Genomic DNA, 82,211 nt, shown 5'->3' with positions numbered 1-82,211 from the left:
CCCCGCCCCCCGGCAGCCGGGGTATGTCACGCTTGTTCCTGGGTGGGGCGCGCCCCCGCGGGGGGGGGGGGGCCCCCGCCGCCCCCCCCCCCCCCCCCCCCCCCCAACGGGACCGAACGCGGCGGGGCGGGGCGCCCCCCGTCTGAATTCCAAGCCAGACTTCTCCCGCAAGATCACCGTCGTCGTCCACGGCGATCTCGCCAGTCAGCTCGTAACCGATTCGCACCGGGAACACAGCGAGAAACTCGTCCTCGCCGCACGGGAACGCGAGCAAGGACATCGCGGATGCGTGGTGGACGGGAACGGATCCGTCGACTTGATCGACTCCTGGAGTTTGATCAGCTCCGCCTGGAGCCGTAGCAGCTCGTCCTCGTAGACCGCGGCGCTTCGGTCAGGTCAGTCTCGGCTGGCATCCGCGCGCAACGATGCCCATCGGGCCTGGGCGTGTCGATACGCTGACCGTGGATCGGGCAACCGAGCGAGCCGTCGGAGGGAAAGCACGTGGGTGTGAGGGATCCGTTGCCGCAGGTACCGCGGATGCGACTGGACGAGCTGCTGGACGAGCTCCAAGCCCGCATCGACGAGGTGCGAGGCACCCGGGACCGGGTGCACAGCCTCCTGGAAGCCGTGGTGTCGGTGGGGCGGGAACTGGATCTCGCCCAGGTGCTTCGGCGGATCGTGGAGGCCGCCGCGCTGCTCGTCGACGCCGAATACGGCGCGCTGGGAGTGATCGGCCCCGACGGCCGGACTCTCTCACAGTTCCTGACCGTGGGGCTCACGGATGAGGAGATCGCCGAGATCGGTCCCTTGCCGGCGGGCCACGGCTTGCTCGGGGAGGTCATCCACCACCCGGAACCGCTGCGCCTGACGGATCTCGGCGCGCACTCCTCTTCCTACGGCTTTCCGGCCCATCACCCGCCCATGCGCACCTTCCTCGGTGTGCCGATCCGGGTCCGCGACGAGGCGTTCGGCAATCTCTACCTGACCGACAAGCGTGGCGGGATCGACTTCGACACCGAGGACGAGACGGTGATCTCCACCCTCTCGGTGGCGGCGGGTGTCGCGATCGACAACGCTCGGCTCTACGAGGGCTCTCAGCTCCAGCAGCGGTGGCTCAGGGCCAATGCGGAGATCACCGAGAGCCTGCTGTCCGGCAGCTCCCGCCCGTCGGTGCTGGAGCTCATCGCCCGCCGCGCACAAGAGATCACCGCGGCACGCCTCGCTGACATCGCCATGCCCGTGGCGGGTATCGACGGCCTGGTCGTGGAGTTCGCGGCCGATGCGGACGGAGCCGAGCGGCAAGGTCTCGTCGTCCCCTTCGCGGGCACGCTCGCAGGAGCGGCGCACCTGGCCGGCAAACCCGTCACAGCGGTGCAGGCCTGGGCCGACGAGCGCTATCCCGCTGAGTCCCAGGTTCAGGAAGGGTTGGGGCCCGCCGTGGCAGTCCCGTTGGGCACCGCGGGCGGCGAAAGCAGAGGTGTCCTGCTGCTCGCGCGCCCGGCGGGAGAGCCGGCGTTCGGCGAGGGCGAGCTGGAGCCGCTCGTCGCCTTCGCCGGTCAGGCCGCACTCGCCTTGGAACTGGCTGAGCGGCGCCGGGACGCCGAGCAGATAGCACTGCTGGAGGAGCGCGACCGAATCGCCCGTGACCTGCACGACCTGGCGATCCAGCGTCTCTTCGCCACCGGCATGACCTTGCAGAGCGCTGCCCGGCTCGTCGAGCACGACAGGGCCGCCGAAAGGGTCGGCCGGGCGGTCGACGACCTGGACGAAACGATCAAGATCATCCGGTCGACGATCTTCGGGCTGCGTACCAAGGACCGCGAGGGCGGCCCTGGTCTACGGGCGCGCGCCGCCCGTGCCGTCGGCGACGCGGCCACCACCCTCGGTCACCCGCCGCGCCTGAGCATGGAAGGCCTGCTCGACACCGACGTACCTCCACAGATCGCCGACCACGTCATCGCTGTGCTGGGCGAGCTGCTCAGCAACGCCGCCCGCCACGCACGGGCGACCCGGGTCGGAGTGACCCTCAAGGCCGGCCAGGGCGAGATCGTGCTGACCGTCTCGGACAACGGGACGGGCATTCCGGCCCAAGGCCGCAGAAGCGGCCTGCTCAACCTCGACGAACGGGCGCAGAGCCTGGGTGGCTCCTTCACTCACGAGACTCCGGATGACGGGGGTACAAGGCTCGTCTGGCGGGCTCCCCTCTCCACCGGGGGTTGAGGACCGGGGCACGGCATCAGCCCCTGTCCGCGGGCACGGGCCGCGCCGAGTCCGCCGCCAACCGGAACCCGATGACGAGATCCGGACGGATGCGCAGGGTGCTGGTCATCCGGTGCGCCACCCATGGACGCAGCAAGTGCGCGTACCGGTCCACCTCGTCGGCATCTGCCGCCACCCTCACGTAACCAGTGACGACAACGCTCCAACCGAGGTGCGTGACGGAATCGATGACGTCCGCTTCGTAAGCGACCACCACACCGGGAGCATCGGCGGGTGCCGCGTGAGCTTGAGTGGTAAGCACAGCCGTGCGCGCCGGGGCCGGGCGCGCCGGCATGGTCGGCGCACGCTACGGGCCGACCAGCCGGCTGGTGCGTACGGCGCCCTGGTCGGTCGTGACGGGTGAACTTCCGGGCGGACCCGCACCGGCTAGACTTGCAGAGTTATGCAATTCAGGAGTTCTGGATATGACGGACGGGGGTTGCGAGGTGGCCGGGTTCGAGGAAGCGGCGCTGGAGCGGGTCCGTGTGGCGCGGGCGCGCCTGCGGGCCGCGCAGGAGGCCGGCGATGCCTTCGATGAGGCGCAGGCCGCGGAGGAGCTGGAGGACGCGCTGCGCGTGGCCCACGATCACGGCGTGGCCACCGGTGCGGGGGACACCCGATGAGCCTCGGGGTGCCCTCGGCGGGTCGGGGGCGTCGGTGATGGTCAGGCGCCCCAGCGGGCAGACGGCTGTCGCGGTGCGCAAGCACGTGTGGACGGTTCCTCTTCGGACGGGAGAGCTCCTCGGCGCCGGTCCTGTGCCTGAGGTCCGGACGGTCGAGGAGCCGGGAACCAGGAAGGAAGAGGAATCATGACGGACAACCTGCCCGAGAGGGACACGGCTGCGGAGCACGAGAACTGGAAGGAGAAGGGCGTCGCGATGCGGGCCTTCTTCTACATCTTCGGCACGCACGTGTTCGCCGGGTGCATCTGGCTGCTCTTCTACCTGGGGCAGCACGCCCAGAAGTGAGACCGGGACCGGAGTGGGGTCCGGGCGCGCCCGGGGTGCGGGGTCGGCCTGGGAGGAAGCGGCCGTCTTCCGGTGTCAGAAGCGCGTGGAACCCGCACTAACGGAAGACGGCCGCCGCATGTGGGGTGCGGGCCCCGCAGGGCCGGCACCGTGGGGGGCGCCGTTCAGGTGTGGCGGCCGGCCTTGAGGTCGGCCAGGAGTTCGGCCTGGCCCTCCAGGACGCCGGAGAGGATGCCGCGGGCGACCCGCAGCAGCTCGGCGATCTGGGGATGGGTCAGGCTGTAGTGCACGTTCGAGCCCTCCCGGCGGGTGACCACCAGGTTGGCCTTGCGCAGGACGGCGAGCTGCTGGGAGAGGCTCGCGGCTTCCACGCCGACCTCGGGCAGCATCTCGCCGACCGCGTGCTCACGTTCGGACAGGAGCTCCAGGACGCGGATGCGCACCGGGTGCCCCAGCGTTTTGAAGAACTCCGCCTTCAGCTGGTACAGCGGCGTGGTCACCTGTGTACCTCTCCCCTGACTGCCCATCTCATCCACCCGGAACCGTTCCTTCGTAGGGCATCCGTTCGACCCTCATCACACCTTGCGACCTCCACAATTGCAGATCCCTGCAACTCGCGGGTCCTGGCGGGGTGCCTTCGTGACCTTCGACTCCCCGGAGCGGGGCTCAGATGAGGGCGGGCGCCTCGGGCGACTGCCCGGTGGGCCAGTCGTCGGTGGTCCACTGCTTGACCGTCCCGCGAGCCCCGTGGGCGGCCAGAGCGGCGGCGAGGTCGCAGTGGACGGGCACGGGCGGGCAGGTCGCATCGGGGACGAGGGAGCCGTCCGCGGGGATCGCGGCGAGTTCGAGTCGTCGCCCGCTCTCGCCGAGACGGCGGGCGGCCTGGGCGACGGCGACCTGCCCGCCGGCCGACCAGCCCAGAAGTCCGGTCAGATCGAGAATGACCGGGCCGGTGCCCCGGGCGAGCGCCCATCCGATCGCGCCGGTGAACCGGTCGGTGGCGTCCGCGCCGAGGTACCCGGCCAAGGACAACACGCCCAGGTCCTGACGGGTGGTGTAGCGCCATTCGATCGTCATCGTCAGCTCCTCGCATTCACAGGGGAAGGGTGATCCAGATGGCCTTGCCACGCCCGTCCGCATCCGCCCGCACGACAGCGGTGCCGCCGAGCTCCGTCGTCAGCTCCACCACCATGGCCAGGCCGCTGCCCGGCGCGCCGGCGAGCGCACCGAACAGAGCCGGCTGGTAGGGGTGACGGTCGTGGACGGCGAACGCGAAGGCTCCGGGTCCGTGGGCGTAGGTCACGTTGATCATCGGTGAGGACACGGCGGCGTGACGGACGGCGTTGGTGACCAGCTCGGCCACGATCAGCAGCGCCGGTCCCACGCTCGGATGGCGAAGGTCCACCCCGCACTCCACCAGGACCAGCTCGGTGGTCTCCCGGGCAATGCGCACGGCCGAACCCATGGCCGGCACATCCAGCACGTGCCGGTAGGGCATCGCCTCGACCTGGACACTCACCGGCCCGCCCCCGAGACCGTACGGGCCAGACGGAACCCGGACACGGACTGCGGGTGCAGGCGCAGCAGGGTGTCGTGCGGGCCGTGAGTCCAGCCGGGCAGGGTACGCCGGTAGTGGGCGGCCTCGTCCGGGTCGGCGATGACATCGGCCGGCCCGTGGGCGCTGACCGTCCAGCCGGTCCCCACCGGGGTGCGGATCTCATCGACCTGGTAGGTCAGCAGTGCCCGGCCGGGGATCGTGGCGGCCTGCACGGGGGCTCGGACGACGAGGCGTCCGTACTCCATCACGTGCACGGCGGGCCGTACGACGGCCACCTCCCGCTGGACGTAGACGAGCCGGCCCTGAGCGGAGCCCTCCAGGAGCCACAGGGCCTCGGTGCCGGAGACCTCGATCATGCGGCGTTCGGCGGAGACGGTCATCGTGCGGCCTTCCGGATGCGGTGCGGTCGGTGACGGGTACGGGGCAGCAGTCCCGCCTGTTCCAGATACGTGCGGGCCCCGGCGATCGCCTCCGGGGTGGTGGCGTACTCGCGGCCTTCGCGGCGCAGCAGTTCCAGTGCGCCGACGGCGTCCAGGGCCTGGCGCTGGCCGGGCCGGATACCGGAGGTCAGCACGGCGATGCCGCGCCGGTTCAGCTTCTCCACGGCGTCTTTGAGGACGAGGGCTCCGGTGGCGTCGAGGGTGGTCACCCGCGCCATGCGCAGGATGACCACCTTCACGTCGGCGACCTCGGAGAGTTCGAGGAGGAAGCGGTGGGCGCCGGCGAAGAAGAGCGGTCCGTCGATGCGGTAGGCCACGATGTGCTCGGCGAGCAGGGCGTGTTCCTCGTCACTGTGCTCGCCGGGCAGGTCGGGCCGGAAGTCGACCTGTTCCATCCGCGTCTGGCTCGCCACCGCCTTCAGGGCCAGGGCTCCGGCGACGACCAGACCGATGATCACCGCGTACACCAGGTCGAGGAGCAGCGTGGCGGCGGCGGTCAGGACCAGGACGACGGCGTCGGAGCGGGTCGCCTTCGTCATCGCGCGCAGCGAGCCGACCTCCACCATGCGGATCGCCGTCGCCAACAGCACGCCCGCCAGCGCCGCGAGCGGGATCTTCGAGACGAGGGGGGCGGCGGCGAACACGATCACGGCGAGTACCGCCGCGTGGGTGAGAGCGGCCAGCCGGGAGGAGGCGCCGGTACGGACGTTGACGGCGGTGCGCGCGATGGCGGCGGTGGCGGGCACGCCGCCGAACAGCGGGGCCGCGAGGTTGGCTACGCCCTGCCCGAACAGCTCCTTGTCCGGGTCGTGCCGCTGCCCCACCGTCATCCCGTCCGCCACCGTCGCCGACAGCAGCGACTCCAGCGCGGCGAGCGCCGCGACCGCGACCGCCGGCGCCAGCAGCGAGCCCAGCGCGGACGGGTCGAGGAAGCCGAGGGACGGTGCGGGGAGCCCGGCGGGCAGGTCGCCGATGGGGGCCGCCGCGTCCAGGTGGAAGAGCTGCGCGAGTACGGTCGCGGCGATCACCGCGACGATCGAGAACGGGATGGCCGGCTTCCACCGGGCGCCGGCCAGCATCACCGCCGCGACACCCAGCGAGAGGCCGATCGCCGTCCCGTTCGGGAAGGCAGCGAACTCCACGACCGCCCGCCAGGCCACCACCAGGACCTTCTCGCCCTCGGGCTTCTCGACCCCGAGCGCGTTGGGTATCTGCTGGAGACCGATCACGCACGCGATCCCCAGGGTGAAGCCCTCCACCACCGGCGCCGGCACGTACCGCATGTACTGCCCGGCCCGCAGGAGGGCGAGACCGATCAGAAGGACCCCGGCCATCAGACCCACGGTGAGGACGCCACCGGGTCCGTACCGGGCGACGATCGGCACCAGGACCACGGTCATCGCACCGGTCGGCCCGGACACCTGAAGGTTCGACCCGCCGAACAGCGCGGCGAGCGCACCCGCGACCACCGCGGTGGCCAGCCCCGCCTCCGCGCCCAGGCCGGAGGAGACCCCGAACCCGAGCGCGAGGGGAAGGGCGACGATCGCCACGGTGAGGCCGGCCAGCAGGTCCCGGCGGGGGCTACGCACCATCACCGCGTAGTCCGCCCGGGCGGGCAGGATGGAGCGGACCCGGCCCAGCACGGCCGTCACCGCGGTGTACACGCTCACGACGGCGCACCCTCGGACTCGCGCAGTTCCTCCAGCAGCACGCTCTGTCCCGTCAGGACCTCGGTCAGGATCCGCCGTGCCGCCAGCATGAGCTGCGCCACGTCCCCGCCGGCCAGCTCGTAGACGACGGTCGCGCCGTTACGGGCCGAGGTGACGATCCCCGACCGGCGCAGGACCGCGAGCTGCTGGGACAGGGCGGAGGGCTCGACCTCGATCGCGGCCAGCAGGTCCCGCACCGGCATCGGCCCGTCCTGCAGCAGCTCCAGGACCCTTATCCGCACCGGGTGCCCGAGCATCCGGAAGAACTCGGCCTTGGCCTGATACAGCGGTACCGGCACGGTCTCGCACCCTTCTCACCACCCCGAACGGGGCGAACGTCTGGTGCTGTGCCCGCGGCTACCTACGGACACAGCACACGCAGCATCTATGAAATTGCAGACTTTTGCAATTTGCTATTATGGCTCCTTCGCTGCGTGACGCCCGCGGGCCGGCCGGCCGGTCGCGCTCCAGGGCGCTCTCGCGTCCCGACGTCCAGAAACCTGCGTGAATGAGCGACAACCTGCCGCCGTGTCCGAAGTGCTCCAGCGAGTACACCTACGAGATGAACGCCCTGATGGTCTGCCCGGAGTGCGGCCACGAATGGGTACCCGCCGCGAGTGCCGACGGCGACGCCGGTGGGCCCGCGGAGCGGGTGGTCAAGGACGCCGTCGGCAACGTGCTGAGCGACGGCGACAGCGTGACCGTCGTCAAGGCGCTCAAGGTCAAGGGCAGCCCCTCGGGCATCAAAGCGGGCACCAAGGTCCGCAACATCCGCCTGATCGACGGCGTCGACGGCCACGACATCGACTGCCGCATCGAGGGTTTCGGGGCCATGCAGCTCAAGTCGAGCGTGGTCAAGAAGGCCTGACCCGCGGATCACGCACGCGCGGTCGCCGCCTCGGTCGCCCCGGTCGTCCCGGCCGTCCGGGGCAGACTCCGCTTCGCCGGAACCGGCCCCGGGTCCCGACCTGTCGCTCCGGCACCGGCAGGCGTAGCGGCGGCGGCCCCGCGCGGTGTCATGCCCGGCCGGTGGGACGCAGCTCGCGTTCGAGGGCGGCCATGGCGAACGCGTGCGGGGAGGTGTGCTGCCAGCGGGACCGTCCGAACATCACGTCCTCGGAGATCCCGCTCAGCATCGCCACGGCCCGGACGGTGAACTCCGGAACGTCCACGTCGGCGAAGTGCCCCAGGTCCCGGCCCTCGCGGAGGATGGCTTCCAGGCGCTCGTCCCAGCCGTCCAGCAGCTCGGTGAGGATGCGCCGGCCCGCCTCGTCGTGGCGCTGGGCCAGTACCTGCGTCCAGAGCGCATAGCGTTCGTCGCCCTGGTGGCGGGGCAGGTAGTGGCTGACGAAGAGGTCCAGCTTCTCGGCGGGCGACGCGGCCCGGTCGGCGGCCTGCTGAAAGCGGGTCCAGAGGTCCGCCTGGCTCCACGCCAGGACCTCAAGGAGGAGCCGGTCCTTCTTGCCGAAGTGGTAGAGGATGTGTCCGGTGCTCATACCGGCCCGCGCGGCGATGTCCGACATCCGCAGGGCCGCCGCGCCCTTCTCCGCGATGACACTGATGGCCGCGCGCATCGCCCGCCCCCGCGCCTCGTCCCCACTGGGCTGACGCTTCCTGTCGACCGGGACCCGCGCGGCGGCCCGGACGTCGGCCGGCCCGATCGCGCCTTCCGGTGGGAGGGGACGGTCGGGCAGCGCGGGCCCGGTCTCTGACGTCGGCATGAGCTCACTTTCACTTCCGGAAATCCAGGCTCCAAGTCTAGATTCCGGGAATCCAGACCTTTAATCTAGACTGAAAATCTAGTCAGAGCGATGGGGAGTGTGACGACCGGCTGTACGCGGTCGCCCCGACGGCCGGCGGCCCGCCTGTACGACCCACCACCCGGGAGACACCCTCATGACGCGCGCATTCGATGTCGTGGAGACCTGCATCGCCGACCTGCGCACCGCGCTGGAGAAGGGCGAGACCACGGCGGTCGGGCTGCTCGACGCCTACCTCGCGCGGATCCACGCCTACGACCGGCCCGGTACGGCCACCGCCCTCAACGCGATGGTCGTGATGAACCCGGAGGCCCGCGCGGAAGCGGAGGCCTCCGACGCGCGCCGCGCCCGGGGCGAGACGCTCGGCCCGCTGGACGGAATCCCGTACACCGCGAAGGACAGCTACCTCGCGAAGGGCCTGACGGCCGCGTCCGGCTCCCCCGCGTTCGAGCACCTCGTCGCCCAGCGCGACGCCTTCGCCATCGAGCGGCTGCGGGCGGGCGGGGCCGTCCTCATCGGCCTGACCAACATGCCGCCGATGGCGAACGGGGGCATGCAGCGCGGCCTGTACGGCCGCGCGGAGAGCCCGTACAGCGCGGACTGGCTGACCAGCGCCTACGGCTCGGGCTCCTCCAACGGCTCCGGCACGGCGACGGCGGCTTCCTTCGGAGCGTTCGGCCTCGGGGAGGAGACCTGGTCCTCGGGCCGCGCGCCCGCCTCGAACAACGCGCTGTGCGCCTACACCCCCAGCCGCGGTGTGATCTCGGTCCGCGGCAACTGGCCGCTCGTACCGACCATGGACGTCGTCGTCCCGCACACCCGCACCATGGCCGACCTGCTCGAACTCCTCGACGTCATCGTCGCCGACGACCCGCGGACGCGCGGTGACCTGTGGCGCGCCCAGCCGTGGGTGGCGCTGCCCCCCGCTTCCCGGGTACGCCCCGCCTCCTACCCCGCCCTCGCCCCCACCGGCGCCGGGGCCGCAGCCGACGCGCTCGCCGGGAAGCGCTTCGGCGTGCCCCGGATGTACATCAACGCCGACCCCGTTGCCGGAACGAACCCCGACGGCGGCATCGGCGGCCAGACCGGGCAGCGCATCGACACGCGCCCCTCGGTGATCGCCTTGTGGGAAGCCGCACGCCGCGACCTGGAGGCCGCCGGCGCCGAGGTCGTCGAGGTCGACTTCCCCGTGGTGTCGAACTACGAGTCCGACCGCCCCGGAGCGCCCTCGCTACTCACCCGCGGACTGGTCGGCCGGGAGTACCTCACCTTCGAGATCGAGGACCTGTCCGCCTGGGCCTGGGACGACTTCCTGCAGGCCAACGGCGACCCGGCGCTTTCCACCCTGGCCGGGGTCGACGGCACCCTCATCTGGCCCAAGCAGGAGGGCGAGCTGCCCGACCGCTACGACGGCTTCGACGACACGATCGGCGACTACCCGCGCTTCGTGCGCGAGCGCCCGTACGCCTCCCTCACCGACATGCCGCACCTCGAACAGGGACTGCGCGGCCTGGAGGAGACGCGCCGGGTCGACCTGGAGCTGTGGATGGACGGGCTGGGCCTGGACGCGGTGGTCTTCCCCGCGGTCGCCGACGTCGGCCCGGCCGACATGGACGTCGACGAGGCGTCCGCCGAACTCGGCTGGCGCAACGGCGTCTGGGTCGCCAACGGCAACCTGGTCCCCCGCCACCTCGGTATCCCGACCGTCACCGTGCCGATGGGCACCATGACCGACACCGGCATGCCCGTCGGCCTGACGTTCGCGGGCCGCGCCTACGACGACAACGCCCTGCTGACCCTGGCCGCCGCCTTCGAGAGCACCGGCAGCCGCCGCACCGAGCCTGCGCGTACGCCGCGCCTGTCGGCGCAGTGATCTGACGGAAGCCGGCCTCCGGTCGGACCGTGGTGGCCGGCAACGGAAGCGATCGCCCCGTGGAGCCGCTGTGAGCCCCTTCCCGGTACGGGGAGGGGCCCTTGTCGCGATGGCCGCGCTTCGGTGCGCGGAGCACGCGGCTCGTCGGCCCGGTGACGCCGGATCTGTCGCCCCGGGCGCGGAGGACCCGCGCCCGTGTGCCCGAGTACCGCGGGGGCGGACGGGCGTTGGACGCGCAGTGGCATCAGGCCGCCCGGACGGCGGGGCGTGCGAGTGGGGTCAGGGACGCGTACTCGAGGGGGGCGGACGGGTCGATCGACACGTCCAGCGGGGCCGGCTCGGCGCCCGAGCGGACGAGCAGGTCGCCGACGGCGGCGATCATCGCCCCGTTGTCCGTGCACAAGGTCATCGGCGGAACCCGCAGCTCGATTCCGGCCGAGGCGCACCGCTTCTCCGCGAGGGCGCGGACGCGGGAGTTGGCGGCCACTCCGCCGACCACGACCAGCGTCCTCACGTCGTACGCCGTGCAGGCCGCCATGGCCTTGCGGGTCAGGACATCGGCCACGGCCTCCTGGAGGGCGGCGGCTCCGTCGACCACCGGCACCTCCTCGCCACGCCGACGGTGCTGTTCGACCCAGCGGGCGGCGGCGGTCTTGAGGCCGGAGAAGGAGAAGGCGTACGGGTCGTCGCCGGGCCGGGTGAGCGGGCGGGGGAAGGCAACGGCCTGCGGATTCCCCTCCCGTGCGGCCCTGTCGATGGCCGGGCCGCCCGGGTAGGGGAGGCCGAGGATGCGTGCGACCTTGTCGAAGCACTCGCCGGCAGCGTCGTCGAGGGTGTCCCCCAGGTGCAGGATCGGCTCGCGTACGAGGTCCCGGACGAGGAGGAGGGAGGTGTGGCCGCCGGAGACGATCAGCACCACGCACGGCTCGGGCAGCGGCCCGTGCTCCAGGGTGTCGGCGGCCACGTGCCCGGCGAGGTGGTGGACGCCGTACAGCGGCACCCCGGCCGTGTAGGCCAGGGTCTTCGCGCCCGCCAGGCCGACCTGGAGGGCACCGGACAGTCCGGGGCCGGTGGTGACGGCGACGGCGTCGAGCTGACCGATCCGCAGTCCGGCCCGGTCGAGGGCCTGCCGGACCACCGGATTGAAGGCGTGCAGGTGGGCGCGGGCCGCGATCTCGGGGACCACGCCACCGAACCGGGCGTGCTCGTCCATGCTCGACGCCACCACGTGGGCCAGCAGCTTCCCGTCCTGCACGATGCCCGCACCGGTCTCGTCGCACGACGACTCGATCCCCAGCACCACCGGTCCCGCCACAGCACCCACTCCTTATGCGCATAGTCTGCAACTGCAATATATGTGCAAGAAGGAGCCGGACGGACCGGCCGGGACCGGGCGTCTCATCCCTGGCGGACTCCTGGGAGTTCCCGGATGATCGGCCCGGCGCTCGCCGCGGCGGCGTCAGGTGGGGGTGTGGGCGGTCTTGTTCGGTTCGGCGCCGCCTTCGTCCCGGGCCTCGGGCACAGCAGGCTGTTGTGGTGCGGGCGGAGTACGGATCAGCAGAGCGACCACCACGGCCAGGGCGCCGATCACGGCGCCGACGCCGAATCCCCACCGGATGCCCGCGGCGAGGGCGCCGGTGGTGTCGGCGCCCTCGGCCGCCGCGGTGGCGGCGTGGCCCGACATGACGCTGATGACGAGGGCCGTGCCCGCTGCGGCGGCGACCTGCTGGAGCGAGCCCAGGATGGCGGAGCCGTGGGGATAGAGGTGCGGCGGCAGTACGGACAGACCGGAGGTGAAGACGGGGGTGAAGACGAACGCCATGCCCGCGCTCAGGGCCACGTGGAGGGCGAGCACCAGCCACGGCGAGGTCCCTTCGCCCGTGAGGGCGAACAGCGCGAGGCAGAGCGCCGTGAGTGCGGCTCCGGGTACGACCAGGCGTGGGGCGCCGAGCCGGTCGTACAGTTTGCCGACCTGCGGTCCGAGCAGGCCCATGGTCAGGCCGCCCGGGATGAGGAGCAGCCCGGTCTGCAGTGAGGTCAGGCCGCACACCTCCTGCAGGTACATCGGCAGCAGGATGAACGCCCCCATGAGGGCCATGAAGGACAGGCACATCAGGCCCAGCGCCATGGAGAAGTGACGAAACGCCAGTGCCCGCAGGTCCAGCAGCGGGGTGGAGGAGCGCTGCAGTGCCAGCTGTCGCCATACGAACAGTCCTACGAGCACGGCGCCGGCCAGGGTGACGGGCACCGGGGGCACGGCGGCCCGGGCCGCGTTCTCGGCACCGAGCCCGCTCAGGCCGTAGACCAGGGCGCCGAAGCCCGTTGCCGCCAGGGGGACGGACAACCAGTCGATCGGGGCGGCCTTCGGCTCGCCGATGTTGATCAGCTCACGCCGACCGAATACGGCCATGGCTCCGGCGACGGGAATCACGGCGAGGAACAGCAGGCGCCATGACCCCAGTTGCAGCAGCACGCCGGAGACGGCGGGCCCGAGGGCGGGTGCGACGGAGATGACGAGGGTGATGTTGCCCATGACACGGCCGCGGTCGCTCGGGGGCACGAGGGTCATCAGCGTGGTCATGAGCAGCGGCATCATGACGGCGGTGCCGCTGGCCTGGATGACGCGGGCGGCCAGCAGTACGGGGAAAGCGGGCGCGGCGGCGGCCAGAACCGTGCCGGCGAGGAACAGGGCCATGGCCAGACCGAAGGCGGTCCGGGTCGTCACGCGCTGGAGGAACCACCCGGTGACCGGGATGACGACGGCCATGGTGAGCATGAACGCCGTCGACAGCCACCCTGCGGCGGCTGCGGTGACGTCGAACTCGCGCATGAGCCGCGGGATCGCGTTGACCATGATCGTCTCGTTGAGGAGGACGACGAACGTGGACAGCACGAGAATCCGCAGCACGGCGGTGACGCGGTCCGGCGAGAGGGCGGGTGTTTCGTGTGGTGCGGCCATGATGCCTTCCGTCTTGTGAGTGTCCTCCGCGCGTGGCGGTCACACTGACAGACTGCGGCGTCGGGAGGAACTCATCGGTCTTCTCCGATCCTGTCGGTACCGGCACCCGGGCTCAAACCATTTTGCGGACCCGGAACGGCCGGGACACGGCTTCCGGGGCAGGCCGACACCAAGCCGCCGGACCGGCCCGGGGGCTCGTCCGTACAAGGGCCTACAAGGGCGTACAAGGGCGCAAGCATCACCCGGCCCGGGGCGCGGCCTGCCGTGCGGTGGGGTTTGATGTACTACGGTCGACCGGCGTTCCGGGAGGCGTGACCGTCCACCGCATGGTCGATGGATTCCGGCGGAGAGTGATGAGGCTGCGATGAGTGAACCGACGAGGCCCGTGATCGAGCGTCCGGAGGGGGACGCTCCGGAGGAGCTGACGGTCCGGGACCTCGTCGTGGGGGACGGGCCCGAGGCGAGGCCGGGCAGGGTCGTCCGGGTCCACTACGTCGGGGTCACCTTCGCGTCCGGGCGGGAGTTCGACGCCTCCTGGGACCGGGGCGAGCCGTTCAAGTTCGCCGTGGGCGGCGGCAGGGTCATCAAGGGCTGGGACCGGGGCATCCGGGGGATGAAGGTCGGCGGCCGACGCGAGATCGTCGTTCCCCCTCGCCTCGGCTACGGCAAGCAGTCCCCCTCGCCGTTGATCCCGCCGGGTTCCACCCTCGTCTTCGTGGTGGACCTGCTCTCCGTGGTCTGAGAAGGCCCGCCGGTCTGCGCCGCGCCCTCATGACCGTTGTGATCGTGGGTGGTTCCGGGTTCCCGGGTGCCCAGCTCGTGCGGCCACCGGACGGCCGCGACCTGCGCGACCAGGCCCGGGAGCACCACGGCCGGTCGCCCGGCACTCCCCCGGCCTGCGGGATCCCGCCACGCGTCGAAGCGCACCTCGGCGGAACCGAGGCTCGCGGCCGCCGCGGACTCGGCGTACGCATCGCCCGGCGCCACGGGCCCGACGGCTCCCGGTCGCGCACGGGGCTGCGGGTCGGCGGCTCGGTTCCCGGGGCTGTCGACGTCCGCCTCGGCAGCCGGTACCGGGGCGCGGGCCGGGGACCACGCTGCGCGGGTGCCCGTCAGTTCCTGACCCGGCGCGGCGGGGGCGGTACCGCCCCGCCCCGTCCCGCCCCGTCCCCGTCCCGTCTCCTGCCGTCCGCCGGAGGTCAGCCGGCGGGTTGGGTGAGGAACCGGTCGATCGCCTTGGCGACCTCGGGGTGGGCGAGGTACTCCTCGATGCTGTGGGCCCGGTCGCTCGCGTTCACGACGGCGTGTTCCTCGGTCAGCTTGCCCCAGACGCGCTCCAGCGGACAGCCGATGGCCACCGCGTCGGTCGGACACCAGGCGTTGACCCACTCGGTGACGCTATCGGGGCGGACGGTTCCGGGCGGGGCGAGCCTGCTGGTGACCGCGTTCATGCCCAGGGGGCTGCCCGCGGTGACGAGGAGGGTGACCTTCATGCCCGGGCGGAGCCGGTTGGCGACGAGGTCCATGCCGACCACCGTGCCGAGGCTGTGGGTCACCAGGACGAGTTCGCCCTCGTGCGGGATCTCTTCGAAGACGCGGTCCAGGACTTCCTTGCGGACCGTCGGGTCGCCGAGGTAGGCGTCCACGTCGCGGAAGATCGTCGCGATGGCCAGCGCGTCCACGTCGGACTTGGCCGCCAGCCAGCTCAGGGCGCCCTGGAGTGATCCGATGACCGCGCTGCCGAGGTTCTCGGTGGCGTCCTGTCCGTTCGGCGGCATGCCGGCCGTGACCGCCGCCTCCATGACGAGCTGCTCGTACGTCCCCTCCGCCGACCGGGCGGCGAAGGCTTCGAGCGCCGCCGCGGCGGGGGCGTCGGCGTAGGAGGACAAAAGCGCCTCGTGCTGCCCGATGACTTCGACGATCCGGTCGCCGTAGAACGGGAACCAGACGTGCTCCGGGTCGACGGTGCGGAGCCCGGCGCGGGTGAGGCCGTGGTTGAGTCCCCCCGTCCAGCCGCGGCGGAGCAGCTCGGGGTCCTTGCCCTGCTGGCTCCGGCCGTGCAGGAACACCAGGTGCCGTCGGCCTCCGCCCCAGAGGGAGTTCGGCGCGCCCTTCAGGCCGCGGGTGGCGCTGGGCGCGGAGGCCGTCGCCGCCTCCTGCGGGGCGGGAGCGGGTACGGGGGCCGGGGCGACGGGGACGGTCGGCGCGACGGGGACGGTCGGCGCGACCGGGACGGCGGTCGGTACGGGACCGGCCGGTGCGACCGGTGTCTCCACCGGGCCGACGGAGACCCCCTCTCGGAGCCCTGACTCGGGGCCCAGCTCCGCCAGCAGTGCACGCCGCCCGGGGTCCAGCGGCAGCGTGGCGAGGTGCTTGAGGATCGAGCTGATGCGGGCGCCCTCGTTCGAGACGTAGTCGACGGTGTCGTCGCTGTCGACGCCTCTGCGCCAGAGCTGGCCGTCCCTGCGCAGGATGCGGCCCTGGGCGTCCGTGTTCGGCACGCCCATGTGGTGCAGCGCCACCACCTCCCACTGGTCGTTGTAGACCGGGGACCCGGAATTGCCGGGCTCGGTGTCGGTCCGGTAGTGGAGGAAGTGCTCCAGCCGCTGCACGAGGGCGTTGTCGCGCAGCGCGATCTCCTTCAGTCTGCCCATCGGATGGCCGATGACGTTCACCGGTTCGTTCTGGACCAGTTTGCCCTGCTGGACGCTCAGCCGGTTCCATCCGAACCGCTCGCCGGCGAGGCTGCCGTCGGAGGCGGGGGTGACGGCCACCAGCGCGTAGTCGAGATGGCGGTCCGCCGCGAAGAACGTGTCGGGGTCGAACGCGAACCGGATCGCGGTGTCGGACGCGTTGTCGATGGTGACCTGGGCGTTGAACTCCAGGAAGCAGCGCCGTGCCGTCGCCGCGTCCGGCAGCACGTGGTGGTTGGTGAGCATCAGCCGGGGGGAGACCATGAAGCCGGTTCCGTGGGGCCGTTCGAGGCCGTCCCGGAGGATCGAGATCCGGGCGACGGTGGCGGCCGCGCGGGCACCTCGGGGCAGGAAGCTCCACGGCTGGAGGTCCTTGGTGAGGCCGATGACCCGCTCCAGGGTCTCGGGCATGTCCAGCGCCTCCGCGTGGACACTGCCCACGACCGCCGTCGGAGGCGCCCCGCCCCGTTCGAGCAGCCGGTTGGCCCGGCGGGCGATCCGCTCCGGGGTGTCCGGGTAGCGCACGCCCGCCGCCAGCTGCTTCTCGATCTCCTTCCGTTCCGCGGACGCCTCTCGGTACCGCCGCGCTGCCGCGGTCTGCTGTTCCTGCTCTTCGGGGGATTCGTTGGATGGGAGCACGTCCCTCACCGTTCCTGTGGCCGTGGGTCTTCCGACGCCTTCCAGGAGGCGCACACGCTGCCGGTGCCGCAACAACAACGGGTCCGGTCACGACTCCAACCGGGCGGAGCGGACCGCCACCGCGGGACCGGCTTCCTGGGGCGATGCTCCGACGCGGGGATTTCCGGGGCGCTGCGCCGGACAGGTGGGCGGGCGCAGTTGCACCGTGGTGCCCCATAACCCGCCTTTCACCTGGGCGTTCGCCTGTCTGCTCCGCTCCGCACGACAGCGGCTCGGGGCTGGTGCAGCGTCGGGAGGAGTGCACGGGAACCCCCTCCGGGAAGAGGCTCGAATGGACGAGGTCGAACAGTACGAGCGCTACGCCGGCGGCAGCCCGGAGGCGGAGCGGCTGCTCTTCGAACGGCTGGCGCGCGAGCTGATGCGGGTGCAGCTGAAGGTGAAGAAGCGCAGCGGCGCCGCGACGGTCGACCGGGCCTTCCACGCCAAGGCGGTCCTCGGTGTGGAGAACGCCCGGCTGCGCTTCCACGAGGACCTTCCGGAGGTTCTGCGGACCGGGTTCGCGGTGCCGGGGGCCGAGTATCCGGTCACGGTCCGGCTCTCCAACGCGAGCGGGGTGCGCCGGCCCGACTTCGCGCCCGATCTGCGCGGGGCGGCGCTGCGCGTCGAGGTGGGCCCGGGAGAGGTCCACGATCTGCTGATGACGAGCTTCCCGGTGTCCCACGCCCGCGACGCGGGTGAGTTCGTCGCCTTCGCCAAGGCCATGGCCGGTGCCGACTCGCGGCTGCGGCAGGGGTTCGCCCTGTTCGTCGCGCTGCCGCTGATGGTCGGCCGGCCCGCGGCCACCCGGATGCGGCGCAACGTCGTCGCGGGAACCCGGCGCACCGTGCACAGCCTGGCCCTGGAGACGTACTGGAGCCGGGGCGCGATCCTGTGGGGCGACCGCGGACCGGTGCGCTACCAGCTGCGGCCCGCCGCGGGTGCCCCGCCGGCTCCGGCGGCGTCGGGCACCGATCCGGATCACCTGTGGCGCGAGCTGGCCCAGCGGCTGCGCCGGGGGGACGTCGTCCTCGAACTGTGCGTGCAACGGTACGTGGACGCCCGGCGCACGCCGATCGAGGACGGGGCGGCCGAGTGGCACGAGGCTGTCGCGCCCGTCGTACCGGTGGCGACGCTGACCGTCCCGCGCCAGGACGTCGACACCGCCGAGGCCCGGGCGAGCGCCGCGCGGGTGGATCTGCTGGCGTTCAACCCGTGGCACACCTCGGGGGACTTCCGTCCCCTGGGCAACCTCAACCGGGCCCGCAAGGCCGCGTACGAGGCTTCCAGCGCCCACCGTCTGGGCCGGCGTTTCGTGACGGTCGAGCCGCGGCGCAACACCCTGCTCGGGGCACCACTGCGGGCGGGTTTCCGCGCGGTCAACCGCTTCGTCCCGTGGCACCGGCTGCCCACGCCGCTGGGCCTGCTCAACCTGATGGCCTTCCGGCAGACGCTGCGACGGCACAACCTCATCGACACCGAGCCCCGGCAGGCTCTGCCCGAGGCCGGTCCGGTGCCGGCGCCGCCCGACGAGGAACTGCTGGTCAGGCGCAGCTACGACGGCTCGTACAACGACCTGTCGGCGCCGCGGATGGGTGCTGTCGGGGCCACGTTCGGCCGCACCATGCCGCCCGTCTACCGCCCGGACCGGTTCGACTCGCCCCATCCGGTCACGGTGAGCCGGGAACTGCTGCGGCGTGAGCGGTTCATCCCCGCGACGTCCCTGAACATCCTCGCCGCCGCGTGGATCCAGTTCCAGGTGCACGACTGGGTCAAGCACAGGAGGTTCCCGGTCTCCACCCGGAGCGTCGAGGTTGCTATGCCGCCCGGCGAGACCTGGCGGAACACGCCGGGCGGGCGGCGGGAGGCGGTGATGCGCTTCGGTGAGGACGAAGCGGTGGCGACGCCCGGTGACGGCCGGCCGCCGATCGTGTTCGCGAGCGACGTGTCGCACTGGTGGGACGGCTCGGAGGTGTACGGCGGTGACCGGGCCACAGCGATGTCGCTGCGCGAGCCCGACGGCGGCGCCGGTCTGCGGCTGGAGGACGGTCATCTGCCGGGCGGCTCGAACGGCTCCCCGCTCACCGGGTTCACCGACAACTGGTGGCTGGGCCTCAGCGCGATGCACACCCTCTTCGCCCGGGAGCACAACACGGTGTGCGAAGCCCTGCGGCACGAGTATCCGCGCATGGACGAGGACCGGATCTACCACACGGCCCGCCTCGTCGTGTCGGCCCTGATCGCGAAGATCCACACGGTCGAGTGGACGCCGGCGATCCTCGCCACCGAGACGCTCGACGTCGGCATGAGGACCAACTGGCAGGGGCCGCCGAAGAAGTGGCTCGACCAGCTGGGCGTCTGGCTGCTGGAGACGAACGGGCGGCAGGGCATCCCGAAGACCCTGCCCGACCACCACGGAGCCCCGTACTCCCTCACGGAGGAGTTCGTCACCGTCTACCGGATGCATCCGCTGATGCCGGACGACTACGAGCTCGTCGACCACCGGTTCGGGCGCAGGCTCGACAGCCTGGACTTCACCGCTCTCCAGGGCGCCGCCACGGAGCCGCTCATCCGCAAGACGGGGCTGGTGAACACCCTGTACTCGCTGGGCATCGCGCACCCGGGCGCGATCACCCTGCACAACTTCCCCCGCACCCTGCAGGCGTTCGAGCGGGACGGGGAGGTGATCGACCTCTCCGTGGTCGACCTGGTGCGCACCCGGCGCCGCGGTGTCCCGCGCTACAACGACTTCCGGGCCGGACTGCACAAGCCGCGGATCCGGCGGTTCGAGGACCTGTCCACCGATCCGGAGACGGTCGCCCGGCTGCGCGACGTATACCGCTCGGTGGACGACATCGACACGATGGTGGGGCTGTTCGCCGAGAATCCGCCCGCGGGCTTCGGCTTCAGCGACACCGCCTTCCGCGTGTTCATCCTGATGGCCAGCCGGCGCCTGCAGAGCGACCGCTTCCTCACCGTCGACTTCCGGCCGGAGGTCTACACGCCCCTCGGCATGGACTGGATCGAACGCAACGGCATGACCACCGTCGTCCTGCGGCACTGCCCCGAGCTGGCGGGGATCCTGCCGCGCGGGGCGAGTGCCTTCGCGCCGTGGCGTCCGGTCGCACCGGTGCGCAACGGAGGCGGCCACGACTGAGCGGTGCGGCAGCCGGCGCCCGGGCGTCACCCGGGCGCCGGTCATGACGGCGTTCAGGACGGCGATGCGGGGGCCGGTGAGGGAGTGATCTCGAACGCGGGGGCTTTCAGGGTCTTCAGACAGGCGGTGTCCGGTGCGTCCGGGTTGTCGAAGAAGGAGGCGGTGATGTCCTGGGCGCACTTTGACGTCGCGAACACCACGTGCGGCTCGTAGGGGACCGTGACGACCTTGGCGTCGGTCAGCGTACGGGCGACGTACGGGCCGTTGTCCGCGCCGGTCTGGGAGTCGAAGCCGCCGGACAGGGCGAGGGTGGGGATGTCGCCGCGTGTGGCGTCCCGGATGGAGGGCGGCGCCGGGGGGACGTCCCAGACGTCGCAGTCCGGGTGGAGGAAGGTCAGCTGCGGGGCCTGCGCCTGCACCGAGCGGGGGAAGGACGGGAACGTCGCCTGTCCGCCCCGCAGTGCCGCCTGCTCGCTCTCGTACGGGGTCCACTCGCTGCAGAAGACGCCGTAGACGAGGCCGTGCGCGACCCTGCCCATGGCCTGGGGGCTGAGCTTGCCGCCCGCCCACTGCCGGGCGATGCGCTGCGGCCTGCCGTGCGCCAGCTCGTCGAGGGCGGCGGGCACCTGGGGTGCCACGTGGGTGGCCGAGGTCATCCAGTTCACCAGGGCTCCGCCGTCGAGCACGACCTTCACGGGCTTGTCGCTGCCGGGGAGGGTGACGGTGGTGGTGACCGGCTCGGCTTCCAGCCGGCGGACGAGCTCGTCGAAGGTGGCCGAGAGGTTCGGGTAGCGCTCGTTGCAGGCGGGCTGCTGGGCGCAGGCCTGGAAGAGGCCGTCGAAGCCCTGCCGGGCGCTGCTCCAGGTCGCCGCCGAGCCGGCCCTGGACGGCGGCAGGATGCCGTCGAGGCCCACGGAGCGCAGCCCTTCGGGGTGCAGGCGCATGTAGGCCAGGGCCAGGTGGGTGCCGTAGGAGATGCCGTAGAGGTTCCACCGGGCGATGCCCAGCGTCTTGCGCAGGTCCTCGTAGTCGGCGGCGCTCTGGATGTCGTTGTAGGCGCTGAGGTCGATCCCGTCGGCCGCGAGCTTGTCGCGGCAGGCCCTGGTGGCCTCGACGTGCAGGCGCTCGGTGGCGGGGTCGCCTTGGACGAGGCCGACGGCGCGGGCGTTGAACTCGTCGATGTCGGGGCAGAGGACGTTCGGCTGCGCCGAGTAGGTGCCGCGCTGGGACATGAAGATGACGTCGCGGTCGCGGTTCAGGCCGCCGTCGATCGCCATCTGCGCCTCCCCCACCGCGTCGTCCCCGGGTCCGCCGGCGAGCCAGACGATCGGGTCGGCCTTGGGCGTGCCCCCGGCCGCGGGCACGATCGCGACGCCGAGTTCGATCGTGCGGCCACCCGGCTTCCCGCGGTTCTCGGGCACGGTGAGCGTTCCGCAGCGGGCGCCGTCGAGTGCCTCGATCGGTTCCGGTGTCCTCGGGCAGGGACCCGGCGCGTAGGTGGCGTCGCCCGCGGTGCGGGCGACCGTGCCGATCGGCGCTCCCGGGGTGGGGTCGGTGGTGGTGGGGGGCTGCGCGGAGGCGGACGCCGAGAGCAGCCCGGCGACGAGGAGGGCGGCCGCCGCGCCGGCCGTTGACGGGGCCAGGAGTCTTCCTGCGCGGTGGTGTCGGCGGGGCGCACGGGCGAAGGTCATCTGCCCTCCCGGTCATTCGGGGATGATCGTGAACGGTTTGGGCTCGACGTCGTCCACGCAGCGGGTGTCGGGCGCGGTCGGGCGGGCGAAGAAGGAGGCCAGTACGCTCTGCGCGCACGGCGACTGCGGGACCACCCAGTGGCCGATGCCGGGGAACAGTACGGAGGTCGAGCGGGACAGGTTGCGGGCCACGTCCTTCGCCCAGCTCGCCCCGGTCTTGGCGTCGAACGTGCCCGAGACGACGAGCGCCGGGACAGAGCTGACGGTCGGCAGTCGCTGGGCGGCCGCGCGGTCCTGGACGTGCCAGATCGCGCACGCCGGGTACTGGAAGGGGAGTTGCGGCACCTCGGCCAGGACGGTGTCCGGCCACGCGGGGTAGACCTTGCGTCCGGCGTTCAGCACGTCGGTCCGCGTGTATCCCGGTGCCCACTCGCCGCACACCACCGACTGGGTCAGGCCGTGCGCGAACTCGCCGGTCTTCTGCACCGATCCGGCCGCGCGGGCCTTCGCGAAGCGCTCCGGGTTTCCCCGGCTGAGCTCGTCGAGCGCCGCCGGAAGGTCCTCGGGCCGGGGGGTGAAGGCGACGATCAGGTTCAGCAGCGCGCCGCCGTCGAGGACGACCTCGACGGGCTTGCCCCCGCCGGGCGGTGCGACGTCCAGGGTCAGGGGCCGGGCCTCCAGCCTGCGCACCTGTTCCGTCAGGGTCCGGCGGAAGTCCGGGTAGCGGTTCTTGCAGGCGGGCTGCGCCGCGCAGGCCTCGATGATGTTGTCGATCCCCTCGGCCGTGCTGGCCCAGGTCCACGGCAGGGTCACGTGCTGGGGAGGCGTGATGGAGTCGATCGCGAAGGCGCGGATGCCTTCGGGGTGCAGGCGCAGGTACGTGAGGGCCAGGTTGCTGCCGTAGGAGTAGCCGTAGACGTTCCACTGCCGGATGTTCAGCGCCTTGCGCAGGTCGGCGAAGTCCGCCGCGTTCTCAGTGGTGTTGTAGGCGTTCAGGTCCACGCCCGCGGCCGTCAGTCGGCCGCGGCAGTCCTCGACCGCTTTCAGCATGAGCTGTTCGGCCTCGTCGGAGTCGTAGCCGAGGCCCACGGCCCGCTCGTTGAACCGGTCGATCTCCGGGCAGGCGAGGTTCGGCTCGTCGTAGAGGTTGCCGCGCTGGGCCATGATGATCAGCTCGCGGTCCTTGTTCAGGCCGGAATCGACGAGGAAGGGGATGTCGTCGAAGGTGTCGGCGCCGGGGCCGCCCGCCATGAACACCACCGGTTCCCGTGCGGGCTTCGCCGGGTCGAGGGCCGCGATGACCGCGACGGACAGCTTGATGGTCCGCCCGCCGGGGCGGGAGCGGTTCTCGGGGACTTCGAGACGGCCGCAGCGTGCGCCGTCCAGCGCCTCGATGGGTTCGGGCGGCTCCGGGCAGGGTCCGGGCACGAAGCGGGCTGCGGGCGGGGCGGTGGTGGTCGCGCCGGGTGCGGGCGTCCCGGGCGTCGGGGTGCCGGGGGTGGGGCCCGCCGCGGTCAGGCAGACCAGAGCGGCCGTGGCGGTCACCGCGTGGATGCTGTGCTTGGGCATGGGCTTCGTTCCTCTGCCGACATCGCGGCGGACCCGCCGGGCCGGGCCGCGGCGGTCAGGGGTGTCCGGCCGACCGGGACGGTCCGGCCCTGATCCGCCGGCCACCCCTCAAAGCGGAACGCTCGTCCTCGACGCTACCGGCCGGACCGTACGAGCGCACGCGGAGCCGATCAGCGGGCCGGGCCCGCGCCGGCCCGCCACGGCAACCGCGGGCTCCGCCCCCGGCCAGGGCGGCCGTGCCCGGGGTCCGGGCGGTCTCGGCCCACCGGCGGGAGTGGCTCGTCAAGGACCTGGCGGCGGGGGTCGTGCCGGACGCCGGTGTTCGGGCCCTGCCCGCCGGCCGGCGCGTGCATGTGCGCACGGTCGCCGGCGAGGAAGACCCGCCCGTCGTCCCGGGCGCTGCGGATCCGGCGTACGGATCCGGCGTACGCATCCGGCCCTCGCGGTGGCCGCCGCGTCGTCGGCGTCCCGCGGGTCCGCCGCGGTCCGGGAGCCGGGTCCCGGACCGCGGCGCGCGGGGGCATCGGCCCCGCGTGGCCGTCGGGTCAGATGACGCCCTGGGCGAGCATCGCGTCCGCCACCCGCTCGAAGCCGGCGATGTTCGCGCCGGTGACGTAGTCGCCCGGGGCGCCGTACCGTTCGGCGGTCTCGTGGGCGACGGCGTGGATCGAACGCATGATGGCGGCGAGCTCTTCCTCCACCCGCTGCCCGCTCCAGGCCACCCGGCCGGCGTTCTGGCTCATCTCCAGCGCGCTGACCGCGACCCCGCCCGCGTTGGCGGCCTTGCCGGGCCCGAAGGCGACCCCGGCCTGCCGCAGGATCCGTACGGCCTCGGGCGTGGTCGGCATGTTGGCGCCCTCGGAGACCGCCCTGATCCCGCCGGCGACGAGCGTACGGGCGTCCTGCGCGTCCAGTTCGTTCTGCGTGGCGGAGGGGAAGGCGATGTCCGCCGGCACCTCCCAGACCCGCCTGCCGGGCACGAACCGCGCCGAGGACCCGCGCCGTTCCGCGTACTGCCTCACACGTCCCCGCTCGACCTCCTTGACCTGCTGGAGCAGGGCCAGGTCGATGCCCTTCTCGTCTACGACGTAGCCCTGGGAGTCGGAGCAGGTCAGGGGGTTGGCGCCGAGCTGCTGGAGCTTCTCGATCGTGTACTGCGCGACGTTCCCGGAGCCGGAGACCACCGCGGTCAGCCCGTCCAGCGACTCGCCCCGGACCTTCAGCATCTCGGCGGCGAACAGCACGCTGCCGTAGCCGGTCGCCTGCGGCCGGATCGCGGAGCCGCCCCAGCCCCGGCCCTTGCCGGTCAGGACGCCGGCCTCCCAGCGGTTGGTGATGCGCCGGTACTGGCCGAAGAGGTAGCCGATCTCACGGCCGCCGACGCCGATGTCCCCCGCGGGCACGTCGGTGTGCTCGCCGATGTGCCGGTGCAGCTCGGTCATGAAGGACTGGCAGAAGCGCATGACTTCGGCGTCCGACCGGCCGTGCGGGTCGAAGTCGCTGCCGCCCTTGCCGCCGCCGATCCCGAGGCCGGTCAGGGCGTTCTTGAAGATCTGCTCGAAGCCGAGGAACTTCACCACGCCGATGTCCACCGACGGGTGGAAGCGCAGGCCTCCCTTGTAGGGGCCGAGTGCGCTGTTGAACTCGACGCGGTAGCCGCGGTTGACGTGGACCCGGCCCCGGTCGTCCTGCCACGGGACACGGAAGACGATCTGCCGTTCCGGCTCGGTGAGCCGCTCGACCAGGGCCACGGCCGGGTCGGCGTACTCGGGCCGGGCGGCGAAGACGGGAGCCAGGGTCTCGAGGACCTCCCGTACCGCCTGGTGGAACTCGGGCTGCGCGGGGTTGCGGCGCTCGATCTCGGCCCGCAGTGCTTCCAGCCTGTCCTTCGAGTCCTTCACGTGTGTCCTTCCAGGAGTGGGCGGTGCGCGGACGACGGCAGGTGCGTGGTCCGCGCGGTCCGCGAATGCCGGTCGCTTCCGAGTGCAGCGCGCTGCGCGCACGCGCTTTCGGAAGAGTTCTTCCGGAGGGCGGCCCCCTTCGCGGAGGCTACCGGCCGCGGTGCCGGTCCGGGCAAGGCTTCTGCCCTGCGGACAAAAAAGCGCGTCAGCTGTCGCTCCCGGTCCCCCGGCCGGGTGCGCTCGTGTCCCCCGTCGCGGGAACGCCGCCGGCGAGCCCGTAGCGCGGGAACACGATGCCCTTCGGGCCGGCGGCCGGGGGTTCGAGGAGCGTGAGGCCGGTGGGCACCTCGCCCCCGTTCAACACCCTCGGGAGCCCGCGGACTCATCGTCGCGACCGGCGTCCGCTCCGCTCGGTCACCGACGGGTCATGAGGATCGGCCGGACGGCCTTCCCGCCGGCCGGGCGAGGCGGGTGGTGAGGCCGGGGACGAGGAACCGCGGCGCCGGTGCGTCGGCGACCAGTGCCCGCAGCCGGTCCGGGGTGGCTTCCTCCAGCGTGCCCAGCACCGTACGGCCGGGCGCCGGGTCGATCCGGACGGCGGACGGTACGGCGAGGACCTGGCAGCCGGCGGCCTCGGCGGAGGCGACGCCGGTGGGGGTGTCCTCGACGGCCACGCAGGCGGCGGGCGGGACCCGCAGGGCCCGGCAGGCCGCGAGGTAGGGGTCGGGGTTCGGCTTGGTGAGGGCGGTGTCGTCGGCCGTGACGGTGACCGTGAAACCGCCGTGACCGGCCTCGGCGAGGGCGGCGACGACGGTCTCCGCGACCTCCCGTGGGGAGGCGGTGACGAGCGCGGTGGGGACTCCCTCGTCACGCAGTGCGCCGAGCAGGGCCAGTGCGCCCGGCAGGGGCACGACCCGGGTGCGGACCCGCTCGGCGAAGGCCCGGTGCAGTGCGGCGGCGATCTCGGCGGCGGGTGTGCCGCTCCGGGCGGCCAGGACGCCGGCGGTGTGCGCCACGGGCCGGCCGAGCACGTCGGGCTGGTCGTCCTCGACGAGGACGTGCCCGAGCCGCTCGGCCGCCTCGGCCACGGTGTCCCACCAGAGCTGTTCGGTGTCGACGAGGGTGCCGTCCATGTCGAAGAGGACGGCTTGCAGCGTCGGCGGGGCGGTCGGGTGCGTGGACGTCACGAACGGTGTCTCTTTTCGGTGCGGGATGGTGGGCGGGCCGGACGGCCGGCGGGACGGGCGGATCCGGGCGCGGCGGCGGAACAGCGTCGCCCGGGACGTGCAGGGCACGGGACGGAGCGGGAGGGGCACGGGACGTGCACGGCACGGACAGGACCGGACAGCACCGGGCAGGACCGGGCACGGCCCACGGACCGGGCACGGCACGGACGGGACCGGGCACGGCACGGACGGGACCGGGCACGGCACGGACCGGGCACGGCACGGGCAGGGGACGGCCTGTCCGTCGTCGCGGCGCCGGACGCCTGCGGGCGCGGACACGGGGTGCGGAGCACGGGTGCGGAGCACGGGTGCGGAAGGCGCAGCACCGTCGCGAGGTGCGGACGCGGGGCGCGGGCACGCGCGTGGTGCGGGCGGCACGGCGGCCGTGGCCGCGTGCCGTCCGCGCGGGGCCGCGGGCCCCCGTGTCAGCTCGCGCGCGGAGCGACCAGGACCGGGCGGTCCGGCAGGGACAGGCGGACGGGCGCGCCCACGGCCAGCCGCCCCGCGTCGTGCGCGGGAACGTCGGCCTTGACCCGGGTCCCGTCGGCCAGGGCGACGGTCACACGGACGGTGGCGCCCAGGAACGAGGCGCCGAGGACCCGGCCCTCCCCGTCCTCGGCTGCGGTGACCCCGAGCGACTCCGGCCGTACGAGGACGTCCACGTCGGCTCCGCCCCCGGTGCTCGGCGGCGTGCCGTCGACGGCGAGGTGCCGGCCCAGGACCGCGACGGTCGCGTCGGAGGCGCGCAGCCGGCCCGGAATGCGGCTCATGGTGCCCACGAACTCCGCGACGAAGGCCGTGGCGGGACGGGCGTACAGCTCCGCCGGGGCGGCGCACTGCTCCAGGCGGCCGGCGCGCATGACCGCCACGCGGTCGGCCATGGAGAGCGCCTCCTCCTGGTCGTGGGTGATGAACAGGGTGGTGATGCCGAGCTCCTGCTGGAGGCGGCGGATCTCCTCGCGCAGGGTCAGGCGCACCTTGGCGTCGAGGGCGGACAGCGGCTCGTCCAGGAGCAGGACCCGCGGGCGCAGGGCGAGCGCGCGGGCCAGTGCGACGCGCTGCTGCTGACCACCGGAGAGCTGGTGGGGGTAACGGCCGCCCTTGTCGGCGAGGCCCACGAGTTCGAGCAGTTCCGCGGCGCGGGCGCGCCGCTCGGCGGTGCGGACCCGGCGCATCCGCAGTCCGAAGGCGACGTTGTCGAGGGCGTTCAGGTGCGGGAAGAGGCTGTAGGACTGGAAGACCATGCCTGCGTCCCGGCGGTGCGCGGGGACCGCGGTGACGTCCTCGCCGTCGACGACGATCTCGCCCGAGTCGGGGTGCTCGAAGCCCGCCAGCATGCGCAGGGCGGTGGTCTTGCCGCAGCCCGACGGGCCGAGCAGGGCGAGGAGTTCGCCGGGGCGCACGGTCAGGTCGAGCCCGTCGAGGGCGGTGGTGGTGCCGAAGGCCCGGCGCAGGCCGCGCAGTTCGACGGTGGCCGCGTCGGCCGGTGCGGGCGTGCCGTTCGCGGTCGGCGCGGGTGCGGTGAGGCTCATGGGGTCCGTCATTTCCGGTCGGTGGTCGAGGAGGGGGTGCGGCGGCCGCCGAGGCCGGCGAGGAGGAGCAGCAGCAGCCAGGTGACCAGCAGGCTCATGACGGAGACGGCCACGGACATCTGGGCCTGCGAGCCGCTGATGTTGACGATCCAGACGGCGAACGGGCGGAAGCCGAGGAGCTGGGCGGTGGTGAACTCGCCGAGCACCAGGGCGAAGGTGAGGAAGGAGGCGCTCAGGAGGGCGCCGCGCAGGTTCGGCAGGACGGCCCGCACCAGGGCGTGCGGCAGGCTCGCGCCGCAGGAGCGGGCCGCCTCGACGAGGGTGCGGACGTCGATGGCGCGCAGTCCCGCGTCCAGGGCCCGGTACACGAACGGCAGGGCCATCACGGCGTTGGCGAGGACCAGGACGAGGGGGAAGTCCGGGTTCTGGACGGCGACGAAGGTCTGGAAGAGCGGGGTGCGGGAGAGGTGCTCGGGTCCCCACTTCAGGACGGTGCCGATGCCGGCGACGAAGGCGATGGGCGGGACGACCAGCGGCAGCGAACACACGACCTCGACGACGGGCCGCAGCTTCGGCGCGCTCAGCCGGAGCGCCACCATGGCGGGGACCATGAGCAGCAGGACGACCGCGATGGTGGCCGCGGCGAGTCCGAGGGAGAGCAGCAGGCTGGGCAGGAAGCCCTCGGTGTCCAGGATGCGGGTGTAGGCGCCGAGGTCGATGCCCTGGCCGGGCACGTCGACCGTGAAGACGACGGAGGCGGCGAGCGGGACGAGGAAGTACAGGGCCGCGGCGGCGAGGACGAGGGCGCGCCAGGGGGCGGCGGCCCGGGCCGGGCGGGCGGTCAGGCGAGCCATCGTGCGCTCCGTCGTTGCAGGGGCAGGTAGACCGCCATCACCAGGCCCGCGACGAGGACCATGTCGAGGCTGAGGGCGAGGGCCACGTTCTCCTGTCCGATGAGCACGTTGCCGGAGATCGCGTCGGCGATCTGGAGCGTGACCAGCGGGACCGAGCTGCCGACCATGGCCGCGGCGGTGGCGTACGCGGCGAAGGCGCTGCCGAAGAGGAGCACGAGTCCGCCGAGGAGCGAGGGGGCGAGGACGGGCAGGGCGACGTGCTGCCAGTACTGGCGGTGGGTGGCGCCGTTGTTCTGGGCGGCCTCCCGCCACTGGGTGCGCAGCCCGTCCAGGGCGGGGGTGATGGTGAGGACCATGAGGGGGACGAGGAAGTAGAGGTAGACGAGGACGAGGCCCCAGAAGCTGTACAGGCTCCAGCCGGTGTCGGACAGGCCCAGCTGGCGGGTGAGGACGCCGGAGTTGCCGAGGGTGGCGACGAAGGCGAAGGCGAGGGGGACGCCGCCGAAGTTGGCGAGGACGCCGGAGGCGGTCAGGACGGCCTCGCGCAGGGCCCGCAGCGGTGAGGTGACGACGGCCTGGGCGAGGAGCAGGCCGAGGACGGCGGCGAGGACCGCCGAGGTGGCGGACAGTTTCACGCTGCCGACGAGGGCGGTGAGGTAGGCGCCCTGCCAGGAGGCGGTCAGGTTGCCGAGGCCGTACGAGGCGGCGCCGGTGGCCGGGTCCTCGACCGTGAAGGCGCCGTCGAGCATGGCGACGGCGGGCAGGCCGAAGGCGACCGCGGTGAACAGCAGCAGGGGGAGGACGGCGAGGGCGCCGGAGCGGTGGGCCCGCCGCCCGGTCCGGGCGGCGGGGGTGGGGGCGGCCGTGGCCGCCGTCCCGGCGGCCGCGGGTGACGCGGCCGCCGTGCGGGGTGTGGTCATGTCGGTGGTCATGTCGGTGGTCATGGAGTCGTGTCGAGGTCGACGGAGCTGTCGGTGCCGGTGGTCGGGCCGGCGGTCAGCCGGCGACCGCCTTGCCCCAGCTCTGGGCGAGGACGCCCTTGGCCTTGGTCTGCTGGGCCTCCGTGGGGAACGTCGGAGTGCCGCTGACCTGGGGGAGCTTGGCGGCGGCGGCCTTGTCGAGGGTGCCCGCGCCGTCCATCGCGGCCATCAGCACCGGGCGGGCGTACCCCTTGAGCCACAGGTTCTGGCCCTCGGCGCTGTAGAGCCACTCCTGCCAGAGCCGGGCGGCGGCGGGGTGCGGGGCGTCCTTGTTGATGGCCTGGGCGTAGTACTGCGCGTACTTGCCGTCGTCGGGGACGGCTACCTTCCAGTCGACGCCCTTGCCCTTGAACTGGTCGGCGTACCCGGCGTTGAGGTAGTCCCAGTCGATGCTGATGGGCGTCTCGCCCTTCTCGACGGTGGCCGGGGTGGACTCGACGGGCGTGTAGTTGCCGTTCTTCTTCAGCTGCCCGAAGAAGTCGATGCCGGGCTGGATGTCGTCGAGGGAGCCGCCGTTCGCAAGCGCGGCCGCGTAGACGCCGCCGAAGGCCGAGCCGGACTTGGTGGGGTTGCCGTTGAGGGCGACCTGGCCCTTGTACTCGGGCTTGAGGAGGTCCTTGAAGGTGGTGGGGCAGTTCTTGACCCGGCTCGCGTCGCAGCCGATGGAGATGTAGCCGCCGTAGTCGTTGTACCAGCGGGCCTGGTCGTCCCGCTGCCCCGAGGGGATGTCGCCGAAGGAAGCGACCTTGTACGGGGCGAACAGGTCCTGCTGAGCACCGCTGACGGCGAAGGAGGTGCCGAGGTCGAGGACGTCGGGGGCGCGGTCCTGGCCCTTGCGGCTGGTGACGGCGTTGATCTCGTCCTGGCTGCTGCCGTCGGGGTTCTCCACCTCGACCTTGATCCCGTACTTCTGGGTGAAGCCGTCGATGAGGGCGCCGTAGTTGGCCCAGTCGCGGGGCAGGGCCATCGCGTGCAGGACGCCCTCCTTCTTGGCGGCCTCGACGAGGGCCTCCATCCCGCCGAAGTCCGCCGCGGAGGTGGCGGTGGCGGCGTCCTTGCCGGTGGCGGTCTTGTTGTCGGCCTTCTCGGGAGCGGCGCCACAGGCGGTGAGGGTGAGGGCGGCGACGACGGCGAGGCAGCCGGCGAGGGAGGCGTTTCTCGGCAGGGACACGGTCTCTCCTGGGAAGTTGCGCGGGGAAGGCGCGGGCAGGGGTGGGAGCGGTACGGCGGACTCGGCGGATCCGAGGCCAACTTGTCTGAACAAGTCGGCCTCAGTAGGCCCGGCATCCATGACCTTCCGGTGAACGGAAGGCGACGGATTCCGGCCAATAAACTGGACACTCTCCCTTCGTTTCGGCCCGAGCGACCCTGCGCATACGCTGTACGCGTCAAACACACTGCGCACACTCGGCGTTCACGACGAGGGACGGGAGCACCACCGATGACGGCCCGGCACGAGGAGATCGCCGAGGAACTGCGCCGGGCGATCGACCGCGAGGAGTACGCGGTGGGGGCGCTCATGCCCGCGGAGACCGAGCTGGCGGCGCGCTTCGGGGTCTCCCGCGGCACCGTCCGACAGGCCGTGTCCGCCCTGACCGCCGAGGGCCTGATCGGATCCCGGCAGGGCGCCCGCCGCGTGGTCCTGGCCAGCCGTCGCAGCCAGAGCTTCGCCGAGCTGCGCAGCTTCGCCCAGTGGGCCGCCGCCATGGGCCGCTCGGCGACCGGCCGGGTGGTGTCGTCGGAGTACCGGCCGGCCACCGACCGGGACGCCATGTGGCTCCAGGTTGAGCCGGGCGCCCGCGTGCTGCACGTCCTGCGCGTGCGCGGGCTGGACGGCGAACCGGTCCTGCTGGAGCGCACGGTGTACGCCGGCTGGATCGCCCCCGCCGTCGAAGGCGTCGAGCCCGACTGCCCGTCGGTGACGCAGCGTCTGCTGGACGACACGGGGCTGGTGTTCGCGTACGGGGAGCACCTCATCGACGCGGTCGCCGCCGGGGCCCGGGACGCCGAACTCCTCGAAGTGCGGCGCACCAGCCCGCTGTTGCGGGTGCGCCGGATGACCACCACGCGGGACGGCCGGCCGGTCGAGTGGTCGGACGACCGCTACCGCTCGGACGCGGTGGGCTTCAGCGTCCACAACTCGATCGGCAGCAACGCCCTGGCGCGCCGCACGGGCCCGGCGCTCTCGGGCGCCTGAGCGCCGCGCCCGCGGCTCGGGCGGGGGTGAGGCAGGCCACGCCGAAGGGGACGCCGAAGCGGTCGCGCCCGGTGCCGACGCCGATGCAGTCGGAGAGGTCCACGTCCGCCGGGACCGGACAGCTCCGGTCCCCCTCGCCGCCCTTGAGCTCGCCCGGGCTGACGTGCCGGCCGTCGCCGAAGACGCGCCAGGCCGCCGCGCCCACCTCCACCGGGGCGTCGGCCGGCCACGGGGACGGCGAACCCTACGATGTCCGTTATGCCTGGTACGGTCGCCATCGATCCGCACGTCCCGTCCTCCGGCCCAGGGCTGCGGTCCGGCGCCCGGCTGGTGATCTGCGCCGCGGTGCCCTGGTACCTCTGTCTGTGGTGGGGCACGAGCACGGCGCCCGTGCCCGCCGCACTGCCGGCCGTCCTGATCCTCCGTGAAGACGTGTACGCGGCGCCGCGCCTGGCGCGGGAGCGGCTCCTGGGCGTCTTCGTGGGCGTGCTGCTCAGCACCCTCCTCCTCGACCGGCTGCCGTCCTCGTCACTGACCTTCCTCGCCGTGCTGGTCTGCGGGTGCGCCGGCATGTATCTGCTGGGCCGGCCCGGTTCCCCCAACCAGCAGGTCCTGATCACCGCGCTGATGATCTACGCCACCGCCCTCCCGGGGTACCCGCTGGCGCGCCTGGCGGAGACCCTGGCCGGCATCGCCGTGGTGGTGCTGCTCGGACCGCTGCTGTGGCCGCCGGACCCCTACCGGTCGGCCGCGGCGGGCCTCGACGCCTACCGGGACGAAGTCTGGCGACTCCTCGACGGGGTGGCCGGCCGGCTCGCCCACGGCGGGCCGCCCACCGACCCGGCGCTGCCCGAGGGGGAGCGGCTGTGGTCGCGGCCGCAGGCCTGCCGGGCCGCCTTCGACCGGGCCGTCCGGCGCCGGCGGACCCGGACGCCGCCCGCCGGGCTCGACGGGCGGCTGAGCCTGGCCGTCCGGAGCGCCGTCACCCTGCAGTGCTTCACTCAGGAGCTCCGGGAGCGGGCCCGCGGCCTCGGCCCCTCCCCGGGCCCCGATCCCGCGCTGCGCGACATCGCCCCGCTTGTCCGGGCCACCGCCCTGGCCGTGGACGCCGCCCTGCGCGGGGACGAGTTCGCCGCCGAGCTCGACCGGGCCCGCGGTCTCGACCTCGCCCACCGCTCGACCCACCCCACCCGGCACGACGCGGTCCTGCGGGCGGGTCTGCACCTGACCCACGAGGCCCTCAGCGACCACCTCGCGACCCGCCGCTGAGAGCGGTGCGTCCGCCCCCGGGCCACCGCAGGGGGCAGTCGCAACCGGGGGGCCTTTCCCGGAAAGAGGAGAGGGGTGCGAGCGGAGCGGTCAACGGGGGATGCCGGGGCGGCTCCGACTCCGGCTCCGGATTCGACCCACCCCCCGGCATTGACTGAAATTTCAGTCAATGCCGGGAGGCTGTGGGAAGTGCCAACCGAGCCCGGGGGCCGGGGCCCGGCCCCCGGGCTCGGCCGGACGGGCGGGTCAGCCCTGGCGGAGCCCGGCCAGTTCGGCGTCGATGGCGCCGCTCATCAGCTCGCGCGCGTGAGCGATCCTGATGCCGCCACTGAGCCAGCGCATGCTGAGTCCTTCGAGCAGCGCGGTGAGCCGCTCGGCGGCGGCTGCCAGCGACGACGCGGGGGCCATCGGGTGGACCTGGCCGAGCAGCGCGGCGACCTCCTGGACCCACACCAGGGTGGCCCGGGCCAGGTCCTCGCGCAGGACCTCGTCGAAGACGGCGCTCGCCCGCAGTTCGCCCCAGGCGGAGCTGTTCTCGCGCACCTCCACGGTGTCCTGGAACTCCAGGAGCAGGGTCTCCTCCAGCTCCTCCCGGGGGGTGAGCGGCGGGGCGTCCGGGTCGCGCTCCGTGGTGTAGCGCTCGGCCCGGCCGTTGATGAACTCCAGGGTCTGGCGCAGGACCCCCGTGCGGTCCTTGAAGTGGTAGTAGATCAGGGCGGTGGACACGCCCGCCTCGGCCGCGAGTTCCTCCACGCGCAGCCCGCGGACCCCGCGCCGGGCGATCACCCGGGCGGCCGCTTCCAGGATCTGAGTGCTGCGAGACGCCATGGGCCGCACCTTACCGGGGCGTTCCGGAGCGGGCGTACGCGGCCCTTCGCGGGGCCCGCGGGCCGGTGCGGGCGCGGCCGGGCCGGGGAGACCGGACCGCGGGCCGCCTCGCCGAGCCGTACCCGGCCGCCCCGCCCGGTGCCGTCACCACAGCCGCGGAGCGGCTGACGGCCCCGCCGGAGGGACTCGGCGTCCGCCGCCTCAGGGCCCTGCGCCCCCTCCGGCACGCCCGCGACCCGGTGCGCGAGGCCATCGGAGCGGAATCGAGCCGGCTGCACTCCCCTTCCCCTCGGATTGACTGAATTTCCAGTCAGTGTCACAGTGGCGACACGAGGTCGCATCCCTTCTCCCTCCCCACAGCGGCCGTTCGCGGCATGGAGCGCGCACTCTTGTCCACAAAGACCGGTTTGTCAGCTTTCGTGACACCTCGCGCCCGCCCTGGCCGGATGCACCCCTTGCGCCGGCCCACGATCGGAGTTCCCCGTGCCCTTCCTTCCCCCCGCCCGCCGGACCGTCCTTCGCACCCTCGCCGGAATCGGCGCGATCGTCGCCGGCACCTCGGCCTGCGGCCCGTCCGCCACCGGCGTACAGCCGGAGGCCACGAAGGGGTCCGCCCCCGCGGCCGACGGACGCCGCCTCGGCGCCGAGTGGGAGAGCCACACCCGCACCTTCATGGCCTGGCCGGCCCTGGCCGCCGGAGTGTGGGAGGAGGACCTGCGCCACGTCCGCGAGGACATCGCACGGATCGCCCGGGCGGTCGGGCAGTACGAGGCCGTCGTGATGATGGCCCGGCCCGACCAGGTGGCGGCGGCCCAGCGGGCCTGCGGCAACGACGTCGAAGTCATCCCGCTCGCGGTGGACGACCTGTGGGCCCGTGACACCGTCCCCGTCTTCGTCGAGGAGGCAGGCAAGGTCGTCGGCGTCGACTTCAACTTCAACGGATGGGGAAACAAGCAGGAGCACGGCAACGACGGAGCCGTCGCCCGGGCCGTGGGCCAGAGGTACGGGATCCCCCGGGTCCAGGCCCCGCTGGTCGCCGAGGGCGGCTCCTTCGAGACGGACGGCGAGGGGACCCTGCTGGTCACCGAGAGCTCGATCGTCAACGACAACCGCAACCGGGGCAAGAACCGGGACACGATCGAGGCTGAGCTCAAGCAGACCCTGGGCGTCGAGAAGGTCGTCTGGCTGGCCGGCGTGCGCGGTGAGGACATCACCGACGCCCACGTGGACAGCCTGGTGCGGTTCACCGCCCCCGGTGTCGTGCTGCTGGACCGCGCCCACCCCAGCACCCCGGCCGACTCCTGGTCCCGCTCCGCCGACCAGGCGAAGTCCGTCCTGTCGAAGGCGACCGACGCCCGCGGGCGGCGATTCGAGGTCATCGACCTGCCACAGCCCGACCTGAACAGGATCACGGGCGAGGGCGACGACTTCGTGTCGACCTACGCCAACTTCTACATCGCCAACGATGCGGTCTTCATGCCGGAGTTCGGCGATCGCAAGGCCGACGACCGGGCCCGCGGCATCCTCCGGGAGCACTTCCCCGGGCGGGATGTCGTGCCGGTCGTCATCGACACGATCGCCTCGGGCGGCGGCGGCATCCACTGCTCGACCCACGACCAGCCGGGCGAGCCCGCCGCCTGAGCGGATCCCCCGCCCGGCCGTTACGGTGGCGGTATGGAACAGCGGATCAGCCTGGTCACCCTGGGGGTGGCGGACCTCGCCCGCGCCAAGAGCTTCTACGCGGCGCTCGGCTGGCGCGGCACCGAGGTCGAGGAGACGGTCTTCCACCAGGCCGGCGGTCTGGTACTGGTCCTCTGGGACCGCGGGAAACTGGCCGCGGACTGCGGCCTTCCCGACGCGCCACCGGCCGGCTTCGGCGGCATCGCGCTCGCCCACAACGTACGCACCGACGCCGAGGTGGACGTCCTCCTCGACGCGGCAGCGGCGGCCGGAGGGACCGTCACCCGGCCGGCCGCCGTCAACGCGATCGGCTTCTACTCCGGCGTCTTCACCGACCCCGACGGCCACGCCTGGGAGATCGCCCACAACTCCGGCTTCACCCTGACCGAGGACGGCTCCCTCGTCCTGCCCGACTTCGAGGGTTGACGGGAGAGCGGAACGGGCAGGGAATCACCTGCGCACCCCGGGACGGCAACACCGGTCGCGGGGCGCTTCCCTGTGCCGGATGCGGAGTTCCACGGACAGGGTCCTGGCCTCCTCGGCGGTGTCGGCGCACCTCCGCCGGGACGGTCACCTCCCGTGGCGCCAGGCCCAGTTGGGCCGATTGCCCGACTCGTTCCTGTGTTGACCCTGCGGGCTTCCTTAAGGGAACGTGAAGAACACCTCCAGGGGGATCTTTTCGCTGGTCACCGGCCTAGGCTCAGGCGGACTCCCCTCCTCCCCTTCTCTTGCGAGGTGTTACCGGCATGAGCCGCAGCCGAACTCCCGAAACGCAGACCCGCGTCGAGGCCCGGCGGAAGAAGACGATGCGTACGCGCATCGTGCTGTCCGTCACCACGGCCGCCGCGGTGGTGGCGGTGGGGGTCGCGGTGGCCGACTCCGGCGATGACGCGCGTACCGACCGGCGTACCGACGCCGCCGGAACGTCCTCCGGGACGGCGACTCCCACCCCCGACACCGCCTCGCCCACCACCGACGCCCCGGCCACCGCGAGCGCCAGTGCCTCCCCGACGCCCGACGCCTCCGCCTCCGCCTCGGCGTCCGCCACCCCCACGGACCCCGCGACGGCGCAGGGCGCCGAGACCAAGTCGGAGCCCTCCCCCGCCGCGAAGCCCACGCGCAAGCCCGCCACCACCACGGGCGGCGGCTCCGGCAGCACGGGCGGGGGCGGCGGGGGCGGTGGGAGCACCGGCGGCGGCAGCACGGGCGGAGGCGGCAGCACGGGCGGGGGCGGCGGCACCGTCGACGGCGACGCCGAGTCCGCGGTGCTCGCCCTGGTCAACAAGGAGCGGGCGGCCGCCGGGTGCGGCCCCGTGGCCTCCAACGCCAAGCTGAGCGCCGCCGCACGCGGGTACAGCGACACCATGGCCCGCGCCGGCGTCATGTCGCACACGGGGCCGGACGGGTCCACCATGACCAGCCGGGTGGAGGCCGCCGGCTACAAGTGGTCCAACCTAGGCGAGAACATAGCCCGCGGGCAGGCCGACGCGAACGCCGTCATGAAGGCGTGGATGAACAGCTCCGGCCACCGTGCCAACATCCTCAACTGCGCCTTCAAGGAGATCGGCATCGGCGTCCACAAGGGCGACGGCGGCCCGTGGTGGACGCAGAACTTCGGCGCCCCGAGGTAACCTCCCCCCGCACACAAGGGACTTACCGGGCGAACGCCCCTGCTCACCCCTGAACCACCCCCCACAGCCACGTCCTCCCACCCGTACCCGGGTGGGAGGACGTCGGCGTTCACGTTCACCTGCGGCTCCGCACACCGGTCCGGAGCTTTTCAGGGGGAGCCGGTGACAGAGCGGCCGGAGCGTCGGAGACTATGGGGCCGTGCCCCGAACTCCGCGCTACCTGCTCATATGGCTGTCCTGCACGGCCGCCAGCGTGACCGCCGTGCTCGCTACGGTCCAGTTCGTGGTCGGCACGACCCGGCATACGCCGCCGGTCGCACGATCCGCCCCGACGGTCATCGACACTCCTCCCGCCTGGCAGGCGGGCAGCCCGCCCGCGGACACACCGTCCCCGACCGCGTCCGCCAGCCCCTCCCCCACGGCCTCGCAGAGCCCCTCCCCCACGACGGCCGCCCCCACGCCGGCCAAGGCCACGTCGGCCGCACCCAGGACCGCCGCCCCGAGGAAGGTCGACTGCGAGCAGGGCGGGGCAGGTCTGTACACCGTCCCCGCTCAGGGCGGAAAGGTGACGGTGCGGTACGGAAGCCGGGGCGTGTGCCTGATTTCCGCGGTCCCCGGCCGCGGCTTCAAGACCACCACCTCGCAGACCTCGGACAGCACCCTCACCGTCACCTTCACGAGTTCCGACCACACATCGGTCGTCACGGCGACGATCGATCCGACCGCGAAGGCCAGCGTCCGCGAATCGTCCTTCTGAGGCCGGGCCGGCCGGAGCGGGCGTTCTGTCCCGCTCGCACCTCTCACCCCTCTCGCCCCCTTCGCGGCGATCGCCACCTTGTGGGCGCCCGTCGGCCGGAGCCCGGCGAAGCGGAAGGTGAGCTCTTCCTTAGGGCAAGCTCAAGATCGCCCCGACATGGTTCCGCGGGCGCCGAGCGGTCCTATGCTCACGTCAGCCGAGCAGCCCTCGGCTCCGGGGCGAGACGCCCGGGAGCAGCGTCGGGCCGCCGTCTTCACCGAGCCGGGGGGCTTCCCGCCCGTCCCGCAGTCCGTACCGTGCCTTGGGGTGTCTCCGCCATGAGTTCTCACATGCTCCGACCCGTCCGCGCCGACCGCCGTACGACGTCGCCCCGCTCCGCCGCGCCCCTGGGAAGGCGGCTGCCGCTGGTCGCCGCAGCCGTCGTCGCCGCGGGCCTGACCGCGGCCTGCGGGCCGTCCTCCGAGCCCGCCGGCTCCGCAGCCGCGGCCACCGCCGGCCAGTCCGCGCAGGCCCTCTCCGACCCGCAGTCCGCGACGCCCAGCGCCGAGACCTCCCCGACGCCATCGGCCTCGCCCACCGCGTCCGCGTCCGCCCCGGCCTCCGCCTCACCGACCGCTTCGCGGGCACCGTCCGGTTCCGCCTCGTCCGGCGGCGGCTCCGCCAAGCCGGCCCGTACGTCCGCCGCACCCGCGCCGGCCAAGGTCCCCGGCCCCGGCTACGACAGCTCCGCCGACGCGCAGAAGCAGATCGACGCTGCGCTGCGGGCGGCCAAGGCGGACGGGCGGATGGTCCTGCTCGACTTCGGAGCGAACTGGTGCGGCAACTGCAAGGCCGCCGACAAGGTGTTCGCGCAGTCGCAGACCGCCAGAATCCTCGGGGCCTCGTACCACCTGGTCAAGGTGGACATCGGTGGGAACAGCTCCGCCAACTCCGCGCTCCTGCGCAAGTACAGCCCCTCGGGCGGCACCTACACGATGCCCGTCCTGGTCGTGGTCTCGCCGTCGGGCACGGTGCGGACCGACACCCACGTCATGGGCAACCCGTCGCTGACCGCGGAGGGCATCAACGCCTTCCTGCGCACGTGGGCCTCATGAGAGGACCGGTACCGGACGTCCGCCCTGGCCGGTGCCGACCCGGACGGCGAACTCCTGCTCCGCTTCCCTCCCGCCCTGGGTGCTCGGTGTCCTCACCGTGCTCATGGGGCTGTCCTTCATGGGGTTCCTGCCGGGCTTCACCCGGCGGAAGTTCCGCAGCCACCGGTGTCCCGCCCTGGGCCTCGCCGGAGCCCCCGCCCTCGGAGCGGTGTTCGCGGTCGGCTGGACCCCGTGCATCGGGCCGACGCCGGCCGCCGTACAGGCGCTGACCCGGACCGAGGCGAGCGCGGTCCGCGGGGCCCTGTTGATGGCCGCGTACTGTCTGGGGCTGGGGTTGCCGTTCGTCCTGGCCGCGCTGGCCTTCCGCCGGGCGCTGGGCGCCTTCGGGCTGGTCAAGCGTCACTACCCGTGGGTCCTGCGGACCGGCGGGGGGACGCTCGTACTGGTCGGTCTGCTGCTGGCCACCGGCGTGTGGAACGACATGGTCTACAGCCTGCAGTTGTGGAGCGCGAACTTCACCACCGCCTTCTAGCCCGGCCGTTCACCCGACGCACCCGACGCATCCGACTCACCCAGCTCACCCAGCTCACCCAGCTCACCCGCTTGACCCCGTTCGCCCCGAGAACCACGACCGATCCGACCCGATCGTGTGACGCGCGCAAGCGCGCACGCGACACGCACCACAGAGGCACAGATGAACGTTTCCACGCAGGTGAGGAACTCCCGCAAGGCCCGAGCCACGGTCGCCCTCCTCTCCCTGGCCGCACTGTCGGCGTGCGGAGGGCAGCCCGCCCCGGACGCCGCCGGCTCCGCTCCCACGACGCGCTTCTCCGAGAACGGCGTCACCGTCACCCTGTCGGTGACCGACTGGAAGGACTCGGGGGGCACCCTCACCGCCGTCTTCACGCCCGAGGCGAAGGGCTTCCACCTCTACAGCACCGAACTGCCGGCCACCGGCATCGAGGGGGTCGGCCGGCCGACCACCGTGGCGGTCACCGGGGCGCTCAGGGCCCGGGGCGCGCTGAAGGCGGCCTCGGAGGTGAAGTCGATCAGTGTGCCCGGTGTGGACGCCCAGGTCCCCGTCTACCCCGACGGCCCGGTCACCACGACGTTGCCCGTCCGCGCCGACGGGAACGGGGACGCGACGGTGCTGGTCGGCTACGCGAGCTGCAGCACTCGGGACGGCTGCACCATTCCGGTGTCCGACCGCCCGGTTCGGCTGCGCATCACCGGCGACGGGCCGACGTTCGAAGCGTCCTGACGGCGGACCGGGCCGGGGCGTACCGATCCGGCGACCACCCGGTTCGGGAGGGTTCGCACGATCCGGGGCTTTCGCGGACGCCCCCACCCCGGACCGCCGCACCCCCGGGGCCGCCCCACCCCCGGGCCACAGCACCCCCGGGCCACCGCACCCCGGGACCCGCCGACGCCGACCCACCCGTTGCGGGGCAGCCGAGGCGCTCGGCCCGCCCCTCCCGCCGCTCACCGCCGGACGGACGCCCGCCCGCCGGCCCTGCCCCCGAAGACCGCGCTCCCCTTGAGCACCGACCGGATCGCCCCCGAACGGAACCGTCCCCGAACGGGACCGTCCCCGCCCGTCCGAGGCCCCGCCCACCCCCTGCCGCGCCTCGCGGGCTGCGCCCCGTCCCGCGCCCGCCGCACCGGCACCCACCACCCGCAGTACTGGTGGTGAGCCCCGGTCGGCCGAGCCCCTAAGGTGTCCGCATGCCGAGCGTCCTGGTCGTGGAAGACGACCCCAGCATCCGCCAGTCACTGATCGAGGTCCTGACGGAACACGGGTATGCCGTACGCAGCGCCGCCGACGGGTTCGGCGCGCTGCGCGAGGTCACCCAGACGCCGGTCGACGCCGTGGTCCTCGACCTCGGGCTGCCCGATCTGGACGGAGGGGACGCCCTGCGCATGATCCGGGGCATATCCTCCGTGCCCGTACTGGTGGCCACGGCACGTGACGACGAGTCGGAGATCATCAAGATCCTCAACGCGGGCGCGGACGACTACCTGGTCAAGCCCTTCTCCGGCGGTCAGCTCGTCGCTCGCCTGTCCGCCGTCCTGCGGCGCACCAGCCACGTCCCGCCCGCCGGGGCCACCGCCGCGGGGGCACCGGTCGCGGCGGCGGCCGAGCCCTTGCGGGCCACCGTCGTGGGCGAGCTGGCGGTGGACCCGGGTGCGCGCACCGCGTACCTGGCCGGGCGGGAGCTGCGCCTCACCCGCCGGGAGTTCGACCTGCTGGCCTTCCTCGCCCACCACTCGGGGCAGGTCGTCTCCAAGCGACGGCTGCTGACCGAGGTCTGGCGGGAGCCGTACGTGGACGACCAGACCGTCGACGTGCACCTGTCCTCGCTGCGGCGCAAGCTCGGCGAACGCGCCGCCGCCCCGCGCTATCTGCTGACCGTCCGCGGCGTCGGCATCAAACTGGTGGCCCCGCGGTGAGGCGCTCCCTGGCCGGAGTGGCCCTCGCCGTGACCTCCATGGTCGCCCTCTCCTTCCTCATACCGCTGGCCGCGCTGGTGCTGTCGCTGGTCAAGGAGCAGGGCGTCAACGCGGCCGAACAGCGCGCCGCCGCCCTGGCGCCCGTCCTCACCCTCACCACGGACCCGAACGCGCTGCGGGAGTCCGCGGCGAGCCTTGACGCGGCCGACCACCTGGTCGTGCACCTGCCGGGCTCCGGAGCCCTCGGCACCTCGAAGGCGCCCGCCGCACTGCTGCAACGGGCCCAGCAGGGGCGCGAGTCCATCTCCCAGGAAATCCCCACCGGCTGGATCTGCCTCCAGCCGGTGGTGCTCCCCGGCGACCGGGTCGCCGTCATCGAGAACTTCGTCCCCGAGGCGGAACTGACCCGCGGGGTCAAGGAATCGTGGGCGGTGATGTTCTTCCTCGCGGTGGGGCTGGTCGGCGGTTCCGTCCTGGTCGCCGACCGCCTCGGCGCCAAGGTCGTCCGGTCCTCGAAGCGGCTGGCGCAGGCGTCGCACGCGCTGGGCCGGGGCGATCTGGACACCCGCGTGGACCCCATGGGCCCCAAGGAGCTGCGGGACGCGGGCCTCGCCTTCAACGCGATGGCGCACCGCATGACGGAGCTGCTCGCGGTCGAACGCGAACTCGTCGCCGACCTGTCCCACCGGTTGCGGACCCCGCTGACCGCACTGCACCTCGCGTCGGAACGGATGGCCGGCACACCGGAGTCGGCCAGGGTCGAGGCGGCGGTCGGCGAGCTGGAGACGGAGCTCCAGGCCATCATCGCCGCGGCGCGCACCCCGCTCGCCGTGGGCCCCATGGGCCAGGGCCTGCTCGGTACGGAACCCGCCGCGGGCCACACCACCGCCGGTGCGGGGGCCTCCGGTCCGCGCTGCGAGGCGGCCGACGTCGTAAGCCGCCGCACCGCCTTCTGGACGGTCCTCGCGGAACAGCAGAACCGGTCCTGCACCCTGGATCTGACGCAGGAGCCGACGACCGTCAGCCTCTCCGACGACGACATCGCCGCCGTGGTGGACGCGCTGATCGGCAACATCTTCCGGCACACCGCGCCGGGCACCCCTCTCGGCGTCCAGGTCGTGCGCACGGCCCAGGCGGTGGAGCTGGTCGTGGAGGACGGCGGTCCCGGCATCCCCGATCCGGACCGGGCCCTGTCCCGCGGGAGCAGCACCGGGTCCACCGGACTGGGTCTGGACATCGCGCAGCGTGCGGCGACCGCCACGGGCGGCTCGATGCGGATCGCCCGGGGCCCGCTGGGCGGCGCACGCATCACCGTGACGTTCGCGCTGGCCCCCTCGGCCCCGTCCGGCCGCAGACTGCGCCGCCCCCGTACGGCCTCCCGCCGCCGCCCGGCCTGGACGCGCGGCCGCTAGTCGGCCTGTGCGGCCTGTGCGGCCTTCGCCGCCTTGAGCTTGCGCCACACCCGGCCGAGGGCCTCAAGGTCATCGGTGTCGAGGCGGTCGGTGAAGACCGGCGCCAGGGCCGCGCGCCGCGTGGTGTCGGCGGCGGCGAAGAGGGCGCGTCCGGCCGGGTGAGGGCGACCTCCACCGAACGCGCGTCGCGCGCCGACGGCGTACGCGTCACCAGCCCGCGGTTCTGCAGGGCGTCCACCACCCGGGAGACCTGGCTGCGGCTGAGCAGGGTGCTGTTCCCGTTCACGGAGGGCGCGGCCCAGACCCCGGCCGGCGCGGCCGAGGCCGTCGTGGAGGCGCTGACCGCCGACCGTCCCGCCTTCCGCATCCAGACCTCCCCGTGGGCCCGCGACTTCACCGGGACCAAGCTGACGGACCAGGACGGCGCGGCCGTGCTCGGCATGACGGCCGCCTGGGTGGCCTGACGGAACGGGTCCGCGGGGCGGCGGGGCGGGGGCGGGCGGCCGACCTGCGCACCGCGCGCCGTGGGGTCAGCATGGGAGGAGGCCGGACGGAACGCCGACCGGCCGGCGGAGCGCCGCGCGGCGGCGCGTCCCCGTCGGGAGGTGACCCGCGCCCATGGACGAGTCGCGCAAGGCCTGGATCACGATCGGCATCGTCGTCACGGTCATCCTCCTGAACCTGGCGGCCATCATCCTGATGAACACGGTCGGCCTGTGACCCTCTGACGACGCCCGGCCGAGGACCGGCCCGCCCCCTGCACACGGGGGGCGGGCCTTTCGCGCGTACGGGGATCCGTTCCCGGCCGCCCGGCGCCGGAACGCTGCCGGCCGACCGGCGCGGCGCCATTTCTGACATATCATCAACTCTCCTGCTCTGAGGGGCAGTTCGAGCACGCGCGGATGCAGCAGAAGCTGCGCGGCCCCTTGCCGTGCCGAGCCGGTTCGCGAATGATGCTCCGGGTGTCCCGGTCGACGGTGCCCTTCATCGGCCCGCGACCCCCGAACCCGACCGGCCAGGAGGCCCGTTGTGCGGACCGACCGTCACGTCCGGAGATCCCTCGTCGTCGTCGGCGCCGCCCTCGCGCTCGTCATCGGCGTCCCCCAGGTGGCCTTCGCGGCTCCGCCCCCGGCGCTGCCCGGCCAGGCAGAGGCGATCGAGCGGACCTTCCAGCCCGCCTACGACTACGACACCGACGGCTGCTACCCGACACCCGCCATCGGTCCCACCGGGGAAGTGAACGGCGGGCTCAAGCCCACCGGGGCGCTCAACGGCAACTGCCGGGACGCCTCGGACCTCGCCAACACCAACGGGTACTCGCGCTGGAAGTGCAACAACGGCTGGTGCGCCGTGCTCTACGCGCTCTACTTCGAGAAGGACCAGGCGATCCCCGGCATCAGCCTCGGGGGCCACCGCCACGACTGGGAGCACGTGGTGGTGTGGATCCAGGGCGACGAGGCGAAGTACGTCGCCACGTCCGCTCACGGCGACTTCGCGGTCCACGCGCGCGACCGGATCCGCTGGGACGGCACCCACCCCAAGATCGTCTATCACAAGGACGGCATCGGCACGCACTGCTTCCGTGCGGCGAACACCAACGACGAACCGCCGGAGAACCACCGCGGCACCTGGCAGTACCCCACGCTGGTCGGCTGGTCGGGATACCCGGCGACGCTCCGGGACAAGCTCAGCCAGGCCGACTTCGGCAGCGCGCACTTCGGCCTGAAGGACGCCTCCTTCGCCTCCCACCTGGCGAAGGCCAAACCGGCGGGCATCCCCTTCGACCCGTACGTGTAGCGGCGACCGACACCTGGAGCGGCCGGCCGTCCCCGCACGGGGCGGCCGGTCGTCACCGCACGGGGCGGCCGGTCGTCACCGCACGGGGCGGCCGGCCTCCGGAATCCTCGCTCCCCGGGACGGCCGTATGATCGCGGGACGCGTCGGCCCCGGCCGTCACCCCGACGAGACAGGCGAGGACGTGCCCGTGCACAGGACCGTCACCGAACTCGCGGACGGCCGCGAGCTCATCTACTACGACAGCGGCCCCGGCCGGGACCGCGGTGCCGAGGACCGGCGCCCGCCGGACCGGGTCGAGAGCGCCCCGGAGCTGCGCCGGGACCCGACCACCGGCGACTGGGTCACCATCGCCGCGCACCGGCAGTCCCGTACCCACCACCCGCCGGCGGACGCCTGCCCGCTCTGCCCGTCGCGGGACGGCCGGACCGGCGAGATCCCGGCCGACGACTACGAGGTGGCCGTCTTCGAGAACCGCTTCCCGTCCCTGGCCGGCGAGGCCGGCCGCTGCGAGGTGGTGTGCTTCACCCCGGAGCACGACGCGGCGTTCGCCGGTCTCGGCCCGCAGCGGGCCCGGCTGGTCCTGGACGCCTGGACCGACCGCACCGCCGAACTGTCCGCCCGCCCCGGCGTGCGACAGGTGTACTGCTTCGAGAACCGCGGCGCGGAGATCGGCGTGACGCTGGCCCACCCGCACGGCCAGATCTACGCCTTCTCCACCGTCACCCCGCGCACCGCCAAGCACATCGCCGCCGCGGCCGCGCACCGCACCCGCACCGGGCGCAACCTCTTCGAGGACGTCCTCGAAGAGGCCCGCGGGGCCACCGAACGCGTGGTCCTCACCGGGGAGCACTGGACGGCCTTCGTCCCGTACGCCGCGCGCTGGCCGTACGAGGTCCACCTGTACCCGCACCGCCGGGTCCCCGACCTGACCCGGCTCGGTGAGGCGGAGCGCGCCGAGTTCCCCGGCCTGTACCTGGACCTGCTGCGCCGCTTCGACCGGCTCTTCGGGCGGGCGGAGCCCACCCCCTACATCGCGGCCTGGCACCAGGCGCCGCTCGCCGGGGGTGAGGAACTCGCCCTGCACCTGGAGCTGTTCACGATCCGGCGGACCGCCGACAAGCTCAAGTACACGGCCGGGACCGAAGCCGGCATGGACGCCTTCATGAACGACGTCGCACCCGAGGCGGCGGCCCGGCGGCTGCGGGAGGCCGCGTGAGCGGCGCCACGGCCGAAGCCGCCACCGTACGCCGGGAGTTCGCGCGGATCCACGGCCGCGCGCCCGACGGGGTCTGGGCGGCCCCGGGCCGGGTCAACCTGATCGGCGAACACACCGACTACAACGACGGCTTCGCCCTGCCGATGGCGTTGCCGCAGACCACCGTGCTGGCCGCCCGCCGCCGCGAGGACGGGCTGCTGCGCCTGCACAGCGCCCGGGGCGACGGCGTGATCGTCGAGCTCGCGGTGGCGGATCTCGCCCCCGGCGCGGTCACCGGCTGGGCCCGCTACCCCGCGGGGGTGGTCTGGGCGCTGCGGGACCGGGGTCTGCCCGTCGGCGGCGCCGACGTGCACCTGGACAGCACGGTGCCCATCGGCGCCGGTCTGTCCTCCTCCGCGGCCCTGGAGTGCGCGGTGGCCGTCGCGTACGACGAGCTGTACGCGCTGCGGCTGTCACGGCCGGAGCTGGCGCGCGTGGCGCAGTACGCCGAGAACGCCTTCGCGGGCGTGCCCTGCGGGGTCATGGACCAGATGGCGTCGGTCTGCTGCGCCGAGGGCGCCGCCCTGCACCTCGACAGCCGCAGCCTGGAGGTCCGGCAGGTCCCCTTCGACCTCACCGGGCACGGGCTGCGCCTGCTGGTGCTGGACACCGGTGTCGCGCACGACCTCGCCGACGGGGCGTACGCGGCGCTGCGCGCGGGGTGCGAGCGGGCGGCGGGGCTGCTGGGCGTGCCCGCCCTGCGGGACCTCTCGGAGGCGGAGCTGGCGGGCGCCCTCGCGGAGCTGCCCGGCGGGCTGGCGCCGCTGGTACGGCACGTGGTCACCGAGAACGCCCGCGTGGGCCGGGCCGTCGCCGCTCTGGCGGCGGGCGAGCCGGACGCGCTGGGGCCGCTGCTGACGGCGGGGCACGCTTCCCTCCGGGACGACTACCGGGTCTCCTGCCCGGAGACGGACCTGGCCGTGGCGGCCGCGGTGGCCGCCGGTGCCCTGGGCGCCCGGATGACCGGGGGCGGTTTCGGCGGCTCCGTGATCGCGCTGGTCCCGGCCGCGGCGGCCGGGAGCGTGGCGCGGGCCGTGGCGGACGCCTTCGCGGCGGCGGGCTTCGGAGCACCGGCCGTGCTGGAGGCCGTTGCGTCGGCGGGGGCCCGTCGCATCGGCTGACCGACGCGATGTCGTCGGCGTCCCGGGGAGGGTGCCGCTCGGGGGGTGAGGAGCACGAGGGCCGGGCTGCCGGGCGTCCGGTGGGGGGATCGCGGCGAGGGCGTCCGGTGCGGGGGATCGCGGCGAGGCGTCCGCGACCGCGGCTCCCCGCAGGGAGGTGGCCGTGGCCGGTGCCCATCGCCGCACCGGCGCCGTCCCGGATGACGGGGACCAGCCCGGTCGGGCCGGGGCCGGGTCGTACGGTTCCCGTCACGGGGACGTGCGGCAGCGGGCCGAGGGCCCGGCCGCAGAGGACCGCGATCAGCGGCCCGAGCAGGGTGTGGGCGGCGGCCGGGTACGGGTTCCCGGGCAGCCCCACGACCCAGCAGCCGGAGGAGAGTTCGGCGAGCAGCATCGGGCGGCCGGGGCGGCAGGAGACCGTGTCGGGGACCATCCGGGCCCCGGGCTCGACCGGCAGGCGGTTCCTGGCCCGAGCCGTCGCGCGCGGGCTGCCGCAGCGGGCCGTCAGCGACGGCCGAGGCGGTCGTCCCCGTCCTTCTCGGCCGCGACGGCGCAGGCGGAGAGCAGGGTCGCACCGGCCAGGCCGCCCCAGAGGGCGGTCGGGCCGTGGGGTGCGAGAGCGGTGATGACCGCCGGGGAGACGGCGAGGCCGAAGCCCGTGGAGAGCTCGAAGCGGGCGAGTACGCGGCCGAGCGCGTGGGCCGGGGCCAGGGCGGTGACCAGCGCCACGGCACTGCCGGCGTAGACGATCTCCCCGAGGGTGCAGACGACCGACACCGCGGCGACGGCCGGGGCGCCCCAGCCGCCGCCCAGTGAGGTCGCCGCGAGGAAGCCGAGGTAGGACACGGCGAGGAGCACGCCGGCGAGGGCCAGCACGGTGCGCCGGGGGAACCGCGACATCAGGACGGTGACCGGCACCTGCAGGGTGACGACGAGCACCGTGTTGGCGACGAAGACGGCCGCGGGCCACACCGGGGAGGCGTGCAACTGCGTCACCAGCACCAGGGGGAGCGCGATCTCGGGGACGTTCAGGCAGAAGACGTAGACCACGTTGGCCGCGAGCAGTCCGCGCATCCGGGGTGCGGGCCCCGCGTCCCCGTCCCCCGCCGGGGTGACGGCCGGACGCGCCCGCAGGCGCACCGACCATGCCAGGGCCGCCGCGGTGAGGTAGGCGATCCCGGTGGCGACGGCCATCGCCCGCAGGGCCGGGGCACCGCCCGCCAGGCAGGCGGTGGCGAGGAGCGCGCCCATGCCCAGGCCCGCGTTGCGCAGGGCGCGGCCCGCTGCGAGGGCGGTGTCGCGTTCCCGGCCGTGGGCGACCGTGGCCACGAGGGCCGCGTGGGCGGCGGGCCAGGCCTGGTTGCCGACGCCCAGCAGGAGCGCCGCCGCTGCGAACGGCCCCACGTGCCCGGCGGGGGTGGCCAGCAGCAGGGTCACCCCCAGCGCCCGCACCAGCATCGACGCCGCCACGACCGTGCTGCGTGCGCCCCGGTCCAGCCATCGGCCCACCGCGGGCATGCACACCAGCCCGACGACGATGCCGGCCGTCATGGCGATGCCGGTGGCGGGTGCGGACAGCTGCAGCACCATCACCCCGTAGAGCAGCAGGAACGGCCGCAGCAGGCCGGTGCCGAGCGCGTCCACGACGAGGGCGACGGCGTAGCGGGGACCGCCCGAGGCGCGGACGAGGGCGCGGGGCCGGATCTTGGTGATGGTTTCCATGGCGTCACCGTGTGGTCGACCGCCGGGCCGGGCACGTGGGTTGACGGACATCGTCAACCTGGTGACGTCGCGGGCGGCCCGGTCGGGGATGCTTGGGCGGGTGACGTTGAGAATCGACATCGGCGGCCTGCCGTCCGGACGGCTGCGATTCGCCGCCTCCCCGCTGGCCGAACTGACCGCGATGCTGCATGTACTGGCCGAGCCGGGGCACCATCCACAGTTCGCCGGCCGGGCGCGGGAGGTCTGGGCCGGGATGCCGCCGGAGCTGGCCGAGCGCCTGCACGAGGCGGATTTCCTCTGGCGTTCCTCACAGGCCGACTTCCTGCTCCCCGCCCGGCCCCGGCCGACCCTCGCGCAGGAGCTGGACGACGTGGACCGGATCGGCGACGAGAGGTACGTGACAGCGGCACTCGTCACCACATGCGGCAGCAACCGGGTCCGCTTCGGGGATCCATCGCCCCTGACGGACGCGGTCGCGCGGGAGCGCGCCCTGGACCTGGCGCAGGCCCGCGGCGTACGCCAGGAGGCCTTCGCGGCACGGCTGCTCGCCGACCCGGCCGCCGTGCGGGCGCGCGTGCGCGGCACCCTCGAACAGTGCGCCGAGGCCTTCTTCGACGCCGCCTGGGCGGACGTCGCCGTACGGCTCGCGACCGATCTGCGCGTGAAGAACGACCTGCTGCGGCGGCACGGCACGGGGGCGGCGCTGGCGGCGGTCTCCGGCGCGGTCTCGCTGTCACCGGACGGCGGACGCATCGTCGTGGACAAGCTGCCGGACACGGCGACCACCGCCCACGGCACCGGAGTCACCTTCATCCCCAGCGTCTTCGGCAGCCCGCACCTCGCGGTGGTGCACGCGCCCGGCTGGCAGCCGGTGGTGCAGTACCCGGTGGCCGAGGCCGGTCCGTCGGAGCCGGTGTCGCTGGAGACGGTCACCCTCCGGCTGGAGGCGCTCGCCCACCCGGTACGGCTGCGGCTGCTGCGCACCCTGGCCCGCGGCCCGCACACCACCCGCGAACTGGCCCACGCATGGGAGCTCTCGCCCCCGGAGGTGTCCCGTCACCTCGCCGTCCTGCGCCGGGCCGGCCTGCTCACGGCCCGCCGGCGCGGCCGGTACGTCCGCTACACCCTCAACCTGCCCGACCTCACGGCTCTGGGCGCCGACCTGCTGGCGGCCGTACTGCGCTGAGGCGAGCCGCGCCGAGGCGGCCTCGTCGGCGCGGGCGTCCGGCAGGTGGTGCGGGTCGCACGGCTCCTGCCGTCACGGCGGCCGGGCCGCCGGTGTCCTGTGCCCGGAAGCCGACAGCGAGAGAACGGGGAGCCCGTGCGGGGCACCGGCCGTCACTCCCCAAGCCGGGCCCCGAGTTCCTCCTTCAGCCGCTCCTCGAACCCGGGCTCCTCCACGGTCACGGCGGAGTGGCCCGTGTGGACGGCGCCGGAGTCCTGGGGCAGGAGCAGCACCGCGGGCCGGGGCGCGGTGGTGGCGGGGACGTCCGTCGAGGCCGCCAGCAGGCCGATGCCGATGCCCACCAGCAGCACCGAGGCTGCGGCCAGTACGACACCGCGGATCCAGGAATACTCGGGCACGACGCTTCTCCTGCTCTCCGGCTCTCCGTCCGGTCGAAAGGGCCTCCGGGGTTCTCCGCGCGAAGGTGTACCCCCACTGGACCCCGGCACGGGTGCGGGCGTCACGCCCCGTGAACGCGTGACTTGACACCCGTGACAGACCCTGCCAGCGCCCCGCCCGCCGCCGGGGCGCCCCGCCCGGCAGCACTGCGTTGGTGCTCCTTGCCGCGCCGGATGATGCTTGTCAGTGGGGCCCCTGGCCGTGCAGGTCCCGTGGGACGGCAGCGACGGATCGAGCGAGGGCGAGATGAGCGGCGATGGAGCAACTTCCCACCCCTCCCGGTGAGCGGCCGGAGCAGACCGATGCCTTCCAGCAACGCGCGTACACGGCGACGGCCGCCGTCGACGAGCGGGGCATCGTCATCGAGTGGGGCGAAGGCGCCACTCGGCTGCTCGGTTACGCGTCCACCGAGGTGGTGGGGCGGTCCGCCGCGTTCCTGCTGGCCGATCCCGTCGACGACGAGGCGCGCCGGATCCCGCCCGAGCAGGAGCGGTGGAGCGGCACCGTGGCGCTGCGGCACCAGGACGGCAGCCGCGTCGAGCAGTCGCTGCTCGCGCACCGCTGGACCTCCACCGGCGGCACCACCCGGTGGTACGTGGTGTCCGCGGTGCCGGGCGCGGAGGGCGGTGACGGCTCCTCGTGGGGCGATCCGCTGCACGCGTGGTCGTTCTCCCAGTCGCCGTGCTTTCTGGCGGTCTTCGACGCGGATCTGCGGCTGGTCCGGGCGAACGCGGGCATGGAACGCACGCTGTCCCTCACGGAGTCGGAGATGTTCGGGCTGCGCCTGCCGGAGATCGCCCCGGACCCGGTGAGCGAGGAGACCGAGCGCCGGATGCGGCTGGCGCTGGAGGCCGGCGAGCCGCAGCACATGGAGGCCTTCGTCCGTGCCACGGGCGTCAGCGCCGAGCACGGCTGGGCCACGGCGGTGGCCCCGCTGCGGGATCCGGACGGGGTGGTGCGCGCCGTGTGCCTCGCCGCGCACGACCGGACCGGGGCCGAGGTCGAGACGCAGCAGATGTTCGTGCCCGACGCCGCCGCGCGCATCGGCACCACCGGGGACAGCACGCGCACCGCACAGGAGCTCGCGGACGTGGCCGTCCCCGGGCTCGCCGATTTCGCCGTCGTCGACCTGCTCGATCCCCTTCCGCGCGGCCACGACCACTCCTCCGGCCCGCGGCCGGGGCCGCTCACCGTGTGCCGTACGGCGGTGCGCTCGGCCGTCGAGGGGAGCTCCGAGGGCCGGGTCGCGGTCGGCGAGACGGCCGTCTATCCGCCGCTGTCGCCCCCCGCCGAATGTCTGGCCTCGGGGAGTGGCGCCGTGTACGCGACGACCGCTCCGACGGTCGCCCAGTGGATGGCCCAGGACCCGGCGGCCGCCTGGCTCGGTGCGCACGGGACCCATTCGATGCTGGTGGTACCGCTGCACGCCGACGGCGTCAGCCTCGGCGTGGCCGTCTTCGGCCGCCGCCGGGGCAGGGAGCCGTTCCTGCCGGAGGACCTGGCGCTGGCCGAGGATCTCACGGGCCGGGCGGCCACGAGCATCCACGCCGCGCACCGGTCCGCCCGGGAGCACACCAGCACCATGACGCTGCAGCGCAGTCTGCTCCCGCAGACGCTGCCCGACCATCCGGCGCTGGAGACGGCCTCGCGCTACCTTCCGGCCGGCACCGAGGCGGGTGTGGGCGGCGACTGGTTCGATGTGATCCCGCTGTCGGGCGCGCGGGTGGCCCTGGTCGTGGGAGATGTCGTCGGCCACGGCATCCGGGCCTCGGCGACGATGGGGCGGCTGCGCACCGCGGTACGCACGCTGGCCGACGTCGACCTGCCGCCCGACGAGCTGCTGACCCATCTCGACGACCTGATCATCCACCTGTCCGCGGACGAGGGCGGCCGGGAGGCCGTCGACGAGAGTGCCGGGGGTATCGGTACGACCTGCCTGTACGTGGTCTACGACCCGGTCACCCGGCACTGCACGCTCGCCCGGGCCGGGCACCCGGCGCCGGCGGTGGTCTCCCCGGAGGGCTCCGTGTACCTCCTCGACGTCCCGGCCGGGCCGCCGCTGGGACTGGGGGGCCTGCCCTTCGAGACGCTGGACGTCGACCTTCCCGAGGGCAGCGTGCTGGCCCTCTACACCGACGGGCTGCTCCAGCCCCGCGAGCGGGACGTCGACGAGGCGCTGGACGCCATGTTCGCCGCGCTGGCCCAGCCCGCGTCCACGCTGGACACGGTCTGCGACCGCGTTCTGACGGCGCTGCTGACCCACCGCCCCGACGACGACGTGGCCCTGCTCGTTGCACGGACGCGGGCCCTGCACGCCGACAAGGTCGTCGTGTGGGACCTGGCCTCCGATCCCTCGGACGTCTCCCGGGCCCGTCGGCGGACCACCGACCAGCTGACGGAGTGGGGGCTGGAGGATGCCTCGTTCGTCACCGAGCTGCTGGTCAGCGAGCTGGTCACCAATGCCATCAGGTACGGCGAGCCACCCATCCAGCTGCGGCTGATCCACGAGAAGGACACTCTGATCTGCGAGGTGTCCGACGCGAGCAGCACCGCCCCGCACATGCGGCGGGCCCGGACCTTCGACGAGGGCGGTCGGGGCCTGCTGCTGGTGGCCCAGCTCGCCCAGCGGTGGGGCACCCGCCACGCACCCGTCGGCAAGACGATCTGGGCCGAGCAGTCGCTCCTGGGGTTCTGAGGGCTCCGGTCGGCGCGTACGGGTCGCGCAGACGTCTCTATCCCCGGCCGGCCGGGGTGCGGAAGACCGGCAGGGCCCACTCCGGCGGCTCCAGTGGCGCCGCGGTCTCCTGCCGCAGACGTCGGGGCCGCTGCTCCGTCGGGGGGCCCTTCTCGGTGGCGCGCCGCAGGGCCGCCACGAACTCCAGGCAGGATCCGTACCGGTCCTCGGGCACCTTCGCCAGGGCCTTCGCGAAGACCTTGTCGGCGGCGGGTGCCATGTCGGGCCGCCGCTCGGTCAGCGGGGGCGGCGGGTCGTACTGGTGCGCCCACAGCAGGGCCGCGTCCTCCTCGCGCACGAACGGCGGTCCGCCGGCGAGGCTCTCGTAGACGACGCAGGCCAGGCTGTAGAGGTCGCACCTGCCGTCCACCGGTCTGCCGGAGATCTGCTCGGGCGCCATGTAGTCCAGCGTGCCGACGAACTCCCCCGCCGTGGTGAAACCGCTCAGCGACAGGGACTTCTTCGTCAGCCCGAAGTCCGTGAGGTAGATGTGCTCCGGGTGGTCGCGGTCGGGCCCGGCCGCGACCAGGATGTTGCCGGGCTTGACGTCCCGGTGCACCAGTTCGTGGTCGTGGGCGGCGTCCAGGGCGGACGCCACCTGGGCGGCGATCCGCAGGGCGGTCGGCACCGGCAGCGGGCCCTCCCGGTCCAGCAGTCCTCGCAGGTCCAGCCCGGGTACGTACCGCATGGCGATGTAGAGGACGCCGTCCGTCTCGCCCGCCTCGAAGATCGGCACGATGTGCGGGTGCTCGATCGAGGCGGCCACCCTGGACTCGTGGGTGAAGCGGCGCCGGAAGGTGTCGTCGCGGGCCCGCTCGGGGGCGATCAGCTTGATCGCGACCGTGCGGTCCAGGCGCAGGTCCTTGGCGCAGTAGACGACGGCCATGCCACCCCGGCCGATCATGCGCTCGATCTTGTAGCCCGCGATCTGCTTCCCGACCAGCCCGGAGGGCCGGCCCGTGTACTGACTCAGGTCCGCGCCCATCCGGCGCCCCCTTCCTCAGCAGGAATTCTACCGAGGGGGCTCTCCGCACGCTTCCTCTACCACATCCGGGGCGGTGGCGGGAGGGAGCGGAGCACCACCATTCACGGGTCTGCGGGTCGGCGCCGGGATGGGGGGTGCGGGCGGGGAATATGCGCGGTCGGTGCCCATGTGCGGGCCGCGTGGATGGCGTTGAGTCGGAGGTGCCGATCGGCCGGCGCCAGTCCAGATCCAGCCGCGCGTCCCGCGCATTCGACCTTCTAGGAGGTGAACCGGGTGAGCGTACTCAAGCCCCAGAACACGGAGGCCCGCAGGACGCCGCGCGGCCCGGGATACCTGAACTGACCCGACGGATCCGGTCGGGGGCGCTCCCCCGTGCCCCCCGACCGGATCCCGTCGTTCCCGCCCGCCGTTCCCGCCCGCCGCTGCCGGCGGCCCGTCGCACGATGACAGAGGCTGACAGCTGAGATGCGCAACGAACGATGGGTCCACCGCTCCCTCTTCACGTGGCACGACACGTTGTTCTTTGACCCGCTCGACGTCTTCCACGAGCCTGACGCGGACCACTTCCTCGCCGGGTTCGACGCGGGGACGCGGGCGCGGTTCGTCCGCGAGGGCATCCGGTGGAGTCATCGGCACGACCCCGCACCGCCCGAGCGGGGCCCGCTGATCCACGTCACGGCCGGCCGCCGGAACGTACGCGAGGTCGCCACCTCGGTGATCCGGCACCTGACGGACCGCGGCACCGACTTCGAGATCGCTCTCGATCCCACCGTCTTCGCGATGTGCGGCGACGGCCGGCTCGCCACCGTGTACCCGCAGGACGAAGCGGAGTTCAGGAGCGGCCTGGCCGGCCTGGCCCGCCTGCTGGAGGGCGTGGAGGGCGTGCGCCTCCTGTCGGACGTGCGCCACCGGGGCGGCGGCGCCCTGTCCTTCCACCACGGCGCGTTCGGCGAGGTCCGTACCGTTGACGCCCTCGGGCGCCGGCTGCCGCCCGCCCCCGGTGGGGATCCCCGCGTGGCGGCGGCGATGGCGGACGTCATCCTCCCGGTCACCGCGATGTCGCACCTGCGCGAGGACGTCCTGGACCTGTACCGGGGCTTCATCACGGAGGGTCTGGGCTGGCCGGAACGGGTGCACGGGCTGCTCGTGGACCTGGCCCGGGACCGGATCGGCCTCGACGGCCTGCTCGACGCCCTCGCGGACGAGGCGGAGTTGCTCCGCCGGGTGGTGCCTGCGGTGCCGCGCCCGGGACCGTCGGAAGGGCCCGACGGGGCGGAGGCCGCGGTGGCCACGAAGGCGGCCGAGGCGGCGGTGGCCGCCTTCGTCGAGGCCGCCGCCGACACCGGCCGGGACACCCTCTTCCCCGTGGACCCGTTCGCGCACGTCACCAACCCGCTGAGTCTCGGGTCCGGCGCGAGCGGCGTCCTGTGGGCGCTGCACGCGTGCGGCGTGCCTGTCCGGCCGGAGTGGCGGGACTGGCTGGGCGCCGCGCTGGCGGGGATCGACCCGGCGCACTATCCGGACGGACTCATGAACGGTCTGGCCGGCATCGCCTGGGCGGCGGACTCCCTCGGGTTCGGGACCCTGGCCGGGCACCTGCTCGACCGGGCCAACGGGCGGGTCACGGAGCAGGGCGACCCCTCCTTCCACCACGGCCTCGCCGGGGTGGGCATGACGAACCTGCGCTTCTTCCTGCGCGGCCACGACCCGCGCCGCCTCGCCGCGGCGCAGGGCTGCGCCCGGGCGCTGCACGACACGGCACGGCGCGACGGCGGCCGGGCGTACTGGCCGGACGGGGCCCCGGCGCGGGAACCGCGGTCCGGGCTGGGATCCGGGCCGGCCGGTGTCGCCGTGTTCCTGCTGCGGATGCACCAGATCTCGGGGGAGGAGCGCCATCTGTCCCTCGGACGGGAGGCGCTCGCCTGGGAGACGGCCCGGTTGACCACCGCCGGCGACGGCGGGGGCCCGGATCCGTACGTGGAGTCGGGTGCGGCGGGCCTGGCGAAGGTGCTGCTGCGCTACGGGGACCTGGCCGCGGCCCGCACCGTCCTGCGCGGCCTGGATCTGCGGTACGCGGCGGGGCCGGGCTACGCCTCCGGGATGTGCGGGGTCGCCGACACGCTGCTGGACGCGGCCGACTTCACCGGCGACGCCGCCTACCTCGGCACGGCGCTGCGGCAGCTCGACTTCGTCAGGCAGGTCTTCCTCTTCGAGCCCTCCGCGCGCTTCGGTCTGCGCAGCCCGGACGGGCACCCCTTGCTGGGGGTGCCCGGTGAGGGTCTGCTGCGCTGTTCCACCGACTACCTGACGGGCTCGGCGGGTGTGCTGCGGTTGCTCCACCGGGTCAACTCCGGGGGCACGGCCGACTTCCTGCTGGACGAGGTGGGGCCGCCCCAGGTCCTGTCGTCACCGTAGCGCCGCGGGGCGGGCGGGTCTTCGCGGACACGGCCCGGGTCCTGTCGGTCAGGCCGGCGCGGCGAGGTCGCGGGCGGCGAGGTCGCGGGCGGCGGTGGCGAAGGCCCTGCGGTTCGGGTGGCCGGTCTTGTGCAGGACGTTCGCCACGTGCTTCTCGACCGTGCGGGGCGAGATGTGCAGCCGCCCGGCGATGTCCTTGTTGCTGATGCGTTCCGCGACCAGACGGGCCACTTCGAATTCGCGGACGGTGATGCCGGACCTGCGCAGGTGCGCCGGTACCTGCTCGGTGCCCGTGCGCCGTTGCCGGACGGGGGCGCCCATGCCCCGCAGCTGGGCCCGGCTTGCGGCGGCGACCGGGTGGAGGCCGGTGCCGTGGAAGTACTCCTCGGCTTCGCGCAGCCACTCGACCGGCGTGCCCCAGCCATCCTCGTACGCCGGCCCGGCCACCAGCCGCAGGCACAGCCGGCGGGCCAGGGGGTACGGGCCGGCCGCGGCCAGTGCCCGGTCCGCGGCGGCCGTCGCCCGCTCGTGGTGCCCCTCGCGGCCGAGCAGCACGGCGTGGGCGAGGCCCGCGAACTGGCGGTTCCAGCGGGTGCCTTCGGCGCCGGCCTCGGCGATGCCCGCGCAGTGCCCGCGGCCCAGGCGTCCGGCCAGGACGCCGAGCAGCAGGGCGAGGCCGTGCCGGCCGAAGTCCTCGGCGGCGGGGTTCTCGGTGTCGTGGGCGAGTGCCTGGGCGAGTTCCTGTTCGGCGGCGTCGCGTCGTTCCTCCAGCAGGGAGCAGAAGGCCCGGGCGAGACCGTACGCCATGGGGCGCAGGCCGGGTGCGGCGTCGAGGTGCGGCTCCAGTCGTTCCAGCGCCGCGCGCATCTCGGTGCGGCGTCCCTGGTGGGCGTACCGTACGGCGTCGGCGAGCCGGAGCATGGCGAGGGGCCGGCCCAGTCCCAGCCGGGAGGCCTCGGCCGTGCCTTCGATGATCGCGTCGCGGGCGTCGTCGTAGGCGCCCCGCCGGATCCGCTCGATGGCGAGGGCGAAGCCGGCCTCGTGCGCCAGCGGCAGCAGGCCCCTGCGGTGTGCCTCCTGCCGGGCCTGCTCCAGGCGGCCCGGCAGGTCCTCGTGTGCGGCCTCGGTGATGGCCAGCTGCACCTCGGCGGCCGTGCGCGGTACGGGGAGCCGGTGGGCGAGGGCGATCTCGCGGGCCCGCTTGAAGTGGGCCGTCGCCGCGGGCTCGTCCTGCCTCCGGGCGAGCCGGCCGAGCAGCAGCAGGGCTTCGCAGGCGGTGTCCGGCCGGTCGTCGTCGCGGGCGGCGTCCACGGCCCGGCGGGCGAGGCGGGCGGCGGTGTGCAACCGGTCCGGGGCGGCCCGGCCCAGCTCGGTGTGGGCCGCGGCGAGGTCCACGCGGGCGGTGTCGCCGTCGGCGGGGCGGCCGGGGAGCAGCGCGCGGGCGGTGTCGAGGTGGCGCAGGGCTTCGGCGGGGCGGCCGGCCAGGGTGGCGATGCCGCTGAGCCGGGCGTGGATCCCGGCCCGTCGTGCGGAGGGTACGGCGTGGCCGGCGGCGGGCGGGGTGGGCAGCCGGTCGAGGCGGCCCGAGCGGGTGGCGGCGTCGAGCAGCAGTTCCAGCACCGTGGCGTGCAGTTCGGGTGCGGCGCCGGGTTCGAGGAGGGGGTGGGCCCGGGTGAGCAGGTCCAGGGCCCGTTCCAGGGCGCCCTCGTCCATCGCCTGCTGCGCCGCCTCGCAGTACAGGCGGACGGCTTCGCGGGTTTCGCCGGCGTGCTCGTGCAGTCGGGCGGCGTGTGCGCGCCAGGCTCCGGGCAGTCCCGGGTGGAGCCGGGCGAGTGCGTGCGCCGCGCGTCGGGCGTGGCGGGCGCGTTGGCCCGGTCCGAGGTCGGTCAGGAGCGCCTCGGCGGCCAGCGGGTAGTGGAAGGCGTACCACTGGGTGCCGGGCCCGTCCGGGGTGATCAGGCAGGAGGCGAGGGCGGCGCGCAGGACCTCGGACAGTGCCGTGGGGTCGGTGCCGAGGGCGTGCTCCAGCACGGGCAGGGGGAAGCGTCGGCCGAACAGGGCGGCCGTGCCCAGGAATTCCATGCCGAGCGGCCCGAGCGGGGCGGTGCGGCGCCGGACGTCGTCGGCGACGGTGGCGGGTACGGGCGGGGTCCGGTCGCCGTGGTGGACGGGGTGGTCGGCGTGGTCGTGGACGAGTTCCTTGACCACGAACGGGATGCCGGCGCCGTCGGTCGCCGCGCGGTGCAGGAGCTCGGGACAGACCTCGGCCGGTGCGGCGCCCAGCTCGGCCGCGACGAGAAGGCGTACGTCGGAGTGGCTTAGGGGGGTCAGGTCGAGGATCTGCGCCGCTTCCCGCTGGCGGGCGCGCCGGGCGAGCTCGGCCGCCGCGCGGGGGGCGTGCCCGGCGACGAGCAGGAGCAGGGCCGGCTGTTGTCCGATGTTGTCGAGGAGGTAGTCGACGACGGCCAGGGTGCCGGCGTCGGCGTCGTGCAGGTCGTCGAGGACGAGCAGGCAGCCCCGCTGCCGGCCGACGGCGGTGAGCAGGCGCAGCATCGTTTCGGCGACGGTGATGTGCGAGGTGTCGCGGCCTGCGGTGTCCGGGGTGTCGCTGAGCAGGCGGGTCATGACGGGGCCGTAGCCGTCCAGTTCCTCCGGGGCGGGCAGCAGGCCGGCGCGGGCGAGCAGAAGCAGCGCCTCGACGAGGGGCCGGTAGGGGACGGTCGGGCCGACCGTGCTGGCCCGCCCGCGTACGGTGATCATGTCCGCCGAGGTGGCCGCGGCGAGGGCCGCGGTGGCGAGCCGGGTCTTGCCGACGCCGGGCTCGCCGGTGACGAAGAGGGCTCCGCCCTGCCCGGACCGGGCCGCGGCGAGCGCGGCCGTGATCCGGCCCATCTCGGCACCGCGTCCGACGAGGCGTCCCCGCCCCCGGTGGGGGCCGCAGAGGTGTCCCGTGGCGGTGCGGTGTTCGGCAGGCCGTGCAGGCCGTGCCGGCCAGAGTGCGGTCACCGGCTCGTCCCCTTCCCGGCGGGCCGTCCGGGGCACCGCCGGGTCGACGGTACGGGGCCCGGGGCTGCCCCCTGTAGCCGTCCGTTTGGGGGGCTTGCGGCAGGGGTCACCCTCCGTCGAGGCTGTCCTCGCGTACGCGGAGGGCGAGGTCGAGCTTGGTGTAGGTGGGGCGGCCGGCCTGCTGGTACTTGGCCTTGACGCGGTCGAGGTAGTCCTTGGCCGTGTGGACGGTGATGCCCGCGCGCCGGGCGGCGGACTTGAGGGTCATGCCGGAGGCGTAGTCGAGCAGGATCTGCCGTTCCCGGGGCGAGAGCCGGGGGCGGGCGGGGTTGTCGTCGTAGGCGCAGGCGAAGGCGAGTTCCATGGAGTGGGCTCCGCGGCCCTCCGCGAGGTCCTTGACGGCGGCGACCAGGGTCGGCAGGTCGTGGTCCTTGGTGAGGTATCCGTCGGCGCCGGCCCGGATCGCCTCGATGATCCGGGAGCGGTCCGGCACGGTGCTGATCATGAGGACGCGGCTGCCGGTGCGCAGGAGCCTGCGGATGTTGTCGGCGGGGTCCGAGCCGTCCCGCAGGACGAGGTCGAGGAGGATGACGTCGGCCGGGGGGCCGTCCGTCCCGTCGGGGCCGTGCGGGCGGTACGGGCCGGGGCCGCACACGGGATCGGCGAGGAGTTCGGCGACGGTGGCGGCGGTCGCCACGAGCCGCAGGTCGGGTACGTCGCCGAGCCAGGCGCGCAGTCCGTCGCGCAGCATCCGGTCGTCGTCGACCACCGCGACCGTGATCACCCGGGCCATCTCAGCTCCACCCGTACTCCCTCGCCGGGGGCGGTGTCCACGGTCGCGCGGCCGCCGGCCTCGGTCATCCGGCCGTGGACCGAGCCGCGCAGGCCGAGGCCCGCCTCGCATCGCTCCGGGTCGAAGCCCGGGCCCCGGTCGACGACGGTGACGACGGCTCCGCCGCTGCCGTCCGGGTCGCCGGTGGCGGTGAGGTAGGCGTGGCCGGTGCCGGCATGCCGCCGTACGTTGTTGAGGGCCTCCCGGACGGCGTGGCCCAGTGCGGCGGCGACCTGCGGCGGCACCTGCGGCAGGGCGTGGTACTGGGTGGTGACCCGCAGGCCGAGGCTCTCCACGGATCCGACGGCCTCCTCCAGGGCGGCGCCGATCTCCCGGTGGGGGACCTCGTCGGCGGTCTGCTGGATCAGGCGGCGCAGGTAGGCGGCCTCGCGGGCACAACGCTGGCGGACCTCGGGGGTGTTGGCGTCGACGGCGCCGGCCGCCAGGGTGGTCAGTGTGGCGAGGACGGTGTCGTGGAGGGCCCGGTGGTGTTCGAGGCGTTCGGCGTAGCGCGCCTTGTGCGCCTCGGCGGCCAGGGCGCGGGCGTTGGCCTCGTCGAGGAGACGGCCCTGGCGCAGCAGGTACCAGCGGAAGACCCAGGTCATCACGGCGGACGACACCAGCGAATTGAGGTGGCCGACGACGACGGCGGTGGTCGCGCCCACGGCCTGGTAGCCGATGAAGTGGGTGACGACGAGCAGCGCGACCGCGACGACGGCGTGCAGGCGGTCGAGGGTGATGGCCGCGGCGGCGCTGGCCGATCCTCCGAGGAGCATCGCCCAGGCGATGGTGGGGGGTTCGCGCACGCCTCCCCAGGCGCACAGGGCCAGGGGCAGGACGCAGCCGGTGACGAGGATGTCGGCCCAGATGTGCCGGGGGTCGAACCAGCCGCGACGCAGAGCCGTTCCGTAGGTCAGCACGCTCAGTCCCAGGGCGGCGGCGAAACCCAGGTGTTGCAGGGGCAGGTGCCAGGGACGGTGGGCGACGGCCATGACGGCGACCGTGAGGTGGCTGCCCCGGTAGAGCAGGGTGGCCATGATCAGGAACGACTGTGCCCGGTGCGTCCCGGACCGGACGGAGGTCCTTCCGCGCAGCGCTCGTATGCGGCGTATCTGTAAGGACTGCAACGCCAGGACCACTCCTCCCCAAGCCGTGGGCGCCGGGGGCTCGGGGCGTACCGAGGGGGACGGATGCGCCGCGAGACCCGCGATTGCCGGTGACACCAGGCATTTTGCCCGAGCGGGTGCACACCAGAAAGGCACGTCCCGGACGGTCGGTACTCGGCCGAGGCCGATTTCGCACGGGCCGGCGGCGACGGCCGCGCTGCCGCCGGACCGTATCCCCGATTGACATCGTTGCACTCCGAGTGCAAGCGTAAAGCTGCACGCCGAGTGCAATATATTGTCAGCGGATCATGGAGGGCCCGGATGTTCCTGACGATGGGGCGCTGGTGCGCCCGTCGGCCGAGACGGGTGATCGGGGCCTGGCTGGTGCTGCTCCTCGTGCTCGGCGGCGCCGTCATGGCGTACGGCCGTGCGACGAGCGAGGCGGTGACCATTCCGGGCAGTGACAGCCAGGCCGCCCTCGACACTGCGGCGGCGGCCTTCCCCGGACCCGCCTCCGGCATCCAGCCGCTCGTCCTGCACACCGGACCCGACGGTCCGGTGCTGACCGCCGGGAGCGCACGGGACGCCGTCGAGCGCAGCGCCCGCGCCATCGCCGGGCTGCCGCACGTCGTGAGCGTCACCTCGCCCTACGACCGGGCCGGCGCCGCCGCGATGAGCCGCGACGGGCACACCGCCTACCTCTCCGTCGGCCTCGACGTCACCGGCCGTGACATCACCCCCGAACTGTCGGAGCGGATCACCGACGCGGCCGGGCCGGCCGAGGCGGCCGGTATCCGGGTCACCCCCGGCGGCGACCTCGCGGCCGCCGTGGACCGGCCGGACACCGGGCACAGCGAACTCATCGGGCTCGGGGCCGCCGCCGTGATCCTCTTCGTCGGTTTCCGGAGGGCGGCGGCGGCCGGGCTCCCCCTGGTCGTCGGCGTCGCCGGGCTGGTCGCGTCGCTGGCCCTCGTCGGCCTGGCCGGGCACCTGACGGACATGCCGTCCTCCGGCACCACCATCGCCGCGATGATCGGCCTCGGCGTGGGGATCGACTACACCCTGTTCTGCCTGACCCGGTTCCGGGAGTTCCGCGGCCGGGGCGTGGCGGCCTCCGAGGCCGCCGCCCTGGCCACGGCCACCGCCGGGAAGGCCTCCGCGTTCGCCGGATGCGCGGTGATCGCGGCGCTGGCCGGGCTCGCGCTGGGCGGGCTGCCGCTGCTGCGCGCCCTGGCGCTGGCACCCGCGATCGCGGTGCTCGTCGCGGTGGCCGCGACCCTCACCCTGCTGCCCGCCCTGCTGAGCCTGCTGGCCCGGTTCCTCGGCGCGGCCCCGCAGGAGGGCGCCACCGAGCGGGACGGGAAGGAGCCGACCGCCCCGGATGTCCGCGGCTGGCAGCGGATCGCCGAGCGCGTCACGGCCCGCCCCCGGCGCCACCTCCTGGCCGGCCTCGCCCTGCTCCTGCTGCTCGCCGCGCCCGCCACCCAGCTCGCCTTCGGTCAGCTCGACGCCGGCGACAAGCCCGTCGGCTCGGCCAGCCGCACCGCCTACGAGCAGCTCTCGGACGCGTTCGGGCCCGGCGTCAACGGCCCGCTCCAGGTGACCGACACCCTCAGGGCGCCCGCCGCCGGCGCGCAGGACGCCCGTGTCACCAGGGTCTCCACCGCCCTGGCCGCCACCCCCGGCGTGGCCTCGGTCGGTCCGGCGCAGCTCACCGCCGACGGCCGTACCGTCCGCTGGCAGGTCATGCCCGCCACCGCCCCCGGCGACCCGGCGACCGCCCGCCTGGTGGGCGTCCTGCGCACGGACACCCTGCCCGCGGCCACCGCCGACGGCTCCGGGACGGCACACGTCGGCGGGGCCGCGGCCGCGGTCGCCGACCTCAACGACCGCCTCGCGGACCGGCTGCCGGCCGTGATCGGGACCGTCGTGCTCATGGCCGGACTGCTGCTGCTGGCCGCCTTCCGCTCGCCGCTGCTCGCACTGAAGGCATCCGTGCTCAACCTGCTGTCGGTGGCTGCCGCGTACGGGGTGCTCACCGCGGTGTTCCAGTGGGGCTGGGGCGCGCGGCTCATCGGGCTCGAAGGACCGGTGCCCGTGCCCGGCTACGTACCGCTGGTGATGTTCGCCGTCCTCTTCGGCCTCTCCATGGACTACGAGGTGTTCCTCCTGACCTCGGTGCGCGAGAAGTGGCTGGCGAGCGGCGACAGCCGGCGGGCGGTGACAGCGGGCCTCGCCTCGACCGGCCGGATCATCACCTCCGCCGCACTGATCATGGTGAGCGTCTTCCTCGCGTACCTGCTCTCGGACGACCCCGTCGTGAAGATGTTCGGCACCGGGCTCGCCGCGGCCGTCGCCCTCGACGTCACCGTCGTGCGCGGGCTGCTGGTCCCCGCCGCGATGGCGCTGCTCGGGGACCGCGGCTGGTGGCTGCCGCGCCGTCTCGACCGGATCCTGCCCGAACTCGACATCGAGGGCAGCTCCCTCACCCTGCCGGCCGAACGGCCCGCCGGTCCCTGTGCACCCGACACCGGCGCGACCACCGCCACCGACCCCCTTCCCACCCGATGAGGTACCGCATGCTCCCCCGCACCACACCGCGCCCCGGCGCCGCCGCGGACGGCCGCCCGGCCCGGCCCGCCGCCCGGCCGCCCCGCTCCCGGCGCCGCCGCATCCTGACCGCGGCCGGCCTGGCCGGCGTCCTGCTGCTCGCGCTGTCCGTCGCCGACTCGGTGGCCCGCGGCCTGGCCGAAGGCCGGCTCGCCGACCGGATCGGCGAGCGGCAGACGAACCTCGTGGGACGCCCGGACGTCTCCATCGAGGGCCTGCCCTTCCTCCTCCAGGCCGCCCGCGAGACCTACCCCGAGGTACGGGTCCGGGCCGACGCGACGACCGACCGCGGCAGCCGGATCAAGGCCGACGTCACTCTCGACAACGTCTCCCGCGAGGGCGACGGCTACCGGGCGGACACGGCGTCGGCCCGCTTCACCGCCCCCTACTCCTCGCTGGGCGACGGACCGGAGGGAGACACCCGGATCTCCGACGCCGGCAACGGCCAGCTGCTCATCCGGCGTAGCGTGCTGGGCGCGCCCGTGGTCCTGACGGCGGGTGTCGAACTCCACGACGGCGTCGTCTCACTGCGTCCGACGGCCGCCTCGGTGGCCGGCCGGTCCCTGGACCCCGGCAGCCCGCTCATCGCGCAGGCGCTCGCCCGGCAGACCCGGACCCTGCCCGAACTGCCGCTGGGCCTGCGGCCCGCGGGCGTATCGGTGGGCGCGGACGGCGTGACGGTGACCGCGCGGGCCGAGGACGTCAGGACGGCCTGAACCGCAGCCGCCCGCCCCGGTGCTCATCCGCGCGGAAGGTCGCCCGCCGCGAGCAGGTTCAGCACGGTGGCCTCCATCGCCGCACGCGCTTCCCGCGGGCTCTTCCCGCCGGAGCGCCAGTGGTTCCACGCCCCCCACGTGGTGACGGCGTCCAGACCGTCGAGGAGTTCGGCCGCCCGGCTCTCGTCCAGGCGGCCCAGCTCCTCCGCGAAGATCTCCGCGACCCGGCGCCGGGCCTCCGCGAACGCCTCGTCCGTGACCTGCTGGATACGCGGCGAGGGATGGTCGATCCGCATCAGTGTCAGCCGTGCCGGAGTGATCCACTCCAGGATCCGGGCCCGCTGTTCGGCCAGGGCGGCCACCCGGGCCCGGCGGGGCCCGGTCACCGGCAACGGCCGGATCTGCTCCGCCAGTTGCTCCAGCCGCCGGGTGATGGCGAGGTCCACCAGCTCGGACATGTCGGCGAAGTGGTGGAAGACCAACCGGCGGGAGACGCCCGCGCGTTCGGCGACGCGCTCGGCCGGGAACTCCACGACGCCCTCGTCGAGCAGGGCGAGCAGGGCGTCCACGATCCTGTCCCGGGTACGGCGTCCCCGCTCGGTCCGCCCGTCCACCCGTACCGGCGCCGGGCCGGGCACCCGGTCCTCCGCCTCCGCCACCGCTGCTCCCTCCGCCGCACGCCTCACCGTCATTTTCGCACCCCTGGCACGGCTCACGCGTACCCCGCCACGGCCGGGTCCGCGGCCGCCGCCCCGGCGGCGAAACGGTGCCGCATCCGGTGCAGGCCCCGTCGGGTGTGGCTCTTCACCGTGCCGAGCGGCATACCGGTGCGCTTGGCGATCTGGATCTGGGTGAGGTCCCCGTAGAAGGCCATGGCCAGCACCTCCCGCTGCGGGCGGGGCAGTCTCGCCAGCTCGCCGGTGACGAACAGCCGGTCCAGCACCGCCTCGGGACCCGCCCCGGGCTCGTCCGGCGGGGGCAGGGCGGCGCCGGCCGCGGTGACCAGGGCGAGCCGTCGGGTGCGCTCCGCGAGCGCGTCGGCGATCTTCCGCCGGGTGATGCCGACGAGCCAGCCGGGGAAGGCGCCGCGCTCCGGCCGGTAGCCGGCCCGGCCCCGCCAGGCGGCCAGGAACACCTGCTGGCTGACGTCCTCGGCCTCCCGGGGGTCCCCGAGGGTACGGGCCGCCAGCGCGTGGACGAGGCCGCCCCAGCGCCGGTACGCGGCGGTCAGGCACAGCTCGTCGCCGTGCACGAAGCCCTCGGCGAGCTCGTGGTCGGTGAGGAGGCCCCCGCTCTCGGGGGACGGCTGGACGGTGGCGCTCCGGGCGGTCATGGCGGCTGCTCCTCGGGCCGGGACCGGAACCGGCCGGTCGGCCGGACGGGTGCGCCCCTGGGCGGGGCGGGTGCACCCCTGGGCGGGGCGGGCCCCTCCAGATTCCGGTCCGCCCGCCCTTGGAGACCACTCGCGTCGGTTGTGCGTCGCATCATGGAGGTATGACGCAGTCCGATTCCACGCAGTCCCCGTCGTCCGCGCACGGCCTCACCACCGGAGCGGTGGCCCGCCGGCTGGGCGTCGCCCCCACGACACTGCGCTCCTGGGACCGGCGCTACGGCATCGGACCGGCCGCCCGCGAGGACGGCCGGCACCGCCGGTGGACCCCCGAGGACCTCGCCGTCCTGCACGAGATGTGCCGGCTGACCTCGTCGGGGATCCCGCCCGCGGAGGCCGCGCGGGCCGCCCTGGCCGGCCCGGCGTCCGCGGAGGCCGCCCCGCCCACCGCCGCCGCCCCCGCCCCCGCTCCCCTCCCCCGGCCGGGCCGCCCGCCCGGTTCGGGCAACGGCCTGCGCCTGGGCGCCGTACGGCAGGAGTGCCGCGGGCTGGGGCGGGCCGCGGTACGCCTCGACGCCTGGGCCGTGGACGAGCTGCTGGGCTCGGCGATCGCCCAGTACGGCCTGGTCACCGCCTGGGAGGAGGTGATGGCACCGACCCTGCACGCCGTGGGCCGCAAGTGGGAGACCTCCGGCGACCGGTACGTCGAGGTCGAGCACCTGCTGTCCTGGCACGTGTCGAGCGCGCTGCGGCGCGCCGCCGGGCCCCCCGCCGTCGGGTCCCGCTCGGCCGCACCCCCCGTGCTGCTCGCCTGCGTACCGGGCGAGCAGCACACCCTCGCGCTGGAGGCACTGGCGGCGGGCCTGGCCGAAGTCGGCCTGTCGACCCTCATGTTCGGTGCGGCCGTGCCGCCCGAGGCCCTCGACCAGGCCGTACGCCGGACCGGCCCCGCCGCGGTCGTGCTCTGGTCCCAGGCCCGGTCCACCGCGAGCCCGCCGCTGGCCCGGCACGTCGCCGGCACGGCGTGGGGCGTCAGGGGCGCCCGCGCGCGGCCGGCGGTGGTACCGGCCGGCCCGGGCTGGGCCGGACAGCCCCTCGCTCCGGGCACGGTGCGGCCGAGCGGGCTGCGGGAGGCGCTGACCCTGTTGCGCGGGATCTGCGGCACGGCGGCGGGAGCGGGGGCAGCGGCGCGGCCCGGCGTACGGGATCAGTCCTGACCCCGGGCCCTGCGGAAGCGGGCCAGCCCGTCGGGGAGGGTGACCAGCGGATCGGGATAGCCGTCGTACCGGCTGCGCTCAAGGCCGGTCAGCTTCCACGGCTCGTGGACCCCGGAGCCCCGCAGACCGGCCAGTTCGGGCACCCACCGGCGTACGTACGCGCCCTCGGGGTCGTAGCGCTTGCCCTGGATCACCGGGTTGAGGACCCGGTTGGGGCGGCTGTCGGTGCCGGTGCCGGCCATCCACTGCCAGTTGAGCTGGTTGTTGGCCACGTCCCCGTCGACCAGCAGGCCGAGGAAGTGGCGGGCTCCGGCGCGCCAGTCGATGTAGAGGGTCTTGGTCAGGAACGAGGCGGTCAGCAGTCGGCCGCGGCCGGGCATCCAGCCCTCGTGGGCGAGTTGGCGCATCGCCGCGTCCACGACGGGATAGCCGGTGCGGCCCTCCTGCCACGCCCGCAGGTCGGCCTCGGCCTGCCGGCCGCGCCGCCAGCGGTCACCCCGGGTGCGGTAGTCGTCGGCGGCGACCGCGGGGCGGGCGGCGAGCAGCTGGTGGTGGAAGTCGCGCCAGCAGAGCTGCCGTACGAAGGCCTCGGCGCCCGCTCCGCCCCGGGCGCGGGCACGGTGCACGGCCTCGGCCGCCGACAGCGCGCCGAAGTGGAAGTAGGGGGAGAGGCGGGAGGTGGTGTCCCCGGCGAGGTCGTCGTGCCCTTCCTCGTAGGCGTCGGCGTACCGGTCGAGCCAGTACGCGAGGCGCTTGCGGCCCTCCTCCTCGCCGCCGGTGGCCAGGCCCGCCGAGACCTCTCCTGCGGGCGGCCGCGCGGGCATGCCCTCGGAACGGAGGCCCGAGGGCACCCTGACGACGCGCGGGGCCGCGAGGGGCGGGCGGAGGCGCTCCCCCGACCAGCGTCTGAAGTACGGGGAGAACACGGCGAAGTGATCGGAGCCGCTCGGTGTCACGGCACCGGCCGGGAGTGCGGTGACGACCCCGTCGTGGACGTACAGGCGCCGGCCGTCGGCCTCCAGGGCCCGGCGCAGCCGCTGCTCGCGCCGCAGGGCGAAGGCACTGCACCCGGCGGCCATGTGCACCTCGTCGGCGTCGGCCTCGCGCACGACGGCGCACACCTCGGCGACGGGGTCGCCGGAGCGGACGACGAGGCGGCCGCCCCGGTCGCGCAGGCCCCGGTCGAGATCGGCGAGGCAGTCGGCGAGGAAGGCGAGGCGGTTGGGCGCCGCGAAACCGACGTGGTCCACCGCCGGATCGCGCACGAAGAGCGGCACGGTCTCGTTGCGGGGGCCCAGCGCGGCGCGCAGCGGCGGGTGGTCGTGGACCCGCAGGTCCGAGGTGAACAGGACGACCGAGGCGTTCATGACCGTGCTCCCTGGGTAATGCCGTTGGCCGCCGCCTCCGCCGTGCGGGCGATGTTGCGCGCCATGCCGCCGAAGACGAGGGAATGGAAGGGCGAGACGCTCCACCAGTAGGCGTGGCCGGCCAGGCCGCGCGGGTGGAAGAGTGCTCGCTGGCGGTACCGCGTGCGCCCCTCGTCGTCGTGCTCGGCGTACATCTCCAGCCAGGCGAGGCCGGGGAGCCGCATCTCGGCGCGGAGTCTGAGCAGCCGCCCCCGTTCGATCTCCTCGACGCGCCAGAAGTCCAGGGAGTCGCCGACCCGCAGGAGCGTGGCGTCGCGCCTGCCTCGGCGCAGGCCGACACCGCCGACGAGGCGGTCGAACCAGCCGCGGACGGCCCAGGCGAGCGGGAAGGAGTACCAGCCGTTCTCGCCGCCGATGCCCTCCACGACCCGCCACAGCGCCTGGGGCGGGGCGTCGACGGTGCGCTCGCGGACGTCGCTGTAGAGGCTGCCGCCGGCCCAGTCGGGGTCGGTGGGCAGCGGGTCGCTGGGCGCGCCGGGCACGGAGGCGGAGGACCAGCGGGTGACGACCTGGGCGTCGCGGACCTTCTGGAGGGCGAGCGCGAGCGCCCGGTCGAAGGGGATGGGCGTGCCGGGCGGATCGGGCACCCACTCGGCGATGTCGTGCTCGTCGCAGACGACCTCGTACTTGAGGGATTCCGCGAGCGGGCGGGCGATGGAGCGGGGTACGGGGGTGACCAGGCCGACCCAGTGGCTGGACAGGCGCGGTGTGAGGACGGGCACGGGGAAGATCAGGCGCTGGGGCAGGCCGTCGACGGCGGCGTAGCGGCGCATCATGTCGAGGTAGGTGAGGACGTCGGGGCCGCCGATGTCGAAGGCGCGGCTGACGTGGTCGGGCATCCCGGCGCTGCCGACGAGGTAGCGCAGCACGTCGCGGACGGCGATGGGCTGGATCCGGGTGCGCACCCAGCTCGGGGTGACCATCACGGGCAGCCGCTCGGTGAGGTAGCGGAGCATCTCGAAGGACGCCGAGCCCGAGCCGATGATGACGGCGGCGCGGAGCACGGTGGTGGGAACCCCGGAGTCGAGGAGGATGCGTCCGACCTCGGCGCGGGAGCGCAGGTGGGGCGACAGGTCCCGGTCGGGGACCCGAGCGGGGGTGAGTCCGCCCAGGTAGACGATGCGGCGCACGCCGGCGGCGCGGGCCTGATCCGCGAAGGTGCGGGCGGCCCGGCGGTCGGTCTCCTCGAAGTCCCGGCCGGTTCCCAGGGCGTGCACCAGGTAGTAGGCGACGTCGACCCCCCGCATGGCCTGCGCGAGCGACGCGGCGTCGGTGACGTCGCCGCGGACGGTCTCGGCCTGTCCCGCCCAGGGGTGGTCGCGCAGTTTCGCCGGGGTGCGTGCGAGGCACCGGACGCGGTGCCCGGCCTTCAGCAGCTCGGGGACGAGCCTGCCGCCGATGTAGCCGGTGGCGCCGGTGACCAGGCACAGCGGGCCGGGGGGCCGGGCCGGTTGCCCTGGGGTGTCGGTCATGGGGGTGCTCCGTTCCGCCGTCGGCCGTGGTGGGTTCCCCATCTCTTCCACGGTCGCGGGCGGGACGGATGCACGGGGGTCCGACCAGCGGGAAGCCGCCACTCGGACGGTGGAGCGGAAGCGGCTGCGGTACTGCGTGGGTGTCGTGTCGAGTGTGCGGCGGCGGGCCCTGTTTCGCTGGCTGGGCAAACGCTGCTGACTTCGGCCAGGTGTTTCCTTGCACGGCCTGTGGCCGCAAGGCGGGCGATCCCAGGGGTGAAGAGTTGTTGCGTCAGTCGTTTGTGGGGCGCCAGATCCGGCTCCGGCGTGTCGCTATCTCTGCGCATATGACGGAGATGATGACACCTCCGATGGCGATACCCAGCGAGCCGGCGGCCACGAATCCGGCTGAGAGTTCACCTCCGTCTCCGATGGAGAGCAGCATCTGGCCGAGTAAGTACGTCGCCCCTCCAGCCCCTGCTCCCACGACAGCAAGGGGAACGGAAAGGTTCCAGAGGGCCACCCGAAGGTAGAAGCTTCTGTCGCTTCGGAACGAGGCCACGGGGCCGAGGCTTCGCGCCTGGTCGTCGAATACGGAGGCTGCACCCACGATTCCGGCGAGGACGAGGGCAAGGAGGCCGATCAGTGCGGCGTCCAGCACCCACTTGACGTAGTCGCCGCGGGCTTGAGCGCCGAGCATCCCGGACTCCACCGGGACGTCAAGCATGGGAAATCCCAGCGTCCGGTAGGCGGTGTTCCAGATCTGGGCCGCCCCGCTTCCGCCGGAGGTGTTGAAGACTACGAGGGAGACGTTTGCCGGGTCGGTGATGCCTGGACTTCGGGTGGTGATGCTGACGATGTCCGGTGTGAGGCCGAGTACTGCCAGTGCCGTGCGGGGCGTGGTCTGAACGGTAGGTATTGCGTCCGTCAGTTTCGTTACGGTCGTAGGGCAGGTACTGAGAGTTCCGAAGAACGCCAGCGACTCGCAGTCGGCGGACAGTATCGTGCGGCCGTCCTCGCGGTAGATGAGGGCTGTGTGATGGTCGGGGAGCCGCTGGCGGAGCTGGTCGAAGCGGGATGGATCGCCTGACGCCTTGATCAAGACGGCGTTGTGGTCGTTTACGCCGGCCAAGTGCCTGGCAACGATTTCCGGGCCTTCGAGCTGACTGGTGACGACTTGGCCCAGGGTCGTGAGGCCAAGCCCCAGAATCATTGCCGCGCTGAGTACGGCCAGAACGATCGGTCTGGCGGCGAGCCACCGGCCGGCGATGAGTCCCGCCGCGTCGCCTCTGCGAAGGGAGTGCGAGGCGATCGACGATCCGAGAGAGCCTGACAGGCGTCCGGCAAGGATGGGGAGGACTGCGAGTACGAGCATGACACCGAAGAAGAACACGACCCGACCCGGGCCGTCTTCCCGCCATGTTCCGTACAGGCACAGAGAGGACCCGATCCCGGCCAGCACCCATACCGTCCGTCCGGGCATGGCTCTGGTCTGCTGAGGGCGGGTACTCGTTCGCTTGGGCGGTTTTGCGTAGCGCAGCGCGCTGATCGCCAGGACTAGGGCAGGCGCAGCAAGGATCAGCACGGGGGTCCATAGGCGCAGTGAGGCCACATCATGTGCTGAGACGGTGTACCCGGTGAAGGGGAGGGCGGTGTCCCACAGGGTGGTGCCCCATGCGGCGGCGGCTGCGAGCAGCGAGCCCGCCAGTACCGGGGCCGCGGCTTCGCCGGTGACTACGAACAGGCGCGCTGAAGATGAAGCGCCCAGAGCTTCGAGCATGGAGATGCGGCGATCTCTCAGCTCCGCGCCGCCGCGCACCACGACCATAAGGGAGACGGCGGCCGGCATCACGGTGAAGAGCAGGAGGAGTATCCAGAGGTCGCTGTAGGGGCGTTCGAACTGGTGGCTCACGGTGAAGTAGTCGATGAACTGGGAGTTCGGGTGCCCGAAGCCCGATATGCGTGTCCTGTGGTTCGTTTCGCCGAAGATGCCTTCGACGGGAGAACGTGTGTACACCAGCAATTCATTGGGTTCAGTGAGACCCGTTCGCCCGATGGTCCCTCCCATCGTGCCGTAGCGGGAGACGAGGGCTCCGGCCGCGTGCTTCGCAGCTTGAGGTGAGAGGAAGGCCTCGCCCTTTTCAGGCCACCTGTCAAGGCCTGGCGGCGGACTGGCATCGGGCTGGAGTGGCTCGAGGAAGATGACCGATATGGCCTGGCCGTCGGCGTAGTCCGGGCGCTCCAGCCACAGGGCCACCGCTTGTTGAGACTGCTCGACCATGACTGGGGACCGAGCATCTTGCCGTGCTTGCCGGGCGGCCAGACTGGCGTCCACGGCCAGAAGGCTCCAGGCCACCCACAAGACGAGGAAGGATGCCGCGAACAGTCCGAAACGGTGAACCAGGGCGGATACTCCGCTGGACATTCCTACCCGGTGACCGAGCCGGAGCATGGCCAGGTGTCTTCTCATCGGCACCTCTCCGAAGCCGTCAGGAGGCGCCCTTCGGTGAGTTCAAGCGTCCTGTCCGCTCGGGCTGCAATCTGAGGATTGTGGGTAACCACGATCAGCGCACACTGAAAGCGGGTAGGCAGGTCGAACAGGAGATCAGCGACGACGTCGCCCGTGCGCTGGTCGAGGGAACCGGTGGGCTCGTCCGCCAGAACCACGGATGGCCTGCCGATGAGTGCGCGGGCAACTGCGACACGCTGACGCTCTCCACCTGACAGTGCCGCGGTGCTCTTGGAGGAGGACTCTGCTACGCCAAGTTCGTCCAGCAGGTTCTGTGCGTCCGCGTATGCCTTCTTCGCGCTTCCTCCGGCAAGCAGGACCGGTAGGGCGGCGTTTTCCAGGGGTGACAGTTCGGGTATCAGTTCACCGAATTGATAGACGGTGCCCACGGTGCGCAGCCGTAGTGCGGCTCGCTCGCCCGCAGAGACCTGGGTGATGTCAGCACCGGCGATGCGGATGACGCCGGACGAGGCTGCGATGAGACCGCTGAGGCAGCAGAGGAGAGTCGTCTTCCCCGAGCCGCTGGGGCCAGTCACCGCCACGGACGCCCCCGCGGCAACACGGAGAGACAGCCCGTTCAGAAGACGGCGGTCACCGATGCTGTAGTGCAGGTTCTTCACTTCTACTGCGGCCGTCTTCCGATCGTGCAGGTCGGTTCTCATGCTTCCTCATTGTCAGCCGGGCAGCGCGGAGCCGGGTGTACCGAACATCCCGGCTCCGCGCGATGAGCATGTGCTGGATCAGGGACGGTATTTCCAGGGACCGTACGGATCGGTTGCCCAGTCACGAATCTGCTGTGAGCGGTGCTTCGTGACCCGATTGGTCGTGTTGAGGGTTCCTTCGTTGCATGTTCCAACACCACCGGTGGCGTGGGAATAGTCCACGGAACCGCTGTCCCGAGTGTAGTGAGCCTTCACAGAGTTCCCGTCCTGGTCCATGTCACACGCAATAGCGCCGGCCCACTGGACACCAGAACGCCATTCCCAAATTTCCTCACTGTAGCTTTTGTAGATGTAGGAGCGTTCTGCGTTCGCGACGGGGGCGCTGAGAGTAATGGCGGCTGCCACGAGGACAGCCACCTTGGCGATGCGGTGCATGAGAATTTTCCTTTCCAATTGAAGGGCCCACAGGGTCCGATACGAGGCGACGGCTGGTTGATCAGTGCATCGTCTGTGCAGCTGATTTTCCGTCAGAGGCATTGACGTTTTGGGTGAGCCGGTAGCACTGGCCTGATTCCCTCCGCGTACAGCGGTGCAGATCAGTCGGGTCCCTTGCATACGAGCTGGCCGCTGTCGCGCCCCCGCCCGAAGCACACATGGTGATCGCTTGATACATCTGGGTGAGGTATCCGCCTGGTCCGGTCGACCCGGCTACGGGACGTTGGTGGGAGCGCAGCGGGGCTGAGGGGTCATCTGGCTTGTGGGTGCGCCCTGTAGGCGGGTGACCTGATTTTGAACGCGCAGGGCGCGTCATTCCCCTTCGGCGGGTTCAGGCGGGTGGGGTGAGCATGCGCTCAGTGCCGAGGCTGTTCACACGGGTGTCGCGGTACATGGTGGTTTCGCCGTCGGTCCAGCGGATGATCAGATCGTTGGTGAGGCCGCCGCCGGTGTACTGGCCCGTTGTCATGATGACGCTGTGGGTCCATGTCTTGTTGGGTCCGTCGGTCCCTTGGTGGGCGGCACCGTCATGGAGGGGGCTCGGCAGGAACCGTAGGCGAAGAGACGGTGGAGGACACGGCTCGGGGCCGGCTCGGGGTCGGGGCTCCCGCCGCTGCAGCGGCGGGGCCAGCTAGTAGGACCGCGCCGACGCCGAGCGCAAGCGGGGTTAACCATCGGTTCAAGGGACTGCTTCCTGAGCTGGATGACGGCGCGGTTCAAAGGTGCGTAATGGCGCGCCAGTTCGATGAGGAGGCAGGGTATGCAGGGGTGCGGAGATCGTCAACGAAGAATCCAGAGGGACAAATCATGATGAAATCGAAGCGACTGGGAGTCGCGGGAGCGCTGGCGCTGCTGTGGGCCACGGGAGTGAATGGCGCATTAGCAGCGCCCGCCGAAGAGCTTCCCAAGCCGGTTCCCAGCGACGCGGAAGTCTTGGTCCGCCCCGGGGAGCGTGTCACGGTGACCACTGAGGCACTGAGGTCCGGGGACGCCTACAGCGGCGTCCGGATCACCTCGCCGGCCTTCGCCGCCGAGGGAGTCTTCCGGAGGGACGACAGCCTTCTGCGCGCAGTGGCGACCGTCTCCTGTACGGCCGAGCCCGGCTCCTACCAGGTGCGGTTCGGCGCGCCACCGAACGAGGGAACCGGAGCCGAAATCAACCGTCTCTGGGGCACGGTCATCGTGGCCCCGGCCGACCCGGCCCAGCGAGCGGAGTGCGCACAGCAGGTGGCGGCGCGCCCTGCGGAGTCGATGGAGGAGCGCTACCCCGCGGACACGACATGGCCCGCATCTCCATGGGACGTGCGTTCCGTACCGGCCGGCGGGGAACTGGAAGCCAAGGACGGCTTGGAGATGGGCAACGACGGCATGGTCGAACTGTCGTCACCGGGGTTCACCAAGCCGGTGGTGATGCATGGCGACAAGCTGGTGTCCGCCGTCGTCCGGATCCGGTGCGATGCCCAACCCGGACTCTACGTCGTGCAGTGGAACGAGCAGGGCCGGCCTGCAAAGGAATGGGCCCGCTACCGAGTGACGCCTCCAGCCCCGAACTGCAGCGACGCAGCATCCTCCCCCCATGGGACTCGGGGGCAAGCGTGGAAGCCCTGGGCTTACGGCACGGCTGCCGTCCTGGCCACTGGTGGCATCGTCACAGGACTGCGGCTACTGAAGCGCAAGAACCGGCCGGCCTGACGAGCCCCCGGCGATGGCGTCGCCACCTTCGCAAAAATACGTGGCCAGAAGTAGACGCTTTCACCATTTAACGGAACGACATATTACGCTTTTCGCGGTGACCGAAAAGGGGTCACAGTTCGACTCGAAAGCTTTCCACCCGCCGTGGCGCCTCTTGCGTGAACCTCAAGTCAACCTCAGAAGTATCAATTCATGGTTGCGAGACCCGTCGACACGTGTGAGTGTCACTCCGTCAAGTGCCGCTACTCCGAAAGGCGCTTGGCGTGCGGGAGGCCGGGGGGCCTGGGGAGAATCCTTTCCTGCGTCAGGCCGATTTCACTCCTACTCTCCTCCTGCACCTCTAAGCGCAGGAAAAAAGTTGGGGGAAAGAATGAGCAACATGACGCGCCGAGCGTTAGTCGGGGCCATGGCAGCGACATGGGAGCCCTGGCCCTGGCGGGCCTCCCCGCGCAGGCCGGCGCAGCCGAAGCAACCCTGCCCTCCACGCCTCAGGCCTACGCGGCCTGGCTGGAGGCCAAGCAGGACGCGGGGGCGAGCGAGACCGCGGAACAGTTCAAGGCCCTGCCGAAGGACAAGCAGGAGAAGTTCCTCGGCTACCTGAACAAGCCTGACCACATCAAGGCCTTCATGGATGTCGCGAACGACCCCACCGCAAAGCAGAAGTGCTCGCCGACGGCGACATCGTCATCTCCAAGGAGACCTCGAATTCTGCCGGCGCAGCCAATGCGCCGGGACTCTCGCCTGCGGGAGTCGCCGGGGACATGAGCGCATGGCACAGCGTCTCCGACACGCTCTTCGGCGTCAAGGTCACCACGGTGAAGCTCGGGGTGAACTACCGAGTTTCCGGCAGCCGAGTGACCGTAGTCCACAACGGGTGGGCCAGCCACACGAACTGGGTCCCCGCAACGGAATTCAAGAACGAGCCCATCAAGAACTGGATCTCCGCAGACCCCGGCAACAACGCCCACTCCGAGACCATCTGGACCGCCAAGTTCGCGATGTACGGGACCTGGTCCTGCCGTCACCGTATGTGGGCCGACCAGGACGGCTTCAAGGACGGATACCTCAAGCGCGTCTAACCGCATCGAAACATCGACCACGATGTCCGAACCGTCGGCCGCCACCTGAGTCTGTAACGGCATGACGTGCCGCCAGCAGGTCAACTGGCTCGCCCCGGCAGGCTGACCTCCTGCCGGGACGGACCCTGGCTGGCTGCTTCAAGCAGTTCATGCAGCACGCTCCGGCGCCGGAGCGTGCTGCACCCGCAGGCCACAAAAGAACCTCGCCACGCACCTACGCCCCGACCGTGCCGCACCACCCGCAGCTGCTGTTGGGCTTCCCGACGCACGGTCGACACTGTATCGTTTTTCGATAGTATCGATAAACGATAGATGGGGTGATTTCCGTGACACAGGACCGAAAGCTTCTCGAACCTCTGGCCACCGTGGTCTCCGTCGGACTGCGCTTACTGATCGGCCTGCTCCTGATCAGCGGCGTCCTCTCTGTCATCAACGGCTCGGCCCCGCTCTGGGGCACTGCAGACACCTGCGTGACCGCGGACTGGGTCACCAGCAGTTCGGGCGCAGCAGACTCCACCTTCGCCGTCCGCGAAGGAGCTCACGTCAATGCCATCCCGCAGTACTGCGCCGAGAACTCCGACGCCGCACAACAACTCCTCGCGGTACTCGGCCACCTGCCGTCCCTTGTTGTCCTGATCGGCGGACTGGCCCTCCTCAACCGCCTTCTGACGTCAGCTGCCCGAGACGGCGTGCACACCCTCCAGTCCGCCACCAGGCTGCGATCCCTTGGCTGGTGGCTCCTGGCCGGCTGCCTGATTGCCGAGATCACCGAAGCTGCGGCACAGGCAGCGCTACTCGCGACCATGACCGACCAGGGCAAGTCCTCGGTCGAGACCACGATGCAGCTGTTGTCCCCGCCCTACGTGATGATCCTGACCGCGCTTGGAGTACTCACCTTCGCGCGCATCACCAAGGCGGGGGCAGCAATGCGTGAGGACCTTGAGGGGGTCGTCTGATGCCTGCCGAGGTCAACGACATCCACGTCGGCCTAGGCCGCCTTCTAGCAGAGCGCGGGATGACACTGACCGACCTCGCGCTGCGGGTGGGAGTGACCCAGGCCAACCTCTCCATCCTGAAGAACGGACGGGCGAAAGCCATCCGCTTCAGCACTCTCACCAGCATCTGCAAGGTCTTGGAATGCCAGCCAGGCGACCTGCTGACCTACCGCCCTCCCGATTGAAGCAACAGAGCGCACACTCCGGCTCGCAAGGCCATGGGCTCCTGCCGCAGGCAGGCCGCCATCCCCTTCCCAGGAGGAAACCCATGTTCGGATTGATGGATCCGGGAATGAAGGTCGCAGTGGCAGTCACCTGCATCGCCGGTATCGGTCTTGCCGTCCTCACCATCAGGTGGCTCAAGAGGCGCTGAACACTCTCTTGCGTGAAAATCGCCGGTCGCGGGACTACAGCCGACGTAGCGGCGGACCTCCCACGCCGCAGGAACGGCTCACGGCCTGAGGCTTCCCCGGCCCGCGACGATCGGGGGTCGAGCGGGACGCTGAACCGGCTCTGGCCGCCCGGTCGTTCGAGGTACATCGCGAGCCGGCGGGCGACGCGCAGAGCGACGGCCTCGCCGAAGTCCTCCGCGACCAGGGGTCGTGCGGGGCGTGCTGGAGCTGACCGGCCGGGAGCCCGCCCTCGACGCCGCAGCCTGACTGCCGGCCCGGGCACGGGCCGCCGGCACGACGGTCGTCCACGTGCGGCACGACGGCGGCCCGGGGACCCCGTACGACGTCCGGGAGGACATCGGGCGGCTCCACCCCCGGGTGGCGCCCGTCGACGGCGAGAGCGTCGTCGTCAAGAAGGCCGCCCCGAACGCGTTCGTCGGCTCAGTCCTCGGCGGCCGTCAGCAGCCGGGCGCGCAACCGCTCCGCGGTCCGCTCCGGCAGTCCCACCCGGTCCTTGAGGTAGCCGTGCACCGAACCGTGCCGGGCCTGAAGGTCCGCCAGCGCCAGCTCCATGACCACGGCGGGGGCGCGGCCGTAGCCCGGCCACTTCATGACCCGGCCGGGGTTGGCGGCACGCCAGTCGGCGGTGAGGCGTTCGGTGGCCAGCTCGGTGAGCGCGAAGTCGGCGAGGACCCGCTCCTCGGGGACGCCGAGCAGGGTGAGGACGAACGCGGCGATCAGCCCGGTCCGGTCCTTGCCCGAGGTGCAGTGGAAGACCACCGGCCCCGGCGCGTCGGCGATGGTCTCCAGGACCTGCCTGATCTCCACGGCGCCGTCCTCGGTGACTTCCGCGAACCGGTCGGCGAGGTAGCGCCAGGGGTCGACGCCGGGGTCGATCTCGGCCTGGTCGTAGGGCCGGTGCTCGATGCTCAGGTTGGCGTAGTGGAACCGCTCCGCCTCCGGCACGCGGCCCTTGGCGTCGATCTCCCACGGGTAGCGCAGGTCGATCACGGTGCCGATGCCCAGCTCCAGGAACCTGTCCCAGTCGGCGCCGCTCAGCTTGCCCAGTGAGTCGGCGCGGTACAGGGTCCGCCACCGGACGGTCCGGCCGTCGCGGCCCTCGTAGCCGCCCAGGTCGCGGAAGTTGTGCAGTCGCTCGAACGCGATGTGCCGGTCCACCGGTGCTCCCCCTCGCCGTCGGATGCCGTCGGCCGACGGCGCCCCCGCCGCTCACCGTAGATCATCCGGCCCGTGCCCGCGGCGCCGGTGCGGGCGTCGCGGGCACGGCGGGATCCGGGGGTCACGGCTTCAGCCGGCGGCCGGTACGGCCGCCTCCCGCCGGGCCGCCGGCAGGGCGAAGGCCTCGGCCAGCAGCTCGTAGGAGCGCTGCCGGTCGGCGGGGTCGGCCGTCAGGGTGTTGACGATCAGCTCGTCGACCCCGTGGGCGGCGGCGAGCCCCGTCAGCACGGCCTGCACCTGCTCGGGCGCCCCGGAGACGAGGGCCGTCCGGTGCACCTTGGCCCGCTCCAGCTCCGCGCCCGTCCAGCGGTGGCGGCGCGTGGTCTCGTACGACGGCAGCGGGGCGTCCTGGCCGAGGTCCTTGCGGGCCCGCCACAGCAGCAGGCTCTGGGCCAGTTCCTCGGCGCGGCCTGCGCTGTCGGCCGTGACCACGCGTACGGCGAGGGCGCCGCCCGCGGGCCGGCCGGTGGCCCTGCGGAACTGGGAACGGTAGTCCTCGAACGCCTCCGTGCCGCCGGTCGGGGAGAAGAAGTGCCCGAACGCGAACTCGGTGCCCAGCAGGCCGGCCAGCCGCGCCGATTCGCGTCCCGCGCCCAGGAGCCACATCTGCGGCGGGACCGGCGGGTGCGGTACGACGCCGCCCGCACCGAGCAGCGCGGTCAGCTGGGCCAGCCGCTGCGGGAAGTCCCGTGCGGGGCCGCCGGCCCGGCCGATGCCGAGGTCGACGCGGCCCGGGTGGAGGGAGGCGAGCACGCCGAAGACCTCGGCGACCTTCGCCGGGTCGTAGCGGGGCAGCAGTACCCCGCCGGTGCCGATCCGCATGTGCGAGGTGTGGGCGAGCAGGGCTCCCGCGAGGATCTCCGGGGCGCTGCTCGCGAATCCCGGGGAGCCGTGGTGCTCGGCGGCCCAGTAGCGGGTGTACCCGAGGTCCTCGGCGGCCCGGGCGAGGTCCACGGAGGCGCGCAGTGCCTGGTCCGGGGTGTGGTCCTCGCCGACGGGGGTCTGGTCCAGAACGGACAGTCGCGGCTTCGTCATGACGGACCGCCTTTCAGTGCTGGTGCGCGGGGAGGCCGGTGGCGCCGGCCACGGTCGCCGGGACGATCCTGAAGTCCCGCTCGAAGACCAGGTTGTGCAGGTCCGCCGCGGCGATGGCGCGCATCGTGGGCAGTTCGGCGGCGGCCTGGGTTTCGTCGAAGACGTTCAGCGGCCATTCGGAGACGGTGGCGCCCCGCAGGTGGGGGTGGTGGAAGCCCGCTCCGTAGTGGGCGTAGAGCGTCACCGGCGGGATGTCCGCGGTCGACTGCTCGTCCCACCACAGGGTCCAGGCGTGGAAGAGGCTCCCGTCGTCGGCGCGCTGCACCCCGCTGGCGTCGACGACGCCCTGGCCCAGCAGGAGTTCGTCGTTGAGTTCGGTGAGTGCCTGGCGGGCGTACGGGTCGAGCAGCCGTGCGGCGGTGCGGAAGTGCTCCTCCTTGTCGGGGCGGGTGACGGCGCCACCGTGGTGGCCGTCGCGGAGGTCGGCGAAGTGCCGCAGCAGGGCGTCGAGGTTGGGGGCTTCGTGGCTCATGTGGACTCCATCTGGGATGGGTTGACGAACGGACGAGAAGGCGGGAAGTACCCGGAGGGACGGGGTGCGCCTCAGGCGCCGGGGTCCGCCGGTGAGGTGAGCAGGCGCAGCGCCACGCCCAGCCAGCCGCGCAGGGACGCCGTGTCGGGTCCGCCGCCCGTGGCGCTGCCCGGCTGGAGGAACACCCCGTGGCCGGTCTGCCCGAACTCCCGCAGGGCGACCTCCACTCCGGCCGCGTGCAGCAGGCGTGCGTAGCGGTGTACGTCGTCACTGACGGGGTCGAGGTCGCCGGTGGCCAGGACGGCCCGCGCCACGCCGCGCAGGTCGGCCGCCTCGAAGGGGGTGCTGTAGAGCGGGGTGCCGTCGGCGGCGGCCGGCCGGCCCGGGTCCCGGTAGTCCTGCCAGGCCGCCCTCAGGTAGGAGGCCGTGGGGAACATGTCGGGGAAGCGGTGGTACGAGGCGGCCGTGCAGCCGGGGTCCAGCGGCGGGTAGGCGAGCACCTGGGCGGCCAGTGGGAGGTCGCGGTCCCGGCAGGCGAGGGCGGCGCAGGCGGCCAGGGTGGCTCCCGCGCTGTCTCCGCCGACCGCGACGGGAGCGGATGGCCCGGCCTGTTCCCGGGCCCAGGCGAGCGCCGCCAGTACGTCCTCGACCATGGCCGGGTGGCGTACCTCGGGCGCCAGCCGGTAGTCGACGCCGGCCACGGCGAAGCCGGAGGACCGGGCGAGGTCGGCGGTGGCGCCGTGCCAGTCCTGGGCGGATCCGGCGCGCCAGGAGCCGCCGTGCGCCCAGACCAGCCAGCCCTGCGGTGCGGTTGCCTCCGGCCGGTACACCCTCGCGGGGAGGGGACCGGACGGGGAGGGGATGCTCGCGTGCTCCCAGCGGATCCGGGCACGGCTCTTTCCGGCGGCCGAGTGGGTGGGTGTTGCCATCGGGTTCCTTCCCTCCGTGCCTGGGGCCTACGTTCGCCGCCTCGGCAGGTGTGTCACAAGGCGGAGTTGCCTTAGTTGCCGGGCTGCTTGGTGCGGAGGAAGAGGACGGTGGTGAGGATCCCGAGGACCACGACCGCGGTGTTCACGATCACCGCCGTGGTGATCCCCGCGTGGATGTCGG

The 82,211-nt window shown here is 73.0% G+C and carries 71 protein-coding genes and 4 pseudogenes; 34 read left to right on the top strand and 41 right to left on the bottom strand.

Going from position 1 to position 82,211, the window contains the following annotated elements:
* Positions 1-537: 537 nt before the first annotated feature.
* The gene (locus ACIPXC_RS26945) at positions 538-2,220 is read left to right on the top strand and encodes a GAF domain-containing protein (protein ID WP_401623278.1); all 1,683 of its coding nucleotides are present in this window, start codon (positions 538-540) and stop codon (positions 2,218-2,220) included.
* Between the two features lie 16 nt (positions 2,221-2,236).
* Here the strand turns inward: ACIPXC_RS26945 and ACIPXC_RS26940 are convergent, their stop codons facing one another.
* Positions 2,237-2,554, bottom strand: coding sequence for a pyridoxamine 5'-phosphate oxidase family protein (locus tag ACIPXC_RS26940; RefSeq protein ID WP_401623275.1), 318 nt, complete (start codon positions 2,552-2,554; stop codon positions 2,237-2,239).
* A gap of 130 nt (positions 2,555-2,684) precedes the next feature.
* On the opposite strand from ACIPXC_RS26940, the gene ACIPXC_RS26935 reads away from it, so the two are divergent.
* Positions 2,685-2,882 carry a hypothetical protein gene (locus ACIPXC_RS26935; RefSeq protein WP_401623272.1) on the top strand — a complete coding sequence of 66 codons (198 nt, stop codon included), beginning with the start codon at positions 2,685-2,687 and terminating at the stop codon, positions 2,880-2,882.
* Between the two features lie 186 nt (positions 2,883-3,068).
* Complete coding sequence (locus tag ACIPXC_RS26930) at positions 3,069-3,227, top strand: DUF6126 family protein (RefSeq protein WP_401623270.1); 159 nt, start codon at positions 3,069-3,071, stop codon at positions 3,225-3,227.
* 164 nt (positions 3,228-3,391) lie between these two features.
* Here ACIPXC_RS26930 and ACIPXC_RS26925 read toward each other — a convergent pair whose 3' ends face one another.
* The 6 genes from ACIPXC_RS26925 to ACIPXC_RS26900 form a co-directional block, all read right to left on the bottom strand.
* Positions 3,392-3,727 (bottom strand): ArsR/SmtB family transcription factor, encoded by a 336-nt coding sequence (locus ACIPXC_RS26925; RefSeq protein WP_401623267.1) that lies wholly within the window; start codon positions 3,725-3,727, stop codon positions 3,392-3,394.
* 166 nt (positions 3,728-3,893) lie between these two features.
* Entirely contained in the window at positions 3,894-4,304 is a 411-nt protein-coding gene (locus ACIPXC_RS26920) for an STAS domain-containing protein (protein WP_401623264.1), read from the bottom strand.
* A 16-nt stretch (positions 4,305-4,320) separates the two neighbouring features.
* Positions 4,321-4,746, bottom strand: a complete 426-nt coding sequence (locus ACIPXC_RS26915) for an ATP-binding protein (protein ID WP_401623261.1) — start codon at positions 4,744-4,746, stop codon at positions 4,321-4,323.
* On the bottom strand, positions 4,743-5,165 hold the full coding sequence (locus tag ACIPXC_RS26910; protein WP_401623258.1) for a pyridoxamine 5'-phosphate oxidase family protein: 423 nt from the start codon (positions 5,163-5,165) through the stop codon (positions 4,743-4,745). Before ACIPXC_RS26910 ends, ACIPXC_RS26915 begins: the two co-directional genes overlap by 4 nt.
* Entirely contained in the window at positions 5,162-6,817 is a 1,656-nt protein-coding gene (locus ACIPXC_RS26905; protein WP_401623293.1) for a SulP family inorganic anion transporter, read from the bottom strand. Before ACIPXC_RS26905 ends, ACIPXC_RS26910 begins: the two co-directional genes overlap by 4 nt.
* Positions 6,818-6,891: 74 nt before the next feature.
* Entirely contained in the window at positions 6,892-7,233 is a 342-nt protein-coding gene (locus ACIPXC_RS26900; protein ID WP_401623255.1) for an ArsR/SmtB family transcription factor, read from the bottom strand.
* 209 nt (positions 7,234-7,442) lie between these two features.
* On the opposite strand from ACIPXC_RS26900, the gene ACIPXC_RS26895 reads away from it, so the two are divergent.
* Positions 7,443-7,802 (top strand): zinc ribbon domain-containing protein YjdM, encoded by a 360-nt coding sequence (locus ACIPXC_RS26895; RefSeq protein WP_401623252.1) that lies wholly within the window; start codon positions 7,443-7,445, stop codon positions 7,800-7,802.
* Positions 7,803-7,950: 148 nt separating this feature from the next.
* Here the strand turns inward: ACIPXC_RS26895 and ACIPXC_RS26890 are convergent, their stop codons facing one another.
* Positions 7,951-8,655: a TetR/AcrR family transcriptional regulator gene (locus ACIPXC_RS26890; protein WP_401623249.1), complete on the bottom strand. Its 705-nt coding sequence runs from the start codon at positions 8,653-8,655 to the stop codon at positions 7,951-7,953.
* Positions 8,656-8,830: 175 nt separating this feature from the next.
* Here ACIPXC_RS26890 and ACIPXC_RS26885 point away from each other — a divergent pair, with 175 nt between their 5' ends.
* Positions 8,831-10,567, top strand: a complete 1,737-nt coding sequence (locus ACIPXC_RS26885) for an amidase (protein WP_401623246.1) — start codon at positions 8,831-8,833, stop codon at positions 10,565-10,567.
* A 244-nt stretch (positions 10,568-10,811) separates the two neighbouring features.
* Here ACIPXC_RS26885 and tsaD read toward each other — a convergent pair whose 3' ends face one another.
* Together tsaD and ACIPXC_RS26875 are read right to left on the bottom strand one after the other, a co-directional pair.
* Positions 10,812-11,870 carry a tRNA (adenosine(37)-N6)-threonylcarbamoyltransferase complex transferase subunit TsaD gene (gene tsaD, locus ACIPXC_RS26880; protein ID WP_401623290.1) on the bottom strand — a complete coding sequence of 353 codons (1,059 nt, stop codon included), beginning with the start codon at positions 11,868-11,870 and terminating at the stop codon, positions 10,812-10,814.
* 156 nt (positions 11,871-12,026) lie between these two features.
* Positions 12,027-13,526, bottom strand: a complete 1,500-nt coding sequence (locus tag ACIPXC_RS26875; protein ID WP_401623243.1) for a DHA2 family efflux MFS transporter permease subunit — start codon at positions 13,524-13,526, stop codon at positions 12,027-12,029.
* Between the two features lie 364 nt (positions 13,527-13,890).
* On the opposite strand from ACIPXC_RS26875, the gene ACIPXC_RS26870 reads away from it, so the two are divergent.
* The gene (locus ACIPXC_RS26870; protein ID WP_401623240.1) at positions 13,891-14,268 is read left to right on the top strand and encodes an FKBP-type peptidyl-prolyl cis-trans isomerase; all 378 of its coding nucleotides are present in this window, start codon (positions 13,891-13,893) and stop codon (positions 14,266-14,268) included.
* A gap of 457 nt (positions 14,269-14,725) precedes the next feature.
* Here the strand turns inward: ACIPXC_RS26870 and ACIPXC_RS26865 are convergent, their stop codons facing one another.
* The gene (locus ACIPXC_RS26865; RefSeq protein WP_401623237.1) at positions 14,726-16,858 is read right to left on the bottom strand and encodes a trypsin-like serine peptidase; all 2,133 of its coding nucleotides are present in this window, start codon (positions 16,856-16,858) and stop codon (positions 14,726-14,728) included.
* Between the two features lie 331 nt (positions 16,859-17,189).
* Between ACIPXC_RS26865 and ACIPXC_RS26860 the strand changes: the two genes are divergently transcribed.
* Positions 17,190-20,051, top strand: coding sequence for a peroxidase family protein (locus ACIPXC_RS26860; protein WP_401623234.1), 2,862 nt, complete (start codon positions 17,190-17,192; stop codon positions 20,049-20,051).
* Positions 20,052-20,104: 53 nt separating this feature from the next.
* On the opposite strand, the gene ACIPXC_RS26855 is transcribed toward ACIPXC_RS26860, so the two are convergent.
* From ACIPXC_RS26855 to ACIPXC_RS26815, 9 genes and pseudogenes are all read right to left on the bottom strand, one after another.
* Positions 20,105-21,742 carry an alpha/beta fold hydrolase gene (locus ACIPXC_RS26855; protein WP_401623231.1) on the bottom strand — a complete coding sequence of 546 codons (1,638 nt, stop codon included), beginning with the start codon at positions 21,740-21,742 and terminating at the stop codon, positions 20,105-20,107.
* 12 nt (positions 21,743-21,754) lie between these two features.
* A complete protein-coding gene (locus ACIPXC_RS26850) occupies positions 21,755-23,311 on the bottom strand; it encodes an alpha/beta fold hydrolase (protein ID WP_401623228.1) in 1,557 nt (518 codons plus the stop codon).
* A 170-nt stretch (positions 23,312-23,481) separates the two neighbouring features.
* Entirely contained in the window at positions 23,482-23,835 is a 354-nt protein-coding gene (locus tag ACIPXC_RS26845; RefSeq protein ID WP_401623225.1) for an FAD-dependent monooxygenase, read from the bottom strand.
* 21 nt (positions 23,836-23,856) lie between these two features.
* Positions 23,857-25,212: an NADP-specific glutamate dehydrogenase gene (gdhA, locus tag ACIPXC_RS26840; RefSeq protein ID WP_401623222.1), complete on the bottom strand. Its 1,356-nt coding sequence runs from the start codon at positions 25,210-25,212 to the stop codon at positions 23,857-23,859.
* 515 nt (positions 25,213-25,727) lie between these two features.
* Positions 25,728-26,399 (bottom strand): annotated as a pseudogene (locus ACIPXC_RS26835) (HAD family hydrolase); the annotation flags it as partial.
* 464 nt (positions 26,400-26,863) lie between these two features.
* Entirely contained in the window at positions 26,864-27,970 is a 1,107-nt protein-coding gene (locus ACIPXC_RS26830; protein WP_401623219.1) for an ABC transporter ATP-binding protein, read from the bottom strand.
* 8 nt (positions 27,971-27,978) lie between these two features.
* Entirely contained in the window at positions 27,979-28,824 is an 846-nt protein-coding gene (locus ACIPXC_RS26825; RefSeq protein WP_401623216.1) for an ABC transporter permease, read from the bottom strand.
* Complete coding sequence (locus ACIPXC_RS26820; protein WP_401623287.1) at positions 28,812-29,744, bottom strand: ABC transporter permease; 933 nt, start codon at positions 29,742-29,744, stop codon at positions 28,812-28,814. Before ACIPXC_RS26820 ends, ACIPXC_RS26825 begins: the two co-directional genes overlap by 13 nt.
* Before the next feature lie 76 nt (positions 29,745-29,820).
* A complete protein-coding gene (locus ACIPXC_RS26815) occupies positions 29,821-30,969 on the bottom strand; it encodes an ABC transporter substrate-binding protein (protein ID WP_401623284.1) in 1,149 nt (382 codons plus the stop codon).
* 276 nt (positions 30,970-31,245) lie between these two features.
* Between ACIPXC_RS26815 and ACIPXC_RS26810 the strand changes: the two genes are divergently transcribed.
* The gene (locus tag ACIPXC_RS26810; protein ID WP_401623213.1) at positions 31,246-32,001 is read left to right on the top strand and encodes a GntR family transcriptional regulator; all 756 of its coding nucleotides are present in this window, start codon (positions 31,246-31,248) and stop codon (positions 31,999-32,001) included.
* A 258-nt stretch (positions 32,002-32,259) separates the two neighbouring features.
* Entirely contained in the window at positions 32,260-33,270 is a 1,011-nt protein-coding gene (locus ACIPXC_RS26805; protein ID WP_401623210.1) for an FUSC family protein, read from the top strand.
* Between the two features lie 246 nt (positions 33,271-33,516).
* Here ACIPXC_RS26805 and ACIPXC_RS26800 read toward each other — a convergent pair whose 3' ends face one another.
* Positions 33,517-34,098 carry a TetR/AcrR family transcriptional regulator gene (locus tag ACIPXC_RS26800; protein WP_401623207.1) on the bottom strand — a complete coding sequence of 194 codons (582 nt, stop codon included), beginning with the start codon at positions 34,096-34,098 and terminating at the stop codon, positions 33,517-33,519.
* A gap of 483 nt (positions 34,099-34,581) precedes the next feature.
* Between ACIPXC_RS26800 and ACIPXC_RS26795 the strand changes: the two genes are divergently transcribed.
* The 9 genes and pseudogenes from ACIPXC_RS26795 (at position 34,582) to ACIPXC_RS26755 (ending at position 43,123) form a co-directional block, all read left to right on the top strand.
* Complete coding sequence (locus tag ACIPXC_RS26795) at positions 34,582-35,739, top strand: agmatine deiminase family protein (protein WP_401623204.1); 1,158 nt, start codon at positions 34,582-34,584, stop codon at positions 35,737-35,739.
* 33 nt (positions 35,740-35,772) lie between these two features.
* On the top strand, positions 35,773-36,204 hold the full coding sequence (locus ACIPXC_RS26790; protein ID WP_401623201.1) for a VOC family protein: 432 nt from the start codon (positions 35,773-35,775) through the stop codon (positions 36,202-36,204).
* Positions 36,205-36,524: 320 nt separating this feature from the next.
* Positions 36,525-37,409, top strand: a complete 885-nt coding sequence (locus ACIPXC_RS26785) for a CAP domain-containing protein (RefSeq protein ID WP_401623198.1) — start codon at positions 36,525-36,527, stop codon at positions 37,407-37,409.
* Positions 37,410-37,608: 199 nt separating this feature from the next.
* Positions 37,609-38,166, top strand: coding sequence for a hypothetical protein (locus ACIPXC_RS26780; RefSeq protein ID WP_401623195.1), 558 nt, complete (start codon positions 37,609-37,611; stop codon positions 38,164-38,166).
* 329 nt (positions 38,167-38,495) lie between these two features.
* On the top strand, positions 38,496-39,260 hold the full coding sequence (locus ACIPXC_RS26775; protein ID WP_401623192.1) for a thioredoxin family protein: 765 nt from the start codon (positions 38,496-38,498) through the stop codon (positions 39,258-39,260).
* 79 nt (positions 39,261-39,339) lie between these two features.
* Positions 39,340-39,792: pseudogene (locus ACIPXC_RS26770) on the top strand (cytochrome c biogenesis CcdA family protein); the annotation flags it as partial.
* A 162-nt stretch (positions 39,793-39,954) separates the two neighbouring features.
* Positions 39,955-40,521 (top strand): hypothetical protein, encoded by a 567-nt coding sequence (locus tag ACIPXC_RS26765; RefSeq protein WP_401623189.1) that lies wholly within the window; start codon positions 39,955-39,957, stop codon positions 40,519-40,521.
* Between the two features lie 464 nt (positions 40,522-40,985).
* The gene (locus ACIPXC_RS26760) at positions 40,986-41,711 is read left to right on the top strand and encodes a response regulator transcription factor (RefSeq protein WP_401623186.1); all 726 of its coding nucleotides are present in this window, start codon (positions 40,986-40,988) and stop codon (positions 41,709-41,711) included.
* The gene (locus ACIPXC_RS26755; protein ID WP_401623183.1) at positions 41,708-43,123 is read left to right on the top strand and encodes an ATP-binding protein; all 1,416 of its coding nucleotides are present in this window, start codon (positions 41,708-41,710) and stop codon (positions 43,121-43,123) included. The genes ACIPXC_RS26760 and ACIPXC_RS26755 overlap by 4 nt, the downstream gene beginning before the upstream one ends.
* Here the strand turns inward: ACIPXC_RS26755 and ACIPXC_RS26750 are convergent.
* Complete coding sequence (locus ACIPXC_RS26750) at positions 43,020-43,361, bottom strand: hypothetical protein (protein WP_401623281.1); 342 nt, start codon at positions 43,359-43,361, stop codon at positions 43,020-43,022. The two genes, ACIPXC_RS26755 and ACIPXC_RS26750, sit on opposite strands and share 104 nt — an antisense overlap.
* Between ACIPXC_RS26750 and ACIPXC_RS26745 the strand changes: the two genes are divergently transcribed.
* The 4 genes from ACIPXC_RS26745 to galK all read left to right on the top strand — a co-directional run bounded on the left by ACIPXC_RS26745 (position 43,282) and on the right by galK (position 47,296).
* Complete coding sequence (locus tag ACIPXC_RS26745; protein WP_401623296.1) at positions 43,282-43,587, top strand: hypothetical protein; 306 nt, start codon at positions 43,282-43,284, stop codon at positions 43,585-43,587. The genes ACIPXC_RS26750 and ACIPXC_RS26745 overlap by 80 nt on opposite strands.
* Before the next feature lie 565 nt (positions 43,588-44,152).
* A complete protein-coding gene (locus ACIPXC_RS26740; RefSeq protein WP_401623180.1) occupies positions 44,153-44,920 on the top strand; it encodes an NPP1 family protein in 768 nt (255 codons plus the stop codon).
* Positions 44,921-45,047: 127 nt separating this feature from the next.
* Positions 45,048-46,136, top strand: coding sequence for a galactose-1-phosphate uridylyltransferase (gene galT, locus ACIPXC_RS26735; protein ID WP_401623177.1), 1,089 nt, complete (start codon positions 45,048-45,050; stop codon positions 46,134-46,136).
* Entirely contained in the window at positions 46,133-47,296 is a 1,164-nt protein-coding gene (galK, locus tag ACIPXC_RS26730) for a galactokinase (protein ID WP_401623174.1), read from the top strand. Before galT ends, galK begins: the two co-directional genes overlap by 4 nt.
* Positions 47,297-47,800: 504 nt before the next feature.
* On the opposite strand, the gene ACIPXC_RS26725 is transcribed toward galK, so the two are convergent.
* Entirely contained in the window at positions 47,801-49,018 is a 1,218-nt protein-coding gene (locus ACIPXC_RS26725; RefSeq protein ID WP_401623171.1) for an MFS transporter, read from the bottom strand.
* A gap of 100 nt (positions 49,019-49,118) precedes the next feature.
* On the opposite strand from ACIPXC_RS26725, the gene ACIPXC_RS26720 reads away from it, so the two are divergent.
* Positions 49,119-50,204, top strand: coding sequence for a DUF5937 family protein (locus tag ACIPXC_RS26720; RefSeq protein WP_401623168.1), 1,086 nt, complete (start codon positions 49,119-49,121; stop codon positions 50,202-50,204).
* Positions 50,205-50,356: 152 nt separating this feature from the next.
* Here ACIPXC_RS26720 and ACIPXC_RS26715 read toward each other — a convergent pair whose 3' ends face one another.
* Positions 50,357-50,602 (bottom strand): hypothetical protein, encoded by a 246-nt coding sequence (locus tag ACIPXC_RS26715; RefSeq protein ID WP_401623165.1) that lies wholly within the window; start codon positions 50,600-50,602, stop codon positions 50,357-50,359.
* 296 nt (positions 50,603-50,898) lie between these two features.
* Here ACIPXC_RS26715 and ACIPXC_RS26710 point away from each other — a divergent pair, with 296 nt between their 5' ends.
* Entirely contained in the window at positions 50,899-53,337 is a 2,439-nt protein-coding gene (locus ACIPXC_RS26710) for a SpoIIE family protein phosphatase (protein WP_401623162.1), read from the top strand.
* A 37-nt stretch (positions 53,338-53,374) separates the two neighbouring features.
* Here ACIPXC_RS26710 and ACIPXC_RS26705 read toward each other — a convergent pair whose 3' ends face one another.
* Entirely contained in the window at positions 53,375-54,361 is a 987-nt protein-coding gene (locus ACIPXC_RS26705; protein ID WP_401623159.1) for a serine/threonine-protein kinase, read from the bottom strand.
* A gap of 465 nt (positions 54,362-54,826) precedes the next feature.
* Here ACIPXC_RS26705 and ACIPXC_RS26700 point away from each other — a divergent pair, with 465 nt between their 5' ends.
* Positions 54,827-56,776, top strand: coding sequence for a lanthionine synthetase C family protein (locus ACIPXC_RS26700; protein WP_401623156.1), 1,950 nt, complete (start codon positions 54,827-54,829; stop codon positions 56,774-56,776).
* Positions 56,777-56,824: 48 nt separating this feature from the next.
* On the opposite strand, the gene ACIPXC_RS26695 is transcribed toward ACIPXC_RS26700, so the two are convergent.
* The 3 genes from ACIPXC_RS26695 to ACIPXC_RS26685 all read right to left on the bottom strand — a co-directional run bounded on the left by ACIPXC_RS26695 (position 56,825) and on the right by ACIPXC_RS26685 (position 61,651).
* Positions 56,825-59,782 carry a helix-turn-helix transcriptional regulator gene (locus ACIPXC_RS26695; RefSeq protein WP_401623153.1) on the bottom strand — a complete coding sequence of 986 codons (2,958 nt, stop codon included), beginning with the start codon at positions 59,780-59,782 and terminating at the stop codon, positions 56,825-56,827.
* A 106-nt stretch (positions 59,783-59,888) separates the two neighbouring features.
* Positions 59,889-60,575 (bottom strand): DNA-binding response regulator, encoded by a 687-nt coding sequence (locus tag ACIPXC_RS26690; RefSeq protein WP_401623150.1) that lies wholly within the window; start codon positions 60,573-60,575, stop codon positions 59,889-59,891.
* Entirely contained in the window at positions 60,563-61,651 is a 1,089-nt protein-coding gene (locus ACIPXC_RS26685; RefSeq protein WP_401623146.1) for a sensor histidine kinase, read from the bottom strand. Before ACIPXC_RS26685 ends, ACIPXC_RS26690 begins: the two co-directional genes overlap by 13 nt.
* 390 nt (positions 61,652-62,041) lie before the next feature.
* Here ACIPXC_RS26685 and ACIPXC_RS26680 point away from each other — a divergent pair, with 390 nt between their 5' ends.
* Complete coding sequence (locus tag ACIPXC_RS26680) at positions 62,042-64,291, top strand: MMPL family transporter (RefSeq protein ID WP_401623143.1); 2,250 nt, start codon at positions 62,042-62,044, stop codon at positions 64,289-64,291.
* Between the two features lie 8 nt (positions 64,292-64,299).
* Entirely contained in the window at positions 64,300-65,046 is a 747-nt protein-coding gene (locus ACIPXC_RS26675) for a DUF2993 domain-containing protein (protein ID WP_401623140.1), read from the top strand.
* A gap of 23 nt (positions 65,047-65,069) precedes the next feature.
* Here ACIPXC_RS26675 and ACIPXC_RS26670 read toward each other — a convergent pair whose 3' ends face one another.
* Positions 65,070-65,738, bottom strand: a complete 669-nt coding sequence (locus ACIPXC_RS26670) for a TetR/AcrR family transcriptional regulator (protein WP_401623137.1) — start codon at positions 65,736-65,738, stop codon at positions 65,070-65,072.
* A gap of 20 nt (positions 65,739-65,758) precedes the next feature.
* Positions 65,759-66,379 (bottom strand): sigma-70 family RNA polymerase sigma factor, encoded by a 621-nt coding sequence (locus ACIPXC_RS26665; RefSeq protein WP_401623134.1) that lies wholly within the window; start codon positions 66,377-66,379, stop codon positions 65,759-65,761.
* A 161-nt stretch (positions 66,380-66,540) separates the two neighbouring features.
* Between ACIPXC_RS26665 and ACIPXC_RS26660 the strand changes: the two genes are divergently transcribed.
* Positions 66,541-67,593, top strand: coding sequence for a MerR family transcriptional regulator (locus tag ACIPXC_RS26660; protein ID WP_401623131.1), 1,053 nt, complete (start codon positions 66,541-66,543; stop codon positions 67,591-67,593).
* Here ACIPXC_RS26660 and ACIPXC_RS26655 read toward each other — a convergent pair.
* The 6 genes from ACIPXC_RS26655 to ACIPXC_RS26630 all read right to left on the bottom strand — a co-directional run bounded on the left by ACIPXC_RS26655 (position 67,584) and on the right by ACIPXC_RS26630 (position 74,606).
* Positions 67,584-68,960 carry a cryptochrome/photolyase family protein gene (locus ACIPXC_RS26655; protein WP_401623128.1) on the bottom strand — a complete coding sequence of 459 codons (1,377 nt, stop codon included), beginning with the start codon at positions 68,958-68,960 and terminating at the stop codon, positions 67,584-67,586. The two genes, ACIPXC_RS26660 and ACIPXC_RS26655, sit on opposite strands and share 10 nt — an antisense overlap.
* A complete protein-coding gene (locus tag ACIPXC_RS26650) occupies positions 68,957-70,492 on the bottom strand; it encodes an SDR family oxidoreductase (RefSeq protein ID WP_401623126.1) in 1,536 nt (511 codons plus the stop codon). The genes ACIPXC_RS26655 and ACIPXC_RS26650 overlap by 4 nt, the downstream gene beginning before the upstream one ends.
* Positions 70,493-70,763: 271 nt before the next feature.
* Complete coding sequence (locus ACIPXC_RS26645; protein WP_401623123.1) at positions 70,764-72,752, bottom strand: FtsX-like permease family protein; 1,989 nt, start codon at positions 72,750-72,752, stop codon at positions 70,764-70,766.
* Between the two features lie 185 nt (positions 72,753-72,937).
* Positions 72,938-73,642, bottom strand: a complete 705-nt coding sequence (locus ACIPXC_RS26640; RefSeq protein WP_401623120.1) for an ABC transporter ATP-binding protein — start codon at positions 73,640-73,642, stop codon at positions 72,938-72,940.
* A 78-nt stretch (positions 73,643-73,720) separates the two neighbouring features.
* A complete protein-coding gene (locus ACIPXC_RS26635) occupies positions 73,721-74,077 on the bottom strand; it encodes a hypothetical protein (protein ID WP_401623117.1) in 357 nt (118 codons plus the stop codon).
* A gap of 391 nt (positions 74,078-74,468) precedes the next feature.
* Positions 74,469-74,606 carry a hypothetical protein gene (locus ACIPXC_RS26630; protein ID WP_401623114.1) on the bottom strand — a complete coding sequence of 46 codons (138 nt, stop codon included), beginning with the start codon at positions 74,604-74,606 and terminating at the stop codon, positions 74,469-74,471.
* Between the two features lie 338 nt (positions 74,607-74,944).
* On the opposite strand from ACIPXC_RS26630, the gene ACIPXC_RS26625 reads away from it, so the two are divergent.
* The 5 genes from ACIPXC_RS26625 (at position 74,945) to ACIPXC_RS26605 (ending at position 78,088) form a co-directional block, all read left to right on the top strand.
* Positions 74,945-75,829: a hypothetical protein gene (locus ACIPXC_RS26625; protein ID WP_401623111.1), complete on the top strand. Its 885-nt coding sequence runs from the start codon at positions 74,945-74,947 to the stop codon at positions 75,827-75,829.
* Positions 75,830-76,246: 417 nt separating this feature from the next.
* Positions 76,247-76,594: a hypothetical protein gene (locus ACIPXC_RS26620; RefSeq protein WP_401623108.1), complete on the top strand. Its 348-nt coding sequence runs from the start codon at positions 76,247-76,249 to the stop codon at positions 76,592-76,594.
* Positions 76,591-76,908 carry a hypothetical protein gene (locus tag ACIPXC_RS26615; RefSeq protein WP_401623106.1) on the top strand — a complete coding sequence of 106 codons (318 nt, stop codon included), beginning with the start codon at positions 76,591-76,593 and terminating at the stop codon, positions 76,906-76,908. Before ACIPXC_RS26620 ends, ACIPXC_RS26615 begins: the two co-directional genes overlap by 4 nt.
* A 326-nt stretch (positions 76,909-77,234) precedes the next feature.
* Positions 77,235-77,864, top strand: a complete 630-nt coding sequence (locus ACIPXC_RS26610) for a DUF2975 domain-containing protein (protein WP_401623103.1) — start codon at positions 77,235-77,237, stop codon at positions 77,862-77,864.
* The gene (locus tag ACIPXC_RS26605; protein ID WP_401623101.1) at positions 77,864-78,088 is read left to right on the top strand and encodes a helix-turn-helix domain-containing protein; all 225 of its coding nucleotides are present in this window, start codon (positions 77,864-77,866) and stop codon (positions 78,086-78,088) included. The genes ACIPXC_RS26610 and ACIPXC_RS26605 overlap by 1 nt, the downstream gene beginning before the upstream one ends.
* A 292-nt stretch (positions 78,089-78,380) precedes the next feature.
* Here ACIPXC_RS26605 and ACIPXC_RS26600 read toward each other — a convergent pair.
* Positions 78,381-78,500, bottom strand: a pseudogene (locus tag ACIPXC_RS26600) (AraC family transcriptional regulator); the annotation flags it as partial.
* 8 nt (positions 78,501-78,508) lie between these two features.
* On the opposite strand from ACIPXC_RS26600, the pseudogene ACIPXC_RS26595 reads away from it, so the two are divergent.
* Positions 78,509-78,748: pseudogene (locus ACIPXC_RS26595) on the top strand (cysteine hydrolase); the annotation flags it as partial.
* On the opposite strand, the gene ACIPXC_RS26590 reads toward ACIPXC_RS26595, so the two are convergent.
* From ACIPXC_RS26590 to ACIPXC_RS26575, 4 genes are all read right to left on the bottom strand, one after another.
* Entirely contained in the window at positions 78,737-79,474 is a 738-nt protein-coding gene (locus ACIPXC_RS26590; RefSeq protein ID WP_401623098.1) for a tyrosine-protein phosphatase, read from the bottom strand. The pseudogene ACIPXC_RS26595 and the gene ACIPXC_RS26590 sit on opposite strands and share 12 nt — an antisense overlap.
* Before the next feature lie 129 nt (positions 79,475-79,603).
* On the bottom strand, positions 79,604-80,569 hold the full coding sequence (locus tag ACIPXC_RS26585) for an MsnO8 family LLM class oxidoreductase (protein WP_401623095.1): 966 nt from the start codon (positions 80,567-80,569) through the stop codon (positions 79,604-79,606).
* Between the two features lie 13 nt (positions 80,570-80,582).
* Positions 80,583-81,101 carry a hypothetical protein gene (locus tag ACIPXC_RS26580; protein ID WP_401623092.1) on the bottom strand — a complete coding sequence of 173 codons (519 nt, stop codon included), beginning with the start codon at positions 81,099-81,101 and terminating at the stop codon, positions 80,583-80,585.
* Positions 81,102-81,172: 71 nt separating this feature from the next.
* Positions 81,173-82,030 (bottom strand): alpha/beta hydrolase fold domain-containing protein, encoded by an 858-nt coding sequence (locus tag ACIPXC_RS26575; RefSeq protein WP_401623089.1) that lies wholly within the window; start codon positions 82,028-82,030, stop codon positions 81,173-81,175.
* Positions 82,031-82,211 lie beyond the last annotated feature (181 nt).

Source organism: Streptomyces sp. NPDC090021 (assembly GCF_044748225.1).
Lineage (GTDB): Bacteria > Actinomycetota > Actinomycetes > Streptomycetales > Streptomycetaceae > Streptomyces.
This window is presented reverse-complemented; position numbering and strand designations above follow the sequence as displayed.

Excerpts from the sequence above, each read along its gene's own strand:
- ACIPXC_RS26945 (WP_401623278.1), top strand. The coding sequence starts at position 538 with ATGCGACTGGACGAGCTGCTGGACGAGCTCCAAGCCCGCATCGACGAG.
- ACIPXC_RS26940 (WP_401623275.1), bottom strand. The coding sequence starts at position 2,554 with ATGCCGGCGCGCCCGGCCCCGGCGCGCACGGCTGTGCTTACCACTCAA.
- ACIPXC_RS26935 (WP_401623272.1), top strand. The coding sequence starts at position 2,685 with ATGACGGACGGGGGTTGCGAGGTGGCCGGGTTCGAGGAAGCGGCGCTG.
- ACIPXC_RS26930 (WP_401623270.1), top strand. The coding sequence starts at position 3,069 with ATGACGGACAACCTGCCCGAGAGGGACACGGCTGCGGAGCACGAGAAC.
- ACIPXC_RS26920 (WP_401623264.1), bottom strand. The coding sequence starts at position 4,304 with ATGACGATCGAATGGCGCTACACCACCCGTCAGGACCTGGGCGTGTTG.
- ACIPXC_RS26910 (WP_401623258.1), bottom strand. The coding sequence starts at position 5,165 with ATGACCGTCTCCGCCGAACGCCGCATGATCGAGGTCTCCGGCACCGAG.
- ACIPXC_RS26905 (WP_401623293.1), bottom strand. The coding sequence starts at position 6,817 with ATGGTGCGTAGCCCCCGCCGGGACCTGCTGGCCGGCCTCACCGTGGCG.
- ACIPXC_RS26895 (WP_401623252.1), top strand. The coding sequence starts at position 7,443 with ATGAGCGACAACCTGCCGCCGTGTCCGAAGTGCTCCAGCGAGTACACC.
- ACIPXC_RS26890 (WP_401623249.1), bottom strand. The coding sequence starts at position 8,655 with ATGCCGACGTCAGAGACCGGGCCCGCGCTGCCCGACCGTCCCCTCCCA.
- ACIPXC_RS26885 (WP_401623246.1), top strand. The coding sequence starts at position 8,831 with ATGACGCGCGCATTCGATGTCGTGGAGACCTGCATCGCCGACCTGCGC.
- ACIPXC_RS26875 (WP_401623243.1), bottom strand. The coding sequence starts at position 13,526 with ATGGCCGCACCACACGAAACACCCGCCCTCTCGCCGGACCGCGTCACC.
- ACIPXC_RS26870 (WP_401623240.1), top strand. The coding sequence starts at position 13,891 with ATGAGTGAACCGACGAGGCCCGTGATCGAGCGTCCGGAGGGGGACGCT.
- ACIPXC_RS26860 (WP_401623234.1), top strand. The coding sequence starts at position 17,190 with ATGGACGAGGTCGAACAGTACGAGCGCTACGCCGGCGGCAGCCCGGAG.
- ACIPXC_RS26855 (WP_401623231.1), bottom strand. The coding sequence starts at position 21,742 with ATGACCTTCGCCCGTGCGCCCCGCCGACACCACCGCGCAGGAAGACTC.
- ACIPXC_RS26850 (WP_401623228.1), bottom strand. The coding sequence starts at position 23,311 with ATGCCCAAGCACAGCATCCACGCGGTGACCGCCACGGCCGCTCTGGTC.
- ACIPXC_RS26845 (WP_401623225.1), bottom strand. The coding sequence starts at position 23,835 with ATGCCCCCGCGCGCCGCGGTCCGGGACCCGGCTCCCGGACCGCGGCGG.
- ACIPXC_RS26830 (WP_401623219.1), bottom strand. The coding sequence starts at position 27,970 with ATGAGCCTCACCGCACCCGCGCCGACCGCGAACGGCACGCCCGCACCG.
- ACIPXC_RS26825 (WP_401623216.1), bottom strand. The coding sequence starts at position 28,824 with ATGGCTCGCCTGACCGCCCGCCCGGCCCGGGCCGCCGCCCCCTGGCGC.
- ACIPXC_RS26820 (WP_401623287.1), bottom strand. The coding sequence starts at position 29,744 with ATGACCACACCCCGCACGGCGGCCGCGTCACCCGCGGCCGCCGGGACG.
- ACIPXC_RS26810 (WP_401623213.1), top strand. The coding sequence starts at position 31,246 with ATGACGGCCCGGCACGAGGAGATCGCCGAGGAACTGCGCCGGGCGATC.
- ACIPXC_RS26805 (WP_401623210.1), top strand. The coding sequence starts at position 32,260 with ATGCCTGGTACGGTCGCCATCGATCCGCACGTCCCGTCCTCCGGCCCA.
- ACIPXC_RS26800 (WP_401623207.1), bottom strand. The coding sequence starts at position 34,098 with ATGGCGTCTCGCAGCACTCAGATCCTGGAAGCGGCCGCCCGGGTGATC.
- ACIPXC_RS26790 (WP_401623201.1), top strand. The coding sequence starts at position 35,773 with ATGGAACAGCGGATCAGCCTGGTCACCCTGGGGGTGGCGGACCTCGCC.
- ACIPXC_RS26785 (WP_401623198.1), top strand. The coding sequence starts at position 36,525 with ATGAGCCGCAGCCGAACTCCCGAAACGCAGACCCGCGTCGAGGCCCGG.
- ACIPXC_RS26775 (WP_401623192.1), top strand. The coding sequence starts at position 38,496 with ATGCTCCGACCCGTCCGCGCCGACCGCCGTACGACGTCGCCCCGCTCC.
- ACIPXC_RS26765 (WP_401623189.1), top strand. The coding sequence starts at position 39,955 with ATGAACGTTTCCACGCAGGTGAGGAACTCCCGCAAGGCCCGAGCCACG.
- ACIPXC_RS26760 (WP_401623186.1), top strand. The coding sequence starts at position 40,986 with ATGCCGAGCGTCCTGGTCGTGGAAGACGACCCCAGCATCCGCCAGTCA.
- galT (WP_401623177.1), top strand. The coding sequence starts at position 45,048 with ATGATCGCGGGACGCGTCGGCCCCGGCCGTCACCCCGACGAGACAGGC.
- ACIPXC_RS26725 (WP_401623171.1), bottom strand. The coding sequence starts at position 49,018 with ATGGAAACCATCACCAAGATCCGGCCCCGCGCCCTCGTCCGCGCCTCG.
- ACIPXC_RS26710 (WP_401623162.1), top strand. The coding sequence starts at position 50,899 with ATGGAGCAACTTCCCACCCCTCCCGGTGAGCGGCCGGAGCAGACCGAT.
- ACIPXC_RS26705 (WP_401623159.1), bottom strand. The coding sequence starts at position 54,361 with ATGGGCGCGGACCTGAGTCAGTACACGGGCCGGCCCTCCGGGCTGGTC.
- ACIPXC_RS26700 (WP_401623156.1), top strand. The coding sequence starts at position 54,827 with ATGCGCAACGAACGATGGGTCCACCGCTCCCTCTTCACGTGGCACGAC.
- ACIPXC_RS26690 (WP_401623150.1), bottom strand. The coding sequence starts at position 60,575 with ATGGCCCGGGTGATCACGGTCGCGGTGGTCGACGACGACCGGATGCTG.
- ACIPXC_RS26685 (WP_401623146.1), bottom strand. The coding sequence starts at position 61,651 with ATGGCCACCCTGCTCTACCGGGGCAGCCACCTCACGGTCGCCGTCATG.
- ACIPXC_RS26680 (WP_401623143.1), top strand. The coding sequence starts at position 62,042 with ATGTTCCTGACGATGGGGCGCTGGTGCGCCCGTCGGCCGAGACGGGTG.
- ACIPXC_RS26675 (WP_401623140.1), top strand. The coding sequence starts at position 64,300 with ATGCTCCCCCGCACCACACCGCGCCCCGGCGCCGCCGCGGACGGCCGC.
- ACIPXC_RS26670 (WP_401623137.1), bottom strand. The coding sequence starts at position 65,738 with ATGACGGTGAGGCGTGCGGCGGAGGGAGCAGCGGTGGCGGAGGCGGAG.
- ACIPXC_RS26665 (WP_401623134.1), bottom strand. The coding sequence starts at position 66,379 with ATGACCGCCCGGAGCGCCACCGTCCAGCCGTCCCCCGAGAGCGGGGGC.
- ACIPXC_RS26660 (WP_401623131.1), top strand. The coding sequence starts at position 66,541 with ATGACGCAGTCCGATTCCACGCAGTCCCCGTCGTCCGCGCACGGCCTC.
- ACIPXC_RS26655 (WP_401623128.1), bottom strand. The coding sequence starts at position 68,960 with ATGAACGCCTCGGTCGTCCTGTTCACCTCGGACCTGCGGGTCCACGAC.
- ACIPXC_RS26650 (WP_401623126.1), bottom strand. The coding sequence starts at position 70,492 with ATGACCGACACCCCAGGGCAACCGGCCCGGCCCCCCGGCCCGCTGTGC.
- ACIPXC_RS26645 (WP_401623123.1), bottom strand. The coding sequence starts at position 72,752 with ATGGTCGAGCAGTCTCAACAAGCGGTGGCCCTGTGGCTGGAGCGCCCG.
- ACIPXC_RS26640 (WP_401623120.1), bottom strand. The coding sequence starts at position 73,642 with ATGAGAACCGACCTGCACGATCGGAAGACGGCCGCAGTAGAAGTGAAG.
- ACIPXC_RS26635 (WP_401623117.1), bottom strand. The coding sequence starts at position 74,077 with ATGCACCGCATCGCCAAGGTGGCTGTCCTCGTGGCAGCCGCCATTACT.
- ACIPXC_RS26630 (WP_401623114.1), bottom strand. The coding sequence starts at position 74,606 with ATGACAACGGGCCAGTACACCGGCGGCGGCCTCACCAACGATCTGATC.
- ACIPXC_RS26625 (WP_401623111.1), top strand. The coding sequence starts at position 74,945 with ATGATGAAATCGAAGCGACTGGGAGTCGCGGGAGCGCTGGCGCTGCTG.
- ACIPXC_RS26620 (WP_401623108.1), top strand. The coding sequence starts at position 76,247 with ATGGGAGCCCTGGCCCTGGCGGGCCTCCCCGCGCAGGCCGGCGCAGCC.
- ACIPXC_RS26615 (WP_401623106.1), top strand. The coding sequence starts at position 76,591 with ATGAGCGCATGGCACAGCGTCTCCGACACGCTCTTCGGCGTCAAGGTC.
- ACIPXC_RS26605 (WP_401623101.1), top strand. The coding sequence starts at position 77,864 with ATGCCTGCCGAGGTCAACGACATCCACGTCGGCCTAGGCCGCCTTCTA.
- ACIPXC_RS26585 (WP_401623095.1), bottom strand. The coding sequence starts at position 80,569 with ATGACGAAGCCGCGACTGTCCGTTCTGGACCAGACCCCCGTCGGCGAG.
- ACIPXC_RS26580 (WP_401623092.1), bottom strand. The coding sequence starts at position 81,101 with ATGAGCCACGAAGCCCCCAACCTCGACGCCCTGCTGCGGCACTTCGCC.
- ACIPXC_RS26575 (WP_401623089.1), bottom strand. The coding sequence starts at position 82,030 with ATGGCAACACCCACCCACTCGGCCGCCGGAAAGAGCCGTGCCCGGATC.